This window comes from Streptomyces sp. B93, from assembly GCF_018070565.1.
Classification (GTDB): domain Bacteria; phylum Actinomycetota; class Actinomycetes; order Streptomycetales; family Streptomycetaceae; genus Streptomyces.
Map to the genome: position 1 here is coordinate 1 of NZ_JAGPXL010000032.1, position 88,209 is coordinate 88,209.

86 protein-coding genes and 3 pseudogenes are annotated in these 88,209 nt (G+C 73.1%); 32 read left to right on the forward strand and 57 right to left on the reverse strand.

Features of this window, described 5'->3' with window-relative positions; genetic code table 11:
* Positions 1-146: pseudogene (locus KBY47_RS36720) on the forward strand (ABC transporter permease); the annotation flags it as partial.
* On the opposite strand, the gene KBY47_RS25670 reads toward KBY47_RS36720, so the two are convergent.
* The 3 genes from KBY47_RS25670 to KBY47_RS25680 are packed head-to-tail and all read right to left on the reverse strand — an operon-like array spanning position 136 to position 2,929.
* A complete protein-coding gene (locus KBY47_RS25670; protein WP_308405284.1) occupies positions 136-876 on the reverse strand; it encodes a cupin in 741 nt (246 codons plus the stop codon). The pseudogene KBY47_RS36720 and the gene KBY47_RS25670 overlap by 11 nt on opposite strands.
* Complete coding sequence (locus KBY47_RS25675; protein WP_210924734.1) at positions 873-1,799, reverse strand: PmoA family protein; 927 nt, start codon at positions 1,797-1,799, stop codon at positions 873-875. The genes KBY47_RS25670 and KBY47_RS25675 overlap by 4 nt, the downstream gene beginning before the upstream one ends.
* Complete coding sequence (locus tag KBY47_RS25680; protein WP_210924736.1) at positions 1,796-2,929, reverse strand: Gfo/Idh/MocA family protein; 1,134 nt, start codon at positions 2,927-2,929, stop codon at positions 1,796-1,798. Before KBY47_RS25680 ends, KBY47_RS25675 begins: the two co-directional genes overlap by 4 nt.
* A 321-nt stretch (positions 2,930-3,250) precedes the next feature.
* Here KBY47_RS25680 and KBY47_RS25685 point away from each other — a divergent pair, with 321 nt between their 5' ends.
* The gene (locus KBY47_RS25685; RefSeq protein WP_210924738.1) at positions 3,251-4,123 is read left to right on the forward strand and encodes an alpha/beta fold hydrolase; all 873 of its coding nucleotides are present in this window, start codon (positions 3,251-3,253) and stop codon (positions 4,121-4,123) included.
* A 5-nt stretch (positions 4,124-4,128) separates the two neighbouring features.
* On the opposite strand, the gene KBY47_RS25690 is transcribed toward KBY47_RS25685, so the two are convergent.
* From KBY47_RS25690 to KBY47_RS25735, 11 genes are all read right to left on the reverse strand, one after another.
* On the reverse strand, positions 4,129-6,165 hold the full coding sequence (locus KBY47_RS25690; RefSeq protein ID WP_247695233.1) for an ABC transporter ATP-binding protein: 2,037 nt from the start codon (positions 6,163-6,165) through the stop codon (positions 4,129-4,131).
* Positions 6,162-7,919, reverse strand: coding sequence for an ABC transporter ATP-binding protein/permease (locus KBY47_RS25695; protein ID WP_210924740.1), 1,758 nt, complete (start codon positions 7,917-7,919; stop codon positions 6,162-6,164). The genes KBY47_RS25690 and KBY47_RS25695 overlap by 4 nt, the downstream gene beginning before the upstream one ends.
* The gene (locus tag KBY47_RS25700) at positions 7,916-8,992 is read right to left on the reverse strand and encodes a SagB/ThcOx family dehydrogenase (RefSeq protein ID WP_210924742.1); all 1,077 of its coding nucleotides are present in this window, start codon (positions 8,990-8,992) and stop codon (positions 7,916-7,918) included. The genes KBY47_RS25695 and KBY47_RS25700 overlap by 4 nt, the downstream gene beginning before the upstream one ends.
* A gap of 8 nt (positions 8,993-9,000) precedes the next feature.
* Positions 9,001-10,380, reverse strand: a complete 1,380-nt coding sequence (locus KBY47_RS25705; RefSeq protein WP_210924744.1) for a YcaO-like family protein — start codon at positions 10,378-10,380, stop codon at positions 9,001-9,003.
* A complete protein-coding gene (locus tag KBY47_RS25710) occupies positions 10,377-11,858 on the reverse strand; it encodes a CocE/NonD family hydrolase (protein ID WP_210924752.1) in 1,482 nt (493 codons plus the stop codon). Before KBY47_RS25710 ends, KBY47_RS25705 begins: the two co-directional genes overlap by 4 nt.
* The gene (locus KBY47_RS25715) at positions 11,855-12,676 is read right to left on the reverse strand and encodes a hypothetical protein (RefSeq protein WP_210924754.1); all 822 of its coding nucleotides are present in this window, start codon (positions 12,674-12,676) and stop codon (positions 11,855-11,857) included. Before KBY47_RS25715 ends, KBY47_RS25710 begins: the two co-directional genes overlap by 4 nt.
* 99 nt (positions 12,677-12,775) lie before the next feature.
* Positions 12,776-12,889 carry a streptamidine family RiPP gene (gene amiA / locus KBY47_RS36725; protein ID WP_240449383.1) on the reverse strand — a complete coding sequence of 38 codons (114 nt, stop codon included), beginning with the start codon at positions 12,887-12,889 and terminating at the stop codon, positions 12,776-12,778.
* 81 nt (positions 12,890-12,970) lie between these two features.
* Complete coding sequence (locus KBY47_RS25720; RefSeq protein WP_210924756.1) at positions 12,971-13,768, reverse strand: ABC transporter ATP-binding protein; 798 nt, start codon at positions 13,766-13,768, stop codon at positions 12,971-12,973.
* A gap of 38 nt (positions 13,769-13,806) precedes the next feature.
* Positions 13,807-14,910 (reverse strand): iron ABC transporter permease, encoded by a 1,104-nt coding sequence (locus KBY47_RS25725; RefSeq protein WP_210924758.1) that lies wholly within the window; start codon positions 14,908-14,910, stop codon positions 13,807-13,809.
* Positions 14,907-15,839 carry an iron ABC transporter permease gene (locus KBY47_RS25730; RefSeq protein WP_210924907.1) on the reverse strand — a complete coding sequence of 311 codons (933 nt, stop codon included), beginning with the start codon at positions 15,837-15,839 and terminating at the stop codon, positions 14,907-14,909. The genes KBY47_RS25725 and KBY47_RS25730 overlap by 4 nt, the downstream gene beginning before the upstream one ends.
* A gap of 53 nt (positions 15,840-15,892) precedes the next feature.
* Positions 15,893-16,876 (reverse strand): ABC transporter substrate-binding protein, encoded by a 984-nt coding sequence (locus KBY47_RS25735; RefSeq protein WP_210924760.1) that lies wholly within the window; start codon positions 16,874-16,876, stop codon positions 15,893-15,895.
* 106 nt (positions 16,877-16,982) lie between these two features.
* Here KBY47_RS25735 and KBY47_RS25740 point away from each other — a divergent pair, with 106 nt between their 5' ends.
* Positions 16,983-18,182, forward strand: a complete 1,200-nt coding sequence (locus KBY47_RS25740; RefSeq protein ID WP_210924762.1) for a hypothetical protein — start codon at positions 16,983-16,985, stop codon at positions 18,180-18,182.
* Between the two features lie 33 nt (positions 18,183-18,215).
* Here the strand turns inward: KBY47_RS25740 and paaE are convergent, their stop codons facing one another.
* The 5 genes from paaE to paaA are packed head-to-tail and all read right to left on the reverse strand — an operon-like array spanning position 18,216 to position 21,936.
* The gene (paaE, locus tag KBY47_RS25745; protein WP_210924771.1) at positions 18,216-19,316 is read right to left on the reverse strand and encodes a 1,2-phenylacetyl-CoA epoxidase subunit PaaE; all 1,101 of its coding nucleotides are present in this window, start codon (positions 19,314-19,316) and stop codon (positions 18,216-18,218) included.
* Positions 19,316-19,831 (reverse strand): 1,2-phenylacetyl-CoA epoxidase subunit PaaD, encoded by a 516-nt coding sequence (gene paaD / locus KBY47_RS25750; protein ID WP_210924780.1) that lies wholly within the window; start codon positions 19,829-19,831, stop codon positions 19,316-19,318. Before paaD ends, paaE begins: the two co-directional genes overlap by 1 nt.
* Positions 19,825-20,652, reverse strand: a complete 828-nt coding sequence (paaC, locus tag KBY47_RS25755) for a 1,2-phenylacetyl-CoA epoxidase subunit PaaC (RefSeq protein ID WP_210924909.1) — start codon at positions 20,650-20,652, stop codon at positions 19,825-19,827. Before paaC ends, paaD begins: the two co-directional genes overlap by 7 nt.
* 28 nt (positions 20,653-20,680) lie before the next feature.
* Complete coding sequence (paaB, locus tag KBY47_RS25760) at positions 20,681-20,974, reverse strand: 1,2-phenylacetyl-CoA epoxidase subunit PaaB (protein WP_210924782.1); 294 nt, start codon at positions 20,972-20,974, stop codon at positions 20,681-20,683.
* Positions 20,971-21,936 carry a 1,2-phenylacetyl-CoA epoxidase subunit PaaA gene (paaA, locus tag KBY47_RS25765; protein ID WP_210924784.1) on the reverse strand — a complete coding sequence of 322 codons (966 nt, stop codon included), beginning with the start codon at positions 21,934-21,936 and terminating at the stop codon, positions 20,971-20,973. The genes paaB and paaA overlap by 4 nt, the downstream gene beginning before the upstream one ends.
* A 127-nt stretch (positions 21,937-22,063) precedes the next feature.
* Between paaA and KBY47_RS25770 the strand changes: the two genes are divergently transcribed.
* The gene (locus KBY47_RS25770) at positions 22,064-23,119 is read left to right on the forward strand and encodes a nucleotidyl transferase AbiEii/AbiGii toxin family protein (RefSeq protein ID WP_308405285.1); all 1,056 of its coding nucleotides are present in this window, start codon (positions 22,064-22,066) and stop codon (positions 23,117-23,119) included.
* Between the two features lie 57 nt (positions 23,120-23,176).
* On the opposite strand, the gene KBY47_RS25775 is transcribed toward KBY47_RS25770, so the two are convergent.
* On the reverse strand, positions 23,177-24,256 hold the full coding sequence (locus tag KBY47_RS25775) for a DUF6745 domain-containing protein (protein WP_247695234.1): 1,080 nt from the start codon (positions 24,254-24,256) through the stop codon (positions 23,177-23,179).
* Positions 24,257-24,278: 22 nt separating this feature from the next.
* A complete protein-coding gene (locus KBY47_RS25780; protein WP_210924786.1) occupies positions 24,279-24,605 on the reverse strand; it encodes a hypothetical protein in 327 nt (108 codons plus the stop codon).
* A gap of 573 nt (positions 24,606-25,178) precedes the next feature.
* Between KBY47_RS25780 and KBY47_RS36730 the strand changes: the two genes are divergently transcribed.
* On the forward strand, positions 25,179-25,961 hold the full coding sequence (locus KBY47_RS36730) for an SMI1/KNR4 family protein (RefSeq protein WP_247695235.1): 783 nt from the start codon (positions 25,179-25,181) through the stop codon (positions 25,959-25,961).
* A gap of 111 nt (positions 25,962-26,072) precedes the next feature.
* Here the strand turns inward: KBY47_RS36730 and KBY47_RS25790 are convergent, their stop codons facing one another.
* The 8 genes and pseudogenes from KBY47_RS25790 to KBY47_RS36735 form a co-directional block, all read right to left on the reverse strand.
* Positions 26,073-26,483 carry a hypothetical protein gene (locus KBY47_RS25790; protein ID WP_210924788.1) on the reverse strand — a complete coding sequence of 137 codons (411 nt, stop codon included), beginning with the start codon at positions 26,481-26,483 and terminating at the stop codon, positions 26,073-26,075.
* A complete protein-coding gene (locus KBY47_RS25795; RefSeq protein WP_210924790.1) occupies positions 26,480-28,621 on the reverse strand; it encodes an integrase in 2,142 nt (713 codons plus the stop codon). The genes KBY47_RS25790 and KBY47_RS25795 overlap by 4 nt, the downstream gene beginning before the upstream one ends.
* Positions 28,618-30,111 carry a hypothetical protein gene (locus tag KBY47_RS25800; protein ID WP_210924793.1) on the reverse strand — a complete coding sequence of 498 codons (1,494 nt, stop codon included), beginning with the start codon at positions 30,109-30,111 and terminating at the stop codon, positions 28,618-28,620. Before KBY47_RS25800 ends, KBY47_RS25795 begins: the two co-directional genes overlap by 4 nt.
* A 25-nt stretch (positions 30,112-30,136) precedes the next feature.
* Positions 30,137-30,973: pseudogene (locus tag KBY47_RS25805) on the reverse strand (IS5 family transposase).
* Positions 30,901-31,947, reverse strand: a complete 1,047-nt coding sequence (locus KBY47_RS25810; protein WP_308405286.1) for an MFS transporter — start codon at positions 31,945-31,947, stop codon at positions 30,901-30,903. Before KBY47_RS25810 ends, KBY47_RS25805 begins: the two are co-directional and overlap by 73 nt.
* A gap of 153 nt (positions 31,948-32,100) precedes the next feature.
* Entirely contained in the window at positions 32,101-32,589 is a 489-nt protein-coding gene (locus tag KBY47_RS25815) for an NUDIX hydrolase (RefSeq protein WP_210924797.1), read from the reverse strand.
* A 227-nt stretch (positions 32,590-32,816) separates the two neighbouring features.
* Positions 32,817-33,389: a hypothetical protein gene (locus tag KBY47_RS25820; RefSeq protein ID WP_210924799.1), complete on the reverse strand. Its 573-nt coding sequence runs from the start codon at positions 33,387-33,389 to the stop codon at positions 32,817-32,819.
* On the reverse strand, positions 33,389-33,607 hold the full coding sequence (locus tag KBY47_RS36735) for a hypothetical protein (RefSeq protein ID WP_247695236.1): 219 nt from the start codon (positions 33,605-33,607) through the stop codon (positions 33,389-33,391). The genes KBY47_RS25820 and KBY47_RS36735 overlap by 1 nt, the downstream gene beginning before the upstream one ends.
* Positions 33,608-33,918: 311 nt before the next feature.
* Between KBY47_RS36735 and KBY47_RS25830 the strand changes: the two are divergent.
* The 8 genes and pseudogenes from KBY47_RS25830 to KBY47_RS25865 form a co-directional block, all read left to right on the forward strand.
* Positions 33,919-34,941, forward strand: a pseudogene (locus KBY47_RS25830) (IS110 family transposase); the annotation flags it as partial.
* Positions 34,942-35,607: 666 nt separating this feature from the next.
* Positions 35,608-36,570: an STM4015 family protein gene (locus KBY47_RS25835; RefSeq protein ID WP_210924801.1), complete on the forward strand. Its 963-nt coding sequence runs from the start codon at positions 35,608-35,610 to the stop codon at positions 36,568-36,570.
* Positions 36,571-36,577: 7 nt separating this feature from the next.
* On the forward strand, positions 36,578-37,543 hold the full coding sequence (locus KBY47_RS25840; protein WP_210924803.1) for an STM4015 family protein: 966 nt from the start codon (positions 36,578-36,580) through the stop codon (positions 37,541-37,543).
* Complete coding sequence (locus KBY47_RS25845; protein ID WP_210924805.1) at positions 37,524-38,687, forward strand: STM4014 family protein; 1,164 nt, start codon at positions 37,524-37,526, stop codon at positions 38,685-38,687. The genes KBY47_RS25840 and KBY47_RS25845 overlap by 20 nt, the downstream gene beginning before the upstream one ends.
* A 31-nt stretch (positions 38,688-38,718) precedes the next feature.
* Entirely contained in the window at positions 38,719-39,525 is an 807-nt protein-coding gene (locus tag KBY47_RS25850; protein WP_210924917.1) for an STM4013/SEN3800 family hydrolase, read from the forward strand.
* Positions 39,522-40,874 (forward strand): STM4012 family radical SAM protein, encoded by a 1,353-nt coding sequence (locus KBY47_RS25855; protein ID WP_210924807.1) that lies wholly within the window; start codon positions 39,522-39,524, stop codon positions 40,872-40,874. Before KBY47_RS25850 ends, KBY47_RS25855 begins: the two co-directional genes overlap by 4 nt.
* Before the next feature lie 17 nt (positions 40,875-40,891).
* Positions 40,892-41,776 (forward strand): STM4011 family radical SAM protein, encoded by an 885-nt coding sequence (locus KBY47_RS25860; protein ID WP_210924918.1) that lies wholly within the window; start codon positions 40,892-40,894, stop codon positions 41,774-41,776.
* 45 nt (positions 41,777-41,821) lie between these two features.
* The gene (locus KBY47_RS25865; protein WP_210924920.1) at positions 41,822-42,997 is read left to right on the forward strand and encodes an MFS transporter; all 1,176 of its coding nucleotides are present in this window, start codon (positions 41,822-41,824) and stop codon (positions 42,995-42,997) included.
* A 65-nt stretch (positions 42,998-43,062) separates the two neighbouring features.
* On the opposite strand, the gene KBY47_RS25870 is transcribed toward KBY47_RS25865, so the two are convergent.
* Positions 43,063-43,947 (reverse strand): SDR family oxidoreductase, encoded by an 885-nt coding sequence (locus KBY47_RS25870; RefSeq protein ID WP_210924809.1) that lies wholly within the window; start codon positions 43,945-43,947, stop codon positions 43,063-43,065.
* A gap of 159 nt (positions 43,948-44,106) precedes the next feature.
* Here KBY47_RS25870 and KBY47_RS25875 point away from each other — a divergent pair, with 159 nt between their 5' ends.
* Positions 44,107-44,850 (forward strand): maleylpyruvate isomerase family mycothiol-dependent enzyme, encoded by a 744-nt coding sequence (locus KBY47_RS25875; RefSeq protein WP_210924811.1) that lies wholly within the window; start codon positions 44,107-44,109, stop codon positions 44,848-44,850.
* A 12-nt stretch (positions 44,851-44,862) separates the two neighbouring features.
* On the opposite strand, the gene KBY47_RS25880 is transcribed toward KBY47_RS25875, so the two are convergent.
* Positions 44,863-45,255: a MarR family winged helix-turn-helix transcriptional regulator gene (locus KBY47_RS25880; protein WP_210924813.1), complete on the reverse strand. Its 393-nt coding sequence runs from the start codon at positions 45,253-45,255 to the stop codon at positions 44,863-44,865.
* A gap of 86 nt (positions 45,256-45,341) precedes the next feature.
* On the opposite strand from KBY47_RS25880, the gene KBY47_RS25885 reads away from it, so the two are divergent.
* On the forward strand, positions 45,342-46,823 hold the full coding sequence (locus tag KBY47_RS25885; RefSeq protein WP_210924815.1) for an MFS transporter: 1,482 nt from the start codon (positions 45,342-45,344) through the stop codon (positions 46,821-46,823).
* A gap of 72 nt (positions 46,824-46,895) precedes the next feature.
* Positions 46,896-47,183: a DUF6332 family protein gene (locus KBY47_RS25890; RefSeq protein WP_210924817.1), complete on the forward strand. Its 288-nt coding sequence runs from the start codon at positions 46,896-46,898 to the stop codon at positions 47,181-47,183.
* Here the strand turns inward: KBY47_RS25890 and KBY47_RS25895 are convergent.
* The 5 genes from KBY47_RS25895 to KBY47_RS25915 all read right to left on the reverse strand — a co-directional run bounded on the left by KBY47_RS25895 (position 47,144) and on the right by KBY47_RS25915 (position 52,107).
* Positions 47,144-47,809, reverse strand: a complete 666-nt coding sequence (locus KBY47_RS25895; RefSeq protein ID WP_210924819.1) for a response regulator transcription factor — start codon at positions 47,807-47,809, stop codon at positions 47,144-47,146. The genes KBY47_RS25890 and KBY47_RS25895 overlap by 40 nt on opposite strands.
* Positions 47,806-49,074, reverse strand: coding sequence for a sensor histidine kinase (locus KBY47_RS25900; protein WP_210924822.1), 1,269 nt, complete (start codon positions 49,072-49,074; stop codon positions 47,806-47,808). The genes KBY47_RS25895 and KBY47_RS25900 overlap by 4 nt, the downstream gene beginning before the upstream one ends.
* A gap of 53 nt (positions 49,075-49,127) precedes the next feature.
* Complete coding sequence (locus tag KBY47_RS25905) at positions 49,128-51,284, reverse strand: MMPL family transporter (RefSeq protein WP_210924823.1); 2,157 nt, start codon at positions 51,282-51,284, stop codon at positions 49,128-49,130.
* A gap of 131 nt (positions 51,285-51,415) precedes the next feature.
* Positions 51,416-51,856 carry a hypothetical protein gene (locus KBY47_RS25910; RefSeq protein ID WP_210924825.1) on the reverse strand — a complete coding sequence of 147 codons (441 nt, stop codon included), beginning with the start codon at positions 51,854-51,856 and terminating at the stop codon, positions 51,416-51,418.
* On the reverse strand, positions 51,853-52,107 hold the full coding sequence (locus tag KBY47_RS25915) for an AAA family ATPase (protein WP_210924827.1): 255 nt from the start codon (positions 52,105-52,107) through the stop codon (positions 51,853-51,855). The genes KBY47_RS25910 and KBY47_RS25915 overlap by 4 nt, the downstream gene beginning before the upstream one ends.
* A gap of 76 nt (positions 52,108-52,183) precedes the next feature.
* Here KBY47_RS25915 and KBY47_RS25920 point away from each other — a divergent pair, with 76 nt between their 5' ends.
* Complete coding sequence (locus KBY47_RS25920; RefSeq protein ID WP_210924829.1) at positions 52,184-53,008, forward strand: AfsR/SARP family transcriptional regulator; 825 nt, start codon at positions 52,184-52,186, stop codon at positions 53,006-53,008.
* Here KBY47_RS25920 and KBY47_RS25925 read toward each other — a convergent pair.
* A complete protein-coding gene (locus KBY47_RS25925; RefSeq protein ID WP_210924830.1) occupies positions 52,963-53,730 on the reverse strand; it encodes a TetR/AcrR family transcriptional regulator in 768 nt (255 codons plus the stop codon). The genes KBY47_RS25920 and KBY47_RS25925 overlap by 46 nt on opposite strands.
* A 224-nt stretch (positions 53,731-53,954) precedes the next feature.
* Here KBY47_RS25925 and KBY47_RS25930 point away from each other — a divergent pair, with 224 nt between their 5' ends.
* The gene (locus tag KBY47_RS25930; RefSeq protein WP_210924831.1) at positions 53,955-54,428 is read left to right on the forward strand and encodes a nitroreductase family deazaflavin-dependent oxidoreductase; all 474 of its coding nucleotides are present in this window, start codon (positions 53,955-53,957) and stop codon (positions 54,426-54,428) included.
* On the opposite strand, the gene KBY47_RS25935 is transcribed toward KBY47_RS25930, so the two are convergent.
* Positions 54,418-55,758 carry a geranylgeranyl reductase family protein gene (locus KBY47_RS25935; RefSeq protein WP_210924833.1) on the reverse strand — a complete coding sequence of 447 codons (1,341 nt, stop codon included), beginning with the start codon at positions 55,756-55,758 and terminating at the stop codon, positions 54,418-54,420. The genes KBY47_RS25930 and KBY47_RS25935 overlap by 11 nt on opposite strands.
* A 190-nt stretch (positions 55,759-55,948) precedes the next feature.
* On the opposite strand from KBY47_RS25935, the gene KBY47_RS25940 reads away from it, so the two are divergent.
* On the forward strand, positions 55,949-57,304 hold the full coding sequence (locus KBY47_RS25940; RefSeq protein WP_210924835.1) for a dipeptidase: 1,356 nt from the start codon (positions 55,949-55,951) through the stop codon (positions 57,302-57,304).
* Positions 57,305-57,364: 60 nt separating this feature from the next.
* Here the strand turns inward: KBY47_RS25940 and KBY47_RS25945 are convergent, their stop codons facing one another.
* From KBY47_RS25945 to KBY47_RS25955, 3 genes are all read right to left on the reverse strand, one after another.
* Positions 57,365-58,417 (reverse strand): NUDIX hydrolase, encoded by a 1,053-nt coding sequence (locus KBY47_RS25945; RefSeq protein WP_210924836.1) that lies wholly within the window; start codon positions 58,415-58,417, stop codon positions 57,365-57,367.
* A 152-nt stretch (positions 58,418-58,569) separates the two neighbouring features.
* Positions 58,570-58,791, reverse strand: coding sequence for a hypothetical protein (locus tag KBY47_RS25950; protein ID WP_210924838.1), 222 nt, complete (start codon positions 58,789-58,791; stop codon positions 58,570-58,572).
* A 262-nt stretch (positions 58,792-59,053) separates the two neighbouring features.
* Positions 59,054-60,004 (reverse strand): ROK family protein, encoded by a 951-nt coding sequence (locus tag KBY47_RS25955; protein ID WP_210924841.1) that lies wholly within the window; start codon positions 60,002-60,004, stop codon positions 59,054-59,056.
* Positions 60,005-60,217: 213 nt separating this feature from the next.
* On the opposite strand from KBY47_RS25955, the gene KBY47_RS25960 reads away from it, so the two are divergent.
* Together KBY47_RS25960 and KBY47_RS25965 are read left to right on the forward strand one after the other, a co-directional pair.
* Positions 60,218-61,255, forward strand: a complete 1,038-nt coding sequence (locus tag KBY47_RS25960; RefSeq protein ID WP_210924843.1) for a LacI family DNA-binding transcriptional regulator — start codon at positions 60,218-60,220, stop codon at positions 61,253-61,255.
* Positions 61,256-61,305: 50 nt separating this feature from the next.
* Positions 61,306-62,133: a hypothetical protein gene (locus tag KBY47_RS25965; protein ID WP_210924922.1), complete on the forward strand. Its 828-nt coding sequence runs from the start codon at positions 61,306-61,308 to the stop codon at positions 62,131-62,133.
* Here the strand turns inward: KBY47_RS25965 and KBY47_RS25970 are convergent.
* Positions 62,079-63,797, reverse strand: a complete 1,719-nt coding sequence (locus KBY47_RS25970; protein ID WP_210924845.1) for a serine/threonine-protein kinase — start codon at positions 63,795-63,797, stop codon at positions 62,079-62,081. The genes KBY47_RS25965 and KBY47_RS25970 overlap by 55 nt on opposite strands.
* A gap of 91 nt (positions 63,798-63,888) precedes the next feature.
* Complete coding sequence (locus KBY47_RS25975; RefSeq protein ID WP_210924847.1) at positions 63,889-65,193, reverse strand: aldolase/citrate lyase family protein; 1,305 nt, start codon at positions 65,191-65,193, stop codon at positions 63,889-63,891.
* Positions 65,194-65,386: 193 nt separating this feature from the next.
* Here KBY47_RS25975 and KBY47_RS25980 point away from each other — a divergent pair, with 193 nt between their 5' ends.
* A complete protein-coding gene (locus KBY47_RS25980; RefSeq protein ID WP_210924849.1) occupies positions 65,387-66,292 on the forward strand; it encodes an endonuclease/exonuclease/phosphatase family protein in 906 nt (301 codons plus the stop codon).
* A gap of 59 nt (positions 66,293-66,351) precedes the next feature.
* Here the strand turns inward: KBY47_RS25980 and KBY47_RS25985 are convergent, their stop codons facing one another.
* The 4 genes from KBY47_RS25985 to KBY47_RS26000 form a co-directional block, all read right to left on the reverse strand.
* Complete coding sequence (locus tag KBY47_RS25985) at positions 66,352-67,314, reverse strand: electron transfer flavoprotein subunit alpha/FixB family protein (RefSeq protein ID WP_210924850.1); 963 nt, start codon at positions 67,312-67,314, stop codon at positions 66,352-66,354.
* Positions 67,315-67,368: 54 nt separating this feature from the next.
* Positions 67,369-68,154, reverse strand: a complete 786-nt coding sequence (locus KBY47_RS25990; RefSeq protein ID WP_210924853.1) for an electron transfer flavoprotein subunit beta/FixA family protein — start codon at positions 68,152-68,154, stop codon at positions 67,369-67,371.
* 218 nt (positions 68,155-68,372) lie between these two features.
* The gene (locus KBY47_RS25995; protein ID WP_210924855.1) at positions 68,373-68,882 is read right to left on the reverse strand and encodes a flavin reductase family protein; all 510 of its coding nucleotides are present in this window, start codon (positions 68,880-68,882) and stop codon (positions 68,373-68,375) included.
* Positions 68,883-68,997: 115 nt separating this feature from the next.
* Positions 68,998-69,327, reverse strand: a complete 330-nt coding sequence (locus KBY47_RS26000) for a TlpA family protein disulfide reductase (protein WP_374103108.1) — start codon at positions 69,325-69,327, stop codon at positions 68,998-69,000.
* 248 nt (positions 69,328-69,575) lie between these two features.
* Here KBY47_RS26000 and KBY47_RS26005 point away from each other — a divergent pair, with 248 nt between their 5' ends.
* A complete protein-coding gene (locus tag KBY47_RS26005; RefSeq protein WP_210924857.1) occupies positions 69,576-70,304 on the forward strand; it encodes a lysophospholipid acyltransferase family protein in 729 nt (242 codons plus the stop codon).
* Positions 70,305-70,308: 4 nt separating this feature from the next.
* Here KBY47_RS26005 and KBY47_RS26010 read toward each other — a convergent pair whose 3' ends face one another.
* The 6 genes from KBY47_RS26010 to KBY47_RS26035 all read right to left on the reverse strand — a co-directional run bounded on the left by KBY47_RS26010 (position 70,309) and on the right by KBY47_RS26035 (position 75,734).
* Positions 70,309-71,073, reverse strand: a complete 765-nt coding sequence (locus KBY47_RS26010) for a B3/4 domain-containing protein (RefSeq protein WP_210924859.1) — start codon at positions 71,071-71,073, stop codon at positions 70,309-70,311.
* Positions 71,074-71,086: 13 nt separating this feature from the next.
* Complete coding sequence (locus tag KBY47_RS26015; RefSeq protein WP_210924861.1) at positions 71,087-71,680, reverse strand: transglutaminase family protein; 594 nt, start codon at positions 71,678-71,680, stop codon at positions 71,087-71,089.
* Positions 71,681-71,762: 82 nt separating this feature from the next.
* Positions 71,763-72,833, reverse strand: coding sequence for a low specificity L-threonine aldolase (locus KBY47_RS26020; RefSeq protein WP_210924863.1), 1,071 nt, complete (start codon positions 72,831-72,833; stop codon positions 71,763-71,765).
* Positions 72,830-73,576, reverse strand: a complete 747-nt coding sequence (locus tag KBY47_RS26025) for an SDR family oxidoreductase (protein ID WP_210924865.1) — start codon at positions 73,574-73,576, stop codon at positions 72,830-72,832. Before KBY47_RS26025 ends, KBY47_RS26020 begins: the two co-directional genes overlap by 4 nt.
* 47 nt (positions 73,577-73,623) lie before the next feature.
* Entirely contained in the window at positions 73,624-75,021 is a 1,398-nt protein-coding gene (locus KBY47_RS26030; protein WP_210924867.1) for a DUF6421 family protein, read from the reverse strand.
* A gap of 161 nt (positions 75,022-75,182) precedes the next feature.
* Positions 75,183-75,734, reverse strand: a complete 552-nt coding sequence (locus KBY47_RS26035) for a GNAT family N-acetyltransferase (RefSeq protein WP_210924869.1) — start codon at positions 75,732-75,734, stop codon at positions 75,183-75,185.
* Between the two features lie 70 nt (positions 75,735-75,804).
* Between KBY47_RS26035 and KBY47_RS26040 the strand changes: the two genes are divergently transcribed.
* Positions 75,805-76,197: a VOC family protein gene (locus tag KBY47_RS26040; RefSeq protein WP_210924871.1), complete on the forward strand. Its 393-nt coding sequence runs from the start codon at positions 75,805-75,807 to the stop codon at positions 76,195-76,197.
* 71 nt (positions 76,198-76,268) lie between these two features.
* Positions 76,269-77,033, forward strand: coding sequence for a VOC family protein (locus KBY47_RS26045; protein ID WP_210924873.1), 765 nt, complete (start codon positions 76,269-76,271; stop codon positions 77,031-77,033).
* A gap of 60 nt (positions 77,034-77,093) precedes the next feature.
* Here the strand turns inward: KBY47_RS26045 and KBY47_RS26050 are convergent, their stop codons facing one another.
* On the reverse strand, positions 77,094-77,654 hold the full coding sequence (locus KBY47_RS26050; RefSeq protein ID WP_210924875.1) for a MarR family winged helix-turn-helix transcriptional regulator: 561 nt from the start codon (positions 77,652-77,654) through the stop codon (positions 77,094-77,096).
* Positions 77,651-79,351, reverse strand: a complete 1,701-nt coding sequence (locus KBY47_RS26055) for an FUSC family protein (RefSeq protein WP_210924877.1) — start codon at positions 79,349-79,351, stop codon at positions 77,651-77,653. The genes KBY47_RS26050 and KBY47_RS26055 overlap by 4 nt, the downstream gene beginning before the upstream one ends.
* Positions 79,352-79,511: 160 nt before the next feature.
* On the opposite strand from KBY47_RS26055, the gene KBY47_RS26060 reads away from it, so the two are divergent.
* The 5 genes from KBY47_RS26060 to KBY47_RS26080 all read left to right on the forward strand — a co-directional run bounded on the left by KBY47_RS26060 (position 79,512) and on the right by KBY47_RS26080 (position 83,440).
* Complete coding sequence (locus KBY47_RS26060; protein ID WP_210924879.1) at positions 79,512-80,066, forward strand: DUF5134 domain-containing protein; 555 nt, start codon at positions 79,512-79,514, stop codon at positions 80,064-80,066.
* Between the two features lie 111 nt (positions 80,067-80,177).
* The gene (locus KBY47_RS26065) at positions 80,178-81,113 is read left to right on the forward strand and encodes a M56 family metallopeptidase (protein WP_210924881.1); all 936 of its coding nucleotides are present in this window, start codon (positions 80,178-80,180) and stop codon (positions 81,111-81,113) included.
* A gap of 103 nt (positions 81,114-81,216) precedes the next feature.
* Positions 81,217-81,924, forward strand: coding sequence for a phosphatase PAP2 family protein (locus KBY47_RS26070; protein WP_210924883.1), 708 nt, complete (start codon positions 81,217-81,219; stop codon positions 81,922-81,924).
* Positions 81,921-82,628 (forward strand): HAD family hydrolase, encoded by a 708-nt coding sequence (locus KBY47_RS26075; RefSeq protein WP_210924885.1) that lies wholly within the window; start codon positions 81,921-81,923, stop codon positions 82,626-82,628. The genes KBY47_RS26070 and KBY47_RS26075 overlap by 4 nt, the downstream gene beginning before the upstream one ends.
* A gap of 146 nt (positions 82,629-82,774) precedes the next feature.
* Positions 82,775-83,440 carry a TetR/AcrR family transcriptional regulator gene (locus tag KBY47_RS26080; protein ID WP_210924887.1) on the forward strand — a complete coding sequence of 222 codons (666 nt, stop codon included), beginning with the start codon at positions 82,775-82,777 and terminating at the stop codon, positions 83,438-83,440.
* Here the strand turns inward: KBY47_RS26080 and KBY47_RS26085 are convergent.
* Entirely contained in the window at positions 83,428-84,930 is a 1,503-nt protein-coding gene (locus KBY47_RS26085; protein WP_210924889.1) for an LVIVD repeat-containing protein, read from the reverse strand. The genes KBY47_RS26080 and KBY47_RS26085 overlap by 13 nt on opposite strands.
* Positions 84,931-85,138: 208 nt before the next feature.
* Between KBY47_RS26085 and KBY47_RS26090 the strand changes: the two genes are divergently transcribed.
* On the forward strand, positions 85,139-85,801 hold the full coding sequence (locus KBY47_RS26090; protein WP_210924891.1) for a DUF305 domain-containing protein: 663 nt from the start codon (positions 85,139-85,141) through the stop codon (positions 85,799-85,801).
* A 27-nt stretch (positions 85,802-85,828) separates the two neighbouring features.
* Here KBY47_RS26090 and KBY47_RS26095 read toward each other — a convergent pair whose 3' ends face one another.
* A complete protein-coding gene (locus tag KBY47_RS26095) occupies positions 85,829-86,305 on the reverse strand; it encodes a DUF6214 family protein (RefSeq protein ID WP_210924893.1) in 477 nt (158 codons plus the stop codon).
* 203 nt (positions 86,306-86,508) lie between these two features.
* Here KBY47_RS26095 and KBY47_RS26100 point away from each other — a divergent pair, with 203 nt between their 5' ends.
* Positions 86,509-87,849 (forward strand): FAD-dependent oxidoreductase, encoded by a 1,341-nt coding sequence (locus KBY47_RS26100; RefSeq protein WP_210924895.1) that lies wholly within the window; start codon positions 86,509-86,511, stop codon positions 87,847-87,849.
* The last annotated feature ends 360 nt before the right edge of the window (positions 87,850-88,209 follow it).

Below are 88,209 nucleotides of genomic sequence, written 5' to 3' on the forward strand. Positions count from 1 at the left end.
AAAACGGCCGCAACAACAGCAGCATGCCCATGGTCTTCCTCGCCATCCTCCTCATCCTCACCGTCGGCATCACCATCGACCTGCTCATCTTCAGCCCACTCGAACGCCACGTCCTCCGCAGCCGCGGACTGCTCGTCAGCCGGTGACGTCGTACGACGCTGTCGTGCCCGGCAGCGTGTACTCGTCGCGGCGGCCGCACATCCCGTAGCCGCCGCGACGGCTCGGCCCGGAAACGTACGCGGTCGCCTCTTCGAGGTGGGCCGGGTCGCCGTCCGCCAGCGCGGTGAGCTGGGCGCCGGTGCGTTCCGCCGCGGCCAGCGCGCCCGCGCGCCACAGCTCGCGCCAGCCGGGGACCTGGGCCCGCACCAGCCGGGCGGCGGCCCGCTGGAAGCCGCGGTAGGGGCCGGCGTCCCCGGCGGCCAGGGCCTCCCGCAGCGGCAGGTACCCCTCGACGGCGAGGTCCCGGCGCCGCCGTGCCGCGGCCTCCGTGTCCGCTCCGGTGCCCGGCGGCAGCGTGGCCGCGGCGGCGTAGGCCTCCGGGTCGGCGAGCACGTCGGGCGGGAAGGTGAACACGGCGTCCCCGGCCTCGGGCAGGCCGCTGTTCTGCATCAGCACGGTGATGCGCAGGCCGCCGCCCTGCACCATGCGGTGCACGGTCCCCGGTGTGAACCAGGCGACCGCACCCGGTGCCAGGGGGATGTCGCGGTAGCCGTCGGGGCTCAGTGTCTGCACCGCGCCCCGGCCGCCGGTGACGACGTACGCCTCCGTGCACACCAGGTGCAGGTGCGGGGTGCCGCCGCAGACGCCGTCCGCGGCCTCCCAGTCGTAGGCGCTGAGGTGGGACAGACCGACGGCGCCCGGCAGCGGGTGGCTCACCACGGCAGGGCCGCCAGGTGGGCGCCGATCCGGTCGCGGTCCCAGGCGCCGTCCGCGACCACGATCCGGTAGCGGTAGGCGAAGGACTCGCCGGGCGGCAGTTCGAACTCCTCGAAGAAGGCCCAGGAGAACGCCACCGACGGGATCGGCTCGGCGCGTACGAACCAGTGCGAGGGGTGGATCGCGGTCCGCTCGTCGAGGTTCTCCGGGGCGTGCGCGAAGACAAGGGTGGAGTGCGCGTCGACCTCGTCGTGCTCGGCGGTGAAGGCGAGCCACGGGCCCTGGCCGCCCATCAGTTCCGCGGCTCCGGCATCGGTGCCGGGGGCGAGGACGCGTCCGCCGGTGAAGTCGCGTGGGCCGCGCCACTGGAGGCCGGTGTACCCGGCGAGTTCCCGGCCCGCCGTGGTCGGGGAGCCGAAGCGCAGGGGTTCGGTGCGGAGGTTGGTGAGGTGGATCGACCAGTCCAGCGCCCAGGCACCGGCGTCCTCGTCGACGGAGTGGACCAGGAGTCCGCGCCGTTCGCGGGCCCACTGCGCGCCGCCGTGCGCGACCCAGGTCAGGTTCTCGGTCACGGCGCAGCGGTCGTCGGTCGCCGTCAGCGCGTCGAAGCCGTCGTGCCGCATCGAGCCGACCCGCTCCGGCAGGGCGAGGTAGCCCTCGCCGTGGACGTAGGAGTTGCCGCCCCAGAAGTTCTGGCCGGAGAGGTGGCTCGCGGTCATCTGGAGGCCCTTGTGCCAGCGGTGGTCGCTCGGCCGGTACCCGGTCACGGTGCGCCCGGCGAGAGTGCGCACCGGGTGGGCGTAGGGCTTGCGGGACTCGAAGGGGTCGGGGTCGGGGCGGTAGACGTAGCGGAGGATCTCGGTGCCGCCCGGCGCCGTGACCGTGATGTGCTCGCCGGGCGCGTGGCCGACGCGGATGCTCATGCGTGCTCCTTCGGGTCCTTCGGGTCCTTCGGGGCCCAGTCGGGGTGGCCGCCGTGCATGGCCGCGTGGAAGGGGTCGCCGGGGCGGATCTCCCCGGCCGGCACGGGGCGGCCGGTGAACGCCGACTTGTACAGCGCGGCGGCGAACTCCAGCGTGGCGCGGGCGTCAGGGCCGCTGCCCGGGGGCCGGGTGCCGCTGTCGTAGGCGTCGAGGAGGGCGCCGAGCTGGGCGGTGTGCGAGCTGGGCACGTCGGTGGCGGGGGCGCGCCAGGCGGCGGCGCGGGCGGGGGCGACGTGCGGGGCGGGGGTGTAGGTCCAGTCGTCGTTGCGGTGCCCGTAGAGGTGGGTGAGTTCGACGGTGGCGTCGGCGCAGTCGACGCGGACCCGGCTGACCTCGTCCGGGGAGAGGACGCTGTTGACGACGGTGGCCAGGGCGCCGTTCGCGAACCGCACCAGGGCGGTGGAGACGTCCTCGCTCTCGGTGTCGTGGACCAGCCGCGCCGCCATGGCCCGTACCTCCGTCCACTCGCCGAGCAGGTGGAGCAGCAGGTCGTACTGGTGGATGCCGTGCCCCATGGTGGGCCCGCCGCCCTCGCTGGCCCAGCGTCCGCGCCAGGGCACCGCGTAGTACGCGGCGTCCCGGTGCCAGGTCGTCTGGCAGTGTGCGACCAGCGGGGCGCCCAGCTCGCCGCTGGCGATCAGTTCGCGTGCGTGGACCGCGCCGGAGCCGTAGCGGTGCTGGAAGACGACGGACGCGTACGCCCCCGAGGCCTCCTCGGCCGCCGCTATCTCGTCGTACTCGGCGAGGGACAGGACGAGCGGCTTCTCGCAGAGCACCCAGGCGCCCGCCTTGAGCGCCGCCACCGTCTGCTCCCGGTGCAGCGACGGCGGTGTGCCGATGAGGACCAGATCGGGGCGTACGGCGTCCAGCATCGCCGCCATGGAGGTGTACCCGGCGACGTCGTCGCCCGCGAGGGCGCGGAAGGCGGCGAGTCTGCCTTCGTCGACGTCGACGGCGGCGACCAGCTCGGTGCGGTCGGCGTGCTCCCGGAGCGCGGTCAGATGGCTGCCCACGACGATGGCGCCGGTGCCGACGACGGCGACGCGGCGGCGGACGGGAGAGGGTGACATGCGGCGCTCCTCGGACGGCCGGGTGACACACCTGGCGGCAAGCACGGATAGAAAGCGCTTGCCGCCAGGGTTACGGGGAGACCCTAGGCGCCCCCTCCGGGCCGTCACAAGCCCCCCGGCGTCGATCGCCGTCCCGGGCGGCTCCGCACGGGCCCCCCGAGGTCACCCGAAGTAGTGACGGTGGCGCCCCAACCGCAGTAGGACCTCCGCGAACATCACCCGAGCGGGTACGTGATCAAGCACGGAGGACCGGCGTTCTCCGGGTACGGACCGCCGACGGAAAGGGGCGGCGCCGGACGGACGGCAAGGAGAGACGAGACGATGAGCACGACCAGCCCCCTCACACAGCAGGCGCGGCCCCGGACCGTACTCGTGGACGGCGCCCGGGTCGCCTGCTGGGAGTCGGGACCGCGGGACGGCGAGCCGGTGCTGCTGCTGCACGGCTACCCCTCCGACCACCACTCCTGGGACCACCAGATCCCGGTGCTGTCCCTGACCCACCGGGTGATCGCGCCGGACCTCCTCGGCTGGGGCGCGTCCGAGCAGCCGCTGCACCTCGCCTACGACTACGACACCGAGGTGGAGCGGCTCGGCCGCCTGCTGGACGCGCTCGGTCTTGACGCCGTCACGCTCGTCGGCCACGACTACGGGGGCTTCCTCTCCCTCGGCTTCACCCAGACCCACCCCGGCCGGGTGCGCAGGCTGGCCATCCTCAACAGCCGCTCCCACGCCACGTTCGTCCCCCACTGGCGGGCCCTGTTCGACCTGTTCACCCTGGCCGGACGCACGCCCGTGCTCAGGTCGCTCACCCAGCGGCTGCCGTTCCCGCTGCTGCACCGCTGGGCCTTCGGACCGCTCGTTGAGACCGGCGCCGTCGACAGCGACGTGATGGCCGCCCACCTCGACCATGTGCGCCCCCTGGCAACCCGCCGCTGGCTGGTCCGCTTCTACGGCCACTACCGCACCGCGCCGCGCGCCGAACTGCGCCAGCGGCTGGGCCAGGTCACCTGCCCCACCGCGGTCATCTGGGGCCGCCGGGACAAGTACCTGAGCCCGGCCATCGCCATGGACCTGGCCGCCCGCGTCCCGGGCGCCGAGCTGACGATGGTCGACGACGCCGGTCACTGGGTGATGGACGAGCGCCCGGCCGAGGTCAACACCGCGCTGGAACGGCTCCTCGGCCGGGACGCCTGACCGGCTCAGCGGGCCGCCACCGCCAGGACCCGGGCGAGGGCGCCGTCCGGACGGGACGTCAGCTCCTCCCAGGTGCCCTGCTCCACGATCCGCCCGTCCTCCAGTACGGCGATGCGGTCGGCACGGCGGATGGTGGCGGGGCGGTGCGCGATGACGACGGTGGTGCGCTCCGGGTGGGCGAGGGCGGCGGCGAGTTCGGCGTCCCCGGTGTTGTCGAGGTGCGCGGTGGTCTCGTCCAGGACGAGCACCCGGGGCTCGGCGAGCAGCGCACGGGCGAGGGCGATACGGGCCCGCTGTCCCCCGGAGAGGGTCGCGCCTCGCTCACCGACAAGGGTGTCCAGGGACGCGACCCGGTCGATCCCGCACAGCCGTGCGACACGGACGAGGCGCTCCTCGTCGGCATCGGGCGCGGCCAGCCGCAGGTTGTCGGCGAGGGTGCCGTGGAACAGGGGGGCGTCCTGACCGACGACGGCGACGGCGGAGCGCAGGTCGGCGTCGGTGAGGTGGCGCAGGTCGACGACGGTCCCGGCGGTCGTGCCGGGCTCTGCGGTGCCGACGGGGTCTGCGGTGCCGGCGGGGTCGCCCGTCCCGGCGGCCCCTGCCGTCGCGCCGCCCGGCCCACCAGCCCTGCCGATCCCGGCAACCCCACCCAGCGCACCCCCCGACCCACTGGCCCTGCCGATCCCGGCAGCCCCACCCAGCGCGCCCCCCGACCCACCGGCCCTGCCGATCCCGGCAGCCCCATCCGTCCCCCCACCTGTCGCACCGGCCCCGGCGATCTCCCCGGCCCCGGCGCTCCCGCCACTCCCGCCCCCCGTCTCAGCGACCAGCTGCACCGCTCCCTCCCCCGGATCCCAGAACCGCGCCAGCAGGTGTGCGCAGGTCGACTTGCCCGCCCCCGAGGTACCCACGAGGGCGAGTGTCTGTCCGGCCGGGACGGTCAGGTCGAGATGGTGGAGCACCGGGCGCTGGTCGCCGTAGCCGAAGCTCACGTCGTGCAGCCGGACGCCGAGGGGACCCGGCGGAAGGGGGCGCGGGTCGGTGGGCGGTGGAGCGAGGGCGGGTGCGTTGATCCCGGCGTCGACGCGGGCGGCGGCGGCGCGCAGGCCCATGGCCTGGCTGAGGGAGCGGGCCGACTCGGCGACCGGTCCCAGCACTGCCAGGGCGAGCGCCGTCACGGCCGGGGCCCAGGCGCCGTCCAGCCGTCCGGCGGTGACGGCCTGGGCGGTCGCGGCGACGACACCCAGCACGGCGAGGACGATGAGCCCGTCGCGTACGGCGGTCGCCATCGCCTCCCAGGTCACCTCGGCCCGCTGGGCCTCTCCCAGCCGTCGCCCCTGCCGGGCGAGCCGGGCCCGGCGCCGCGGCAGGGCGCCGAAGGCGAGGAGTTCGCGCAGCCCGTCCACGGTCTCCACGGTGTCCGCGGACAGTTCGGCGGCGGCCTGCCGGGTACGGGCGCCGCGCGTGGTCCGTCCGCGGGCGTCCGCGAACGGCGCCACGGCCAGCAGCGCGGCGACCGGTACGACGGCGGCCAGCAGCCAGGGCTCCACCGCGGCCAGCACCACCGTGCCGCCCGCGAACACCGCCCCGGAGGCGAGGAGTTGGGCGGTGGTGTGAGCGTAGAAGAACTCCAGCGCCTCCACGTCGGCCATGGCGGTGGCGGCCAGGTCGCCGCTGCGTCTCCCGGCCACCCGGGCGGGGGCGCTGCGGGCGAGCCCGTCGAAGACGCGCACCCGCAGTCCGGCGAGGATGCGGTAGGCGAGGTCGTGCGAGAGGTCCATCTCCCGCCAGGTCGTCAGGGCCCGCAGCACGACGAGGGCGGCGAGCGCCGCGACGGTGCCGGGCGAGGGGGCGTGGCCGGAGGCGACTGCGGTGCCGACGGTGTGCGCGGCGAGGGTCACCAGCGCGACCAGGGAGGTCTGTTCGACCAGGGCGGCGGCGCAGGTGCGGGCGATCATGGCACGGTGTCCGGCGAGCGCGGGCAGCAGCGCGCGCAGCGATCCACGCCCTCGTGCGGCCCGTACCGGTTCAGCGGTGTTCATACGGCGAGCCCCTTCCCGGAGATCCCGGAGGTCCCGGAGGCGAGTCCCGCCACGGCGAGCCGGGCGTAGAGCCCTCCGGCGGCGACGAGGTCGGGGTGTTCCCCGATGGCGTCCACGCGTCCGCCGTCCAGGACGACGATGCTGTCGGCGTGCCGTACGGCGGCCAGCCGGTGGGCGACGACGAGGACGGTCCGCCCGCCCGACACGGCGGTCAGGTCCCTCACGATGTCCGCCTCCCGGCGGGCGTCGACGGCGCTGGTGGCCTCGTCGAGGACGAGCACCCGGGCGTCGGCGAGCAGGGCCCGCGCGAGGGCGAGCCGTTGCCGCTGGCCGCCGGAGAGGGTGGCGCCGCGTTCGCCGAGGACGGTGGCGTAGCCGTCGGGGAGGTCGCTGATCTCGTCGTGGATCCCGGCGGTGCGGGCGGCGTCGACGAGGTCGGCGTCGGTGGCGTCGGGGCGGGCCAGGCGCAGGTTGTCGGCGATGGTGGCGTGGAAGAGGTAGGTCTCCTGGGAGACGACGGCGATGCCGTGCCGCAGCGCGTCGAGGGCGTAGGCGCCGGTGTCGAGGCCGTCGACGGTGATCCGCCCGGCCTGGGGGTCGTGGTGGCGCAGCAGCAGCGCGAGCAGGGTGGACTTGCCCGCGCCGGAGGGGCCGACGACGGCGGTGGTGCGTCCGGCGGCGGCGGTGAAGGTGACGCCGCGCAGGGTGGGCCGTTCGGCGCCGGGGTAGGTGAACCCGACGTTCTCGAAGCGTACTTCGGGCGCGGCCGGCCAGTCGGCGGGCGTGGTGCCGGTGTCGGGGACGGCGGGCTTCGCGGTGCGCAGGGCGGTGATCCCGTCGGCGGCGGAGACGCCGAGGTATCCGGCGTGCCATTCGCGGGCCAGGTCGCGCACGGGCCGGAAGCACTCCCCGGCCAGCAGCAGCACCAGGTAGGTGCCGGTGGCCCCGGTGCCGCCGGTGACCGCCGCCCAGCAGGCCAGCAGGGCGGCGGCCGTGGTGCCGCCCTGGACGGCGAGGTCGGTGATGCCGGTGTCGGCGAGGGAGACGCGGAGCTTGGCGACGGTGGCCCGGTGCAGTTCGGCCGACCTTTGCTCCAGTCGGCGCCGGGTGCGTGCCACGGCGCCCGCGGCGCGCAGCGCCGGCATGCCCTGGAGGGCTTCGAGGTAGTCGGCGCCGAGTGCTTCGTAGGTGTCCCAGTGTTCCTTGCCGCGGCGGGCGAGCAGCCGGTCCCAGGCGCGTGGTCCGGCGAGGGCGAGCAGCAGGGCGGGGGCGAGCCCGAGCAGGGCGCGCGGCTCGATCACGGCGACGGCGGTGAGCAGCAGGGGTGGTGCGGCGAGGGTGACGAGGAGTTGGGGCAGGTAGCGGGAGACGTAGGCGTCGACGCCTTCGACGCCGTCGACAAGGGTGGTGCGGACGGCTCCGGCGCGGGCGGCGGTCAGCTGGGCGGGGCCGAGGCGGCCGAGGTGGGCGAGGAGTTCGTCGCGCAGCCGGACCCGGACCCGGGCCCCGGCGCGGGCGGCGGTGCGCCGCTGGGCGTAGCTCAGTCCGGCGCGGACGGCGACGGTGGCGGCGATCGCGGTGAGCAGCGCGGGCAGCGGTCCGCTGGCGCCGCCCGCGATGGCGGCGAGCGCGTGGGCGAGCAGCACGGCCTGGGCGAGCCAGGTGGCGGTGACGGCGCCTTGCAGCAGGGTGGCCGCGAGCAGCGTGCGCCGTGCGTGTCGGGCGGCGCGGCGCAGCTCCGGGTGGACGATCACTCGGTCCCCTCCTCGGGTCGGCCGGTCCCGAGGGCCAGGCCGTGGACGATCCAGTTCTGTCCGGGTTCGCCGCCGAGCGCGGCGCCCAGATCGGCGCGCTGCCAGGAGCCGACCGGACGGCTCAGCAATCGGCACCGTACGGCGGTGAGTTGGGCGCGCCCGACGGCGAACCCGGCGTGCAGGTGGTCACGTCGGACGCGGGTGGCGTCGGCGTCGCTGGGGCAGCCGTAGCCGAGGAGCACGGCGCCCGCGTCGGCGAGCCAGCCCTGCCCGGCGGCCCAGGTGGCGAGGGTGGGCCGGGCCTCGCCGGTGGCGAGCCGTCGCAGGGTGCCGCCGGGTCCGCTCTCGACCAGTTCGGGGCGGGGTCCGCCGACGGCCACGCACCAGCGCAGCTGGTCCGCGCCCGCGGTCTCGGCGGTGGCGAGGACGGCACGCAGGTCGCCGGGGGCGGGGGTGCCGGGCAGTGGCGGCGTGGCGCTGCGGCGGGTGAACAAGTCAAGGTCGGGACCCCGGTCGGCGTGCACGGGCGGGGGCGGTACGTGGACCGTGGCGAGGGGGGCTTCGCGCGTGCCGTCGAGCCGGACGTCGACCGGTACGGTGCCGAGTGCCTGGGCGGCGAGCCAGAGCGCGGCGGCGGCGTGGCCGGTGTCGAGCAGCAGCAGGGGCCAGGCGCGGTGGCCGTAGTGGCTCTCGGTGCGCCGGGCGGTGACGGAGAGTTCGGCGGTGACCCCGGGTGGGGTGCTGTGCGGGGCCGGGCCGAGGTGGTGGACGCGGTGGCGCAGCGGGTCGTAGCCGTAACGGCCGGGCGGCAGGGGGCAGTCGGCGCCCACGGTGAGGAGGGCGTCGACGGGGTGCAGGGCACCGGCGGACGGGGCGGGCCGGAGCCGTCCGGTGGGGTCGGTGGCGGCCAGGGAGAGGCGCAGCAGGCGTCCCAGGTCGAGTCGGCCGGGCCGGGTGTCCGGGGGCAGGTCGGTGGCCGGGCCCGGCCAGTCGGGGACGGGTGGACCGGGCGGGGTGTCGGGGCCGGGTGGTTCGGGGCCGCGGGCGCGGGCGAGGGCGGTGGTGAGGTCCACGGGGCGGCTCACATGTGCGGGGGCGGGACGAGGGTGAGGTCGTCCGGGCCGCTGGGCGGGGTGGTGCGCCAGCCGCGTGCGCGGGCGGCGTCGGCGAGGCGTGGGCTGCCGAAGTAGCCGAAGGCGGCGGGCGCGTTGGGCAGCAGCCCGGAGACCAGGACGCGGGCGACGCGCAGCGGTGTCTCGGCGATGTCCTCGGTGGTGAGGTCGAAGGTCATCAGTCGGTGGCCGCCGCGCTCCAGGGCGCTTCTGAGCCGCTCCGGGCTGCCGGACGGCACGGCCTGGAGGGGTACGACGCCGTGGGCGGGCTCGGTGAAGCGGCGGGCCTCGGTGGCGGTGCGCGGGTCGAGCCACACCTGGACGTGGGCGCCGAGGTCGCGGACGTGTTCAAACTGTTCGCCGCAGGCGTCGAGGTAGCGGCGGTCCTCGCGGTGGTCGAGGTAGAGGCCCTTGGCGAGCAGTCCGGCCTCGACGGCCTGGAAGACCCAGCCGTCGGGGTCGGTGAGCCCCTGGGTGAACACCCAGGTGTGCACGGCTTCGAGGACGGCCTTGCGGGCGGCCTCGGCCGGGTCGTGCTTGCAGGCGAACCCGGCGGCGTACAGGCCGAGGCGTGGGTCGTGGACGAGGGCCGCCGCGCAGGGCGCGAACTCGGACGGCATCTCGACGAGCCACACGTCGAGCGCGGAGCCGGCGAGGTCGTCGGCGAGGCCGGGCACGGTGGCCGGGTCGATGCCGCGGGTGGGTCCGTCGAGGTGCCACCACACCTCCAGCGCGTCCCGTTCGACGATCTCCAGCAGGCCGCGTTCCACGGCGTCGTCGATGCCCTGTCCGGTGGCGATGCCCGCGTAGTTGAGGTGGTGGGTGCGGGGCAGTGCGCGCAGTTCGCCCTGCCGCCAGTTGAGGTGGGTGAGCGCGACGGGCGCCCACACCTCGGCCCGTTCCCCGCCGGGGAGGAGTTCGGTGCCGGGGGTCCACAGGGCGGGGGTGTCGGCGGTGAGGGGGCGGTAGGGGAACTTGCGGCGGGTGTACTGCCAGTCGGCGTACGCCGGCAGCTCGCCGGGGCCGTATGCGCGCAGGCCCTTGCGGGTGAGGTCGGTGGCGGTGGCGCGCAGGGGTGCGGCGGGGTGTCCGGGCGGGGGCAGCCGGTTGCCGCAGTAGCGTTCGACGCCCTCGGCGACGGCGGCGATCCGGGCGGTCTCGGGGTCGCCGAAGGCAGTGCCGAGCGAGACGCGGTCGGCGGGCCAGAGGCCGAGCCTGCGGGCGTCGGAGACCTCGGCGGTCATGGCCGTGTAGCGGGGCGGGGCGCCCGCGGGGTGGGCGACGGGCTTGACCTTGCGGATGATGCCGCAGACCGGGTCGGTCAGGGCTTCCAGCGGCAGCGCCGTCATCGTGGTATCTCCTCGGCGGGGTCGGTGGGGGCGGGGCGGGTCCGGAGCGTGGTGAGCCGGAGTGCGGTGCGGGCGGGGTCGAGCCGGCGGGTGGAGGCGGTGAGCCGGGTGGCGGTGACCGGGTCCTCGCCGGTGTGCGGGTTGCGGGCGTGGGCCGGGAAGTGGTGTCCGGCGATCTCGAGCCGCAGCCGGGTCCCGGCGTGCAGCCGCCGGGCGAGCCGTCCGAGCGGGACGCCGAACTCGGCCGTGCGGCCGGGTGGTTCGCGGCGCCGGACGATCCCGATGGCGAGCCGCTCGGCGTGGCCGTCGGGGGTGACGGCGACGAGCCGGGCGGCCCAGTCGGCGCTGGGGGTGTCCGCGCTGGCGCTCAGCCGTGTCTCTGCGGGGCCGAGGAGGTCGAGCGGGCGCGGCAGGGGCGGGGTGACGAGGACGCAGCGGTCCGGCACGCCGGTGGTGGGGATGGTCAACTGGTCCGATCTGACCGGCTGTTCGGGGTCGGCGGTGAAGTGGGCGCCGCGCAGCGGCCGCAGTCGTGGCGCGTACGGTTCACCGGGCGTGTGCGCGGGGACCCACAGCGGGCTGCCGCCGAGGGCGAGGGCCCCGGTCCGCCCGGCGGCGAGTCCTCCGGTGAGCGCGGTGTGCGCCCAGCGGGCGTACAGCTCACCGAGGTTGAGCCGGTGCGCGCGGTGGGCGTCGGGTCCCGGGGCGGCGGTGAGGCCGTGGCCCCAGGGTCCCATCAGCAGCCGCGCCGAGGGGCCGCCCCAGCGCCGCCACAGCTCGACGGTGTCCTCGGCGAAGTGGTCGTGGTGTCCGCCGACGGCGAGCAGCGGTACGGCGGCCCGCGCGCCGAGCGCGGTCAGCCGCCCCCTCTCGCGCCGCGCCCACACGTCCGGCCAGGAGGGCAGGTCGCGGCCGAGGCGCCGGGGCAGGTCGAGCAGGGGCAGGTGGCCGAGGAGTTCCGGGTCGGCGGCGAGCGCCTTCGCCAGGGCGCTGTCCCGTGAGTCCGGCCGGTCGCCGTGGGCCGCCCACCATCCGGCGCGGGTCAGCAGCCGTTCCACGCCGGAGGGTTCGCGGGCGGTGTCGGCGGTACCGAGCGCGGGCACGGCGGCGATGACGGCGTCCGGGCGGGCGTCCTCGGGCGCCTCCAGGGCGAGGGCGAGGGCGCAGTGGGCGGCGTAGGAGGCCCCGTACGCCACCAGTCGGCCGTCGCTCCAGGACCGGCCGCGGATCCAGCGCGCCAGCTGGGCCCCGTCGGCCGCCTCACCGTCGTAGGGCCGCCACTCCCCCGGCGACGCGTACCGTCCGCGTACGTCCTGCACGACGGCGGCGAATCCCCGGCGCGTCCAGCCCCGCAGCTCGGCGCGATGGCGGCGCCGGTCGTAGGGGGTGCGCAGGAGTACGGCGGGGAAGGGCCCGGCGCCGTCCGGGAGCCGGACGTCGGTGGCGAGGCCGCCCACGGCCGTGGTGTACGACGTCATCCGGCGTCCGTCGGGTAGGGGGCGACGGCGGGGACGGGCAGCACGGGGTGTTCGGTGACGGTGAGGGTGCGCAGGTCGACGCGGCGCAGTCGGCGCCGGGCGGGCAGGCCGCCCCGGTCGGGGGCGCCGGTGGCCCATCGGGTGAGGTCGTCGGTGAGGAGTGCGGTGAGCAGTGCGGCGGCCGGGCCGGTGAGGCGTACGGGTGCGCCGGTGGTGCGGGGGCCGCTCCAGTAGGCGGCCAGTTCGCGGTGGGCGGGGGTGGCGGCGAGGCGGCGGGCGCGGACGTGGGCGGAGGTGACGTCCGTGGCGTCGGCGGCCAGGGGTTCGACGTAGGCGTGCCAGCCCTCACGGTGGCAGCGCAGCCAGGCGGTGCCGTGCCGGGGCAGGTGGTCGGCGGTGTCCCAGAGCCCTTCGGGCACGGGTCCGTCGAGGCACCAGACGACGGCGGCGGCGTCCGGCGCGCGGTCCGGCTCCGGCGGGGTGCCGGGGCGGGGGTCGGCGCCGGCGGCGCGCAGGGCGTGGGCCAGCGGGTCGGTGAGGACGGGGTCGCCCAGCAGGAGGATCCGGCGGCGCGCGGCGGGCCAGGTGGCGGGCGCGGGCGCGGGGGCGAGGTATCCGGCGTCCTCGAAGGCCGAGACGAGCCGGTCGGTCTCGGGGTCCGGCGCGGTGGTGGTTCCGGTGAGCCGGGCGAGCAGTGCGGTGCGGTCCGCGTCGCCGGTGCGGACCTGGAGGAAGTCGCCGTCGGCCGTGCGGACCGCGAGGCCCCGTCCCTCGACGGTGACGACCTCGACTCCGGGTGCGAGCTGGCTGCGGGGCACGTCGGTTCTCCTGGGGCAGAGGCGGTGGGTGGCGGGAAGGGGCGGGCCCGCCCGGAGGCACTCGGACGGGCCCGCGTGTGAGGGAGTCGCCGCCCTCGCTTACTCCTCGGTGTCCTCGAACGGGTTCTCGACGAGCGCGTTGGAGTGCGACGCCGAGTCGTGGGCCAGCTGGCCCGGGTCGGCGATGGGAGCGAAGACCTGCTCGTTCTCCATGAACGTTCCTCCTTCACTGGTGAGTTGCGGCGTTCCAGCGAGCGCCGCACGGATAAGTTATTGAATATGATTATCGTTTTTCTAGTCGGTGAGAGGGTGATCTGGGTAACACACCGGCCAGCCGCCCTCGGGGTCCCGTCCCACCCGGCCCGCCACGCGCAGCACTTCGGCGAGGAAGCCGGGGGTGACCACCTCGCCCGGCGCCCCGTCGGCGGCCACCCGGCCGTCCCGCAGCGCCACGATCCGCTCGGCGAACCGGGCGGCGTGGGCGAGGTCGTGCAGCACCATCACGACCGTCAGGCCGCGCTCCTCGCGCAGCCGCACCACGGTGCGCAGCACGTCGAGCTGGTGGTGCAGGTCCAGATAGGTGGTGGGCTCGTCGAGCAGCAGGACCCGGGTGTCCTGCGCGAGCGCCATGGCCAGGCGCACCCGCTGCCGTTCACCTCCGGAGAGCGCGTCGACGGGCCGGTCCGCCCAGTGCGCCACCCCGACGTCCGCCAGCGCCCGCCGCACCACGCCGTCGTCGCCCTCCCGCAGCATGCCGAGCGGGCCCCGGGCGGCGTACCTCCCCTGCCGGACGAGCTGACGTACCGTCATGCCCGGTACGGCCGGGGCGGACTGGTGGAGCAGCGCGACCTGCCGGGCGGCGGCGCGGCGGGAGAGCCCGGACAGGTCCCGGCCGTCGAGCAGCACCCGCCCCCCGCCGGGCCGCAGCAGCCCCGCCGCGAGCCGCAGCAGGGTCGACTTGCCGCAGCCGTTCAGCCCGACCAGCGCGGTCAGTTCACCGGGTTCGACCCTCAGGTCGACTCCGTTCAGCACCGGCCGGCCCGGATATCCGAAGTGGACTCCCTCGACACGGATGCCCACGGGTTCGTTCATGTTCGGTCCTCGAGGTGTACGACGTGGTCTTGCCTGGCCTAGAAACCGCGGTTCGGGCTGCGGCGTACGACGACCAGCAGCGCCACCGCCCCGGCGCAGGTGGTGAGCGCGCCGACGGGCAGGGTGAGCCGGTCGCTGTCCAGGGCGGACGCCAGCAGCCGCGAGGCCACCTGCGCCGCCGCGTCCGCACCGCCCACCACGACCGCCCCCAGCAGCGCGGCGCCCGGCAGCGAGGTGCGCAGCTCCGCGCCGAAGACCGCCACCGCCAGATGCGGCACCAGCAGCCCCACGAAGCCGAGCGCCCCCACCGAGGCCACCGCGCCCGCCGTCAGCGCCACCGCGCACAGCAGGGCGAGCGTGCGGGTGCGGGCGGCCGACAGTCCCGCCGCGACGGCCACTTCGTCGCCGCAGCGCAACAGGGTCAGCGGCCCGGACAGCAGCCACGCCAGCACGCCCCATACCAGCGCCCACGGCCACAGCAGCTGCCAGTGCTGCCACACCCGGCCCTCGGTGGTGCCGACCAGCCACTGCACGACACTGCCCAGTTCGCCGGGCGCGACCAGCAGCACCATCGCGGTGAGCCCGCCGAGCACCGCCGACACCAGCACCCCGTGCACGGCCGTCTGTTCGGGGTCCCCCCGGCCGCGCCCGGTCAGCAGCCACAGCAGCCCCGCCCCGGCGCAGCCGCCCACGCACGCCGCGACGACCACCGCGAACGGCGACTGCCACCCGGCGAGCCCGAGCCCGGTCGCCGTGACGGCGCCGAGCACCGCGCCCGGCGTCACCCCGGTGACCTCCGGCCCGGCGAGCGGATTGCGCAACGCCGACTGGAGCACCAGCCCCGCCACGCCGAGACACGCGCCCGCCCCGAGCGCCACCAGCGCCCTCGGCACCCTGAGCTGGAATAGGACATGGCGTTCCAGCGCGCCGCCCCCGCCGGTGAGCACCTCCCACACCACCGGCGGGGACAGCGCCCGCCCGGCGACCAACGAGGCGGCCGACACCGCCACCAGCAGGGCCAGGAGCACACCCCAGGCCCTGGCGTGCCCCGTCGGCGACTCCACCGGCACCTCGGCGACGGCGCCCGGCCGGCGCCGCTTCACCGGGACCTCGACGGCACCGCCGCCCCCGCGCCCGCTCATCGAGCCCTCCTCAGCAAAGCCACCCCGGCCGGGACCCCCAGCAGCGCCGTCCAGGCACCGGCCGGGGTCTCCACGGGCGCCAGCGCGAGCCGGGCCGGTACGTCGGCGACCGCCACCACCGCCGCGCCCCACGCCGCCGACCAGGGCAGCCAACGCACCGCGTCGGCACGCGGGTTGAGGCGGCGGGCCAGCTGCGGGGCGAGGAAGCCGACCCAGGCCACCGGGCCGCACACGGCCGTCACCGGAGCGATCAGTACGACGGTGACGGCGAGCGCCGTGAACCGGGCCCGCCGCACCCGCACCCCCAGCGCCTCGGCGTCGTCGTCGCCGAGCCGCAGCACCGCCAGCACCGGGGCGCACAGCACCAGCGCGGGCACGGCGACCAGCAGCCACGGCCACAGCCCGGTCACGTCGTGCCAAGTGCGGGCGGAGAGCGAGCCGAGCAGATAGCGGTAGATCAGCTGAAGGTCGAGCTGGTCGGCCATGACCATCAGGACCAGCAGCGCGGCCTGGAGCGCGGCGGCGACCGCGGCGCCGGTGAGCAGCACGGCGGACGGGCTGCGGCCGAGCCCGGCCGCGAGCAGGGTGAGCCCGCCGCCGAGCGCGGCCCCGCCGATGGCGAGCAGCGGCTGTACGGCGGCGGGCACCGCCACCGCCAGCACCAGGGGCGCGGCGACCCCGAGGGCCGCGCCCGAGGAGACGCCCAGCATCTCCGGGACGGCCAGCGGGTTGCGCAGGGCCTCCTGGAGCACCAGCCCCGCCGCGCCCAGGCAGGCCCCGGCGAGGAGCGCCAGGACCAGCCGGGGCACGCGGAGTTCGGTGACGACGATCCGGGTGATCTCGTCCCCGCCGAGCAGCCGGTGGAGCGGGACGTAGGGCGTGCCGAGGCTCAGCGCGCACCACGCCGCCGCCGCGAGCAGGACGAGCAGGGCGAGGAGCTGCGCCGCCGTGCCCCGCCGTGGGGAGGTGGCGGTGGGCGCGCTCACCGCAGTGCGGCCACGGCCTCGTCGAGGACGATGCCGAGCGAGCGGGTACCGCGTCCCTTGGCCCACACCTCGGAGTTGACCTCGTGGACGTTCCCGTCGCGCACGGCCGGGATCTTCCCCCACAGCGGGTTGTCGGCCAGCTTCTCGGAGAGCGTGCCGTCCGGCTCGCCGAAGCTCATGGTCTCCACGAACAGCACGTCGACGCCCTGGGCGAGGATCTCCTCCAGGCTGTAACTGCCCTCGACACCACGGGACTTCCAGGGGTAGTCGGCGAGCTTCGGGAAGAGTCCGGCGGCGACGTCGGTGCCGGGGGTGGCGACGCCGAAGTTCTCGTCGCTGCCGTAGATGATGAGCGCGGTCCGGTCGCTCTTGTTCCGCTCGGCGGCGGCGAGCTTGGTGCGGAAGGCGCGCTCGGCCCGCTCGCCCTCGGCCGTGCGGCCGGTGAGCGCGGCGACGTCGCGCAGATAGGCCACGCTGTCCTGCCACTTGGCGGGCTGCATGGGCCAGAAGGTGGTGGCGTCCTTCAGGGCGGGCGCCAGCTTGCCGTGGGTGTCCTCCAGGCCGATCACCAGGTCGGGCCGGTGGGAGAGGATCGCCTCCACCTCGGGGGCGATGAACCCGCCGGGGATGACGTCGACCTGCTTGGCCTTCTTGGCCCCCAGGAAGCCGGGCTGGGCGAGGAGTTCGTTGTTGGTGGCCACCGGGGTGATGCCCAGTTCGGTCAGGATGTCGTCGCAGAGCGCGACCAGGCAGACGATCCGCTGCGGCTTCTCCGTCAGGCTGATCGTGACGCCGCCCGCGTCGGTCAGTCGCCGGGTCTCCTGGATGGGTTCGACGGTGACGTCGGTGACGTCGTTCCCGGCCGCGTTCGCGGCGTCCGTCTCCTTGGTGCCGGTGTCGGCGCCGCAGCCCAGCAGGGCCGCGCCCAGGACCGCGGCGGCCACTCCGCGTCGTATGACTCTCCAGGGGGAGCGCAGCATCGGTGCCCTCGCTTCTTCTCGTGGTCCGGAACGCACCGACCATACATGATAATCATTTTCAGTCAGAGGCTCGTTCCGCGTTCCGGCTCACCGACGGAGGCCGTCCATGACCACCACTCCCCTGCTCCTCGTCTCCGACCACGTCGAGGGCTGTGTCCACCTCGTCACCGTGCCGGACGGCACCGAGGCGGCGAGGCTGACGGGCCGTCATCTCTCCGAGCACGCCGGGTTCCTGGCGCTGCCCGGCGGCAGGGTGGCCTGTGTGGACGACCGGCGCGGGGAGTTGCTCGTCCTCGACCCCCACGCGGCCGAGCCGGTGACGGCCGCGATACCCGTCGCCGTACCGGCGGAGCACCTCGCCGCCGACCCGTCCGGGCGCTGGATCGCCGTGACGACCGGGCTCGGCAAGAACGCCGCCCCCTGGTCGGACCTGCTGACGGTGGTGGACCTGGCCACCGGGGACAGCTCACGGGTGCGCACCCGCGTCGGTGAGCCGGGGGTGACCGTGCTCGGTTCCGAGGACCCGGTCGTCGTCCTGCGCCACCGCGAGCCCGGCGCCCTGGCCGTGCACCGCTGCGCCGATCTCCTCGCCGCCCCGCCCGGCTGCCCGCCGGTCGAGCCCCGCGCGGCCCTGCCGCTGCCGGACGACGGCCACGGCGACGCCCAGGACCCGCGCGAGCGGCGGGTGTTCGCGGCCACGGGCGAGGGCGTGCACCGGGCACGCTGGACCGGCGACCGTCTGGTCGCCGAGCCGGTGATCCCCTGGGGCGCGCCCGCCCGGGGCTGGTACCTGCGGCTGGACGCCCGGCACCGAGCCCTGTTGTCGACGCTGCGCGGCGGCCCCGCGGACCCGGTGCGCTGGCCGGAGTGGACCAACCGGGCCTGGCGCCACGGCCTCGACACCGGCACCACGACCCTGACGGACCTCGGTCCTGGCCTCGTCTTCCGCCTGGCCCTGGCCCGGGGGCACACCGCGTTCGCCCGGATGCACCCCACCGGCGACGAGCTGGTCCTGCTGGCCGCCGACGGCTCCACGCGCCGCGTCCCGCTCCCCGCCATGGACGGGGCGCCCCGTCACGGCGGCACGCCCTGGGAAGGCGTCCAGCGCCGCGCGGTGGCCGCCGCTCCGACCAGCGACTGGGTGGCCGTCACCCGCGGCGGCCACGGCGAGGTACACCTCGTCGACGCGGCGACCGCTACGGAGACCGCCCGCCTGAAGCTGGACACCCCCCTGCACCACGGCGGCCACGCGGTGCTGCTCCCCCAGCCGCACGGCCGGGACGCGGGGGACCCGGTCGGACGGTGAGGTGCGGCGGGCTGCCCCGGGACGGGCCGCCGGTCAGCTGTCGTAGTCGACGGTGAGCGTCTCCGAGACCGGGTACGACTGGCACGTCAGCACGTAGCCCGCGGTGACCTCGGCGTCCTCCAGGGCGTAGTTGCGGCGCATGTCCGCCCGGCCGTCGGTGACCAGGGCGCGGCAGGTGCCGCAGACGCCGCCCTTGCAGGCGAAGGGAAGGTCGGGGCGGGTGCGCTGGGCGCCCTCCAGGAGGGAGCGGTCCCTGGGGAGGGCGGCGGTGGTGGAGCGGCCGTCGAGGGTGACGGTGACCTGGCTGACGGGTCCCCGCGGGCCGCTCTCCTCGTGCCGGACCTCCCGGACCGGTTCGTCGTCGGCGTAGAACAGCTCGCGGTGGACGCGGTCCCCGGGGACGCCGAGGCCGGACAGCACCCGCTGGGCATCGCGGACCATGCCGTGCGGGCCGCACAGCCACCAGTGGTCGGCGCCCTCCACCTCGACCAGGGCGCCGATGAGCGCCGACAGCCGGTCCGCGTCGAGCCTTCCGGAGAGCACCTCCGCCTCGCGGGGTTCGCGGGAGAGGACGTGGGCGAGCTGGAAGCGGGCCGGGTGGAGGTCCTTCAGGTCGGCGAGTTCGTCGGCGAACATCACCGTGTCGGTGCGGCGGTTGCCGTAGAACAGGGTGACCGTGGAGCGGTCGTCGGCGGCGAGCACGGACTCGGCGATGGACAGCATGGGGGTGATGCCGGACCCGGCCGCGATCAGGACGTGGTGGGCGGGGGTGGTGAGGTCGGGGGTGAAGGCGCCGGTGGGGGCCATCACCTCGATGGTGTCGCCGGGGCGCACCTCGTCGACCAGCCAGGAGGAGAACAGGCCGCCCGGCACCGCGCGCACGCCGATGCGCGGCGCCGTACCGGCCGGTGAGCAGATGGAGTACGAGCGGCGCTCGTCCCGGCCGTCGATGTCGCGGCGCAGGGTGAGCGACTGGCCCGGCGCGAACGCGAACTCCCCGGCCAGCTCGGGCGGGACCTCGAAGCCGACGGCCACGGCGTCCTCGCACAGCCGTCGCACGTCGGCGACGCGCAGCGGGTGGAAGGCCGCGCGTCGGCGCGGGCGCGCGGCCCGGGAGGGGACGGTCGTGGTCATCAGATCTCCTTGACGTACTCGAACGGCTCTCGGCAGGCGCGGCAGCGCCACAGCGCCTTGCAGGACGTGGCGGCGAAGCGGGAGGTCTCCTCGGTGTCCGCCGAGCCGCAGCGCGGGCAGGCGACCGCGCGCCGGACCGGCGAGAGCACCAGCGGCACGGGGCCCGGGTCGTGGCGGGGCGCGGCGCCGGGCGGGGCGATGCCGTGCTCGGTGAGCTTGCGGCGCCCGGCTGGCGTGATCCAGTCGCTGGTCCAGGGCGGGTCGAGCACCGTGCGGATCTGCACGCGCGCGTACCCGGCGTCCCGCAGCCGGGCGGCCACGTCGGCGCGCATCTCCGCCATCGCCGGGCAGCCGGAGTACGTCGGGGTGAGGCTCGCGACCACCGTGCCGTCGTCGGTCATTTCGACGCCGCGCAGCACGCCCAGGTCGGCCAGCGTCAGCATGGGCAGCTCGGGGTCCGGCACCCGCTCGGCGATGCGCCGGGCGCGCCGCGCGTCCAGGAGGGTGCTCACCATGTCGCCCCCGGATGGGCGCGTGCCACGCCCTGCAACTCGGCCAGCAGCGGGGCGAGGTGCTCGGTGTGCTCGCCGCCGCGTCCGGCGCCGGGCAGCGGCCGGTACACCGGCATGGGCAGCCCGGCCTCCTCGGTGACCTGCCGGAGCACTCCGACGACCTCGTCCCGGGCGTCGTACGCGGTGAACAGCTCCCCCAGGTACGGTCCGACCCGCTCCAGCGCCGTACGCGTCCGGCGGTGGGACTCCTCGGTGCCGTCGCCCAGGCGCACCACCCACTCCGCCGCGTACTGCCGGTGGTACGTCAGCTCCTTGACGCCCTTCGCCGCGACCGCCGCCAGCACCGGGTCCGGGTGCGCGGCCAGCCGCTGGAAGTGGGCGAGCCGCCAGCTGGACAGCACCAGCAGCCGCACGACCGAGAACGCGAAGTCGCCGTTCGGAAGTTCCGCCAGGCGTACGTTGCGGAAGTCGGCGGCGTCGCGGAGGTAGGCGTAGGCGTCCTCGTCGCGCCCGGTGCCGTCCACCTGCCCGGCGCGGGTGTACAACAGCCGGGCCTGCCCGAGCAGGTCGAGGCCGGTGTTGGCGAGCGCCACCTCCTCCTCCAGCTCGGGCGCGCGGGTGATCCATTCGGCCAGCCGCTGCGCGCTCACCAGCGCGTCGTCGGCCAGCGCCACGCACAAGGCGGCCAGCGCGCCGGCGTCCACACCCTCGGGGACGGTGGTGTCGACGCCGTGCAGCGGGTCCTCGAAGCCGGTGCCGTAGGCCCAGCGGGTGTCGTCCTCGTGTCCCTCGGCGAGGGTCATGTAGACGTGGTCGTCGTTCATGGCGCTCATGGCTGTTCCTCGGCCGGGACTAGATATGGGGGACGTCGTCGGGGATGTCGTAGAAGGTCGGGTGGCGGTAGACCTTGTCGGCGCTGGGCTCGAAGAAGGGGTCCTTCTCGTCGCGCGTGGACGCGGCGATGTGCTCGGAGCGCACCACCCAGATGCTCACGCCCTCGTTGCGGCGGGTGTAGAGGTCCCGGGCGTGGGTGAGGGCCATCCGGTCGTCGGCGGCGTGCAGCGAGCCCACGTGGACGTGGTTCAGCCCGCGCTTGCCGCGCACGAACACCTCGTACAGGGGCCAGTCCCGCTTCTCGGCGGTCATGCCACCGCTCCCTTCGTCGTGCGTGCCGCCTGCTTGGCCGCGTACGCGCTCGCCGCCTCGCGCACCCAGGCGCCTTCCTCGTGGGCCGACCGGCGCCGCTCCATCCGCTGGGCGTTGCACGGTCCGCCGCCGGTGATGACCCGCTTCAGCTCGTCCCAGTCGGGGGTGCCGAAGTCATGGTGGCCGCGCTCCTCGTTCCAGCGCAGCTCGGGGTCGGGGAGCGTCACGCCGAGCTTCTCGGCCTGCGGGACGGTCATGTCGACGAAGCGCTGACGCAGGTCGTCGTTGCTGTGCCGCTTGATCTTCCAGGCCATGGACCGCGCCGAGTTCGGCGAGTCGTCATCGGGCGGGCCGAACATCATCAGCGAGGGCCACCACCAGCGGTCCACGGCGTCCTGCACCATCTCCCGCTGCGCCTCGGTGCCCCGCATCATCGTCATCAGCAGCTCGTAGCCCTGCCGCTGGTGGAACGACTCCTCCTTGCAGATCCGCACCATCGCCCGCGCGTACGGCCCGTAGGAACTGCGGCACAGCGGCACCTGGTTGCAGATCGCCGCGCCGTCCACGAACCAGCCGATCACGCCGACGTCGGCGAAGCTCAGGGTCGGGTAGTTGAAGATCGACGAGTACTTCTGGCGGCCCTCGATCAGCCGCTCGGTCAGCTCAGCGCGATCGGTGCCGAGCGTCTCCGCCGCCGAGTACAGGTACAGGCCGTGTCCGGCCTCGTCCTGGACCTTGGCGAACAGGATCGCCTTGCGGCGCAGCGACGGGGCGCGGGTGATCCACTCCCCCTCCGGCTGCATTCCGATGATCTCCGAGTGCGCGTGCTGCGCGATCTGCCGGATCAGCGTCCCGCGGTAGCCGTCCGGCATCCAGTCACGCGGCTCGATCCGCTGGTCGCGCGCGATCGTCGCGTCGAAGTGCGCCTGGAGTTCCGTCTCCGCCCGAGATTCCGGCTCCATCCAACCCTCTCCCCAACCGACCATTCGTTCGGTTTCATGGTACGACGGTAACCCCCGTTCTGGTAAGAGCTGCGCGCGCGAAAGGATCTGTATGGACCCGCGCGGACCGCCCGTGATGAGCTGGGGCGTGATCGAATCCATGGACGGGGCACGGTGGCGCGCGGCCCGCCGCGCCGTCCTCGACCACCTCCTCCGGCTCCTCGCGGACTCCCCGCTGGGTGAGACGCTGGTCCTGCGCGGCAGCATGGTGATGCCCGCCTGGGTGGGCGCGGCGGCACGCGAACCGGCCGACCTCGACTGGATCGTCCCCCGGCCGGACCTCGTCCCCGTGGACCCCCTCCATCCCCATCCCCACGTCGCCGCCCTGGACGACGTACGGCAGTGGCCGGAGGCCGCGGACGGCGCCGACCGCTACGAGATCTTCCGGCACGAGGACCTCGACACCCGGGGGCTGCGCGCCGTCCCACCGCCCGAGGGCCTGCACTGGCTCCTCGAACCCGACGACCTCGAGACCGTCCCCGTGCGGGAGGAGTTGCTCGCCCTCGTACGGCGCCGGCCGGTCGCCGCGCCCGGTGTCGTCCTGCACCCGGACGGCGCCCGCGACGACCCGGCCTGGGCCTATTCGGAGTACTCCCTGTACTACTCCGAGTCCTCCGGGTGCGGCGCCCCGGGCCTGCGCGTCGTGATCCCCTGGTCGGCGGAGGGCCTCCCGGCGGGCGAGGCGCGGCTCGACTTCGCCCGCGACGAGCGGCTGCCGCAGGCACCGGTCCTCACCGCGATACCCGCCGCCGACGGCAGTGGGCCCACCCCGGTGCGCACGGCGAGCCGTGAGCTGTCCCTCGCCTGGAAGCTGCTGTGGCTGCACATCGACAGCGCCAGCGCCACCGAGGGCCGTGCCCAGGGCAAGGACCTCTACGACGCCGTCCTGCTCGCCGAGTCACCGGGCACCCGGCTGCCCCGGCGCCTGCTGCGCACCGTGTTCCGCCGCGAGCCGGCCCACCCGGCGGACCGGACGGCGGGCAACCGGCCGACGGCGGACGCCGGGCTGTCGCGCCTGGAGCTGATCCGGCCCTCCGACGTGGACTGGACGGCCTTCCGCACGGAGCACCCCTGGGTGCCGGGCACGGCCGAGGACTGGCTGAACCGCCTGCGCCGGGCGCTGGCCTCGGCGGTCCAGGACTGAGGCATGCCCCCCTCTGGGACGCTCAGGCCCCCTCAGTTCCCCCGCCGGGGCTTCCCCTCAGGTCTCCCGCTCCGGCGTGTAGTCCGCCGCGTCCAGGCCGAACGTCCAGGCCACGCCCTCCCGGGCGGTCCGGGTCCGGGGCGGTACGCGCAGCCAGTAGGTGCGGTGGCTGCCGTCGGGCTCCGGCGTGGAGTTGACGACCTCCACCATCACCAGCGGCTCGTCCCCCTCCAGCTCGATCCGCCACAGCACCCCCGTCTCGTCCCGGTGGACGGGTTCGGCGCCGGACTCCTCCAGATAGCGGTCGTAGCCGTAGTGCTCCAGCATCACGCGGCGCAGCTCGGCGTTCTCCTCCTCGCGTATCCGCCGCGGGGTGAGGGAGGCGAGTTCGTCGAGGAAGTCGCCGGGCACCGGCATCCCGCCCCAGGCGTGCAGCGCGAAGCCGTCGGGGAAGGCGAGCGCCGGGCCGTCCCCGCGGTGCAGGCGGCCCGCCTCGTCCCGGTGCAGCTCCACCGGGCGCTCGGTGACGACGGCGCACTTCTCGTACGGCCACCACCAGCCCGCCGCGCGGGCGACCGCCGCGATCCCGGCGAGGCCCTCCAGTCCGCCGGGCCCGTCGAAGGCCGCGAGCCAGGCCGCGTCGTGCTGGCCGAGGACCGCGTCGAGGAGCGCCAGCCGGACGGCCTGCTCACCCCCGGGCGCCTCGGGCAGTGCCTCGACCACACCCGTCTTGATGCGCTCGGTCAGACCGGTCGTGCCCTCCCAGAGCTGAGCGCCCGTCAGGGCCCAGTGCTCGGCCCATCCGGCCGGTCCGAGCCGGTCGGCGGAGCGCTGCCGGGCGGCCGCCCACGGCCGGGTGCGCACCTCCTCGCGGACGCTGCGGCCGGTGGCGCCCTCACCGGTGAGCCGCGCCGCCAGCGCCACGCCCTCGCGGGGCGAGTCCGCCCACAGGATGCGCCCGGGCTCGGGCAGCCCGGCCAGCCGGTAGGCAAGGCGCACCCCTTCCTCGGCCGCGGCGCGGTCCGCGGGTCCGGTCGCGGCGGCGACCTGCCGCCACCGCGCCGTCGTGCCCAGCACCGTCGAGTCCGCGGGCGCGGTCGTCACGGGCGCGTTCACCAAGGTCTGTGTCGTCGTCATCGTCTCGCTCTCCCCCGCCGTCTCAGTCCGCCACGACGCGCACCGCGCCGGGCGCGTACTCGCGCTGCCGCACCACCCGGTACCAGCCCTTGGGCAGCGGTATCGCGGCGTGCTCCTCGTGCACCACCCGTCCGCCGTCCGGGAGATGGAGGAAGGCCGCGCCGAACGGCCCGGTCTCCCGCACCAGCGTCCCCGGCCCGACCACCGCGTGGGCGTGCCCCGTCACCTCGCCGAGCGCCAGCACCAGCCGCCCCCGGGCGTCCCGCGGCTGTTCGGGCAGCCGGTCCGTGCCCGGCGGCACCGCCGACTCGGCCACGGGCACGATGAGGACATCCCCTTGCCGGTACATACAAGTCTCCCTTCACCGTCGGCACTTCGCCGACCGACACCCACGACGCTACGCGGGGGGTCTGACAGTGAGGATGTGCGAGGCATTGCTCGCGGGTCTGACTCTGGGTCTGACTGGCGCCTCGGCTGTCTGCGCGTTGAATCGTCGGCCCTCGGGTGATGCCGCTGCGTGTGCTCGCGGGCGTCCGTGACCTCATAGGAGCTTGGCCGATCGGGCCTCTTCACTGTCTCCTCGCCGACTTCGCCGGATACAGGTTCTCCTACGACGCATCAGAGGCCGGATGACCGGCGCCCTGGGACAACGGTCCAGGAAGGCTTGCCAGTAGGTCCCGCATCGGCGGTGCGGCGGGCTGCACACCATCTGAAGCGTGCCGCTGCGGGAATAGTGCATGAATCGAATACTGCCTCTTCGCCAGTAGGTGCGTGAGACCACCGAGGCGATCTTCCCTGTCAAGTTCTTCTGTTCAGTCCCGCGGCTACTGCTCAGGCTCCCGTTTCAGTCCGCTGTGGTGGGCACTCCGTCGTGTCGCAGTGCCGATCGGCGGAAGGCTGGCAACCGCATAGGGTCAGCGGCATGTCTGACACGTTCGACGTAGCTGAGGTCCTGGCGGGTGGGTGCTGGAAACGGGCGGATTCATGGGCATTTGTCAGCTCTTTTGCCGCCTCCTGGTTCACTCCATTGTCACCGGCTGATGGGTTCACGCTGGAACAAATACAGAGAGCTGAGGATCGCCTCGGCGTTCACCTTCCGGTTGCTCTCCGGGAGGCATACACGTTGTTCGGTCGACGGCGAGATCTGGTTGCGCAGCAGAACCCGTTGCTGGAGCCGGAGGAACTGCTGTTCGACCCTTCCGGCGAACTTCTGGTCTTCCGCAGTGAGAATCAAGGCTGCGCCGGTTGGGGGGTTTCGCTGACCGACTTGTCTCGGGAGGACCCGCCGGTCGCTCTGTTTTCCGATCGCCTGCCGAACTCCGGACGATGTCGCTTTCTCGATCGCTTGTCGCTGGCTTGTGTTGAAACCGTGCTGAGCGAGGCTGTCGTAGGCAGGTGGCGACAAGGGCGCGCATGCCAGGCAACTCCTGAGGTAGCTGCCTGTCTGGAAACGGAGTTCGCGCGTGTCCCGTTGCCGCCTTATCCGGCGTGGTTCGACCCGATGGGACCGGGTGTTCGGTGGTTTTCTGCCGCTGGCCTGCTGCTCCGTCTGGAGCCCGGCTCGGAGGGAACGGAGTTGGTCGTAACGGGTCGGACGGAAGGTGACCTTCAACGCGCGATCGAAGCGATTCCCGGTGCCTGGCCTGACGCCGAGCCGACCGTGACCAGGACAATCAGTGAGCACGACTTTGTTCTGCCATTTTGACGACAAGTTGCTGGGCGAGAATCAGCGTCCACGACAGCGCGGACGACGCTCAGGTCGACGGGGCCGCCCCGGTGTCCCGTCGACCGGCGCGGACCCGAATGGGTGCAGCTGTCAGGTGGTGGGTGCACGAAGCGGGATGACGTTGTCGGGAGGCGGGGCGCCGTTCGTTGACGTGCTCTGTTCCTCTGTAAGCACGGCGCTGGCAAGGGTGAGGTTGGTTACCAGCTGACGGAGTTCTTCGATCTCGGCCCTCTGGCTCGCGACGGTCTTCTTGAGCTTGGCGACGGTTTCCCGCAGCCGCTTCTCGGGCTCCGGGACCTGGGCCGTCTCGGTGCCAACACGTTCGTAGAACTCGTTCTTCAGGTCCGCGTGCCGCTTCATGAGGGCCATGCGGTGGACGCCGGCCTCGGCGGCGAGGGCGACGACGGTGAGGCTGCCGTTGGAGTTGGTGGCCTGTCCGGCCAGGAGGCGGTCTATGGCCTCGCGGATGCGGGTGCGCTCGTCGGGGTGCTGGTCGGTCATATGAGGGCCTTGGCAGGTTGGGCGGTGGTGTCGTGGGCGTCGGCGGTTGCCCGGAGTCGGTCGGCGTTGGCCCGGAGCCGTTTGCCGAGCGGGCCCGGTGTTGCGGCGGCCAGCTGGTCGATCTCATCAGCCCGTGTCCGCAGTTGGCGGGCGTGGGTGTCGGTGCGGACGGTGTTGCCGCAGCCGGGCCGGCAGGCGTACTGCCGCGGGGCCGTCGCCCCGGGTTCGGGTTCGCAGAGCGCGTTGTCGTGCTTGAACGCGCAGATCAGATGCGCGTCGGGATTGTCGTAGAGCACGACACCGTCCCGGGCGAGGAAGGCGGCGGCCTTCCTCGCGAACTTCGCGGGGACGATGCGGCCCTCGAACCTCGGAGTCGTCGCTGCCGCGGCGACGGCCCGGCGGGCGGCGGGGCCGGAGATCTTCTCCCCCGAGGCCATGCGATCACTGAGCCGGGCGGCAGTGTCCGCGGCTGCGAGGGCCGTCTCGACGTCGAGGACGGAGTGGATGCCGCTGCGGCTGCGGGAGCCGTAGCCGCTGGAGGTCCGGGCGTCCAGGACGGTTCGCATGTGCCCGTACTGGATCGCGAGCGCGACCAGCCCGCCCGGGCGGCGAGCGATGTGCCAGGCCAGGGTTCTGCGGAACCGTGACATGCCGATCGCTCCGTGCGGGTCCTCGGGAACGGTCTGACGGGACAGCCCCAGGGACGTGGCCTCGCGATTCACCCAGACGACGAATCTCTCGATCCGGTCGTTCAGCGAACCGCCCTTCAACGCTCCGTGGTGCCCGCCTGGGGAGGCGAAAGCGTGGTGACGGGCGCTGAGGAGGAGTTCCCCGTCAGGAACCATGCGTTCCAAGACACGGATGGCATGGACGACCGGAGTGATGGCCGCCCAGGGAACTTCGCGGTCCTCGCCTGCGGAAATGTGGTTGCCGTCTTCGTCGGTGACGTTCTTGTAGTGCTTGCTGCGGATCAGGTGCCGCCCGGCGGCGCCATCGGTCGTGGGCTGGGGTTCAGGACAGCAGCCTGATCGCAGACCCTGCACTTCCTGCGGACGCATACCGGTCAAATACAGGCAGAGGATCACTGCGGCTGTGCCGAGATGCCTCATCAGCTCGGCGGCCTCTTCGAAGTCGATGTGCTCGCGCCAGGGCTTCCCCCCAATCTGGCCGCGGATCGGCACGCGCAAGGGAGACGTGCCCGGACGGTCGGCGAGCAGGCCATAGAGCTGGTGCTTGGTGGCGAACCGGTTGACCTGGCTGGTGCTCGCGCCCGTGAGAGCGGCTATGTAGGTGCGGGCCAGTGTGCTCCGGCCTTTTTGGCGGATGGAGGGCAGCGGGGTGCCCAAGCGAACCCGGGGCAGCAGGAACTCTTCGAGGGCAACCTGGCTCTCGGCGGTCGCCTGGTTGGCGGCGGCTGCAGCGAACAGCCGGCATCGTTCGGACCAGGCCGCCAGGATGTCGTCGGCGAAGTCGTCGACGAAACGGATCGCCCAGACCAGCAGAGGGCCGAGAACCTGCGGGTCCAGCGGCTCGGTGCTGTTCTCGCCGCCGTCCGAGCCGCCGACCGGGGGAAGGAAGTCGTCGACTCCCTCGATGTCCCACGGAGGCCGGACGGCGCCGGTGGGCTGGGCGCTGAGCTGATCGAACGCCCACAGATCCGTCAACATGGAGCAGATCTTCTCCGCATGACCGCGGCCAACATCGCTGCAGCGTTCGGCAATGTAGGCCCGCCACACATCATCGGTGCAGCCGGCCAGGCGGGTGATGCGGCGTTCGTGCAGCCAGCGGGCCAGCCGTATCCACTCGCCGTGGGTGTCCCGAAGGTCATGGGCGGATGTGCGGGCCCTGGCTCCGGCTCCTCGGGCCTTGAGATGGGTGGGCCGGAGCCGTCCGTTGATCATCGTCCAGGTGACGAGCTTCAGCTCGTCGAGCAGCGGAGCCGGACACCGCTTCCAGTGCATTTTGACGAGGTAGGTGCTGGGGTTGTCGATCAGTGGTGCCAGAGGCCAGACGGTATCTCCGTAGCGGGAGTTGGGGTGGGTATTGCCGGGGCTGATCCACTGGGGCAGCACTACCGGGGTCTGCGGGGTGGGAAGGGGCAGAACGTAGGGGTCGTACTCGACAGCGGGGCTGGTCACGGGCCGAGATCTTCTTTCAGTAGAAGCCGGACAACGGTGCGGTCGGCCTCGCTGACACGGGCCAAGGACGCCTTCCAGGCGACCGGACCAATCTTCTTGCGCAGGTCTTCCAGCCGCGTCAGATGAACGCTCCATCGCTCACGGAACGTGGCCTCCTCCAGGACGGACCGCAGACTCACGATCTGCTGGTGCAGGTGGGCGAGCCGGGGATGATGGCCGGGATGTACGTATGCGTTGGCGCAGGCCAGGCAGAGCAGGAAGTCCGCTCTGCAGCCGCCTTCGGGAGCCGGCCAGGGGCTGGCTTCCTCGTCTTCGCAGTCCGCTGTCGCCGTCTGCTGATGTTGTGGATTCGGCTCGTTCGCCATCGTTCCGCCGAAGACGACGGCCCGGGCCTGGTCCAGGGCCTCGAGGGCGCCGTCGGCTAACACATCGCGCGAAGCGCGCTGAACCCTTTTGTCGGGCAGCACGTAGACACTCTCGTGCGTGTCTTGGGTGTGCTGCAGGGGGCGTCTCTGGTTCGTCACGGTCGTCCGGCGAGCTCGCTGGAAGGGCGACCCGCCGAGCCCGCTGCTGGCGGCCCACCACCTGCTCATCCCGAGGGAGACGCCGAAGGACAGGGGCCAGTGTACGGCCGGCCGGTCCAGGTTCGTGTGCTCGTCCTCACGCCGGCGGACGCGAGCAACCATCAGCAGATCGACGCCCGGCTGCAGCCGGTGGCCCAGTGCCCGTGCATGAGCCGTGGCCTCCAGGGCCTGGGTAATCAGCCTCCCGGGCGAGTCGGCTCCGGAATCGGTGATGTTCTCGGTGGAGAACCACCGTCCGCTGCCTGCTCTGCGCTTCTCGACCTGGACCTGATAGGTCAACGAGGTGATCTCCCCGGCTGACGGCGCGAGCGTCGGCACCGGCATGCGGTCGTACTGCGACAGGTTCCACCCGAACCGGTCCGTCAGCAGCACGGCCAGGGCCGTGAGCTCACCGCGGGACAAGAACAGCCGCCCCCACGTCCGCTCGGCCCCCTTGCCGCCCAGCAGACGGCCGCTTCTCACGGCGCGTTCTCCGCTCGGGTGCACAGTGTGGGGGACATCGCCGGTGCGGGCGAGGTGATCAAGAATCTTCCCGATCTTCCATCCACGGCTTCCCTCGGCAAGATCGTTGGCTCGCCAGCTGTCCAGCAGCCGTGTGTTCTCGCTGATCCGCAGCCAGGCCGACCGGAACTGCCGTTGAGCAGTCAGCACCACCCGCTCCCACTCGGCATCCTCAAACGACTGTTTGCTCGGCTTCAGGGCCGGGATCCGGCGGGCCAACTCCTCCGCCGCGCCCCCCGTCGCCAACCGCACGTCTTGTCGCAGCACCGTGCGAACCGCGGACTGCTTGTTCGTGCCGGCGCTGGTGCCGCTGTTCACCTCCCGCCAGCTCTGCATCATGGCCGGGGTCAGACCGTCCAGGTCCTCGGGCGGGCTGCCCAGTTCCGAGAGGAAGTCCGCGAACAACTTCAGGCTCGACCAGTAAGAGGTCCTAACAAAGGCGTTGGACGTGGCGGTAGGTGATGAGGCAGGTTGCGAGGCCGAGGAACGCCTCATGGATGTCGTCGCGTCGTTCCCAACGGACGCGCAGGCGTCGGAAGCCGTGCAGCCAGGCGATCGTTCTCTCCACGACGTAACGGACCATGCCCAGGCCGGTGCCGTGAGGCTGGCCGCGTTCGGCGAATGACAGGGCGGATGCCGCGCTGCCACAGCAGCCGTCGGTACTTGTCGTGGTCGTAACCGCGGTCGGCGAAGAGCATGTCCGGCCGCCTGCGCGGCCGACCGGCGACGCCGGCCACCGCGGGGATCTTGTCCAGCAGCGGCAGGAGCTGGGTGACGTCGTTGCGGTTGCCGCCGGTCAGTGACACCGCGAGCGGGATGCCCTGGCCGTCGGTGAGGACGTGGTGCTTGCTGCCCGGACGTGCGCGGTCGACCGGGCTGGGACCGCTTTTGGGCCCCGCCGGGCCGCCCGCACGTGAGAGGAGTCGATCACCGCCCGCGACCAGTCCAGCTTCCTCGCCGACCGCAGCCTCTTCAGCAGCACCAGGTGCAGCTGCTCCCACACGCCGGCCTCGTTCCACGCCGCCAGCCGCCGCCAACACGTCATCCCCGAGCCGAAGCCCAGTTCCTGCGGCAGGTACTCCCACTGGATGCCCGTGTGCAGCACGAACAAGATCCCGCACAACGCCTGTCGGTCCGGCACCCGGGGCCGGCCCTCCACCAGCTTCGGCCCCGGCGCGGGCAGCAACGGCTCGATCATCGCCCACAGTTCATCCGACACGATCCACGGCCGCGACTGACGATTCCCCACGACCAGACCAACGACCATCCACACCGAAAGTCACATGATCGAAAACTTCTGTTAGGACCTCTTACACCGTCTCCACAGGCTGCTGCCGCCAGCCCGGCGGCCAGGATGGTGCGTGCCGCGTTCACGTCGCGGTCATGCACGGCGCCGCAGTCACACGTCCACTCGCGGACGTTCAGCGGCATTCTCGCCGCGACCGTGCCGCAGTACCAGGCGCAGACCGGCCCGAACGTCTGGTAGGAGACCAGCCAACACGGCACCACGAGCGTGCTCTGCCCCACCATCACCCACAGCCACCGGCGCGCAACGAACTCCCGCCAGCCCTCAGCGATCCCGACCCACATGCCCGGCGGGCCGATCCTCACCCGCTGTACGGGCAGCCGCAGCCGCGCATACAGCACGGCCGCGTCCCAGCCGATCGCCCACGCCGGACTCAGAATCGCAACCAGCAAACCGCCGAGGGCGGGACTCGCGGCTTTGACGGTGTTCTGAGCGAGCCGCAACAGGGCGTTCGCCTGCTGGAGTTCCCTGACCGGCACGACCTCGCGCACCACCCCGGAGGCGGCAGGACCGCTAAACGCGCTCGCCACACCGCCGATCACAGCCAGCACCACCAGGTGCCACACCTGCGCCCGCCCCGAGGCCACCAGCAGCGCCGCCACCGCCTGCCCGGCCCCCGCCCCGGCGTTCGCCCACGCCAGCACCCGCGTACGGGAAACCTGATCAGCGACGGCTCCACCGATCAGCAACATGAACAGAAGGGATCCCATCTCGGCGGCAAGTACCACACCGAGCCCTCCGGGCCCGCCGCCGATGTGCAGCACCGCAAAGGCCAAGGCGACCGGGGAAACGGCTGTGCCCGTCCAGGACAGGACACGTGCGGTGACATGCTGTCGAAACAGGGAATTCGCAGCGGCCGACAGGCCGTCACCACACGCTGGAACGCGGACGGCACCCCACACTCGAACACCTCGCGGGACCACTGAACTCCCCACGGGTCAAGCCAGCCCTGGCGGTCTCCGAAGGCACACGAAACCCTAGAGGCCTCACAACGCCACCCGGGCGGATTCCGGCCGAATCCATCCGATCTCAGCTCAAGGGCCTACCCGCCCCGAGCCCCCCATCGTGCCCTTACAAACGGGAACGGTTCAGACTCGACGAGGACGGGCAGCGTCGTGGATCGGCTCCCACGTAGCCAGGCCGCCCGGAGGCCCGCTGTACCCGAGGTAACGGCTCACGATCGGCGCCAGGTAGTCCGCGTGTGGGCCAGCACGGCCAGCCAGTTCGCCCGGCGAGTGCACCAAGGTGATTTCGTCAAGTTCCGGGGCGCGGCCCTGCTCCCGGTCGGCCGACGCCGCGGCGGTGAACCTGGCGCGCAGTGCCGTTTCGGAGAGGGGCGGGGCGAGGTAGGTCAGGCCGACGCTGCCGTTCTCGCCGTGGGTGACCACCCACAGCTTCAGGTCCTCGGCGGCCGCAGTGATGCCCAGTTCCTCCGCCAGTTCCCGCGCTGCCTGCCCTGCCAGTGCCGCCTCCTCCAGCGTCTCCCCGTCCTGCAGGCTCGTTGAAGCGGATCGTCGAGGGACCATCCCCGCGGGCGCGGGGATGGTCCCGCGGCGATCCGCGCCCTGTTCCCGCACCGGGACTGCTCCCCGCACCTGCGGGGATAGCCCCTGGCAGGTCCAGCTTTTTGCCCACGCTTCGCCTGCTCCCCGCCCTTGGTCGGCCAGGTCGCCGCCGCGCCGCTGTCCACGCTCCAGCGCCTGGTCGGCGCGCGCGAGCCGCGATGGAGTTGGGTGTTCACAGCCGAGATGCCGACGGAGGGAGGCAGACCTGTTCGCCAGTCCAGTCCGCCCGTGCGCCGAGTTCACCGCAGTTCGACGGCGTACGCGCCGCCGGGGAACTCCCATCCGTCGGTGCCTTCACCGATGTCGGCCACGATGATGTCATCGACGAAGTGGTCCTCGAAGTCGTCGTCGGTGAGTTCGCCGGCCATCCAGAGTTCCTCGATCGCGTTCCAGTAGCCCCTGCTGCCATCGATACGCAGGGGCGCTGCCCGTCGGCTGCCGCGCTCGCGTTCGTCGTCGCCCGTCTTGACAATGCCGCTGATCTCGAACTGGCCCCTTCGGACATGGTCGGGGATCGGTTCGGCGGGGACGACGGCGGTGTTCCCGTAGGCGGTGTGGATGAGGTCGCGGTAGCTGCGGCGGATGTTGTACTCGGGGTCGGACAGCCAGTTGATCAGGGTCTTGGTGGTGACGTGGAGGCCGGCGTCCGCCAGGGCCTGGTGGCCGCGGTGGGTTGCGGTGAGCTGGCTGAGCTGGGCGTGCCAGTGTTTGGCGGTGCAGGAGGACAGCCGGTGGCGTGGGGTGACCTGGGAACGCAGGAGGTCGCCCAGGGCGGCGCGCAGGGAGCCGCCCTGGCCGGTGGGCCCGGCCATCAGTCGTCACCTTCGGGGATGATCTGGCCGGGCTGGATGAATTTGGCCTTCACTTCACCGAAGCCGGTGCCGATCCGGTACGTGGCGGGCGGTGTGCCGTCAGGTGTCCAGAAGACGGCCGCGTCGACGTTGCGCAAGGCCAGGAGGGTGTGGCCTTGTTGGACGGCTCTGAAGGCTACGCTCCAGTACCGGACGGATGCCTCGGCGACCATGCTCATGCGCCAGTCCGGCCGCCAGAACGGGGTGCGCTGTTCCGGGCGTTTGGGCCACAGCAGGCGCAGTGCGATGGACAGCCGGGTCTTTGTAGGCCTTGTAGGGGGCGCCGCCGGCCTGGACGAGTTCGGTCCGTGCCTTGCGGGTGGCCTCGTAGAAGGGCTTGAAGAGGGACTCGTTGGCTTTGCCCGTCCAGGAGTCGTGGATGGCCGGTGCGGCGTCGAGGTGGCCTTCGCGGGCGAGTTTCTCGAGTTCCGTCTGCCCGGGCAGTACACGCTGCTTGACCACGCCTCGTACGAAGGACGGCAGAGCAGGCATGAGCACGCCCGGGATAGCGGTGATCGGCGGAGTCGACACCCACACGGACATCCACCAGGCCGCGGTGATCGACTCGGTCGGCCGCCATCTGGACACGCAGTCGTTCGAGACGACGTCGGCCGGCTACGAGCAACTGCTGGCCTGGCTGCGTGCGCAGGCGGACGTCATCGCGGTCGGGATGGAGGGCACCGGAGCCTACGGCGCTGAACTCGCCCGCTTCCTGACTGTCAACGGCATCACAGTCGTGGAGGTCGACCGCCCGGACCGCAGGGCCAGACGAGCCCACGGCAAGTCCGATCCGGTCGACGCCTACGCGGCGGCCACCGCCGTCCTCTCCGGCCGCGCGAGCGGAACACCGAAGAGCCGCAACGGGATCGTGGAAGCCATCCGCGCGCTGCGCGTGGTCCGCAAGAGCGCGGTCAAGGCCCGCACGCAGACGATCAACCAGATTCGCTCTCTGCTGGTCACCGCACCCTCCGCCTTGCGGGAGAAGCTGCGGGGACTGCCCACCGCCCTGCTGATCGACACCCTCGCCCGGACCCAGCCCACCGGTGACCTCACCGACCCCGCCTTTGCGGCCAAGACAGCCCTGCGCCGCCTCGCCCGCCGCTACCAGGCCCTGCACCAGGAGATCAAGGAAGCTGACGCCGATCTCGCTCCCCTGGTGACCCGGGCGGCCCCGAGCCTCGTCGCCCTGCCCGGGGTAGGCATCGAGACGGTCGGCCAGCTGCTGATCACCACCGGAGACAACCCCGACCGGCTCCGATCCGAAGCGTCCTTCGCGCACCTGTGCGCGGCCGCCCCGATCCCTGCTTCTTCAGGCCGCACCAACCGCCACCGCATCAACCGCGGCGGAGACCGGCACGCCAACAGCGCCCTCTACACCATCGTCCTGGTCCGCATGCAATGCGACCCACGGACCAGGGACTACGTCGCCAGACGCACCGCCAAAGGCATGTCCACCAAGGACGTCATGCGGTGCCTGAGGAGGTTCGTCGCCCGCGAGGTCTACAGACACCTCAAAAACCACCGGTGCCTCAACCCCCACGCCGATCAGGTGAATCACCCCATCAGGGCGTCACGAGCCGGTCTGCAGGTCAGGCCAAGCATGCCCATCCGGCGACATGCCGGACGGACGGCCCGCCCGGACGAAGTCGTGGTACTCGTCCTGCATGACGCCCTGGCTGACCCACGGCCCGCGAACAGCTCCCGTGCACTCCTCAGCAAGCACCAGAGCATCCTGCGGGTCCTCAACCCTGCCGAGGAGCCGGCCGTACTCCTCTTCCCCGGCGTCCTGATCGAACGGCGGGAAGGAGTCCAGGTCCAGGAAGGACTCGTGCCCGACATCTTCGACGGCATGGACGTAGACCTCGTATGACGTCCTCGCCGGCCGGACCTCGGCATATCTCACACCGGGGCGCCCCGGCGAGCCAACCGGTCCGAGGAACTGCTCAACCGAACGGCCCCGCCTCAAGGCCCCGAAGATGAAGGACTCCGCCAAGTAACGCACCCAGGCACAGTACGGCTCAGCCACCACGACCGACCAGCTTGACGATCTATAGGAGCTTCAACGCCCTCCGGCCGCGCTGGCCGGGGGCGGCCCGCGAACGGCGGTGTCAGTGCGGCTTGGTAGAACTCTTGCGGGCCGGCCGAGGGCGCCGGGTCCGCACATCCGAGGAGACCAGTCATGTCCCACGTCGAGCATTTGCAGGAACTGCACGGCCTCGCCGCCTTCGACTTCCCCAAGCCGGGCGCCGGTCAGGACCTGCCGGAGGCGGGCGCGGTCGCCTGGCGGCTCTCCGTCAACCCCTACGACGACGACGCGAAGGAGAGCTTCGGCGACCTGTGGGACCGCTTCCTCGACACCGTGGACCCCGCCGGGATCCGCGCCCTCGTCGTGGGCCAGTGGGACGAGCCCTACGAGAACGACTCGAGCATGATCGTGCGGCGGCTGGTGGACGCCAAGGACCGGCTGACCGGCCTGCGGGCCCTGTTCATAGGCGATCTGGAAATGGAGGAGGCGGAGATCTCCTGGATCGAGCAGTCCGACGTCACCCCGGTCCTCGACGCCTTCCCACTGCTGGAGGAGCTGGGCGTGCGCGGCGGCACCGGCCTGCGTTTCCCGGCCGTGCGGCACGAGCGGCTGCGCACCCTCAGCTTCGAGGCGGGCGGCCTGCCCGGCGAGGTCGTGCGCGGTGTCGCCGCCAGCGAACTGCCCACGCTGGAGTACCTGGAGATGTGGCTCGGCGTGGAGGAGTACGGCGGTGACGCGACCGTCGCCGACCTGGCGCCGATCCTGGGCGGCGGCCGGTTCCCGGCGCTGCACCACCTCGGCCTGCGCAACAGCGAGATCCAGGACGAGATCGCGGCGGCCGTCGCCTCCGCCCCGGTCGTCGCCCAGCTGAGGTCCCTCGACCTGTCCCTCGGCGTGCTCACCGACGAGGGTCTGGCGGCGCTGCTGGACGGCCAGCCGCTCACCCATCTGACCTGGCTGGACCTCCACCACAACTTCGTCACCGAGCCGGTGGCCGACCGCGCGCGGGCGGCGCTGGAGCCTGCCGGTGTGGAGGTCGACCTGTCCAAGACCGGTCACGAGGACGAGTGGGAGGACGACGGCGTCGTCCACCGCTTCACCGCGGTCGCGGAGTGACGCCGTCATGACCTTCGTCGACCACTCCACGACGTTCCACGGACTGCCGGTGTTCACCTTCCCCGGGCCCGACCACGACGACCTCCCGGCGGCCGACGCCGTGGCCTGGCGCCTCGACTGCTACGCGGCCGACGAACTGCCCTTCGACGAGCTGTGGGAGGGCTTCACCGCGCGGGTGCCGACCGAGCGGGTGCGGGCCCTGGTGCTCGGCCCCTGGTGGGAGGACGAGTACACCGACCTGCGCCCGGCGCTGGAGCTGATCCTGGCCGACGCTGCCCGCTTCCCCGCGCTGCGCGCCCTGTTCCTCGCCGATGTCACGGGCGAGGAGTGCGAGATCTCCTGGCTCCAGCTCACCGATGTCACACCCGTGCTGGAGGCGTTCCCGCTGCTGGAGGAGTTCACCGTGCGGGGCGGTGACTCCCAGGGGCTCGGTGAGGAGCCGCTGTCGCTGCGGCCGGTGCGGCACGAGGCGCTGCGCGTCCTGCGGTTCGAGTCGGGCGGCCTGCCCGGCCAGGTGGTGCGCGCCCTCGGCGAGTGCGAACTGCCCGCGCTCGAACACCTGGAGCTGTGGCTGGGCGTGCAGCAGTACGGCGGTGACGCCACGGTCCCCGACCTCGCGCCGGTGCTCGCCGGGGGCCGCTTCCCCGCCCTGCGCCACCTGGGGCTCCAGGACAGCGAGTTGCAGGACGAGATCGCGGCGGCGGTCGCCTCCGCCCCGGTGGTGGCCCAGCTGGAGTCGCTGAGCCTGTCCATGGGCACCCTCACGGACACCGGCGCCGAGGCCCTGCTGGGCGGCCAGCCGCTGGGCCACCTCAAGCGGCTCGACCTGCACCACCACTTCCTGAGCGACCCCATGACCGACCGGCTGCGTACGGCGCTCGGCGCGGCCGGGACTGAGCTGGACCTGTCGGACCGGCAGACCCCGCACCGCTGGCGCGAGGAGGAGTGGCGGTATGTCGCCGTCTCCGAGTGACCCCACGCCCGCCCCCGGGACCACTGCGCGTATCGCCGTCGTCGGCAACCCGGAGAACCGCCGTACGACGCTGTTCGCGGACGCCGTCCGCGCGGCGGGCCGTCCGGCGCCGCGCGTGCTGGCGTGGCGCGACGTCCTGCGCGGCCGGTACGCCTTCGAGCCCGGCGAGTTCGTGCGGATCGACTCGCCGGGGGAGAACGCGGAGGTCGACCGGCTGCTGCGGGGCACCGACGATCCGACCCGGGTGGAGGGCACGGCCCTGTGGTACCGCCGCTTCACGGCGGCGGTCCGCGAGGTGACGGACGCGGCACTGCGCGCGGGCGCGGTGCCGTCCGTCGCCGCCGAGGAGGTGGCGGTGATGTTCGACAAGCGGCGCTGCCACGCCCGGCTGACGGCGGCGGGCGTCCCCGTGCCCCCGGCCCTGACGGGCCCGGTCGGCGGCTGGCAGGAGCTGCGGGACCGGCTCGGGGCGGCGGGGATCTCCCGGGCGTTCGTGAAACCGGCGCACGGTTCGTCGGCGTCCGGCGTCGTGGCCCTGTCGGTGGCCGGTCCCGGCCGGGTGAAGGCGACGACGTCCGTGGAGACGGCCCCCGACGGCCGGCTGTACAACTCCCTGCGGGTACGGCACTACGGCACCGAGCGGGAGGTCGCCGCCCTCGTCGACGCGCTGGCCCCGGACGGACTGCACGTCGAGCGGTGGCTGCCGAAGGCCGTGCTGGGCGGCCGGGCCACCGATCTGCGGGTGGTGACGGTCGCCGGACGCGCCACGCACGCCGTCGTACGGACCAGCCGCCACCCCATGACCAACCTGCACCTGGGCGGCGCCCGAGGCGACCTGGGCGTGGTCCGCGCGGCGGTCCGGGCCGCGGGCGGCGACTTCAGCGCCGTACTGGACGCCGCCGAGCGGGCGGCGGCCTGCTTCCCGGGCACGCTCTGCGTCGGCGTGGACGTCCTGCCGTCCACCGGCTGGCGGCGCTTCACCGTGGGCGAGGTCAACGCCTTCGGTGATCTGCTGCCCCGGCTGACCGGCCTGCCCGGCAGCGGCGCGGAAGGGCTGGACACCTATGCCGCGCAGGTGGCCGCCGTACCCGCCGCGACGCGGCCACTCAAGCACGAGGAGCACCACCATGACGCCACCGGCTGACACCCAGTCGGCGACGATGCCGCCGATCGACATGAACGAGGTCGTCGGCAGCCACGACCTGCTGATGGTCACCCTGGACACGCTCCGCTACGACGTGGCCCAGGAGCTGGCGGCCGAGGGCCGCATCCCGAACCTGGCCCGCCACCTGCCCGGCGGCGCCTGGGAGCGGCGGCACGCCCCCGGCAGCTTCACCTACGCCTCCCACCAGGCGATGTTCGCGGGTTTCCTGCCGACCCCGGCGACCCCGGGCCCGCATCCGAGGCTGTTCGCCGCCGTCTTCGCGGGCAGCGAGACCACCGCTGACGGCACCTTCGTCTACGACACCCCCGACCTGGTCTCCGGCCTGGCCGCCGTCGGTTACCGCACGGTCTGTGTCGGCGGCGTCGGCTTCTTCAACAAGCAAGGCCCGCTGGGGTCGGTGCTGCCGGGGCTCTTCCAGGAGAGCCACTGGGAGCCGGAGTTCGGCGTTCCGTCACCGACGTCCTTCGAGGCGCAGGTGACCCGCGCCGAGGAGATCGTCGCCGGACTCCCGCGAGAGCGGCGCCTGTTCCTCTTCGTGAACGTGGCGGCGCTGCACCAGCCGAACTGGTTCCACCTGCCCGGCGCCACCCGCGAGGCGGGCGACACGCGTGTCACGCACGCGGCGGCGCTGGAGTACGTGGACCGGCACATCGGCCGTCTCTTCGACGCCGTGCGCAGCCGCCGCCGCTGCCTCGCGATCGTCTGCTCCGACCACGGCACCGCGTACGGCGAGGACGGCCACACCGGCCATCGCATCGGCCATGACGTGGTCTGGACCGTCCCCTACGCCCACTTCTTCCTCGACGAGGCCCGATGACCACGCTCGAAGCGACGCCCGCCGTCCGCCCGTACCAGCAGTACGTGTACGCGTACCCGCACAAGACGGCCTACCGCCCGCTGCCGCGCGAGCGGGCGGCGCTCGGCGACCTGTGGGCCGGGGAGCCGAAGGACGCGCTCTCGCTCTACTTCCACATCCCGTTCTGCGAGGTGCGCTGCGGCTTCTGCAACCTGTTCACCCGCATCGGCGCCCCCGACGGCCTGACCAAGGCCTACCTGGACGCCCTGGAGCGCCAGGCGTCGGCGGTGCGCGAGGCGCTGGGCGACGGGGCGCGGTTCGCCAACGCGGCGTTCGGCGGCGGCACCCCGACGTTCCTGGAGGCCGCCGAGCTGGAGCGGCTGTGCGACCTGGCCGAGGACGGCCTCGGCACCGACCTCCGGTCCGTCCCGCTGTCGGTGGAGGCGTCGCCCGCCACCGCGACGGCGGACCGGCTGACCGTGCTCGCCGAGCGCGGCGCGACCCGGCTGAGTCTGGGCGTGCAGAGCTTCGTCGACACCGAGGCGCGCACGGCGGTCCGCCCGCAGCGCCGCTCGGACGTCGAGGCGGCCCTCACCCGGATCCGTGAGGCGGGCTTCCCGGTCCTGAACATCGACCTGATCTACGGCATCGACGGCCAGACCGAGGACTCCTGGCGCCGTTCCCTGGACGCGGCGCTCGCCTGGCGCCCGGAGGAGCTGTACCTGTACCCCCTCTACGTCCGCCCGCTCACCGGCCTTGACCGCCGCAGCGGCGGCACGACGTCCGACACCGAGTGGGACGAGCGGCGGCTGCGCCTGTACCGCCACGGCCGCGACCACCTGATCGCGCGCGGCTACGAGCAGGTGTCGATGCGCATGTTCCGCCGCGCGGACGCCCCCGCCACCGGCGGCGAGGACTACTCGTGCCAGTCCGACGGCATGATCGGCCTCGGCTGCGGCGCCCGCTCGTACACGTCCACGCTGCACTACTCCTTCGACTACGCCGTGGACATGCACCGGATACGCGGCATCATCGACGACTACACGGCCCGCACGGTCGAGGACTTCCGGCACGCGGACTTCGGCTGGCACATGGACGCGGACGAGGCCCGGCGCCGCCATCTGCTCCAGTCGCTGCTCCAGGCCGAGGGCATGCCGGTCGCGGAGTACCGGACCCGCTTCGGCACCGATCCGCACGACGACTTCGCGCCCGACCTGGCCCGTTTCGCCGCCCGTGGCTGGCTGGACGACTCCACCGGCCCGGACCTGCTGCGCCTGACCCCCGAGGGCCTGGCCCACTCCGACGCGCTGGGCCCGGAGCTGTTCTCCGCGTCGGTGCGGCAGCGCATGGCGGAGTACGAGACGAAGTGACGACGGACGACCCGGCCATGAACCTGACGATCCTCTACCGCGGCCCCCTGGCCTCGTGCGACTACGACTGCCCGTACTGCCCCTTCGCCAAGCGCCGCGACAGCCGCGCCCAGCTGGCGGCGGACCGTGCCGCGCTGACCCGGTTCGCCGAGTGGGCGACCGCGCGACGGCAGGACCGCCTGTCCCTGCTGTTCACCCCGTGGGGCGAGGGCCTGGTGCGCTCCTGGTACCGCCGCACCCTCGCCGAGCTGAGCCACCAGCCCCACGTCGACCGTGTGGCGATCCAGACCAACCTCAGCTGCCGCACGGACTGGCTGGAGGCGGCCGACCCGGACACCCTCGCCCTGTGGTGCACCTACCACCCCGGCCAGACGCCCTACGACCGCTTCCTCGCCAAGTGCCACGACCTGGCCGCCCGTGGCATCCGTCACAGCGTCGGCATCGTCGGCCTCCCCGAGCACCTGTCCCACGCCCGCCGTCTGCGCGCGGACCTCCCCGCCCACGTCTACCTCTGGGTCAACGCCGCGGAGGGGCACACCTACACCGACCCCGAGGCGGACGCCTGGACCGCCCTCGACCCCCTCTTCCCGTACAGCCGCCACCCGCACCGCAGCGCGGGCCTGCCGTGCCGCACCGGCGAGTCCGTCATCTCCGTGGACGGCGACGGCACGGTCCGCCGCTGCCACTTCGTCCCCGCGGAGCTGGGCAACCTCTACGACGGCTCCTACCGGGCCGCCCTGCGCCCCCGCGCCTGCCCCCTCGCGGTGTGCGACTGCCACATCGGCTACGTCCATCTGGAGACGCTGCCGCTGTACGACGTGTTCGCGGGCGGGGTGCTGGAGCGGATCCCGGCCGGTACGCCGCAGATGAGCACCCTTGCCCCACAGAGGAGCACCACCTAGCCTGCTTTTGTGCCGCTCATAAACAAAACCCGCTCGCACAGTGCCGTGCCGGGTGGTCGCACCCGTACCGACCTCTCCCGCCTCCGTACCGTCCTCACCGTCTTCTTCGCCCTGGACGGCTTCGTCTTCGCCGGGTGGGTCGTCCGCATCCCCGCGATCAAGCAGCAGACCGGCGCCTCCGCCACCACCCTCGGCCTGGCCCTGCTCTGTGTCTCCGCCGGAGCCGTCGTCACGATGATGCTGACCGGCCGCCTGTGCCGCCGCTACGGCAGCCACCAGGTCACGGTCGCCTGCGCCGTACTCCTCTCGCTGAGCGTGGCCCTGCCCCCGCTCACCCACTCGGTGACGGCCCTCGGCGCCGTGCTGCTGCTGTTCGGCGCGGCGTACGGCGGGATCAACGTGGCCTTCAACAGTGCCGCCGTCGATCTGGTCGCCGCGCTGCGACGGCCGATCATGCCCAGCTTCCACGCCGCGTTCAGCCTGGGCGGCATGATCGGCGCGGGCCTCGGCGGGCTGGTCGCCGGGAGCGTGTCGCCCACCCGCCATCTGCTCGGCCTCACGGTCGTCGGCCTGCTGGTGACGGCCGTCGCCGGACGGGCGCTCCTGCGTCTGGAGCCGCCGCTCCCGCCGGAGCGCGAGCGGACGGCGCCCGGCACCCCACGCCGTCCGGACCGCCGTACCCGTGCCCTGGTCGTCGTGTTCGGTCTGATCGCCCTCTGCACGGCGTACGGCGAGGGCGCCCTCGCCGACTGGGGTGCCCTGCACCTGGAGCAGGACCTGCACGCCTCCCCCGGCACGGCGGCCATCGGCTACTCCTGCTTCGCCCTCGCCATGACCCTCGGCCGGCTGAGCGGCACGACGCTGCTGGAACGCCTGGGCCGCACCCGCACGGTGGTGGCGGGCGGCGCGACGGCCGCCGCCGGTATGCTGCTCGGCGCCCTCGCGCCCGCCCTGTGGGCGGCGCTGCTCGGCTTCGCCGTCGCCGGGCTGGGGCTCGCCAACCTGTTCCCCGTGGCGGTGGAACGCGCGGGCGCCCTGGCCGGTCCCACCGGAGTCGCCACCGCCTCCACCCTCGGCTACGGCGGCATGCTCCTCGGTCCCCCCGCGATCGGCTTCATGGCCGACTGGTTCTCCCTGCCCGCCGCCCTCACCAGCGTCGCCGTACTCGCGGCGGTCGCCGCCGTCATCGGGCTGGTGACCCGGAACGCGGCGGTCAGGTAGCCGGCACGCCCCCTCGGGACGGCGCTACGGCGCGGCTCGGCCCCCCGGGTACCGCCGTACCGTCGCTAGGGCAGCGGCGTGCCGCCCGTCACGTTGGCGATCTCCGCGGTGACGTAACTCGCCTCCTGGGACGCCAGATAGACATACGCGGGGGCGAGTTCGGCGGGCTGGGCGGGGCGGCCCAGCGGGCTCTGCTTGCCGAACTCGACCGTGTCGGGCAGCGTCGCGGGAATCAGCGGTGTCCACACCGGGCCCGGCGCGACGGCGTTGACGCGGATGCCCCGGGGCGCCAGCATCTGGGCGAGCCCCTGGGTGAAGGTGACGATGGCGCCCTTGGTGGTGGCGTAGTCCAGCAGGTGCGGGCTGGGCTTGTAGGCCTGCACCGACGTGGTGTTGATGATGCTCCCGCCCTCGGGGATGTGCGGCAGGGCGAACTTGCTCAGCCAGAACATGCCGTACAGGTTGGTCCGCATCACCCGGTCGAACTGCTCGGTAGGGATGGCCTCGATGCCGTCCGGCTGCGACATCTGGTACGCCGCGTTGTTGACCAGGACGTCGATGCGGCCGAACTCGGCGACGGCCCGTTCGATCAGCGCCCGGCAGTTGGCCTCCTCGCGGATGTCGCAGGAGACGGCGACCGCCTTGCGGCCCGCCTCCTCCACCAGCCGGGTCGTCTCTCGGGCCTCGTCCTCCTCCTCCCGCAGATGGGTGAGGAGCACGTCGGCGCCCTCGCGGGCGTAGGCCAGGGCGACCGCGCGGCCGATGCCGGAGTCGCCGCCGGTGATCACCGCCTTGCGGTCGGTGAGCCGGCCGCTGCCCCGGTAGCTCTCCTCACCGTGGTCTGGGGGCGGGTCCATGGGGCCCGTCCAGCCGGGGTGCGGCTGGTCCTGGGCGGGCAGGTCCGGCTGGGGATGCCGTGTCGCCGGGTTCTGGCGGGGGTCGTCGGTCACATCGGCCTCCTCGGTACCGAAGAACACAGGGGTGGACGCCGTCGCGAGTTCCCGTCCCGTCCGATTCGAAAAGCCCCCGAAGGCCTCCGACCAGGCCGGGGACCGTTCCTCACCGTCGGCCCTCCCGGACGGCCCTCTCCATCCGGCACACTCCTGCCCATGGAAACTGCCGAGTACATCGATGTCCTGGCCCGGGAGGGCCGGTCGCTGGCCGCTGCCGCCGCCGAGGCGGGCCCGGACGCCAAGGTGCCGACCTGTCCGGGCTGGCAGCTGCGGGACCTGCTGCGGCACACCGGCATGGTGCACCGGTGGGCGACCGCGTTCGTCGCCGAGGGGCACACCTCGTACCGGCCCGACGGGGGCCTGCCGGATCTCGACGGGGCGGCGCTGCTGGACTGGTTCGAGGAGGGGCACGGGCGGCTGGTGGACACCCTCTCCGCGGCCCCGCCCGACGTGGCGTGCTGGTACTTCCTGCCCGCCCCGTCACCACTGGCGTTCTGGGCGCGGCGGCAGGCGCACGAGACGACCGTGCACCGCTTCGACGCGGAGTCGGCCCGTGCGGTGGCGCCGAGCGCGATCAGTCCGGAGTTCGCCGTCGACGGCATCGACGAGCTGCTGCGCGGCTTCCACGCCCGCGGCAAGAGCAAGGTCCGCAGCGCCGAGCCCCGGGTGCTGCGGATACGGGCCACGGACACGGAGCAGGGCGCCGTGTGGACCGTACGGCTGTCCGCGGAACCGGCGGTGACGGAGGCCGGGGACGTCGGTGACGCTGACTGCGAGATCGCCGGTCCGGCGGCGGATCTCTATCTGGCGCTGTGGAACCGGCTGCCCTTCCCCGGGGTGACCGGGGACGGCGCGCTCCCCGACCTGTGGCGCGCGACCTCCGCCGTCACCTGGGGCTGAGCCCCGAGGGGTTCAGTTCGCCAGCATCCGCGTGAGCACCGCGCGCTGCACCGGCAGCACCTGGCCGTGCAGCGCGCGCCCGCGCGCGGTGAGGCCCACGCGCACGCCCCGGCGGTCCTCGGGGCACATGCCGCGTTCGACGAGTCCGTCCTTCTCCAGCCGGGCGATCAGCCGGGACAGGGCGCTCTGGCTGAGATGGACGCGCTCGGCGATCTCCTGGACGCGGAAGCTGCGGACGCAGGCCGCCGTGGCGTTCTCCGCGAGTACGTCCAGGACCTCGAAGTCGCTGGCGCAGAGGCCGTGTTCGTGCAGGGCCCGGTCGAGTTCGCACTGGGTGCGCGAGTGCAGCGCCAGGATGTCCCGCCACTGCTCCACGAGCGCCTGTTCGGCCTTCTTCGCCGCCATGCCCGCACCGTAGCAGAGAAACGGCTTTGTTGCATCGTAATTAAATGCGCTTGCATTCGATGCATGCGCATGTAGCGTCTGGGGGCATGACCTCTCCGCACACCACCGCGGCGTCCGAGGGACGCTGGACCCCCCGTCTGTGGGGCACCCTGCTGGTGCTCTGCGCCGCGATGTTCCTGGACGCCCTCGACGTGTCGATGGTCGGCGTCGCCCTGCCGTCCATCGGCTCGGACCTCGGGCTGTCCACGTCGACGCTGCAATGGATCGTCAGCGGCTACATCCTCGGCTACGGCGGCCTGCTGCTCCTCGGCGGCCGGACCGCCGACCTGCTCGGCCGCCGCCAGGTCTTCCTGGTCGCCCTCGGCGTCTTCGCGCTCGCCTCCCTGCTCGGCGGCCTCGTCGACTCGGGCCCGCTGCTGATCGCCAGCCGCTTCATCAAGGGCCTCAGCGCGGCCTTCACCGCGCCCGCGGGCCTGTCGATCATCACCACCACGTTCCCGCAGGGCACCCTGCGCAACCGCGCCCTGTCCATCTACACCACCTGCGCGGCCACCGGCTTCTCCATGGGCCTGGTCCTCTCCGGCCTGCTCACCGAGGCCAGCTGGCGCCTGACCATGCTGCTGCCCGCGCCGATCGCGCTGATCGCCCTGGTCGCGGGCCTGAAGCTGCTGCCGCGCAGTACCCGCGAGAAGGACCACAACGGCTACGACGTCCCGGGCGCCGTCCTCGGCACCGCCTCGATGCTGCTGCTGGTCTTCACCGTCGTCCAGGCCCCCGAGGCCGGCTGGGCATCCGCCCGGACACTGCTGTCCTTCCTGGCCGTCGCCGTGCTGCTGACCGTCTTCGTGGCCGTCGAACGGCGTTCGCCCGGCCCGCTGATCCGGCTCGGCGTGCTGCGCTCCGGCAACCAGATCCGCGCCCAGCTCGGCGCGATGGCGTTCTTCGGGTCGTACGTCGGCTTCCAGTTCCTGGTCACGCTGTACATGCAGTCCCTGCTGGGCTGGTCCGCGCTGCACACGGCGCTCGCCTTCCTGCCCGCCGGTGTGCTGGTCGCGCTGTCGGCCACCAAGATGGGCGCGATCGTCGACCGGTTCGGCACCCCGCGGCTGCTCACCGTGGGCTTCGCCCTGATGGTCGTCGGCTACGCGCTCTTCCTCGGCGTCGACCTCGACCCGGTGTACGCGGTCGCGATCCTGCCGAGCATGCTGCTGATCGGCGCGGCCTGCGCGCTGGTCTTCCCCTCGCTCAACATCCAGGCCACCAACGGCGTCGACGACCACGAGCAGGGCATGGTCTCCGGGCTGCTCAACACCTCCGTGCAGGTCGGCGGCGCGCTCTTCCTCGCCGTCGTGACGGCGGTGGTGACGGCGAACGCCCCCGAGAACGCCACCCCGCAGGGCGTCCTCGACAGCTACCGGCCCGGCCTGGTCGTCATCACGGGCATCGCCGTCGCCGGGCTCCTGATCACCCTGACGGGGTTGCGCCGCAGCCGCGAGCAGCGGTCCGTCGTCGTCGCCCAGTCCACCGTGAAGGAGGCGGAAGCGGAGCGGGTACCGGTCCGCGACTAGGGGGACCGCCTCCGTCTGTGTGCCCGGCGGGGCCGCTTGTCCCGCCGGGCACACGCCTGTTTGACTTCCGGTATGACGGATCACGGGGGACGGCGGACGCAGGCGGACCGGGACGCGCTCACGGTCGAGATCGGGTACGCGCTGTGCAGCGCGGCGTTCGCCGCGGCGGTGGTCTTCGGGGCGGTCGCCGGTCCCGCGCTGCTGTTCACGCTGCCGGGGCTCTTTGAGACCGTGCTGGTGCGGACCGGGGTGGTGCTCGTGCCGGTCCTGTTCACCGCCCGGGTCGTCGCCGTCCTCGTCCGCTTCCAGCGGGCCGCGGCTCAGCCCAGCCAGCCCGGCCGCACCAGCCCCGACTCATAGGCCAGCACGACCAGTTGGGCCCGGTCGCGGGCGCCCAGCTTCACCATGGTGCGGCTCACATGGGTCTTGGCGGTGAGCGGACTGACGACCAGTCTGCGGGCGATCTCCTCGTTGGACAGGCCGATGCCGACCAGCGCCATCACCTCCCGCTCCCGCTCGGTGAGCCCGGCGAGCGCGCCCGCCGCCGCGGGCTCCTTGGAACGGGCCGCGAACTCGGCGATGAGACGCCGGGTCACCCCCGGCGAGAGCAGGGCGTCCCCCGCGACCACCGCCCGCACCGCGCGCAGCAGTTCCTCCGGCTCGGTGTCCTTCACCAGGAAGCCGGACGCGCCCGCGCGGATCGCCTCGAAGACGTACTCGTCGAGTTCGAAGGTCGTCAGCATGACCACCCTGACGTCCGTCAGGTCCGCGTCGCCGGTGATGTGGCGGGTCGCGGCGAGACCGTCCAGCGCGGGCATGCGGATGTCCATGAGGACGACGTCCGGCCGCAGTTCGCGGACCGCGCGCAGCGCCTCCTCGCCGTCGGCGGCCTCCCCGGCGACCTCGATGTCGGGCTGCGCGTCCAGCAGGGCGCGGAAGCCGGCCCGGACCAGTGACTGGTCGTCGGCGAGCAGTACGCGGATCACCGGTCCTCCTCCTCGGCTGCGGTGCCGGTCAACGGCAGTACGGCGAGCACCCGGAAGCCGCCGTCGGGGCGCGGGCCCGCCTCGATGGTGCCACCCAGCGCCGCCGCCCGCTCCCGCATCCCGGCCAGTCCGTTGCCGCTGCCGCCCGCCTCGGCGCCGGTCGCGGGCCCGTCGTCGTCGACGCACAGCCGCAGCGCGCCGCCCGCCGGGCCGCCCACGGGATCGAGCCGCACGCGCGCGTGCCGCGAACCGGAGTGCCGTACGACATTGGTGAGCGCCTCCTGCACGATGCGGAAGGCGGCGAGACCGGCGCCGGGCGGCAGCCGTGGGGCCTCGCCCGTCACCTCGACGGTGAGGCCCGCGCCCGCCGCCTGCGTCACCAGCTCCGGCAGCCGGTCAAGGCCGGGCGCGGGGGCGCGCGGCGCCTCTCCCGGCGTGCGCAGGTTGTCGAGCACCTGGCGGACCTCGCCGAGCGCCTCCTTGCTGGCCGCCTTGATGGTGGTGAGCGCCGTACGCGCCTGCTCCGGGTCGGAGTCCAGCAGGGCGAGGCCGACGCCCGCCTGCACATTGATCACGGAGATGCTGTGCGCCAGTACGTCGTGGAGTTCGCGGGCGATGCGCAGCCGCTCCGCGTCCGCGCGCCGCCGGGCCGCCTGCGCCCGCTCGGCCCGGTCCCGGGCCCACTGCTCACGCCGGGCACGGGCCAGCTCCGAGACGGCCATGATCGCCGCCACCCAGGCGGCGACCACCAGCTCCTGCCCCCAGGGGATCCCCGAGTCCCCGGTGGGCGGCAGCCACCGGTACAGCCAGTGCGCCACCAGGACATGCGCGGCCCACAGCATCCCCACCGCCGTCCAGGCGGCCCGGCGGTGCCCGGCGACGACGGCGCTGAAACAGGCGACGGCGACGGCCAGGAAGACCGGCCCGTACGGATACCCGGCGCCCAGGTAGGTCGCGGCGGCCGCCGCCGTGCCGAACAGGACGGCCACGGGGTACCGCTTCCGCCACAGCAAGAGCCCCGCGGCCACCACCAGCAGGACCCGCGCGAACGGGTCGAGGGCCGCCCGCTCGCCCTCCTGACCGTGCGCGGCGAAGGTAGAGCCGACCAGCACGAAGCCGGTCAGCAGCACGGTGGACCGCCAGGGCCAGGGGGCGCCGCCCCGGTCCCCGTCGTCGTCCCACCGGGAGGCCCACGGCGGCCCGTGCCGCCACCAGGCCGGTCCCCGCCGGAACCGCCCGGTCCCCCGTACGCGCTGCTCGTCCATGACCGCCACGCTAGACGCCGCGCGTCCACGCCGGCGTCACCCGCGCGTGGTGATCACACGTACTCCCGGGGAAGTACGTCGGCCACCGGTTCCTCCCGCATCCGCAGGCGCCGCAGCGGGCGCGGCGCCCACCAGTTCGCCCGTCCCGCCAGCCGCATCGTCACCGGCAGCAGCACCACCCGGATCAAGGTGGCGTCCACGACGATCGTCAGGGCCGTGCCGACGCCGAGTTCCTTCAGGAAGACGACGCCTCCGGTGGCGTACGACAGGAAGGACAGGGCGAGGATCCCGGCCGCGGCGGTGACCAGCGGGGCGCTGCGCCGGATGCCCTCGCCGACGGCTCGCACGGTGTCGCCGGTGCGCTCGTGCTCCTCCTTGATCCGCGCCAGCAGGAACACCTCGTAGTCCATCGACAGTCCGTACGCCACGCAGAACATCAGCACCGGAATGCTCGGTTCGATCGACCCCGTCGGGGTGAAGCCGAGCGGTCCGGACAGGTTGCCGTCCTGGAAGACCCACACCAGACAGCCGAACATCACCGAAAGGCTGAGCAGGTTCAGCACGGTCGCCTTCAGGGGCAGCAGCACGCTCCCGGTCATCAGGAAGAGGATCACGTACGTCGCCACCAGCACCAGCGTGACGGCGAGCGGCAGCCGGTCGAGGAGCGTGGCGCGGAAGTCGGTCGTCTCGGCCGGGTAGCCGCCGACCAGGGCGGGCGCCGGGGCCGGGGTGTCACGGACGCGTTCGACGAAGGCGGGCACGTCGCCGTACATGGCCCCCTGCGTGGGTACGACAGCCAGCCGCACGCGTCCGTCGGGCGCGGTCAGCCGGTCCTGGCCGGGGGCGCCGGTGCGGCGTCCGTCGTGGTAGCGGCCGTCGGGCGCGTCGACCTGGTGCACGCCGGGGAGACGGGAGAGCGCGGCGGCGTACGCCCGCGTGTCGGCCTCTTGTGTGACGACCACCTGGACGGTGTCGGTGGGCTCGGCGGCGAACTCGCGGTGCACGATCTCGGAGGTGGTGCGCGAGGAGGTGCCCGCGGGCAGCGTCCGCTCGTCCGGGAGGCCGAAGCGCAGGCCGAGCAGCGGGGACGCGGCGACGAGGAGCACGGTGAGCACCCCGGCGCCCGCGAGCAGCGGCCGGCGCATGGCGCGCAGCGCGGCGCGGTGCCAGAACCCGGAGCCGGAGGCGGAACCGACGGCGCGCTCCACGCGGTGCCCCCAGCGAGCGAGCGCGGCGGGCAGGAAGACCACCGCCCCCGTGACGGCGGCGACCACCACGAACACCCCGGCGTACGCGAAGGAACTGAGGAAGAAGAACGGGAACACCAGCAGGGCACACAGCGACACCGCCACCGTGACCCCGCTGAAGACGACCGTCCGCCCGGCCACCCGGGTCGCCCGGACCACCGCCTCCGGTTGCGCCCGCCCGGCGGCCCGCTCCTCGCGGTACCGGTTGATCACGAAGAGGCCGTAGTCGACGCCCAGGCCGAGTCCGAGGACCAGCGCCAGGTTCGCGGCGAACGTCGACACCTCCGTGAACTGCGCGACCGCCCGCAGCCCCGCCATCGTCCCGAGCACCGCGAACAGCCCCACCGCCACCGTCAGCAAGGCGGCCACCGTGCGCCGGTAGACCAGGACCAGCAGGAGCAGCACCGCCGGAAGCGCGAACGCCTCGGCGCGCAGGAAGTCGGCCCGGGCCTGCTCACCGACCTGCCGGGAGATCTCCTCCTGACCGCCCACCCGGACCTCCAGTTCGGCGGTGGTGCGGCTCAACTGGGGCGAGAGCACGGCGAGTTCCTCGCGGGTCTCGGTGGCGTCCCCTTCGAGACGGGCAAGGATCAGGGCCCTGCGCCCGTCCTCCCCACGCAGCGCCGGACTGCTGGCGTCCCAGTACGAGGTCACGTCGGTCACCAGCGACAACCGCTCCACCTCGGCGGTGAGTTCACGGGCCGCCCGCACGGTCGCGCGGCTGTCCACATCACCGTCGCGAGCGGTGACCAGCAACGCGAGATTCGGATTGCCCGTACCGAAGTCGTCCCGCAGCACCTCACCCGCCCGGACCGACTCGGTACCGGGCGAGTCCCAGCGCGAGAGATCAAGATCGCCCTGCGCCCCCGCGCCATAGGCGCCGAGCCCCAGAAACACGAGCAGAACACCGATCAGTACGGCACGACTGCGCCGCACGGCCAGTCGACCGAGCCAGGTGAGCATGAAAAGTGGCCTTCCGCCGGAAACGCTGTACACCGCCCACGGTCACCGGGCCCGCTGGAAGACCCACTGGAAGACCCACTGGAACGCGAGCCCGCCGTTTCCCACGGTCTCCACGCTTCTCGGCCGGCAGGTCACGGACGTATGCGTCTCCGTGCCCGTCCCACCACCCAGCGCAGGAGCAGGGCGGCCAGGAGCCAGCAGGCGGCCAGGCCGGCCCAGGGGGCCGCCGCAGGGGGAGGTACGCGGGGAAGGGGCCGGACAGGAGCAGGGGCAGGGCGGTGATGCTGGTGAGGGGGCCGACGGCGTACCACAGCATGGCGGGGCATCACTCGCGCGATGGCCTCGGCGTGCTCGGCGAGGGGGCTCCGGTGGCCGAGTTCCTGGAAGAGGCCGATGGCGAACAGGCCGTACCAGCCGAGAAGCAGGACCACGACGACGTAGGCGGCGTACTCGGCGCGGCGCGCGCGGCCCGCGCCGCGCCGGGCCCGCAGCCAGCTCCGGGTCTGTGCCGTGCGGTCCGTGCCGCCGGGCGGTGGGGTCGTCGTGCTGGTGCGTGACGCCGTACCGCTCACGCGTCCGCCTTCGTGAACACCTCGTCCGCTCCGCCCTCGGCGACCACCGCCCCGTCCTCCAGGACGACGACGCGGTGTGCCGCCCGGGCCAGCTCGCGGTGGTGGGTGGCGAACAGCACCGCGGTGCCGTTGTCGCGCTCGGCGCGCAGCACGTCCGCGAGGCGCAGGCGGGCGCCGGGGTCGAGGCGCTGCTCCGGCTCGTCGAGGACCAGCAGGTCGCGTGGGCGCGACAACGCCGACGCGAGGAACACGGCCTGAGGTCAACTGCCCGTCGACGGGCAGTCACGCCTCCTCGGGACCAGGTGGCCCCGGGATACTCTCGAACGCATGGGTGAGGGGACAACGGGGACATCGGCAGCACCATCGGACGACCGGGGCCACGCCGCCCCGCGCTTCGAACTGCTCGGCCCACTGCGCGCGTTCCGCGACGGCACCGAGCTGCCACTGGGCCCGCCGAAGCAACGCGCGGTGCTCGCGGTGCTCCTCCTCCAGGAGGACCGGCCGCTTTCGTACGAGGGTCTGGTCGAGGCCGTCTGGGGCGGCACGCCGCCGGTCCACGTGCGCAACCTGGTGCAGAAGTACGTCTCCGGGCTGCGCCGCGCCCTCGGCCCGGGCGGGCCCGAGCTGAGCTGGACCGGCGCCGGGTACCGGCTCACCGGCGCCGACATCACCGACCTGCGGGAGAGGCGCCGCCTCGTCGACGGGGCGCTGGCCGCGCGGGACGCCGGGGACATCCGGCGCGCGGTGGAACTGGCCGGGCGGGCGGAGGAGTTGTGGCGCGGGGAGTTCGCCGAGGGCCTGCACGCGCCGTATCTGGCGGCGGAGCGGCTGCGTTGGGCGGAGAAGCGCCTCACGGTGCTCGAAGGGCGGCTGGCGGGTGAGATCGAGCTGGGGCGGTCCTTCGAGTACGTCCATGAACTGGTCCGCCTCGTCGCCGCGCACCCGCTGCGGGAGCGGCTCACCGAGCTGCTGATGCTCGCGCTGTGCCACGCCGGCCGCCCGACGGACGCCCTCACCGCCTACGAGGCCGCCCGGAAGCGGCTCGCCGAGGCACTGGGCGCCGACCCCGGCCCCGCGCTGCGCTCACTGCACCAGCGAATCCTGCGTCAGGACCCCGACCTGCTGCCCCTGCCGCCCGTCCCGGTGCCCTGACCGGCCGGGCGCCGCGCCGCCCCGTTCCGGTGGGGGTCCACCAGCCCGACGCCTTGGGCGAGGTGGACAACGGCCTGCCTGAAGAACGGCTCACGGTCCTCCACGACCCGCGTGAACTGCCCGAACACCTCGAAACCGACCAGCCCGTACAGCTGCGCCCAGGCCGCGATGAGCGGCACGACCACCTCGGGCGGCAGGTCGGGGGCGAGGTCGGCGGCCATCCGCTCGGCCTCGGGGCGCAGTTCGGCGGCGAGCGGGGTCCTGGCCACGCCCAGCCCCTGGTGTGCGTCGCGCACGATGCGGATGAGCAGCAGCCCGACCCGGGAGGCGGGCGGGACCGTCGTCTGGGGCGCGGTGTAGCCGGGCACCGGGGAGCCGTAGATCAGGGCGTACTCGTGCGGGTTCGCCAGTGCCCAGCCGCGCACCGCCTCGCAGACCCGCGTCCAGCGGCGCAGCGGACCGGCGTCGGCGACCTCGTCGTGCGCGGTCTCGGCCGCCTCGCCGAGGGAGTTGTAGGCGTCGATGATCAGCGCGGTGAGGAGGTCGTCGCGGCTGGGGAAGTAGCGGTAGAGCGCGGAGGACGCCATGCCCAGCTCACGGGCCACGGCCCGCAGCGACAGCTTGGCGGCGCCGCCGGCCGCGAGTTGGGCGCGCGCCGCGTCCTTGATGGCGGCGGTGACTTCAATCCTGGCTCGGGCTCGGACGCCGTGTGCGGTGCTCATGGGGGTGAGTCTTCCACGAAAACAGAGCGGTGCACACAAAAGAGAGCAGTGCACTGAAACATGAGCGGCGCACCGAAGCGAGAGCGGCGCACCGAAGCATGAGCGGCGCACTCTCTCGAGAGCGGTGCTCTTGCTTTGGATCACCGTCCTCGCGCACACTGTTCTCAAGCAAGAGCACTGCTCACAAAAAGGAGCGCCGCTCTCCCAACCCTCCCGGGGGCACCATGTCGTCCGCACAGCCGTCCCGGCCAGCACAGCCGTACTACTTCAAGGCAGGCCGCCTGGCCAGCCGCTTCAACGACCTCATCGGCTGGCTGGCCCGGCACGGGATCAGCTTCGCCGGTACCGCCGAGCTGTCCGTCCGCGGCCGCAAGAGCGGCAAGATGCAGCGCATCCCGGTCAACCCGCACACCCACGACAGCGGCCAGTTCCTGGTCTCGGCGCGCGGCCACTCCCAGTGGGTGCGCAACATGCGCGCCGCCGGTGGCGGGGAGCTGCGCGTCGGACGCAAGGTCCGCCGGTTCACCGCGGTGGAGCTTCCCGACGACGAGAAGCTCCCGATCCTGCGGAGCTATCTGGAGAAGTGGGGCTGGGAGGTCAACCAGTACTTCAAGGGCGTCACGGCCAAGTCCTCCGACGATGAACTCAACGCGGCCGCCGCCGACCACCCGGTCTTCCGGATCACGGTCACGCGCTGACACCGTCGTCGGCGGCGGGCGGCTCACCCGCGGAGCCCGCCGAGCCAACCGAGCCCGCCGAGCCCGCCGAGCGCACGGAGCCCGCCGAGCCCCCGGCCCCCGCACCCTCGCCGCCACCCCCCATCCGGCGGTCCAGCACCGCCAGCGCGCGCTGGGCCAGCGGCCGGGTGCGGACCATCTCGCCCAGCGAGGTCGAGCCGCGGGTGATGTCCATGAACGCCCGCCACGCGGGCCGCACCCCGGTGAGCGCCGCGTGGAACACACCGGGCCGCCGCTCGAACGCCGCCAGCAGCCGCTTGCCCACGGCCATCTCCACGCCCAGCCCCGCCTTGACGGCGAAGGCGTAGTTCAGCGCCTGCCGCCGGGTGTCCACGGCGTCGTGCGCCTCGGCGATCCGCACCGCCCACTCCCCCGCCAGCCGCCCGGAGCGCAGCGCGAACGAGATGCCCTCGCGGGTCCACGGCTCCAGCAGGCCCGCCGCGTCCCCGCAGACCAGCACCCGCCCGCGGGACAGCGGCGAGTCGTCGGCCCGGCAGCGGGTCAGATGTCCGGAGGAGATGCTCGGTTCGAACCCGGCGAGGCCCAGCCGCCCGATGAAGTCCTCCAGGTAGCGCTTGGTGGCGGCGCCCTCGCCGCGCGCGGAGATCACGCCGACCGTGAGCGTGTCGCCCTTGGGGAAGACCCAGCCGTAACTGCCGGGGATCGGCCCCCAGTCGATGAGCACCCGCCCCCGCCAGTCCTCGGCGACCGTCTCGGGCACCGGGATCTCCGCCTCAAGGCCGAGGTCCACCTGGTCAACCTTGACCCCGACGTGCGCTCCTATCCGGCTGGCGCTGCCGTCCGCGCCGACCACCGCACGCGCGAGCACCGTCTCGCCGCCCTGGAGGACCACGGCGACGGTGCGCCGGTCGGGCACCGCCGAGCCGTGCTGCTCGACGCGGGAGACGGTGACACCGGTGCGCAGGTCGGCGCCCGCCTTCTGCGCGTGCTCGACCAGCTGCTGGTCGAACTCGGGCCGGTTGATCAGCCCGAACAGCATCTGCCGGGAGCGGCGGGTGCGGGTGAAGCGGCCGTTGTGGGAGAACGTCACGGCGTGCACCCGGTCGCGGAAGGGGAGTTCGAAGCCGGGTGGCAATGAGTCGCGTGAGGGGCCGATGATGCCGCCGCCGCACGTCTTGTACCGGGGCAGTTCCGCCTTCTCCAGCAACAGCACACGGCGTCCCGCCACCGCCGCGGCGTACGCCGCCGCCGCCCCCGCGGGTCCCGCGCCCACCACGACGACGTCCCACACCTGCCGCACGTCGTCCGCCGAAGAGTTCTCGCTGCTCACGATGGTCTACTGCTCCCGATCCAGCCGCCTGCCCTGTTGTCCCACGCATCCTACGGCGGCGGTCCGCGCGGGCCGTTGTGGGAGGATCGGCGGCGTCCGCCTGCCACGACGCCCGGTCCGCTCACCGGACGGCCGGGGCGGTGGGACAGCTACCTGGCAGTACAACGTCGCACCCACAAGGAGCGTGCCCATGTCGTCGAATCCGGTCGCCGAGACCGTCGCCTCGCTGATGCCCAGGGCGAAGACCGAACTGGCCGAGCTGGTGGCCTTCAAGTCGGTGGCGGACTTCGACCAGTTCCCGCGCGTGGAGAGCGAGGGCGCGGCGCGCTGGGTCGCCGACGCGCTGCGCGCCGAGGGCTTCGAGGACGTCGCCCTGCTCGACACTCCGGACGGCACCCAGTCGGTCTACGGCCATCTGCCCGGCCCCGAGGGCGCGAGGACCGTGCTGCTCTACGCCCACTACGACGTGCAGCCGCCGCTGGACGAGGCGGGCTGGGCGACTCCGCCGTTCGAGCTGACCGAGCGCGACGGACGCTGGTACGGGCGCGGCACCGCCGACTGCAAGGGCGGCGTGATCATGCACCTGCTGGCGCTGCGCGCGCTCAAGGCCGACGGCGGCATACCGGTGCACGTGAAGTTCATCGCCGAGGGCTCGGAGGAGCAGGGCACGGGCGGTCTTGAGCGGTACGCCGAACAGCACCCGGAGCTGCTGGAGGCCGACACGATCGTGATCGGCGACTCGGGCAACTTCCGCGCCGGTCTGCCGACGGTCACCTCCACGCTGCGCGGGATGACGCTGCTGCGGGTGAAGGTCGACACGCTGGCGGGGAACCTGCACTCCGGCCAGTTCGGCGGCGCCGCCCCCGACGCGCTGGCCGCGCTGATCCGCGTACTGGACTCGTTGCGCGCCCAGGACGGTTCGACGACCGTCGACGGGCTGACCGGCGACGCCTCGTGGGAGGGGATCCAGTACGACGAGGAGCGGTTCCGTGCGGACGCCAAGGTGCTGGACGGGGTGGAGCTGATCGGCTCCGGGACCGTCGCGGATCGGATCTGGGCGCGCCCGGCGGTCACGGTGCTCGGCATCGACTGCCCGCCGGTGGTCGGCGCCACGCCGTCGGTGCAGGCCAGCGCGCGGGCGTCGGTCAGTCTGCGGGTGCCGCCGGGCGTGGACGCGGCGGAGGCGACCAAGCTGCTGACGGCCCACCTCCAGGCGCACACGCCGTGGGGTGCGCGGGTGAGTGTGGAGCAGGTCGGGCAGGGTCAGGCGTTCCGCGCCGACACCGACAGCCCGGCGTACCAGGCGATGGCGGACGCGATGGCGGTGGCGTACCCCGGGCAGCGGATGCAGTACGCCGGTCAGGGCGGCTCCATCCCGCTGTGCAACACCCTGGCGGCGCTCTACCCGCGGGCGGAGATCCTGCTGATCGGCCTGAGTGAGCCGGAGGCCCAGATCCACGCGGTGAACGAGAGCGTGTCGCCGGAGGAGCTGGAGCGCCTGTCGGTGGCGGAGGCGCTGTTCCTGCGCAACTACGCGGCGAGCTGAGGCGTGAGCGGGCGGGGCGGGGCCGGACTCTCCAGCCGGTCCCGCCCCGCCCGCTGCGGCTCACGCCCTGGGCCCCACCGGTATCCCGGCCTCCAGATACAGCGCGGCGCCCCGTTCGCGGGCCCGCAGCGCCCAGCGCAGCCGTTCGAAGCGGACCGGGGGCAGCAGGTCCGCGGCCTCCTCCTCGGTGACGAAGCGCCACCCGCGCAGTTCGGGGCCGGGCAGCAGCAGCTCCGCGGTCTGGGCGGGGCCGAGGCGGCCGCCGTCGTAGAGGAGGCGCAGTCCGCCGTAGCGGGGAGGTGTGGGCGGCTCCCAGTCGACGACGAGCAGTCGGGGCACCTCCGCGAGGTGGATGCCGGTCTCCTCTGCGACCTCGCGGATCCCGGCGCGGGCGGGTGCCTCGCCCCGTTCGACGACTCCGCCGGGGAACTCCCAGCCGGGCTTGTAGGTGGGGTCGACGAGCAGGACCCGGTCGTGTTCGTCGAAGAGCAGGACGCCCGCGGCGACGGTCTCGGCGGTGGGTTCCGGCGACTGCACGATGTCGCAGGCGGGCACGGCACCGGAGGCGACGGCCTCGGCGATGCGGGCGGCGGTCTCGTACGGCGTGCGGCGGCCGTTGTCGACGGGGTGGGCGTCGGCGGTCAGCCAGCCGGCGAGGGCGCTGCGGTAGGGCTCGATGTGGTCGTGGGACCACTGCCGTGTGCGCAGGTCGCCGTCGGGGAGGTCGGGGGGTGTCTCACGGAGGGCCATGCGCTCCCGCAGTATCGTTTCGGCCGGGGTCAGCAGGATGTGCCGTACCGCTATCCGGCGGGCGGCGAGACCGCCGAAGATCTCGTCGCGGTACTCCTGGCGCAGCAGGGTCATGGGAACCACCAGCGTGCCGCCCAGTTCGGCGAGCATCGCGGCGGCGGTGTCGATGACGAGCCGCCGCCAGATGGGCAGGTCCTGGAAGTCGCCGACCTCGGCGAGGTGCTTGGCCGGCAGCAGCTGTGTGAGCGCACCGCCGATGACCTCGGGGTCGAAGAGCGTGCTGTTCGGGATCAGTTCGATCAGTTCCCGTGCGGTCGTGCTCTTCCCCGCACCGAACGCGCCGTTGATCCAAACAACGATCACGTTTCCCCCTCTTCATTTGGACCCCTGTGGCTTGCCCGTTCCACCCTGCCACGGAAACCAGCCGCAGTTGAGGGCGTGCGAAGGCGACAGGCGCCGGGCCCCGTGACGGGGCCCGGCGCCTGTCGGATCGGCTCTCGTGCTGGTCAGTCCGGTCAGCCCTTCTTCCGCCCACCGGTGTCGTCCCGGCCGTCGTCCATGGCCAGGCTGTCCTTGCCGAGGGTCTCGCCGACGGTACCGAGGGCCTTGTCGATGTCGACGGCACCGAGCTTGTCGACGGCACCCAGCTGGTCGACGACGGCGTGGGACGGGGTGACCGCCGCGACGACGAACCCGGTGGCGAGGGAGGCGATGGCGAGCATGCTGCGCTTCTTCATGCCCGGCCCAACTGCGCCGACCGTGTCCGGGTCACGGCCTGCCCCGGCCACGGTCCGCCCCTGGCCACGCCCAGGCCTCGACTCAAGCCCGCCCCCGGCCACGCCCAGACCCCGACTCAAGCCCGCCCCCGGCCACGCCCAGACCCCGACTCAAGCCCGCCCCCGGCCACGCCCAGACCCCGGTCACGGCTGCCCCCGGCCACGCCCCGTCCCCGGTCACGGCTGCCCGGGAGGCAGCCGTACGACGTCGTCCCGCCCCCCGTCACACCCCCGCCGCCGCGCTCTCCCGGCCCATCAGCGCCGCCGCTGCCGCGCCCACCAGGCCCGCGTCGGTGCCCATCCGGGCCGGGGCGATCGTCAGGTGCTGGACGAAGGAGAGCGTGGCATAGTCGGCGAGGGCCTTGCGCAGCGGGTCGAAGAGGATGTCGCCCGCCTTGCCCACGCCGCCGCCGATCACGGCGATGTCGATCTCGACGAGGGTCGCCGTGGCGGCGATCCCGGCGGCCAGCGCGCGGGCGGCCCGCTCGAAGGAGGCCACCGCCACCGGGTCGCCCGTGCGCGCCGCGGCGGCCACCGCGGCGGCGGAGGCGTCACCGTCGGGGCCGGGACGCCAGCCGCCCTCCAGGGCGCGGCGGGCGATGTTGGGGCCGCTGGCGATGCGCTCGACGCAGCCGCGCCCGCCGCAGGGGCACGGGTCGCCGTCGAGATCGACGCTGATGTGCCCGATGTGGCCCGCGTTGCCCGTGGGCCCGGGGTGCAACCGCCCGCCGAGCACCAGGCCGCCGCCGACGCCGGTGGAGACCACCATGCACAGCGCGTTGGCGTGCCCGCGCGCGGCGCCCTGCCAGTGTTCGGCCGCGGTGATCGCCACGCCGTCGCCGATCAGCTCGACCGGCAGGCCCCCGGTCGTCGCCCGGACCCGTTCGACCAGCGGATAGTCCCGCCAGCCCGGCACGTTCACGGGGCTGACGGTGCCCGTGGAGGCGTCCACCGGGCCCGCGCTGCCGATGCCGACGGTGCCCGCCCGGGGCCACAGCGGCGACGCGGACAGCTCGCCGAGGACCTCTTCGACGGCCCGCATGACCGTTTCGCCGTCCTCTTTCGCGGGCGTGGGCCGCTGCGCCCGCGAAAGGATCCGGCCGCGGCCGTCGACCAACGCCCCGGCGATCTTGGTACCGCCGATGTCGAGTGCGGCCACGAGATCGGTGTGCATGAATGTCAGCTCTCCCCGTCAACCATGTCAGTTCTCCCCCTCAACCATGGGAAAAGGGCAGGCCGGTCCATCGGTGGGGCGTGGGCCGGAGTTGGCACCGCACAGTGTCTCCCGCGCCTGACAACGTTGTCCAGGCTCTATGCTCGACGCCACATCCTCATACAAACCACGGGCCGACGCATCCCCGTGGACCACAGGACAGGACGCCGAAACGTGCCCGACACCCACCGCCGGTCCGAGAGCCGCTACGGAAACCGCCCGACCATGAAGGACGTAGCCGCACGTGCCGGAGTCGGACTGAAGACGGTCTCACGTGTCGTCAACGGTGAGCCAGGGGTCACGCCGGAGACGGAGCGCCGGGTCCAGGAGGCCATCGAGGCGCTCGGTTTCCGCCGCAACGACAGCGCGCGGGTGCTCCGCAAAGGCCGCACCGCCAGCATCGGCCTGGTGCTGGAGGACCTCGCCGACCCGTTCTACGGACCGCTGAGCCGGGCCGTGGAGGAGGTGGCCCGCGCGCACGGCGCCCTGCTGATCAACGGCTCCAGCGCCGAGGACCCGGACCGTGAGCAGGAACTGGTGCTGGCGCTGTGCGCCCGGCGGGTGGACGGTCTGGTCGTCATCCCGGCGGGCGACGACCACCGCTACCTGGAGCCCGAGCTGAAGGCGGGCGTCGCCACCGTGTTCGTGGACCGCCCGGCCGGGCGGATCGACGCCGACGTGGTGCTGTCGGACAACTTCGGCGGCGCCCGCGACGGCGTGGCGCATCTGATCGCCCACGGGCACCGCAGGATCGGCTTCATCGGCGACATGCCCCGCATCCACACCGCGGCCGAGCGCCTGCGCGGCTACCGGGCGGCGATGGAGGGCGCGGGCATAGCCGTCGCGGACTCCTGGATGTCCCTGGGCGTCACCGACCCGGAGCGGGTGCGCCGGGCCGCCGAGGAGATGCTCACCGGTCCGGAGCCCGTCACCGCGGTCTTCGCGGGCAACAACCGGGTGGCGGTCACCGTGATCCGGGTGCTCGCCGAGCACACCCGGCCGGTCGCCCTCGTCGGCTTCGACGACATCGAGCTGGGCGATCTGCTCCAGCCGGGTGTCACGGTCGTCGCCCAGGACGCGGCGGCCCTCGGCCGTACGGCGGCGGAGCGTCTCTTCCGCCAGCTGGACGGCTCGCTGATCCTGCCGGAGCGGATAGAACTGCCGACCCGGCTCATCACCCGCGGCTCGGGCGAACTGCCGCCGGCCGACTGACCGGCCCGGCCCGTGCCTCTTCCATCGGCCCCGGAAACCGGAGAACCCCTCTGCATCCCCACGACCCCACCACCGCGCCGCCCGGCGAGGACCGCACCCTGGAGGCGCTGGGGCTGGCCGCGGCGCCCCGCGAGCACCCGCTGACGTATCCCGGTGCCTGGCCCGCCGAGTCCGGGCTGCTCGACGGGGACCGGTTCCTGCCGCTCACCCGACGGGTGTACGAGGACCGCACCCCCGTCCTCGCCATCGGCTCCAACGCCAGCCCCGGCCAGCTCCGCCACAAGATGGCCCAGTTCCGCATCGACTCCCCCGTGCCGATGGTCAGGGCCCGGGTCACCGGCGTGGACGTGGGCGTCTCCGCCCATGTGAGCCGGATGGGCTACGTCAGCGCCTCACCCGTCGCCGCGCCCGGGACCGTACGGGAGCTGTTCGTCATCTGGCTGGACGCCCGGCAGCTGTCGGTGATCGACGCCAGCGAGGGCGTACAGCTGCCGGACGGCAACTACCGGCGCGCCTGGCTGCCCGCCTCCCGGGTCACGATCGAACTCGACGGCGGCGAGCGGCTCCCGGGCGCCCACGTGTACGTCAATCAGCACGGCGTGCTGCACGACGGCACCGGCGTGCCCCGCGGCCACCCGGGCCAGCGGGCGCTGCTCGGCGAACTGCTGCTGAGGCTGCCGCGGCTGCGGGAGCTGTTCGGCGCGACACCCGAGGAGTTCTGCGCCCGCGCCCGCGCCGACCGCGCCCTGTGCGCCCGGGGCACCCGGCTGTTCGTGGAGGAGGACCTGGTGACGGCGTCCGGCCTGGAGCGGTACGTACGGGATCAGCAGACGGGGAGTCCGGGGACCGGGGCGTCGTTGTCGCCGCCCTGGATGTAGACGGCGCTGACGTAGACGTCGGCGTTGCCGCTGTCGTCGTCCGTCCTGCCCCACCAGACGTTGGTCCACTCGCCGTGGGTCTCCCGGCGCCCCAGGTTCCGCTGGCAGTGGAAGTAGTTGGTGCCCGCTCTCAGGACACCGGCCTCGGTGCCGGAGGCGGTGTAGGACGTGGCGGTGCGCCAGACCTGGCAGTTGTACTTGCCCCCGCCGATGGAGTGGCATGCGGGGGCGGCCGTGGTCGGGTCCGGCTCGGCGGAGGTCCGTGACGGGCTGGGCCGGGTGGAGGCGGTGGCCCGGCCGGCGGGATCGGCGTCGGCCTCCCGCGATGCGGCCGGGCCGCGCTCCCCGGCCTCCACGCCTGGCTCGGACTCCGCCGCGCCGTCGGGTCCGGTGCGGTCGGACGGCGAGGCGGAGGGGCGGTCGGAGGCGTCCTGGGACGCGGTGGCCGACGGGGACACGGGGGCGGCTTCGGGCGCTGTCCCGCCGGGGTTGTTCAGCAGGGCGACGGTGATGCCGGTCGTCGCGAGGAGGACGGTGACGGCCGCGGCGGCGAGCAGGGCGCGGCCCTTGCGGCGGGCCGTCACGGGGCCGGGGCCGTTCATCGGGCTGGTGGGGGCGGTGCCCTGGGGCGGCTGTCCGCCCGTGGGGACGCCGGGAGCGGCCGGGCCCCGCGTCCCCGGTCCGGAGCCGGGTGCCCCGAAGCCGGGCGGCACCGCCGGGGCGACGCGCTCGGTCTCCTGCCGCACCGGCTCGGGCTCCACGGCCCGCAGGGTCGTCGTCGGCCGGTCGGGCTGGACGCCGTCCGCCACCGCCCGGAGCAGGGCGTGGGCCCGCTCGGCGTCGGGCCGCGCCTCGGGGCGCTTCTCCAGCAGCTGCCGGAGCACCGGGCCGAGGGCTCCGGCGCGGCGTGGCTCGGGCGGGGGCTCGGAGACGATGGCGGTGAGCGTGGAGTACGTCGACGTACGGCGGAAGGGTGAGGCTCCCTCGACGGCGGCGTACAGGGTGGCGCCGAGGGCCCAGACGTCGGAGGCGGGGCCGGGGTCGCCGCCCTGGGCGCGTTCCGGTGCCAGGTAGTCGAGGGAGCCGACGATCTCCCCGCTGCGGGTGAGGTGGGTGGCGGAGCCGTCGCCCGGGTCGTCCATGGTGGCGATGCCGAAGTCGGTCAGGACGACCCGGCCCGAGCGGTCGAGCAGGATGTTGCCGGGCTTGACGTCGCGGTGCAGGACGCCCGCGCGGTGGGCGGCGGCGAGGCCGTCCATGACCTTGGCGCCGATGTCGGCGGCCTCGCGCGGGTCGAGGGGGCCGCGTTCGGCGAGGACGTCGTCGAGGGAGGGTCCGTCGACGAGTTCCATGACGATGAGGGGGCGGCCGTCGACCTGGGCGATGTCGTGGACCGCGATCACGCCGTGGTGCCTGACCCGGGCGGCGGCGCGGGCCTCGCGCCGCATCCGCAGCCGCAGGTCGTCGAGTTCGGGTCCGGCGGCGTCGGTGTAGGTGCGCAGTTCCTTCAGCGCGACGTCGCGGCCGAGGACCTCGTCGACGGCTCTCCAGACGATGCCCATGCCGCCGCGGCCCAGCCGGGCCGTGACCCGGTAGCGTCCGGCCAGCAGCCGTCCCGCTTCCTCTTCGCGCCCGTGTCCCTGCCCGTGCTCCCCCGATGACACCCCTGCACCGTTCCCCGTCGTCCGTACCGTCACGTCCGTGCGTGCCGTACAGGTTACGGGTCGTCGGTGACAGCACCGCGGGTCGGCCCGGTCAGGGCGTGGAGGCGGTGAGGTCGCCGCGTCGGGGTGCCGCGAAGGCCGCCAGGTCGGCGCGGGTCAGTCCGGTCGCGTGGGCGACCTCGGCGAGGTCGAGGGCCCCGCAGTCCAGGCCGCGCAGCAGATAGCCGCTGAGGGCCTTGGCGGTGGCGGGCTCGTCCATGACGTCGCCGTCGGCGTGGGCGACGTAGCGGGCGAGGCGCGCGGCGGCCTGTTGGAAGCCCTCGCGGTAGAAGGCGAAGACGGCGGCGTAGCGGGTGGGGAGGTGGCCGGGGTGCATGTCCCAGCCCTGGTAGTAGGCGCGGGCGAGGGCGCGGCGGGTGAGGCGGTAGTGCAGCCGCCAGGCGTCGTGCACGTTCTCGGTCGTGCCGACCGGCAGGACGTTGGTGGAGCCGTCCGAGACGCGTACGCCGGTGCCCGCGGCGGCGACCTGCATGACGGCCTTGGCGTGGTCGGCGGCGGGGTGGTCGCTGGCCTGGTGGGCGGCGGAGACGCCGAGGCAGGCGCTGTAGTCGAAGGTGCCGTAGTGGAGTCCGGTGGCGCGGCCCTCGGCGGCCTGGATCATCCGGGCGACGGTGGCGGTGCCGTCGGTGGCGAGGATGGCCTGGCTGGTCTCGATCTGGATCTCGAAGCCGAGCCGTCCGGGTTCCAGGCCGTGCGTCTTCTCGAAGGCCTCCAGGAGCCGCACCATCGCGGTGACCTGCTCGGGGTAGGTGACCTTCGGCAGGGTCAGGACCAGCCCGTCGGGCAGCCCTCCGGCGGCCGTCAGGCCGGTGAGGAAGACGTCGAGGGTGCGGATGCCCCGGTCGCGGACGGCGGCCTCCATGCACTTCATGCGGATGCCCATGTACGGCGGCGCCGTGCCGTCGGAGTGCGCCTCGGCGATCAGCCGGGCCGCGCGGGCGGCCGTCTCGTCCTCCTCGGAGTCGGGGCGGGGGCCGTAGCCGTCCTCGAAGTCGACGCGCAGGTCCTCCACGGGTTCGCGTTCCAGTTTGGCGCGCACGCGCGCGTACACGGGTCCGGCCAGGTCGTCGCCGAGTCCGAGGACGGCGGCGAGGGAGGCGGCGTCCGGGGCGTGCTCGTCCAGGGCGGCGAGGGCGCGCTCGCCCCAGGTGCGGACGGTATCGGCGGTGAAGGCGTCGCCGGGGACGTAGACGGTGTGGACGGGCTGGCGGGTGCCGGGGTCTCCGGGGTAGCGGCGCTCCAGTTCGGCGTCGACCGGTGCGAGGGAGGCGCTGATCTCCTCGCTGACGGTGCCCGCGAGGCTCCTCCGCACCCTCTCCTGCTGGCCCTGACCCATTCCACTTCCTCCCTGCTGCGCCGTTTTCCGCAGTACGGAATCAACAATCCGTTGAATGAAGTTATCCGCCCGCCTTCCCGCCGGTCAACACCGCTTCCCCCGGGAGCCACTCCGCACTTTCGCCATGTTCACGCCCACCTCATGCGGCGGTAGAAGGCTGTGAGACGGAGGAGACTGGAGGAAGGAGCCCCCTGTGCCGATCCACAGCCGCGTCACACGCCGCCTGGGCCTGCGGACCGCCCTGGCCGCGGCGGCCGCCCTGCCCCTGTCCAGTACAGCACTGTCCGCCCCCGCCGCCTCGGCTGCCGAGCACCGCGACCGGCGCCTGCGCGTGATGTCTTTCAACCTGCGCTTCGCGAGCACCGCCGAACCCCACAGCTGGGCCGCGCGCAGACCCGTGACCCGGGAGCTGCTGCGCCGCGAGCGCCCCCATGTGCTCGGCACCCAGGAAGGCCTCTACCAGCAGCTGAGGGACATCGAGCACGACCTCGGCACGTCCTACGACTGGATCGGCACCGGCCGCGCGGGCGGCAGCCGTGATGAGTTCATGGCCGTCTTCTACGACACCCGGCGCCTCGCCCCGGTCGAGTACGACCACTTCTGGCTCTCCGACACCCCCGACGTCATCGCCTCCAACACCTGGGGCGGCGGCTCCATCCGGATGGTCACCTGGGTCCGCTTCCGCGACCTGGGCGACGGCGGTCGGGAGTTCTACGTCCTCGACACCCATCTGGACAACGCCAGCCAGTACGCACGCGCGCGTGCCGCCGCGCTCGTCGTCCAGCGGATCGACGGACTCGACCCCGCCCTGCCCCTGCTGGTCACGGGTGACTTCAACGTGCCCGCGCACCGCGACCCGGTCCACGACACCCTGCTGGCCGCCGGTCTGACCGACACCTGGGACAGCGCCGCCGAACGCGGCCCGCTGTACGGCACCTTCCACGGCTACCGGCCGCTCGTCCCCGACGGCGACCGCATCGACTGGATCCTGGCCTCCCGCGGCGTCACGGTGCACCGGGCCGACATCAACACCTTCTCCGTCGGCGGGCGGTTCCCGAGCGACCATCTGCCGGTGCAGGTCGCACTCACCCTTAGATGAGCGAAGGCCCCCGCGACCGGCGACGGTCACGAGGGCCTCGTACAGCTGCGGAGGGGGGATCAGCCCTTGCGGGTCTTGATCTCCTCGGTGAGCTGCGGGACGACGTCGAAGAGGTCGCCGACGACGCCGTAGTCGACGAGGTCGAAGATGGGGGCCTCGGGGTCCTTGTTGACGGCCACGATGGTCTTCGAGGTCTGCATACCGGCGCGGTGCTGGATGGCGCCGGAAATGCCGGAGGCGATGTACAGCTGCGGCGAGACGGACTTGCCGGTCTGGCCGACCTGGTTGGTGTGCGGGTACCAGCCCGCGTCCACCGCGGCGCGCGAGGCACCGACGGCCGCGCCGAGGGAGTCGGCCAGCGCCTCGATGATCGCGAAGTTCTCCGCGCCGTTGACGCCACGGCCGCCGGAGACGACGATCGCGGCCTCGGTCAGCTCCGGACGGCCGGTCGACTCGCGCGGCGTGCGCGAGGTGACCTTCGTCCCGGTGGCCTGCGCCGAGAAGGTGACGCTCAGGGCCTCGACCACGCCGGCGGCCGGGGCGGCCTCGACGGCGGCGCTGTTCGGCTTGACGGTGATGACCGGGGTGCCCTTGGTGACCCGGGACCTGGTGGTGAAGGCGGCGGCGAACACCGACTGGGTGGCCACCGGACCCTCGTCACCGGCCTCCAGGTCGACGGCGTCGGTGATGATGCCGGAGCCGATGCGCAGCGCGAGGCGGGCGGCGATCTCCTTGCCCTCGGCGGAGGACGGCACCAGCACCGCGGCCGGGGACACCGCCTCGTAGGCGGCCTTGAGGGCGTCCACCTTCGGCACGACCAGGTAGTCGGCGTACTCGGCGGCGTCGTCGGTGAGGACCTTCACGGCGCCGTGCTCGGCGAGCGCGGCGGCGGTGTCGGCGGCGCCGTTGCCGAGCGCGACGGCGACCGGCTCGCCGATGCGGCGGGCGAGGGTCAGCAGCTCCAGGGTCGGCTTGCGGACGGCACCGTCCACGTGGTCGACGTAGACGAGAACTTCAGCCATGGGACTTCTTCTCTCCTGCTTGCGAAAGATGAGGGGCGGTCAGCGAACTGGGGCTCAGATGAACTTCTGGCCCGCGAGGAACTCAGCGAGCTGCTTGCCGCCCTCGCCCTCGTCCTTGACGATCGTGCCCGCGGTGCGCGCGGGGCGCTCGGCCGCGGCGTCGACCGTGGTGTACGCGTTCTCCAGGCCGACCTCGTCCTCGTCGATGTCCAGGTCGGACAGGTCCCAGGACTGAACCGGCTTCTTCTTGGCGGCCATGATGCCCTTGAAGGACGGGTAACGCGCCTCGCCCGACTGGTCGGTGACGGAGACGACCGCGGGCAGGGATGCCTCCAGCTGCTCGGAGGCGGCGTCGCCGTCACGGCGGCCCTTGACCGTGCCGTCCTCGACGGAGACCTCGGAGAGCAGCGTGACCTGCGGGACGCCCAGGCGCTCGGCGAGCAGGGCGGGGACGACGCCCATGGTGCCGTCGGTGGAGGCCATGCCGGAGATGACCAGGTCGTAACCGGCCTTCTCGATCGCCTTGGCCAGGACCAGGGAGGTGCCGATGGCGTCGGTGCCGTGCAGGTCGTCGTCCTCGACGTGGATCGCCTTGTCGGCGCCCATCGACAGCGCCTTGCGCAGCGCGTCCTTGGCGTCCTCCGGGCCGACCGTGAGGACGGTGACCTCGGCGTCGTCGGCGTCCTCCGCGATCTGGAGCGCCTGCTCGACCGCGTACTCGTCCAGTTCGGAGAGCAGGCCGTCCACGTCGTCGCGGTCGACGGTCAGGTCATCGGCGAAGTGCCGGTCGCCAGTGGCGTCGGGCACGTACTTCACAGTGACAACGATCCTCAAGCTCACGCCGGCTCTCCTACTGCATCGTCATTTCTCGGCTGCCTCTTGCAGGCAGCATAGGCGCCCCAAGCGGCCGATCCCGGTCGGGGCGGTCCGCGCTCCAACCGAAATATTACTCGTCAGTACACCCAGTTCGTTCCCGCTAAGCAAGCGCTTTGAACTGTGACCTTCGCAACGCAGCGTAACCGGAACCGGACGGTTTCGCAGACCGGGGTGGGCGGTGATCAATCCCGCAGCGCGGTGAAGCGTCCTTGGTGGTAGAGGAGCGGGCGGCCGGTGCCCGTGGGATCGCCCAGGGCGACCTCGGCCAGCACGATGCGGTTGCCCGCGGCGGGCACCAGGGAGACCACCCGGCACACCAGCCAGGCGAGCACCCCGTCCAGCACGGGGACGCCCTTCGGGCCCTCGCGCCAGGAGGTGGGGGCGGCGAAGCGGTCGGCGCCGCTGCGGGCGAAGGTGGCCGCCAGGTCACTCTGGTGCTCGCCCAGGATGTGGATGCCGACGTGGTCGGCGCCCGATATCGCGGGCCAGCTGGAGGAGCCCGCGCTGACGCTGAAGGAGAGCATCGGAGGGTCGGCGGAGACCGAGGTGAGGGAGGTGGCGGTGAAGCCGACGGGACCCGTCTCACCACGGGCGGTGATCACCGCGACCCCGGCGGCGTGCCGCCGGAAGGCGGAACGCAGCAGGTCGGGTGAGGCGAGCCGATGGGCACCGAGGTCGGAGGTGGCCGTCATGGAGTGATCTCCGGCAGCATACGGTCAGAGTGACGATAGGTGGTGTGTGCAGTCAAGTTGGTCCCGGGATGTGGGAGACGGCTCACCGGCCTCCCGGCTGGACGACTCACCGGCCTCACGACTCCCCCACGGCCACTCCGAGCGCGGCGATCACGTCCGCCTTACGGGGCTGTCCGGCCGCCCTCCGCACGATACGGCCCCCGGCATCGAGGACCAGTACAGTCGGCGTCCCGCGGACGTCGAGGGCACGCACCAGGTCCAGCCGGGCCTCGGCGTCGATCTCGACATGGGCGACACCCGGAACCATGGCCGCGACCTCCCCGAGCACCCGCCGGGTGGCGCGGCAGGGCGCGCAGAAGGCGCTGGAGAACTGCACGAGCGTGGCACGTTCGCCGAGTTCCCCGCCCAATTCGGTTGATTGCAACCGGTTTTCACCGCCGGGCACGGGCACCGTCCGCTCCACCACGTTCGTTCACCTCTCAGGTCACCACCCCCGTACAGCGTCCCCGGCGCCGCGATGATTCCCGGTTCGCGGGCACAGGACGTGACGAGGATCTCCCCGTTCACCGGCACCAGGGCTGGCTACCCGTACGTTCTTGGGGCACGATCTGCGAGATGCCGTAAACCTACGGCTGCGTAACTTTCCCGCCGGGAGCCTCTTCCCGGGCGGAGAAGGAAGGGTCAACACCGTCCATGGCAGAGCTTGTCTACCGTCCCGTCATCGGTCTCGCCCTCACGATGTTCAAGGCGTGGGACTTGAAGATCGACTGCAAGGGTTCGGAGAACATCCCGCGCTCGGGCGGCGCTGTGCTGGTGAGCAATCACATCAGCTACCTGGACTTCATCTTCAACGGTCTCGCCGCGCTCCCGCAGAAGCGCCTGGTGCGCTTCATGGCGAAGGACTCCGTCTTCCGGCACAAGGTCTCCGGCCCGTTGATGCGCGGCATGAAGCACATCCCCGTGGACCGCGAGCAGGGCGAGGCCGCCTACGCGCACGCGCTGGCCTCGCTGCGCTCCGGTGAGGTCATCGGGGTCTTCCCGGAGGCCACGATCTCGCAGTCGTTCACGCTGAAGAGCTTCAAGTCGGGCGCCGCGCGCCTGGCCCAGGAGGCGGGCGTGCCGCTGGTCCCGATGGCGGTGTGGGGCACCCAGCGGCTGTGGACCAAGGGCCACCCGCGCAACTTCAGGCGCAGCCACATCCCGGTCACCATCCGGGTCGGGGAGGCGATCGAGGCCTCCCGTGACCAGTACGCCGGCGCGATCACACGGCGGCTGCGCGAGCGGGTGCAGGAGCTGCTCGACGCCGCGCAACGCGCCTATCCGGCCCGCCCCAAGGGCGCGGAGGACTCCTGGTGGCTGCCCGCCCACCTCGGTGGCACGGCGCCCACCCCGGAGCAGATCCGCGCGGCCGAGGCCAGCTGAGGCATCAGCCTCCCGCGCGGACGGTCACGTCGGCGCCGGGGCTGAACTTCTCCAGCAGTTCCGCGAGTTCGACGGCGGCCGCCTCGATGTCGGCGACCGGCACCGGGTGAAGGCCCTCCAGCAGGAAGACGCCGGAGACGGTGTCCTCGGTGAGTCGGGTGCGCGGCCCCTGCCGCCAGTTCCAGCGGCGGCAGGTCACACCGAGGTCGTCGCGCCACACCACCTCACCGGCGTCGGGGTGTTCCACGGCCTCGGCGCCGCCCGCCACGGTGATGAAGTCCTCGTCCCCAGTGGCGCGCACCAGACGCATGCCGCCCTTGATGCGGTCGATGTCCTCGCCGCCGACGGGGATCAGATGGGCGACGCTGATCGCGTTGTAGAGGTCGACCAGCGCGTTGATCCGGGGCAGTCCGGCGTCCGACAGTGCCCGTTTGGCCAGCGCCTCCGCGGAGTTGCGGGTGCGGGAGGGCTTGGAGCCGAAGGCGGTGTAGACGGCGCGCCAGGCGGCCATGTGCGGGTCCTCGTGCGGGGCGCGCCAGGCGGCCATGTGCGGGTCCTCGTGCGGGGCGCGCCAGGCGGCCATGTGCGGGTCCTCGTGCGGGGCGCGCCCGGCCAGGCGGGCGGCGAGCCTGCGGGCGGCGTCGTCGAGGAGCGTCGAACTCGCTTCCGTGCTGGGCCCGTTGGTCAGGCCGTGCGCCTCCACGACGACGGGGGTGAAGCCGGGCGCGAGGGCGCGTACCTCGTCGGACACGGTCAGCGTGAGAGTCATGGTCCGCCTTGCCTCAGAGTGCGGTGGGGAGTGTCTTCCCCAGCTGCGACCGGTCGGTGGCGGCCTTGAGGACGCTGAGCACAACCGGGTGTGGTTCAGCGTACAGTACCGGATAGTCCACCTCACTGGACTCCGGGTCGGGGGTCCAGGCCAGGCGTTCCCCGTCCAGGGAGAACCGGGCGTCCACGCCGGGTTTGTTGCCGCGCGGGTCCTGCCGGTGCCAGGCGCCGCGGAACCGCACCGCGACCAGTCCGTGCACGCCGTACCCGGCGCCGCCGTCCAGGGCGAGCCGCTGGTAGCAGAGCGCGGCGGGGATGTCCTCGGCGCGCAGCAGCGCGGCGAGCGCGTGCGCCTTGGCGTGGCAGACGCCGGTGCGCCGGGTGAGCACGTCCGAGGCGCGCCAGGTGACGCGCGGGTCGCCGGAGTCGTCGGAGTGCGGGATGGCGTCACGGACGAACTCATAGGCGGACTGCACATAGGCATACGAGTCGCTGGCACCCCTGGCCAGTCGGGCGGCCGTCTCCCGCACCATCGGGTGCTCGTGGTCGATGACCTCGTCGGCCACGAGATACGCCGACAGGTCGGGGGTGTTCTGGATCAGCTGCATGCCCGCAGAGCATAGGTATGCGATCACCCGGGAGTCAATGACTTTCCGGGTGACCGCATACTTATGCGGCACTCCAGTCTGTCTAGCGCGCCATCTCCTCCTTGAGCGCGGCGACGAAGGCGTCCACGTCGTCCTCGGTGGTGTCGAAGGCGCACATCCAGCGGACGTCCCCCGCGGCCTCGTCCCAGAAATAGAAGCGGAACCGCTTCTGCAACCGCTCGCTCACGTCGTGCGGGAGGCGGGCGAAGACCGCGTTGGCCTGCACCGGGTAGAGGATCTCCACCCCGTGCACGGCCCGCACGCCCTCGGCGAGGCGCTGCGCCATCTCGTTGGAGTGCCGGGCGTTGCGCAGCCACAGGTCCTTCGCCAGCAGCGCCTCCAGTTGCACGGACACGAACCGCATCTTGGAGGCGAGCTGCATGGACAGCTTGCGCAGGTGCTTCATGTGCCGGACGGCGTCCTGGTTGATGACCACGACGGCCTCGCCGAACAGGGCGCCGTTCTTGGTGCCGCCCAGGGAGAGGATGTCCACGCCGACCGCGTTGGTGAAGGTCCGCATGGGGACGTCCAGCGCGGCGGCCGCGTTGGCTATCCGGGAGCCGTCCAGGTGGACCTTCATGCCGTGCGCGTGGGCGTGGTCGCAGATCGCCCGGATCTCCTCCGGGGTGTACAGCGTGCCCAGCTCGGTGCTCTGGGTGATCGAGACGACCTGGGGCATAGCCCGGTGCTCGTCCTCCCAGCCGTACGCCTGCCGGTCGATCAGCTCGGGGGTGAGCTTGCCGTCCGGGGTGGGCACGGTGAGCAGCTTCAGCCCGCCCATGCGCTCCGGCGCGCCGCCCTCGTCGACGTTGATGTGCGCGCTCTCGGCGCAGATCACGGCGCCCCAGCGGTCGGTGACCGCCTGGAGCGCGACGACGTTCGCCCCCGTGCCGTTGAAGACCGGGAACGCCTCGGCGGTGGCGCCGAAGTGGCTGCGGACGATCCGCTGGAGGTTGTGGGTGTAGTCGTCCTCGCCGTAGGCGACCTGGTGCCCGCCGTTGGCCAGGGCCAGGGCGGCGAGCACCTCCGGGTGGGCCCCGGCGTAGTTGTCGCTGGCGAAACCGCGGACCTCGGGGTCGTGATGGCGACGCGCGTCGGTCTTCGCAGGGTTCACGGCTTCTCGGTGAGCCACAGACGGTGTCCGTTCACTTCCGCGGCGGGCCGGTCCCAGACACCGACGACGGCCTCGGCGAGATCCTCGACGTCCGTGAAGCCCGCGAACTTCGCGTTGGGGCGCTCGGCGCGCATCGCGTCGTGCACCAACGCCTTCACCACCAGGATCGCAGCCGCCGAGGTCGGACCCTCGGCGCCCCCCGCCTTGCGGAAGGCGTCGGCCAGCGCGAGCGTCCAGGCCTCGGCCGCGGCCTTGGCGGCGGCGTACGAGGCGTTGCCCGCCGTCGGCCTGGTCGCGCCCGCGGCGCTGATCAGCACGTACCGGCCGCGCTCGCTGCGCTGGAGGCCCTCGTAGAAGGCGAGCGAGGTGTGCTGCACCGTGCGGATCAGCAGCAGCTCCAGGAAGTCCCAGTCGTCGAGCCTGGTCTTGACGAAGGTCTCGCTGCCCCGCCACCCGCCGACGAGGTGGACCAGGCCGTCGATCCGGCCGAACTCCTTCTCGGTGCGGTTGGCCCAGTCGCGGGTGGAGTCGAGGTCGAGCAGATCGACGGTCTCGCCGGTGACGGTGGCGCCGCCGTGCGCGTAGCGCGCGGCGTCCACGGCCTCCGCGAGCCGCTCCGGGTCGTTGTCCGCGCCGACGACGGTCGCGCCCGCCTCGGCGAGCCGGCGCAGCGCCGCCCGCCCGGCGGGCCCGCCCGCACCGGCGACCGCGATCACCGCACCGTTGAGCGCCCCGTTCCCCATGGTCCTCGCCTCCTGAGCCGTCCGAGCCGTGGTGCGCGTACCGTCGCTCACGCGGCGGCCCGCTCGGCGCGGTCCGCCCGGATGCCCCGGGTCGAGGCAATCACGTTCTTGAGCTTCTTGGACAGCGCCTCGTAGAACATGCTCAGCGGAAACTCGTCCGGAAGCACGTCGTCGACGAGCTTGCGGGGCGGCTGGGTCAGGTCCAGGGCGTCCGGGCCCTTGGCCCACTTGGAGCCGGGGTGCGGGGCGAGGTAGGTGGAGACCAGCTCGTACCCGGCGAACCAGTGGACCAGCTTCGGCCGGTCGATGCCGTCGCGGTAGAGCTTCTCGATCTCGGCGCAGAGCTGGTTGGTGATCTGCGGGGCGCGCTGCCAGTCGATGGACAGCTTGTTGTCGGTCCAGCGGACGACGTCGTGCTTGTGCAGGTAGGCGAAGAGCAGCTGGCCGCCGAGGCCGTCGTAGTTGCGGGTGCGCTCGCCGGTGACCGGGAAGCGGAACATGCGGTCGAACAGCACCGCGTACTGCACGTCACGGGCCTGCGGGACACCCTCGTCGGCCAGCTTCACGGCCTCCTTGAAGGCGGTGAGGTCGCAGCGCAGCTCCTCCAGGCCGTACATCCAGAACGGCTGCCGCTGCTTGATCATGAAGGGGTCGAAGGGCAGGTCGCCGTGGCTGTGGGTGCGGTCGTGGACCATGTCCCACAGCACGAAGGCCTCCTCGCAGCGCTTCTGGTCGTGGACCATGGCGGCGATGTCCTCGGGCAGCTCGAGGCCGAGCAGGCCGACGGCGGCCTCGGTGACCCGGCGGAAGCGGGCGGCCTCACGGTCGCAGAAGATGCCGCCCCAGGTGAAGCGCTCCGGGGCCTCGCGCACGGCGATGGTCTCGGGGAAGAGGACGGCGGAGTTGGTGTCGTACCCGGCCGTGAAGTCCTCGAAGGTGATGCCGCAGAAGAGCGGGTTGTCGTAGCGGGTGCGCTCCAGCTCGGCGAGCCACTCGGGCCAGACCATGCGCAGCACGACCGCCTCGAGGTTGCGGTCCGGGTTGCCGTTCTGGGTGTACATCGGGAACACGACCAGGTGCTGGAGGCCGTCCCGGCGGTCGGCGGCGGGCTGGAAGGCCAGCAGCGAGTCCAGGAAGTCGGGCACGGCGAAGCCGCCCTCGGCCCAGGCGCGCAGGTCCGCGACGAGGGCCGCGTGGTAGGCGGCGTCGTGCGGGAGCAGCGGGGAGAGCGTCTCCACGGCGTCGGTGATCCGGCGTACGACGGCCTCGGCGTCCGCGCGGGCCGGTGCGCCCGCTGCCTCGAAGTCGATCGATCCGTCCTTGGACTGCCATGGCCGGATCTGCTCCACGGCATCCTTGAGCACGGGCCACGCCGGGTGCTCCACCACCCTGTCCGCGGGAGGAACCCGGCCCTCCGTCGCCACCTGCACAAGAATTTCCGTCATGTCCCATCCTCCGCTGGAGAACCTTGCGTGCGGAAACCGTATACACATCAGGTTCCCTCCAGCAAGACGAGCGAACGGAAATCCTCCTGCTCACACCCCGCTTTCACCGCACGTTTTCCTGTCAGCCAGTCTTGGCGCAACGACTTCTACCCACAACTGGGCTACGCATGCAGCTCCTTGATCAGCAGCTCGAACTCGAGGTCGTCGCGCTGCGGGACGCCGAACCGTTCGTCGCCGTACGGGAACGGGGTCGTCCGGCCCGTACGGCGGTAGCCGCGGCGCTCGTACCAGGCGATGAGGTCCTCGCGTACGGAGATCACCGTCATGTGCATCTCCTTCGCGCCCCACTCCTCGCGCACCAGCCGCTCCGCCTCGGCCATGACCGCCTTGCCGACCCCGCCGCCCTGGAGCGTGGGGCTGACCGCGAACATGCCGAAGTAGGCGTGCTCACCGCGGCGCTCCAGCTGGCAGCAGGCGACGACGGCACCGTCCCGCTCCACGGTCAGCAATCTGCTGGCGGAGGAGCGCACGACCTCCAGCACGCCCTCGGGATCGGTCCGCTGCCCGTGCAGGATGTCCGCCTCGGTCGTCCACCCGGCCCGGCTGGAATCCCCCCGGTACGCCGACTCGATCAGCGTGACCAGGGTGTCCACGTCCTCGACGGTGGCATCACGGAAGCTCAGTGTGGTGGTGGCGGTGGCGGCGGTGTTCATGCGATACGTCCCCGGATCTCGGCGCGGCTCGGACCGGGACGAGCCTAACCCCGCCGTTAGGCTCCGCCGCATGGTGCACGTACTGAGCAGCCGCTTCCTGCTGCGCCCCACGGACCCCGAACGCTCCCGCGCCTTCTACGGCGGTCAGCTGGCCCTCCCCGTCTACCGCGAGTTCGGCACCGGCCCGGACCGCGGCACCGTCTACTTCCTCGGCGGCGGCTTCCTGGAACTCTCCGGCCGCTCCGACGTGCCCCCGTCCCCCGCCACCCGCCTCTGGCTCCAGGTCCCCGACGCCGCGGCGGCCCACGACGAACTGCGCGGGGCGGGCGTCACCGTCGTGCGGGCGCCGGTGCGCGAGCCGTGGGGCCTGATCGAGATGTGGATCGAGGACCCGGACGGCGTGCCCATCGTGCTGGTGGAGGTACCCGCCGACCATCCGCTGCGCTACCGCCCGGGGATCTGAGGCGCCCGCTGGCCGGGCGGCAGGCCCGGCCTTAGCGTGCTGGAGGGGGCGCCCGCTGGGAGAGGAATGGCATGAAGCTCGACAGGCCGGTGACCGGAGGGCCCTGCTGGGCGGAGCTGGGGACGAGCGACGTGGCGGGAGCCCGGCGGTTCTACGAAGGGCTGTTCGGGTGGCGGGCCGAGACCGATCCCCGGCAGGAGGCGGGCGGGTACACCGTCGCGCACCTCGGGGACGCCCCGGTCGCCGCGCTGGCCCCGCTGTACCAGGAGGAGCAGCCCGTCGCCTGGAACGTGTCGTTCGCCGTGCCCGACGCGGACGCCGCCGTGGCGCGGGTGACCGCGTGCGGCGGCGCGCCGGTGTTCGGGCCGACGGACGTGTTCGACCTGGGGCGGTTCGCGGTGGCCGTCGACCCGGGCGGCGCGGCCTTCCAGATGTGGCAGGCGCGCACCTTCGCCGGGGCCGGGGTGTTCAACGCGCCCGGCTCGCTCGGCTGGGTGGAGCTGCTGACCCGGGACCCGGCCCGCGCCACCGACTTCTACACGACGGTGTTCGGCTGGACCGTGCACGCCTCCCGGAACTACAACCAGTGGGGCGTCGACGGCGCGGACTTCGGCGGCATGGTGACGATGGACGAGAAGTTCCCGCCGGAGGTGCCGCCGCACTGGCTGCCGTACTTCGCCGTCGAGGACGTGGACGACGCCAACGCCGTGACCGTCCGGGCGGGCGGCGCCGCGCTGATGGACCCGACGTCGTTGCCCGACGGGCCGCGGATCGCGGTGCTGCGGGACCCGCAGGGGGCGATGTTCGGCGTCTACCGGTCCGGCTCCGGGTTCTGAGGCGGTTCAGGGGCCCGGGGCGGGCCACTGAGGCCTCAAAGGCGGGGCGGACCCCGAGGCTCAAGGGCGGGGCGGGCCGCCCAGCCTGCCCTCCAGCTGTCCCAGCAGTTCGCCCAGCAGCGCCGCCAGCTCGCCCTGCTGGGACAGCCCCAGCCCGGACAGCACCGCCGTCTCGTAGGCCAGCTGCTCCGGCAGGATCCCGTCGACGAGGGCGCGTCCGGCGTCCGTGAGCCGCACATGGGCGACCCGCCGGTCACGGGTGTCGCCGCGCCGTTCCACCAGGCCGCGCTCGGTGAGCTGCTTGAGGCGCTTGGTGACGGCCGCGCCGGAGGAGAAGGTCTCGCGGGCCAGTTCCCCGGGGGTGAGTTCATGGCCGGTGCGGCGCAGCGCGCCGAGCAGGTCGAACTCGGGGCGGCTGAGTCCGGCCCGGCGCAGCGGGGCGTCCTCGGCCTGCTGGAGGAGGGCGGCACAGCGGTTGACCCGGCCGATGATCTCCATGGGGCCGGTGTCGAGGTCGGGGTGGACGGCTCGCCACTGCCGTACGACGGCCGCGACCGTGTCGCCCGTCGCCGTGCGGCCGCCCGCGCCGCCGCCCGTCGGCCGTCCGTTCGTCCCCGTCATGCCCGTGCGTCCTCCGTCTCCGTGCCGTCGCCCTCCGGCGCACCGGTCGCCTCCCGGGCCCGGTCCGGGAGCAGTCCCTGGCGTCGTACCGTATCGGCGAGCGTACGGTGTCCGGCCTGCTCGGCGCGGACGACCCGCTCCTGGGGCAGGGCCCGCTGCCACCACTCGCCGGACGCGACGTCGGCCGTGGCCCGCAGTTCGGCCAGCGCGGCGGCGAGTTCGCGGCGGGCCGCTTCCAGGGCGGCGGGGCCGGGGGCGGGTGCGGCCAGCAGGCGGGCGGCGCGTTCCCGGGCGCGCTCGGCCCGGGCCAGGGAGCGCTCCACGCGGTCGCCCGCGCGGCGGTCGGTCACGGCGACGGCGGCGCCGAGGCCGACCAGCGCCCCGACCAGGGTGTCCACGATCCGCTCGGTGATCAGCTCACCCGGGTCGTGGAAACCGGTGAACTCGGTGATGAGCAGCGCCATCGGGGTCACACACACGCTGCCGAGCCAGTAGTTGCGGCTGATCAGCGCCTCGGCGCCGAAGTTCAGGGCGAGACAGCACAGGACCAGCGCCGCCCCGCCCAGATGGGCCACCGGTGCGATGACGGCGAACAGCAGCACACCCGCGAGGTTGCCGACCACGCGCTGCACACAGCGGCTCCAGGTCAGGGTGAGGTTTGCCTGGTAGAGGGCGGCAGCCGTCACCAGGGCCCAGTAGGGGCGGCCGATACCGAGCGCGAGGGACGCGTATCCGGCCAGGGCGCAGCCGAGGGCGGTGCGGGCGGCCACGGGGGTGAGCGCTCCGAGGCGGGCCGTCAGGGGGCGGGGCGCGGCGGCGCGTTCGGGGGCGGCGCCGAGGAGTTCGGCGGTGGCGCCCGCGCTCGGGTGCGGCCTCGGGACCGGTCCGGTGCCGCACAGGTCGCGGGCCCATGCGCGCAGCCGCTCCGGGTCGGTGTCGGCGGGCGCGGCGAGGGCCACCTCGGCGCGGACGACGAGGTGTTCCAGGGCGCGCCGGGTCGCGGAGGGCGCGCTGGCGGACAGCACGGTCCCCCAGGCGGCCTGGACGGCGGTGGCCGCGGCGGCACGCGTGCGGGCGTGGCCCGGTGCGGTGCCGCGGGTGGCTGCGTGGGCGGCGGCCGCGTGGAGGGCGGCGGCGGTGGCGCGCCGCTCGGGGCCGTGCGGGCGGAGCAGTCCGGGTGCCATGCCGACCAGCCAGGCCCAGGCGCCCGCCGCCGCGGCCAGGGCCAGATGGCCGGGGATCTGGGCGGCGGTCTGGGGCGCGAACAGCGCGGCGGAGCTGACGAAGGTGAGGACGACGTTGCCGGGCGGGCCCAGCCGGGTGGCGTCGCTGAGCGCCTTCTGCACGGTGGCCAGCAGGGCGCCCACGGCGACCAGGACGACCGCGTCGTCGGTGAGCGCGGCGGTGAGCAGGGCGGCGGCGAGACCGCCCAGCATGCCGAGGACGACCAGGGCGAGGGTGCGGGCGCGGGCGGCGTACGGGCGGTTGTGGGCGTACAGGGCGCACAGCGATCCGGCCATGGTGTACGTCGCCAGGTCGAGGTGGCCGAGGGCGAGCAGGACCAGGTTCGGCGGGGCCACGGCGGCCACCACGCTCAGGGCCGGCTTGAACCAGATGGCGGAGGGGCGGCCGAGGCGCAGCACACCGGCGAGGGGGAGGCGGGGCGGTCGGGGGGCGGGGGTCGTCGTACCGCGCATGGAGAAATGTTAGCAGGTGTTTTACTTGTAAATCTTGCCTCCCCACATCCCTCGCGGCGCGCTCCGCCGAACGCTCCCCCCGTACATCCCTGCGCTCGCGTGCGCGCCGCACGGCACGGGCATGCCCGACTGCGGGTGACCGTCGACGCGGGAGGTGTGCGTGCACGGACCGGTTCCGCCCGGCTGGCTCCTGGTCGCGCTCTGCGCGGCTGCGGGCGCCTACTGCCTGCTGCGGATGCGCAGCGCCGTCGAGGAGCAGCGCCGCTCCGCCGGCGGTGAGGCGCTGATGGGGTTCGGCATGGCCGCGATGGCGGTGCCCGCGACGGTGTTCGACCCGCCGGGCTGGGTGTGGCCGCTCTACACGGCGGTGTTCGGGGCGGCGGCGCTGCACGCCCTGTGGACGGCACGTCACGACGCCCGTCATCTGCACCATCTGGTGGGCGCGGCGGCCATGGTCTACATGGCGGCGGTGATGGCGGGCTCCCCCACGCACGCGACCGGGCACGGCCCGGGCGGCAGCGGCCTGCCCGCGCTGACCGGCGCGCTGCTGCTCTACTTCACCGGGTACGTCCTGCTGTCCGGCGTCCGGCTGGTACCCGTGCCCGCCGTGGCGGGCGGCCCGCCGGCCACCGGGTGGGCGGACCGGCCGGAGCTGGCGCGGGTGTGCAGGCTGGCGATGGGGATCGCGATGGTCGCCATGCTGCTCACCATGTGAGCGGCGCGGACCGGACCGGTGGGCGCCGGACCGGTGGACGAAACCGTGGTCTGTGTCACTTTGCCGCCGAGGACCGTCCCTGGCGGGGCCCGCGCTCCTAGGCTGGTTCCCATGATGGTCCCCGCGGCACTGCTGCTGCTCGGCGCGCTGACCGCCGTCGCCGCCCCCAGGCTGCTCGCCCGGGCCGACTGGCAGGACCGCGAACCGGTGGTCGCCCTGTGGGCCTGGCAGTGCGTGGTGGCCGCCGTGCTGCTGTGCTGCGCGCTGTCGATGACCCTCAGCGCGGCGGCCGCCTGGCAGGCGGTGCGCGGCCAGGTCTTCGCTCCGGCCCCGACCGCGGTGGTGGAGGCGTACGCGCTCGGCGCTGCCGGGCCCTGGGCCGCGGCGACCGCGGTGGCGCTGGCCTGCGGCGGGGCGTGGAGCGCGGCCATGCTGGTCCGTGAGGTGCTGCGGGCCCGCGCGCGGCGTCGGCTCCGCCGGGCCGAACTCCTCGTACGGGCGCCGCTGTTGCCCGGCGAACAGCCCGGTGAGGGCCGTCTGGTGGTGCTGGAGGGCGAGCGTCCCGACGCCTGGTGGCTGCCGGGGACGGCCCCGCGGCTGGTCGTCACGACCGCCGCGCTGCGCCGGCTGAAGGGCCGTCAGCTGGACGCCCTGCTGGCCCACGAGGAGGGCCACGCGCAGGCCCGCCACGACTGGCTGCTGCACTGCTCGTCGGCGCTCGCGGAAGGCTTCCCGCAGGTGCCGGTGTTCGCCGCGTTCCGGGACCAGATGCACCGGCTGGTCGAACTCGCCGCCGACGACGTGGCCTCCCGGCGCTTCGGCCGCCTCACCACGGCGCTGGCGCTCGTCGGGCTCAACGAGGACCGGGGCACGTTCGGCCCCTGTCCCACCCCGCACGCGCAGGTCCCGCAGCGGGTGCACCGCCTGCTCACGCCCCCGGACCGGCTCACCGCGGCCCGTCGGCTCGGGCTGACGGCGACGGCGGCGCTGGTGCCGGTGATCCCGGTGCTGGTGGCCTTCGGACCGGGGTTGCGCGCACTGGGCTGACCGCGCCCCCGCACCACCGCCCTCCGCTCCCCCAGGGACAAGATCCGGCCGTGTCCCGCCGCGGAGTTGGTGTCACGCCCCTCGGGTCGGCGAGGATCGCACCATGCACAACGCGCCCGTCGAACCCCCGCCCCGCCCGCCGGACCCGCGTGCCACCATCCGTGTGACGCTCGTTCTCGCCGGGTGCTCGCTGACCCTGCTGGTCCTCGTCGCCCTGGAATGGCGGCCGCTGGTCGCCCTCGACGACGGCATCGCCCGCACCACGCACCGCTGGGCCGTCCAGGACCCGAACCTCACCCAGGCGTGCCGCATCCTCACCGACTGGGTCTGGGACCCCAACACGATGCGCCTCCTCGTCGGGGCCGTGGTGATCTGGCTGGCCTGGCGGCGCTCGACGCGGTGGACGGCGGGCTGGCTGCTGGCGGCCGTGGCGCTGGGCACCGTGGTGCAGCAGTCCCTGAAGGCCGCGGTCGGCCGGGCCCGCCCGGTCTGGCCCGACCCGGTGGACTCCGCCCACTACGCTGCCTTCCCGTCCGGGCACGCCATGACGGCGACGGTGGTGTGCGGGCTGCTGCTGTGGCTGCTGCACCGGCACGGCGTCGACCGCGCCCTGTGGCGTGCGGCGCTCGCCCTGGCCCTGGTGTCGGTGATCGGCGTCGGGCTGACCCGGGTGTGGCTGGGCGTGCACTGGTTCACGGACGTGGTCGGCGGCTGGCTGGTCGGGGCGCTGGTGGTGGCGGCGGCCGTGACCGTCCACCAGCGGGTGGAGACGCCTGCCGAGCCCCAGCGGAACCCCAGGATCACGGCATGACCGCCGTGCTGTTCGACTTCTCCGGCACCCTGTTCCGGATCGAGTCCGCCGAGTCCTGGCTGCGGGCCGCGCTGTCCCACACCGGGATCACCCTGCCCGAGGCCGAGTCGGCCGCCACCGCGCGGGCGCTGGAGGAGGCGGGCGCGCTGCCGGGAGGGGCGTTCCCGGCGCGGCTGCCCGACGAGGTCGCCGAGGTGTGGGAGGTCCGGGACGAGAGCCCCGACCTGCACCGCGCCGCGTACACCGGCCTCTCCCGCCGGGTGCCGCTGCCCGACCCGAGGGTCCACGAGCTGCTCTACGACCGCCATCTGGCGCCCGCCGCCTGGACGCCGTATCCCGACGCCGCCGAAGTGCTCGCCGGGCTGCGCGGGCGGGGGATCAGGGTCGGGGTGGTCAGCAACATCGGGTGGGACCTGCGGCCGGTGTTCCGTGAGCACGGCCTGGACACCTGGATCGACGCCTACGTCCTGTCATACGAGCACGGCATCCGCAAACCCGACCCGCGGCTGTTCGAGAAGGCCTGCGCGGCGCTCGGGGCCGAGCCGCGGCGGACGCTGATGGTGGGCGACGACCGCCGGGCGGACGGCGGCGCGGCGGCGCTGGGCTGCGCGGTGCACTTCGTCGACCACCTGCCGGTCACCGAACGGCCCGCCGGGCTGCGCCCGGTGCTGGACCTGGTGGACGGCGTGGGCCCGCGGCCCTAGGACCGAACACATCCTCGGATGCCGGTCCGCTCTGGACGATCCCCCGCGTCGCCCAGAGCGGACGGCCCGTACCGGCCAGGCCCCACGGGCCGGACCGGACGCCCTGAGTATAGTTGGCTGGCAGCCAGTCAACGTCGGAGTCCAGCATGTCCCCTCGCAGCCCCGCGGTCAATGAAGAGTTGCGGCGGCGTTCGCGGGAGCGGCTCCTGCAAGCGGCCGTCGAGGTGGTGGCCGAGCGCGGCTACGAGGCCACGACGCTCGCGGACATCGCCGACCGGGCGGGATCGGCCCGCGGACTGGTGTCGTACTACTTCCCCGGCAAGCGCCAGTTGGTGCAGTCGGCCGTGCACCGGCTGATGCACCGCACGCTGGAGGAGGCGCTGGAGCGCGAGCCCCGCACCGACGACGGGCGGGAGCGGATGGCGCGGACCATCGACGCGATCCTGGGGCTGGCCCGGAACCGGCCGGTGCTGATGCGCCAGCACATGGCGGGGCTGCTCCAGGCCGAGGGTTTCGTGCAGTGCCCCGAGCAGCAGCGGCTGGCGGAGCTGTTGCGGGACACCGTCGCCCGGCACGGTTCGCACGACGTCGACGCCGACTATCCGATGCTGCGCGCCCTGCTGATGGGCGCGGTCTACGCGATGGTGCTGCCGAACGTCGGGATGCCGGTACGGCCGCTGCGCGCCGAGCTGTTCAAGCGCTACCGGCTGGACTGGCGGCTGGGAACCCCGCCGGACGCCGAGGCGCCCGGCGGGGCAGCCCGCGAGGACCTGTCACGGTTCTTCGCGACGGGTGACGATCAGTCGAAGTAGTCCGGCTGCGTCTGGACGTTCAGCTCGCCCAGCCGGATCTTCTTCGCCGGGTCCGTGCGCCGGTCGTCGATCTTCAGCACGTCGAAGCCCTTGGCGATGTCGTTCGAGTAGATGTATCCGTTGTAGTAGTACGCCGACCAGGAGCCGCCCGTGACCAGCGCGCTGGTGCTGAGCGGGCCGCGCTCGAAGTAGGCGATCTCCTTGGGCTTGGCCGAGTCGGTGAACTCCCAGACGGAGACGCCGCCCTGGTACCAGGCCTGGACCATCAGGTCCTTGCCCTTGACCGGGATCAGCGAGCCGTTGTGGGCGACACAGTTCTCGGTGTCGGCCTGGTGCCGCGGGATCTTGTAGTAGCTGCGGAAGACCAGCTTGCTCTTCTCGCCCTTGCCGACGATGTCGTAGATGCCGTTGGCTCCGCGGTTCGGACCGATGGCCTCGTTGCAGGTGGCGCCGCCGCCACCGCCCAGCTCGTCGGTGAACACGACCTTCTTGGCGGTCTGGTTGAAGGTCGCCGAGTGCCAGAACGCGAAGTTCACGTTGTCCTGGACCTGGTCGATGACCTTCGGGTGCTCCGGGTCCTTGATGGACATCAGGATGCCGTCGCCCATGCACGCGCCCGCCGCCAGGTCCTCGGAGGGCAGGACCGTGATGTCGTGGCAACCGGTGGTCTTGGAGACGCCCGGGTTGGTGGGAGCGCCCGGGTTGCCGCCGCCGTCCGGGCCCTCACCCGGGAACAGCACCGGGAAGCCGACGACCGCGGCCTTCTCCGGGGCCTTGCGCGGCACCTTGATGACGGAGATGCCGTCGTGCGGCGGCTGGCAGTCCGGGTAGGCCGCGTTCGGCGAGTACGAGGAGACGTAGACGTAGACGTTCTTGCGCTCGGGCACCAGCGTGTGGGTGTGCGAGCCGCAGGCGGTCTCGACGGCGGCGACGTACTTCGGGTTGCGCTTGTCGCTGATGTCGAAGACCTTCATGCCCTCCCACGAGGACTTCTCGGTCACCGGCTGGGTGGTGCTGTTGCAGCTGTCGTCGCTCCGCGAGGAGTCGGTGGACAGGAACAGCAGGTTGCCGGAGACGGAGATGTCGTTCTGGGAGCCGGGACACAGCACCTGGGAGACCGTCTTCGGGGCCTTCGGGTTGCTGATGTCGAAGATGCGGAACCCGTCGTAGTTGCCGGCGAAGGCGTACTTGCCCTGGAAGGCGAGGTCCGAGTTGGTGCCGGGCAGCAGGTCCTTGGGGATGTTCGTCAGGTGCCGGATGTTGGCGGAGTGGACGACCTCGTCCTGGGCGGGTATCTCGCCCTCGGTGATCGCCTCCTTCACCTCTTCCTGCGTGGCGCGGGAGACGCCTTCCCGCGCGTTGGGGGCGTCCCCGGGGTCGGGGGTGGCCATCGCCGGATGGGCGGTGAGCAGGGCCGCCATGAGTCCGACGGCCGCTGTGGCAACTCCGAGGCGTCTGTGCCGCGTTCGGGGGTCTTTCGACAGGGTCACTGCTTCCTCCCTCGTTCCGTTCACGAAGAACGGTGCACGGATCAACGAAGTATGGTCCTGGACATGGTCAGATCAAAAGAGGTAAACGAAGCTGTAATCAAGGTTTTTGATCAACGGGGCTCGGAAGCGTGCTAGGACGGTCGTCGACACTCACGAGGTGTCAACCGCTCCTCCCTCACCGGGAGAACCCCTGCCACAGGAGGTCGTCGTGCTCATCCGCCGTGCCCGCCGCGTCCGTTATGCCTCGGCCTGCCTGACCGCCCTCGCCGTCCTGGCCCTCGGCGCCTGCGACTCCGGCTCCGAGCCCGCGCCGGACGCGGCGAGCGGGCCGTCGGTGCTGGTGCCCGGCAAGCCCGGCGAGGAGAACCGGACGATGTCCGCCGAGGAGGCGGCTCAGCACCGCGCGGACGACGACAGCCCCAATTCGACGGATGTGTCCTACGTCAGGATGATGATCGAGCATCACGCGCAGGCACTGGAGATGACCGAACTCGTCCCGGACCGCGCCAAGTCGTCGAAGCTCACCGCGCTCGCCGACCGCATCTCCGCCGCGCAGGGCCCGGAGATCGCCGCCATGGAGGGCTGGCTCACCGAGCACGGGGAGGACAAGGGGGACGCCGCGGGCGGCGGCCACGACCACTCCTCGATGCCCGGGATGGCGACCGAGGAGCAGCTGAAGGAGCTGCGCGGGGCGCGCGGCGAGGCCTTCGACCAGCTCTTCCTCACGCTGATGATCACGCATCACGAGGGTGCGATCACCATGGCCACGGGTGTGAAGGCGCAGGGCAACAACGTCCGGGTCGAGGAGATGGCGGACGATGTGATCGCCCAGCAGACCAGTGAGATCACGCGGATGCGCAAGATGCTCTGAGACCGCCGGGTCCGGCGGCCCCGGGCCTCAGCGGCGCGCGTGACGCGCGGTCAGGAAGCCCGCGTCGCGCGCCTGCGCGATCAGCCGGAGCGCTCTGCGGCGGCTGTGGCCGGTGGCGCACATCACCGCGAGGACGGGGTCGAGGCCCTCCTCCTGGGCGGCCCGGTACTCCTCGGCGATCAGCCGACGGCCCTCCACTCCGAGCGGCCAGGCGGGCCGGGCGTGCCGCGATCCGCCGGGCCCCTGGGCGTCGTAGCGCTCCCCCGACGGCTGCCGCGCGGCGCCGCACGCCTCGGACAGCGGCTCCTCCAGCCAGTCGGCGAGCACGGTGAGGTCCTCGAGGGACAGCGCGGGCTGGGCGCGTACGTCCTCGATGGAGAGGCAGCCGTCGGACACCAGCGCGAGCGCGGTGACCTCGGCCCCGTCGCCGAACGCCAGCCGCACCTGGAACCACCTGGTGGCGCGGGCGCCCTCCTGCACCTCCCACGCGGGCCGCACGGACACGGTGCCGTCCGCCGGACAGCGATCAGAAAGATTAAGAAAGGATGCTTCGAGCACATACGCAACGTAACCGCATGATCACATTCCATACGAACGGACACGCGCGCCCGCGCCCCGGCCGCGCACCCTGTCAGCGCAACGCCCCTGGTGGGATGCTGGAGGCATCAGCGATCTCCTGATGAATCCCCCGGGTGAGGAGTTCCGCAGTGCTTCGAGTCGCCGTCGTCGGGTCCGGGCCGAGCGGGGTCTACACCGCGCAGGGGCTGGTGCAGCAGGACCCCGGAGTGCTCGTGGACGTCCTGGACCGGCTGCCCTGTCCGTACGGGCTGGTCCGGTACGGCGTGGCCCCGGACCACGAGAAGATCAAGTCGTTGCAGAACAACCTGCGTACGGTGCTGGAGCACGAGCGGGTGCGGTTCCTCGGCGGGGTGCACATCGGCTCCGGCGGAGTGCCCGCCGCCCGGCTGCGGGAGCTGTACCACGCGGTGGTGTACTGCGTGGGCGCCGCCACCGACCGGCATCTGGGCATCCCCGGCGAACAGCTGCCGGGCAGCTTCTCGGCGACCGAGTTCGTGTCCTGGTACAGCGCCCACCCGGACGCCGCCGCCGACTCCTTCGTGCTCGGCGCCCGCTCCGCCGTGGTGATCGGCGTCGGCAACGTGGCGGTGGACGTCACCCGGATCCTGGCGCGGGGCGCGGGGGAGCTGAGCCCGACCGACATGCCGCAGCCCGCGCTGACCGCGCTGACCGCGAGCCGGGTGACCGACATCCACATGGTGGGGCGGCGCGGGCCCGCCCACGCCCGGTTCACCACCAAGGAGCTGCGTGAGCTGGGCACCCTGCGGGAGGCCGAGGTGATCGTGGACCCGGCGGAGCTGGCGCTCGACCCGGCGTTCGCCGACCCGGCCGCGCTGCCCGCCGTGCCGCGCCGGAACATCGAGGTGCTGCGGGGCTGGGCGGACCGTGCGCCACGGGGTGCCGCGCGGCGGATCCGGGCGCGGTTCTTCCTGCGGCCGGTGGAGCTGCTGGCCGACGGCGGGCGCGTGGGCGCGGTGCGGTTCGAGCGGACGGCGCCGGACGGGCGGGGCGGGGTGGTCGGCACGGGACGGTACGAGGAGATCGAGGCGCAGCTGGTGCTGCGGTCGGTCGGCTATCGCGGAGTCCCCCTGGAGGGGCTGCCGTTCGACGCGGAGCGCGGCACGGTGCCGCAGTCGGCGGGGCGGGTGCTGCGCGCAGGCGTGGTGGCGCCGGGCGAGTACGTGGCGGGCTGGATCAAGCGGGGGCCGACGGGGGTCATCGGCACCAACCGGCCGTGCGCTAAGGAGACGGTGACTTCGCTGCTGGAGGACGCCGCCGCGCTGGTGCGTCAGGAGCTGCCGGGGGACCCCGTCGACGGGCTGCGGGCACTCGGCGTCGAACCGGTCGAGTGGGCCGGGTGGCAGGCGATCGAGCGGGCGGAGGCGGAGCTGGGGGCGTCCCTGGGGCGGGGCGTGGTGAAGCTGCCGGACTGGGAGTCGCTGCGGGCGGCGGCACGGGGGGTGCCGTAGCCGCCTCCCCGAGCGGGGCGCGGTGCGGGCGGCGGCACGGGGCGTACCGTAGCCGCTTCCCCGAGCGGGCGCGGTGGTCGCGGCGGTTCCGGCGCTCGTGCGGGGCGGCGCGGGGTGGTTCGGGCGAGTCGGGGACGGAGACGGGAGTTGGGGGTACGGCTCTGGGCGCGAAGGAGGCGGTCCAGGAAGGGGGCGGCAGCCGGTTGACCCGGCAGGGGCGGGCGCCTTGACCTCGGCAAGGGCGAGCGCCTTGACCCCGGCAAGGGCGAGCGCCTTGACCCCGGCAAGGGCGAGCGCCTTGACCCCGGCAAGGGCGAGCGCCTTGACCCCGGCAAGGGCGAGCGCCTTGACCCCGGCAAG

Coding starts and splice junctions, on each gene's coding strand:
- KBY47_RS25675 (WP_210924734.1), bottom strand. CDS start 1,799: ATGAGCATCCGCGTCGGCCACGCGCCCGGCGAGCACATCACGGTCACG.
- KBY47_RS25680 (WP_210924736.1), bottom strand. CDS start 2,929: ATGTCACCCTCTCCCGTCCGCCGCCGCGTCGCCGTCGTCGGCACCGGC.
- KBY47_RS25685 (WP_210924738.1), top strand. CDS start 3,251: ATGAGCACGACCAGCCCCCTCACACAGCAGGCGCGGCCCCGGACCGTA.
- KBY47_RS25690 (WP_247695233.1), bottom strand. CDS start 6,165: ATGAACACCGCTGAACCGGTACGGGCCGCACGAGGGCGTGGATCGCTG.
- KBY47_RS25705 (WP_210924744.1), bottom strand. CDS start 10,380: ATGACGGCGCTGCCGCTGGAAGCCCTGACCGACCCGGTCTGCGGCATC.
- KBY47_RS25710 (WP_210924752.1), bottom strand. CDS start 11,858: ATGACGTCGTACACCACGGCCGTGGGCGGCCTCGCCACCGACGTCCGG.
- amiA (WP_240449383.1), bottom strand. CDS start 12,889: ATGGAGAACGAGCAGGTCTTCGCTCCCATCGCCGACCCGGGCCAGCTG.
- KBY47_RS25720 (WP_210924756.1), bottom strand. CDS start 13,768: ATGAACGAACCCGTGGGCATCCGTGTCGAGGGAGTCCACTTCGGATAT.
- KBY47_RS25725 (WP_210924758.1), bottom strand. CDS start 14,910: ATGAGCGGGCGCGGGGGCGGCGGTGCCGTCGAGGTCCCGGTGAAGCGG.
- KBY47_RS25735 (WP_210924760.1), bottom strand. CDS start 16,876: ATGCTGCGCTCCCCCTGGAGAGTCATACGACGCGGAGTGGCCGCCGCG.
- KBY47_RS25740 (WP_210924762.1), top strand. CDS start 16,983: ATGACCACCACTCCCCTGCTCCTCGTCTCCGACCACGTCGAGGGCTGT.
- paaE (WP_210924771.1), bottom strand. CDS start 19,316: ATGACCACGACCGTCCCCTCCCGGGCCGCGCGCCCGCGCCGACGCGCG.
- paaD (WP_210924780.1), bottom strand. CDS start 19,831: ATGGTGAGCACCCTCCTGGACGCGCGGCGCGCCCGGCGCATCGCCGAG.
- paaC (WP_210924909.1), bottom strand. CDS start 20,652: ATGAACGACGACCACGTCTACATGACCCTCGCCGAGGGACACGAGGAC.
- paaB (WP_210924782.1), bottom strand. CDS start 20,974: ATGACCGCCGAGAAGCGGGACTGGCCCCTGTACGAGGTGTTCGTGCGC.
- paaA (WP_210924784.1), bottom strand. CDS start 21,936: ATGGAGCCGGAATCTCGGGCGGAGACGGAACTCCAGGCGCACTTCGAC.
- KBY47_RS25775 (WP_247695234.1), bottom strand. CDS start 24,256: ATGACGACGACACAGACCTTGGTGAACGCGCCCGTGACGACCGCGCCC.
- KBY47_RS25780 (WP_210924786.1), bottom strand. CDS start 24,605: ATGTACCGGCAAGGGGATGTCCTCATCGTGCCCGTGGCCGAGTCGGCG.
- KBY47_RS36730 (WP_247695235.1), top strand. CDS start 25,179: ATGTCTGACACGTTCGACGTAGCTGAGGTCCTGGCGGGTGGGTGCTGG.
- KBY47_RS25790 (WP_210924788.1), bottom strand. CDS start 26,483: ATGACCGACCAGCACCCCGACGAGCGCACCCGCATCCGCGAGGCCATA.
- KBY47_RS25820 (WP_210924799.1), bottom strand. CDS start 33,389: ATGGCCGGGCCCACCGGCCAGGGCGGCTCCCTGCGCGCCGCCCTGGGC.
- KBY47_RS36735 (WP_247695236.1), bottom strand. CDS start 33,607: ATGAGCATGGTCGCCGAGGCATCCGTCCGGTACTGGAGCGTAGCCTTC.
- KBY47_RS25835 (WP_210924801.1), top strand. CDS start 35,608: ATGTCCCACGTCGAGCATTTGCAGGAACTGCACGGCCTCGCCGCCTTC.
- KBY47_RS25840 (WP_210924803.1), top strand. CDS start 36,578: ATGACCTTCGTCGACCACTCCACGACGTTCCACGGACTGCCGGTGTTC.
- KBY47_RS25845 (WP_210924805.1), top strand. CDS start 37,524: ATGTCGCCGTCTCCGAGTGACCCCACGCCCGCCCCCGGGACCACTGCG.
- KBY47_RS25850 (WP_210924917.1), top strand. CDS start 38,719: ATGAACGAGGTCGTCGGCAGCCACGACCTGCTGATGGTCACCCTGGAC.
- KBY47_RS25855 (WP_210924807.1), top strand. CDS start 39,522: ATGACCACGCTCGAAGCGACGCCCGCCGTCCGCCCGTACCAGCAGTAC.
- KBY47_RS25860 (WP_210924918.1), top strand. CDS start 40,892: ATGAACCTGACGATCCTCTACCGCGGCCCCCTGGCCTCGTGCGACTAC.
- KBY47_RS25875 (WP_210924811.1), top strand. CDS start 44,107: ATGGAAACTGCCGAGTACATCGATGTCCTGGCCCGGGAGGGCCGGTCG.
- KBY47_RS25880 (WP_210924813.1), bottom strand. CDS start 45,255: ATGGCGGCGAAGAAGGCCGAACAGGCGCTCGTGGAGCAGTGGCGGGAC.
- KBY47_RS25885 (WP_210924815.1), top strand. CDS start 45,342: ATGACCTCTCCGCACACCACCGCGGCGTCCGAGGGACGCTGGACCCCC.
- KBY47_RS25890 (WP_210924817.1), top strand. CDS start 46,896: ATGACGGATCACGGGGGACGGCGGACGCAGGCGGACCGGGACGCGCTC.
- KBY47_RS25900 (WP_210924822.1), bottom strand. CDS start 49,074: ATGGACGAGCAGCGCGTACGGGGGACCGGGCGGTTCCGGCGGGGACCG.
- KBY47_RS25905 (WP_210924823.1), bottom strand. CDS start 51,284: ATGCTCACCTGGCTCGGTCGACTGGCCGTGCGGCGCAGTCGTGCCGTA.
- KBY47_RS25920 (WP_210924829.1), top strand. CDS start 52,184: ATGGGTGAGGGGACAACGGGGACATCGGCAGCACCATCGGACGACCGG.
- KBY47_RS25925 (WP_210924830.1), bottom strand. CDS start 53,730: ATGAGCACCGCACACGGCGTCCGAGCCCGAGCCAGGATTGAAGTCACC.
- KBY47_RS25930 (WP_210924831.1), top strand. CDS start 53,955: ATGTCGTCCGCACAGCCGTCCCGGCCAGCACAGCCGTACTACTTCAAG.
- KBY47_RS25940 (WP_210924835.1), top strand. CDS start 55,949: ATGTCGTCGAATCCGGTCGCCGAGACCGTCGCCTCGCTGATGCCCAGG.
- KBY47_RS25950 (WP_210924838.1), bottom strand. CDS start 58,791: ATGAAGAAGCGCAGCATGCTCGCCATCGCCTCCCTCGCCACCGGGTTC.
- KBY47_RS25955 (WP_210924841.1), bottom strand. CDS start 60,004: ATGCACACCGATCTCGTGGCCGCACTCGACATCGGCGGTACCAAGATC.
- KBY47_RS25975 (WP_210924847.1), bottom strand. CDS start 65,193: ATGGGTCAGGGCCAGCAGGAGAGGGTGCGGAGGAGCCTCGCGGGCACC.
- KBY47_RS25985 (WP_210924850.1), bottom strand. CDS start 67,314: ATGGCTGAAGTTCTCGTCTACGTCGACCACGTGGACGGTGCCGTCCGC.
- KBY47_RS25995 (WP_210924855.1), bottom strand. CDS start 68,882: ATGACGGCCACCTCCGACCTCGGTGCCCATCGGCTCGCCTCACCCGAC.
- KBY47_RS26005 (WP_210924857.1), top strand. CDS start 69,576: ATGGCAGAGCTTGTCTACCGTCCCGTCATCGGTCTCGCCCTCACGATG.
- KBY47_RS26010 (WP_210924859.1), bottom strand. CDS start 71,073: ATGACTCTCACGCTGACCGTGTCCGACGAGGTACGCGCCCTCGCGCCC.
- KBY47_RS26015 (WP_210924861.1), bottom strand. CDS start 71,680: ATGCAGCTGATCCAGAACACCCCCGACCTGTCGGCGTATCTCGTGGCC.
- KBY47_RS26025 (WP_210924865.1), bottom strand. CDS start 73,576: ATGGGGAACGGGGCGCTCAACGGTGCGGTGATCGCGGTCGCCGGTGCG.
- KBY47_RS26030 (WP_210924867.1), bottom strand. CDS start 75,021: ATGACGGAAATTCTTGTGCAGGTGGCGACGGAGGGCCGGGTTCCTCCC.
- KBY47_RS26035 (WP_210924869.1), bottom strand. CDS start 75,734: ATGAACACCGCCGCCACCGCCACCACCACACTGAGCTTCCGTGATGCC.
- KBY47_RS26040 (WP_210924871.1), top strand. CDS start 75,805: ATGGTGCACGTACTGAGCAGCCGCTTCCTGCTGCGCCCCACGGACCCC.
- KBY47_RS26045 (WP_210924873.1), top strand. CDS start 76,269: ATGAAGCTCGACAGGCCGGTGACCGGAGGGCCCTGCTGGGCGGAGCTG.
- KBY47_RS26050 (WP_210924875.1), bottom strand. CDS start 77,654: ATGACGGGGACGAACGGACGGCCGACGGGCGGCGGCGCGGGCGGCCGC.
- KBY47_RS26055 (WP_210924877.1), bottom strand. CDS start 79,351: ATGCGCGGTACGACGACCCCCGCCCCCCGACCGCCCCGCCTCCCCCTC.
- KBY47_RS26065 (WP_210924881.1), top strand. CDS start 80,178: ATGATGGTCCCCGCGGCACTGCTGCTGCTCGGCGCGCTGACCGCCGTC.
- KBY47_RS26070 (WP_210924883.1), top strand. CDS start 81,217: ATGCACAACGCGCCCGTCGAACCCCCGCCCCGCCCGCCGGACCCGCGT.
- KBY47_RS26075 (WP_210924885.1), top strand. CDS start 81,921: ATGACCGCCGTGCTGTTCGACTTCTCCGGCACCCTGTTCCGGATCGAG.
- KBY47_RS26080 (WP_210924887.1), top strand. CDS start 82,775: ATGTCCCCTCGCAGCCCCGCGGTCAATGAAGAGTTGCGGCGGCGTTCG.